The sequence below is a fragment of the Pleionea sediminis genome, from assembly GCF_007570825.1.
GTDB classification, from domain to species: domain Bacteria; phylum Pseudomonadota; class Gammaproteobacteria; order Enterobacterales; family Kangiellaceae; genus Pleionea; species Pleionea sediminis.
The window spans coordinates 1-115,343 of the sequence record NZ_SUNB01000004.1; the positions used below are offsets into that span (position 1 = coordinate 1).

The following is a 115,343-nucleotide window of genomic DNA, read 5'->3' on the forward strand; positions in this document are numbered from 1 at the left end:
GATACCATCACTTTAAAAAGTTACTTTATCAACAGCAGTTATCGGCCGAAAGAAGTTCAGTTTGCCGATGGCACGGTGTGGACGACGGAACAATTTGAAGCGGGCTTTAACAAGATTGGTTCCGACACCGGCGATACCATTATGGGCTTGTTTCAAGACGATACCATTTTAGGCAACGGCGGCAGTGATTCGATTGAAGGCTGGCACGGCAACGACACCATCGAGGGTGGTGCCGGCAACGATAGTTTAAGTGGTGGTTACGGTCAGGACACATTAATTGGTGGAGACGGCAACGATACGATTTTGGGTGGTCATGATGACGATGCCATCACCGGTGGTCGTGGTGACGATACGCTTGATGGAAACGCAGGTGCCGACACTTATTACTTTGGTGATAATTTTGGTCGCGATTGGGTTAAAGCAAGTAATGCGGATACGATTGTATTTGAAGACCCTTACTACACGTTAGATAATATTCAATTGTCGAAGAGCTCTACCTACAACCTGGTGATTAATTTCGAAGGTCGATCGGACTCGTTAACGATTGCCAGTTACTTTCAACGCAACACCAATCAACCCAAAGAATTTAAGTTTGCTGACGGCACTGTGATCAGTGGTGCCGAGCTTCAAAACATTGAGTGGCGTTCTCGAATTGGAGATGACATTCGTGGTGATGATACGAGTAATGTTCTTTCTGGTACTGACCTGGACGAGAAGATCTTCGGTGAAAACGGGGATGACATTTTAGTCGGTGGTGCCGGTGATGATGAACTAACCGGTGGACTTGGTAATGATGTCTATCGATATAGTGCTGGTTTTGGACGAGACGTTATCAGTAATCTCAATTTAGATAATAGTAATGACACAATTGTTTTTGATGCTAGCATTCTATCGTCTGATATTAGTCTTGAACGCACAAACAACAACGAGCTAATTATCCGTCATGAACCCTCCGGTGATACGATTCTCGTAAAACTGCACTTTAACCCAGTGACCGTCAACAATGATTATGCCATTCGTCGTGTTGTTTTCGAAGGTGAGGGTATTGAATGGGATCGTGCTGCTATCGAGTCTAAAGTTTTATCAACCTCGAATGATGACGATACCATTAAAGGTTTTGCAGATCAGGAACTCATCGTTGATGGTGGTAAAGGAAATGACGTATTAACGGGCCAAAACTTGGCAGACACACTGATTGGTGGCCAAGGGAATGACACTTTACAAGGTAATTCAGGCGACGATGTTCTTGAAGGTGGTCAAGGTAATGATACCTTGCGAGGAGATTACGGTAATGATGTTTATCGTTTCAGTGCGGGTTTTGGTCGTGACACCATCAACAATTACGATCGCGATAGCAGTATCGACACCATTGTTTTTGATAACACAATAAATTCGACCGACATTAAATTAGAAATCAACGACGGTTACGATTTAGTGATTCGTCATAATTCTACGGGCGACACCATTGTTGTTACCGATCACTTCAACGCGGGCTCGGCTTATAATAATGATCGTGCCATTAATAGTATCCTTTTTGAAGCCGAAGGTGTTGAATGGGATCGCGATACGATTGCTTCCATCATTTTAACACCAACCAATGATGACGATTCCATTAAAGGTTTTTCTGGCCAAGAGCATCATCTCGATGGTGGTGCCGGTAACGATAAACTCGAAGGGCATAATCTAACCGACACACTGATTGGCGGTGAGGGTAATGATACTTTGCGTGGTCACTCTGGAAACGATACCTTAATCGGTGGCCAAGGCAACGATACCTTGCAAGGTGATTACGGTGATGATACCTATCGCTTCAGTGCTGGCTTCGGTCGTGACACGATCAACAATTACGATCGCGATAACAGTGTCGATAAGATTGTTTTTGATAGCACAATTAATTCGAGTGATATTAAATTAGAAATCAACGACGGTTACGACTTGGTGATTCGACATGGTTCAACGGGCGACACTATTGTTGTTACCGATCACTTCAATGCGGGCTCGGCTTATAATAATGATCGTGCTATTAATAGTATTCTTTTTGAAGCCGAAGGTGTTGAATGGGATCGCGATACGATTGCTTCCATCATTTTAACACCAACCAATGACATTGATTCCATTAAAGGATTTTCTGGCCAAGAGCATCATCTCGATGGTGGTGCCGGTAACGATAAACTGGAAGGGCATAATCTAACCGATACGCTGATTGGCGGTGAGGGTAATGATACTCTTCGTGGTCATTCTGGAAACGATACCTTAATCGGTGGCCAAGGCAACGATACCTTGCAAGGTGACTACGGTGATGATACCTATCGCTTCAGCGTGGGTTTTGGTCGTGACACGATAAACAATTACGATCGCGACAACAGTGTCGATACTATCGTATTCGACTCAACCATTAATTCCAGTGATATAACACTAGAAATCAATTCCGGCTACGACTTGGTGATTCGACATGGTTCAACAGGTGACACCATTGTTGTTACCGATCACTTCAATGCGGGCTCGGCTTATAGTAATGATCGTGCTATTAATAGCATTCTTTTTGAAGGCGAAGGTATTGAATGGGATCGCGACACCATCGCGTCGATGATTTTAGCGGGAACTAATGACGACGATTCTATCAAAGGATTTTCTGGTCAGGAGCACAACCTCGATGGCGGTTCCGGTAACGATAAGCTTGAAGGGCATAATCTCACCGACACGCTGATTGGTGGTGAGGGTAATGATACTCTTCGTGGTCATTCTGGAAATGATACTTTAATCGGTGGTCAAGGTAACGATACCTTGCAAGGTGATTACGGCGACGACACTTATCGCTACAGCATTGGATTTGGTAACGACAAAATCGTTAACTACGATCGTGACAACAGTGTCGATAAAATTGTTTTTGATTCGACCATTAGTTTAGCTGACATCGAGTTTAAGCGCTCCAGTTATAATTTGCATATCAATCATCGCACGACAGGCGACTCGATCGTCGTTGATAAATTCTTTACTTACAGTGGAACGCTCGATACTTACCGATTTGTTAACGAAGTCCACTTCGAACAAAGTGGCACCGTACTCACTGCCGAGCAAATTGTTGAGCTCATCAATAATCCAGAACCAATTACCATTGAATCGAAACAATTAACTTGGCAGGTGAGTCAGCAATCGATAGCTAATGCGAATAAGTCGACTGATGGTTTATACGCCATGGTATCGATTAATGGTGAAGCGCCTTTTGCCTATCAAGCGACCAATAATCAGTTTGCGATTAACCTGGCGTCGATGACCAATGGCTTACACGAATTTACCGTTGAGTATCGCAATGCGAACGATGAAGTCATCAGCACAGAAAACGGCAAACTTTTTGTTAACGACGATGTTATTAAAGTATTGGGTCAATCAGAAGATCGCATTTCTCGAAACTTCTACGATAATGACGGTCAGCTCATTGCCACGTTAGATGCCGAAGGATTACTGTCGGAAAATATTTACAACGCAGCGGGTCAACTCGTTGAAACGGTTGCGCACAATATTCGAGTGCCCGAATCGGTAGCTAACAACGAATCACTTCGCGCTGAAGGTTCATTAGCAGAAATTAAAGAAGAACTCGAGTCGCTTAAAACACTTATAAAGCAAGCTCCTCAAGGGCATGTAGTGCAAGAAGCTCGTAGCCATCAAATTTACAATGGTAAAGGAGAAGTTGTTGCGACGATTAATGCCGAAGGTTATTTAACCGAGCATCAATATAACGAGCACGGACAAAAAACGGCGACGATTCAATACGCAACGCCAATAAATTATCAAGAGGGACAAACTCTCGATGATATTCGACCAGCCTATTCAGACAACGACCATCAATTCAGTTACGAATACGATCAGCTCGGCCGCTTAATTGGTGAAACCGATTGGCGTCAGGGTAAAACTGAATACGTTTACAATAAGATGGGGCAACGGATTGAGACTACGCATAAAGATATGACGGGGGTGGTTTCAGATCGAACCACACAAAATCGTTACAATGAAAAAGGTCAGTTAATTGCGACCTTCGATGCTGAATCCGTTAAAGCAATTGAGGCTTTTAAAGCCAACAATCCAGGCTACACTCAAGCAGAATTAAAAGCGTTCGAACACGCCCGTGCAACTCGTTTTGAATACGATAGTAATGGACGTCGCACAGCGACCATTGATTCCCATGGCAATCGCACCCAATTTGTTTATAACGAAGCAGGGTACAAAACGCACACCATCAATGCACTCGGTGAAGTCACGCAAAATCATTACACCACCTTCGGACAAATCGAATGGACACGAGTTTACTCGGAGAAGATGGATGCCGAAACACTTGCGCAGTTGCAGCAAGGGCAACTCAGCTTTGAGGCGCTTAATGAGCATTTAAAAACTAAAGAGTCGGCGAGCGATTCTGTGGTGAGTTTTAACTACGATCGCCGTGGATTGGTTAAAGAATTGATTGATGCTGAAGGTTTCAAAACCACATCGGTTTACAATGCCTTTGGCGAAGCCATTATGACGACGCAACAGGTTTCGGCTACTCAAAGTTATACCAATCTGTCGGTTGTTGACAATCGTGGTGCGACAACAGAAAGTTGGCGTCTCACAGACGACAAAGCGATTTTCTCAACGGTTGAATACGATGCCTTTGGTCGAGTGAAAAAGAGTACCGATGCACTGGGCAATTCAACCGAATACGAATACGACAAGTTGGGTCAACAAATTGCTGTCAAGGATGCATTGGGCGATAAAACTGAAGCCACTTACGACGCCTTTGGTCGTGTATTGACATCCATAGATGCACTCGATAATCAAGTTACTTACCATTACGTTGATAACGAAAACAAGCGCGAAGTTAGTTATCCCGGCAATATTAAAACGACAACCGAATTTAATGCGTTTGGGGAAATTCAAGTCACCATTGACGGTGAAGGTAACTCAACAACGTTTGCTTACGACAATAATGGTCAAGTCATAAAGGTGACTGATGCATTAAGCAACGAGTCTTTAACTGAGTACGACAAAGCTGGACGAACGCAATTTGAAATTGATGCCGAAGGACGACGTGTCCAATATCAATACGACGCATTAAACCGCGTTCAATTTGAAATTCTCGATCCCAGTTATACGGATAGCGAAGGTAATGCCTATGTCGGTGAAAATATTACGACTGAATATCGCTACAATGCGAAAGGAGAAGTTGAGTTTGTTATTGCGCCGAATGGAACAGTGACACGCAACGAATACGACAACAGTGGACAGTTAATCGCAACGACTCGTGATTACACCGAAAACGCAGTCGATGGTTTGAACATTCGCACCGAATACGTTTACGATGGCGCCGGTAATCAAATAACGGTTATCGAAGCCGCGGGAACAGAAGAGGCTAAAACAATCCGTTTTAATTACGATGACTTTGGCCGTCTTGAGTCAAAGGTCGTCGATCCAACCGGCTTAGCGATTACGACACAGTTTGTGTATAACGATAACGGTCAAGTGGTTGAAACTATTAATGCTAATGGCGACTCTTCGTACTCAGTTTACGATGCCGCAGGACAGATCCGTTTTAGTATTGATGAAGAAGGTTACGTACGTGAAAATCTTTACGATGCTAACGGCCAAGTGATTTCGTTAAATGTTTATCAAGATTCAATTTACACACAAGATAAAACGACGTTAAACAAAGCACCGTCGTTAAACGAAATGCTATCTAACGAAACCGAGAGTCTTCTTTCGGGTAATAGTGTATTGGCCACCACGCAAACGGTTTATAACGATAAAGGGCAAGTGGATTACGTTGTTAATGCCGAAGGTTATGTCACGCATTATGAGTACGATAATAATGGCAATGTCACAACCGCGTATCGCTACGATGGCAAAGTAGATGTATCTAAAGTTCACGGCGACGAGTTTGCAACAACGGAAATTGCGAAATTAACGAATCCACAAACCACCCGTTATGTGTACGACCAACTGGGCCGTCAATCGTTTGTTGTTGACGCGGGTAATTTTGTGACCGAAACACGTTACGATGCAACGGGCAACGTGGTTGAAACGATTCGTTATCCTTACGCAATTGATGTTGCTCAACTCAATGAGAAAACCGTTGAAGCGTTAATTGTTGAGGCGTATGAGAATAACAAGTCGGATGAATCTGGCAACACCGATTCTGATGTTGGTACCGGTGAATTGGACGATATTATTCCTGGCGATTCAGATAGTGACGTTATTCCAAGTGAAGATAAAGTTTACAGTGAAAACTTTGACGGTAAAGTAATTAGTGATTTCGCTACTTACCAGAATAACAACAATAATCTCTACATCGAGAACGATGTATTGATGGTACAAAGTGGTAATAATAATCTTAACAACTCTCCTCGAGTGGAAATTTTTGAACCTGTTGATATGAGTCATGGCTTTTCAGCATTGGTCGATTTGACTCAACTACCAGACTCTGTAACGGGGTACAACAATGGTTATCTAGAAGTTGGATTTGATAATGGTCTTACCGGCGATGACCATCGCAGTGTCCGTTTTGTTATTCAAGATACCGGATGGCAGTACGAAGCTTACTATGAAATTACCCAAGGTAATGAGGTCACAAAGCTAAGCGCAAACGGATGGCAGTTCGTTGAGAATCTTCCCGAGAGTCATCAACTACGATTTGAGATCGACGGTCTTGAAATGAGGTTAGCAGGATATTCAAATTCTCCTGTTGCTATGGATTCAAACTGGAATGATATGCAATTTTATGTTGCTACCAAAAATCAACCAGAGATAAGACCTGTTGATGAAAATGGAATATTTGCTTTTGGTGTTGATAATATTCAAATTGATGCGCCGGCTATAACAACGATTTATTCAAAAGACTTGTCAACATTATTTGATACCAATACTCCTACCAAATGGAGTGAAAGCTTCACTTCCGATGACTTAAGTAATTATGACTTAAGCAACTATGAGTTGTTAACCGGCGATAGCACGACTGTGTCCGTTGAAAATGGCCAGTTGGTTGTCGACTCAAAAGCGGGAAGCTTAATCAGTGAGTATGGGGTTAAAGGTTTAGAGTCCTTTACACTTGAACAAGGTACTGAGTTTGGATTTTTAGTAACATTACCCGACAACCATGGTTCCGTTCAATTTGGTGATCGTATTCAAAACGAGCCAATAGATATAGGAATGGGCATTGAGTCCACGAATCCAGAATCGACACTATTTAACTCAGCGAAGCTGGTTGTTAACAATGGTACGGTATATTTAAAACATCAGTACGACTCGGCAGAAAATCCGGCCAGCAATACCAGAAAATTATTACCCATGTTTGAATTAGTAGATGGCGTAAATGTGTTTGATGCTAAATTTGTTGTCGATGAAGGGCACTTAGTAGCGAAAGTTTCTTACAATGGTCAAGACTTCTATTCAGAACCCGTCGATCTAAAAGGTGAGGTTCTAGACGCGCGAGTTACGCTTAGCATACTCGAAGAAGAAGAGTTCACCTTCGTTGATGGTTCCTTTGGGTTTACCACTCATACCGCTAATGATGTCCGCATAGGATTCGATAATCTCTACATTAAATCAATTGACGATGCGTCAACGGACTCGACGACTGAAGATGATTCTACTATTGGTAATGATACAAATACAGAAACGTCTTCAAGTGTTCTAAATGAGCAGCGCACGCAATACGTTTACGATAGTCTGGGTAGAGTTAAGTATTCGGTTAATGCAGCAGGTTATGTTTCAGAGAATACCTACGATATTAATGGCAATGTCATTAAAACAACGCAGTATGGCAACAATGTACAAATAGCCGAAGATGTTAATACGACTGCTGATGTTGAGGCTTACTTACAAAGCTTAACGGCAGAAGGTATTAATGATGAACCACGCGTTAATCGTAATGTATACGATGCGCTCAACCGTTCTATTTACTCCATCGATGGAAAAGGGTATGTAACACATACTGAATACGACTCATTGGGTCGAGTTACCGATGTGATTGGTTATTCAACGGCGTATACCGATGCGGGCGCTGCAGTTTCAGAATCAGTGTTCACCGAAAGTGAACTTGATGGTTTCTTTGCAATCAATGCTAACGCAGAGAAAGATCGAGTTAATCATACGGATTACTTTACCAATGGTTGGGTTAAAAGCGTCACCGATGCATACGGATACAGCGAGTCTTACACTTATGATGCTATGGGTAACACAAAAACCTTTACCAATAAAAATGGAGATGTTTGGACGTACGAGTACGATAAACTCAATCAGTTAGCCAAAGAAACTTCACCAGAAGTACTCATCAATCACAAAAGTGGGTACTCAAATTTCGATGTCAAAACAGCATTAGTTAAAGAGTATAAGTACGATGCTTTCGGTAACCTAATAGAACAGTTAGAGACAACCGAGAAGAAGTCTCATTCTTCATCGCCTGGTGGCATCGGTACTGGCGGAAAAGAAACGTCGATCAACGTTAATAAAGTCACCTCGTTTGAATACGATGCACTCGGCAATCAAACTAAAATTATTCACCCAGAAGTGAATGGTGTGCGTTACGAATCCGAAACGGTGTTCGATGCCTTTGGTAATGCCGTTGCTAACCGAGATGTTCGTGGCAATATCAGTTATAAAGTCTACAATGACAGAAATCAATTACACTTTGAAATTGATCAAGAAGGCTTCGTTACTGAATATCAATACGATGCGTTTGGTAATGAAGAAAACATGGTTCGTTATCAACACCGAATCGATGCTGTTAACTTAAATGAGCTTACCGCGCTTAATGAGTCGGCAATTGAAAGTGCACTGATGGTTCAAAAAGAAGCGAACGCATTAAGAAGTATTTCTAAAGTTTATAACTCGCTCAACCAAGTGGTTGAGTTAAAACAACCGGTTATTGAAACTTACGATGTTGCGACCAACTCCGCCAATACAACAGCGCCGACAACACGCTTTGAATACAATGCGTTTGGTGAAGTTATCAAAACATCCACACTAAGCCGAGCGGTTGCTGCCGACAATAACAATGGCCAGGCAATCGAAGAATGGGCAGATACCTACAGTTACTTTAATCAATTAGGACAGAAAGTCGCTGAAGTGAATGCCGAAAACTATCTCGATAAGTGGACCTATACAGCATTTGGCGAAGTAGAAACTCACGCTGAATATGCCGTGCCGGTTTCTTCTGTTTCTACCAACAACATTCCTGAGCCAGTACTGAGTCGAAATGCTGCAAATGAGTCCTTGGGTGACGATCGTATCAAAGAGTTTGAATACGACGCACTCGGTCAGATTAAGCGAGAAATTCAGAAAGATGTGACACGTTTAGTCGTAAGAACCGATGCGACCATCACATCACCAGCTGCGTTAGTGGCTAACGATGGGACTGAATTCGATTTAATCACTAAAGATATCTTATTAAGTGAGTACAAATACGACGCGACGGGTAATCGCACTTTCGAATCTATCAGTGGTGTGGACACGCATCGAATCTACGATTCACTCGGACGATTGCGAGGTATTCTAGAGGAATCGCGTCAAGTTAATGGCAATACGGTTTTTGTGAGTCAAGATGATAATGGAGAGTATCAATACACTGGTGTTATAAATAACGATGAACGTTTATCAAATGGCGACAGTCGTACACCATTCAGCCGTATTGTTTACAATGCATTTGGTGAAAAAGTTCGTACGGAATCCTTCGTTGAAGGTATTGCTGATGATCGTGCTCAAGCAATTATCGACGATAACGATGCAGACTTATTAGTTACCAGCGCCAACAGAATCGTTAATTTTATGTCGTACAATAATTTGGGGCATAAAATAGAGCAAACCGATGGCGAAGGAAATGTTAAGCGATTCGAATATGACGAAGCCGGTAACTTAACGCACGTTAAAGTGGCTTACCAAAATGCACAAGGCAATCAATCGTTCGAAGCACACAACGAGTATCGTTACGATAAAGTGGGACAACAAATTGGTTCGATCACCTATCTTGGTGAAGCCAATCAGTTAGCCCATGCGGCGGTAGCCGATCAAGTTCAGGCAATGGCTTTCAATGGTTACGGTGAAGTTATCGCTCGTGGTTCTCGATTGCAAAATGCCGATGAGTCCTTTACTGATTATGTCGCATCGCTTGAAGAATATTTTGAATACAACAATGCTGGGCAAATGATCCGCACCAACGAATCAGATGGCGCAACTAAAATTTATCGTTACGACTTAATGGGTAACAATGTTTTTGAGTACACTCAAGCGAATGGCATTACCCGACACGAGTACAATAAGTTGGGGCAGAAAGTCACAACACTAATGCCTAAGTACGATTTGTCGATGTTAGGTGGTGCTGCGCCAACGGCGGAACAAATGGCTCAATTTGAATTGCTCGAGAGTGGTAGCCCAGTCGTTACAACCGAGAACGATCGTTGGGGTAATACCATTGCGCTTGTTGATATGGCGGGTGCAGAAAAGTCGTTTAGCTACGATGCGTTAAATCGTCTGACACAAGAAACACAACACAATGTTGAGGTGATTGACCCAACAACCGATACTATTAACCTGAAAGACGTTGAGCAACATTACGTTTACGACATCAATGGTAACGTCACACATCATGTCGATCAGCGTGGTAATGTGAGTGAAAAAGTCTATAACTCAGTGAATCAAAAAATAGCGGAAATTGATGCCTCTGGTGCGGAAACAAAATTTGTTTACGACGCTTTGGGGCGCGAAGTCGCACAGCAAAATGCCTTAGGTTACATCACAACTACCGATTACGATAAGAATAATAACGTGGCGGCAGTCGGTGACATTCGCGCAGACGAAGAGGGCATGTTGACCAAGCGGTTGTTGCAACGCTTTGGTTACAACGCGTTAGGTTTCCAAGTGGTTTCCGAGTTTGCACACGGTCGTGTGTTTAATGGTTCCGGTTATTATACCGACTGGTCAACGTCCTATACCGATTACGATGTGCGTGGCAATGTCATTCGTACCGAATCGGCCATGGGAACACTGAATCACAAAATATATAACTCATTAGGTCAACTCGCGAGAGAAGAAACAGGGTTATACGATCCTGACGCGAATCATGACTCGACCTTTATTTTTGTCGATGGAGAGTTCCAGGTATTCACAGACTCTGGTAATCATCATGTTAACTCTTGGACTTACGATTACTTTGGGAAAGTTCAAACGTATAACGATTTAAGCGGAAGAGAATTTACCTACCAATACAACGAAGCTGGTCAATTAACTCGTAAAGTATTGACGTCCAGCAAAGATATGAAAGCCATTGCAACGCTCGGTACTGATTATGCTTATGGCAAAGAATATCATTATTATTCTAATGGATCGCTAAAGGCGATTTACGATAAATCAGCGCATCAATATACCGAGTATGGTTTTGATAGTGCTGGTCGGCGTGTCTATGAAAGCACACGAGGTGCTGATGGGCGTAAAAAGCAGTTCCATTATGAAACCACCAACCAATACGATGCCCAAGGTCGTTTGACTCGTGTTGTCAGCCGAGATGTTCAACACAATCTAACGACGATGACATCCGAGTATGCGTATGACGAAGCGGGCAATCGAATTAAAAACACCATCATAACGCAAGCCGATACCAGTCTTGAAGACTCCGACCGTTTGGATGTTGAAGCAAATGCGCAATACTCAGATGCCAATAAGTCTATTGAAGAGGGTGGATCAGCGACGTTTGATTTAGGCAACGATTTATTTAACTCGACAAGTGATACCTTATCTTACACGTTTGAAGTTGAGCGTGGATATTGGGACTGGCGATACGTTCCACCGGAACAACCGTCGCCGGTTATTCTGCCAGAAGATTATCAATGGGTTTATGTAAGTGAAGGATACGTTCCTGCACCCGATTGGATGACGTTATCTCTTGAGGGCGATCGTTTGGTGTTAACAGTAAATGAGCCACCTGCAGGATCGGCTAACTGGAATAACACCACAACACCAACCGTTGTCGAGTCTGAGCAAGACGATGGCACCATTATTTTACAATGGCCAGAAGGGGAAGACGGTGTCCAAGGCGTTGAACTGGGCGAAGTGGAAGATCCCGATTTTAATCCCGATAATATTGGTAAGTTTAATATTCGAATTTCGGCGTTAGATGAGTATGGCGATACAGCTCACCAAAATGTGACGTTACAAGTAAATGAAAATCCTGATGCGACAACGGCATCTGGCACAATGGGAGACACTTCTGTTACGAATGCACAGAATGTTGCTTTAGATAATTCCAATATTCGATTTAACGATCTCGATCTCACACAAAGCTGGTTAACTCAAAAATACGCATCCAATAATATTAAAGACTCATTTAATGCATTAACCAATGTGTTGGATGAACAAAGTTTAACTTCACAAGACGCTCTTCTTAAGTCAGCTAGTGACGACGACGAAGAGTTCATGCACGAAAAAGAATATTGGTTCGCCTACGATGCAATGAATCGAGTGACATTGGCTGAAGGTGTTCGAGAGGTTAATGAGCAAGGCGAGTTTATTCAATTAAACGTCGAAAACGACCACGGAACAATTATTTATTACGATGAAATCGGAAATCAGATTGCTAAAGCTTATGAGCAAGAAGATGGTCATGGCGATACAAAAAACGTTAAAAAGTTCGAGTTCTACCAATATAACCAAAAAGGCTTAATGATTGAGTCAAGTTTGGTAGAAAAAGTCGGTGACATATCCGCTGAAGATTTAGCAAAAGTACAAATTGGCGGTGAGGAATTTGGAGCAGGAAATATCGTAATTTCTAGGAATGTTTACGATATTGCAGACCGCGTGGTAGAGCAAAAAGGTTATATTTTCGAAAAGGCGGTGCTCGTCGGTGGTGGAAGCAACCCTGATCCTGTCATTCTAAATGGAGGGATCGATAGTCACCAGAAAAAATATTACGACAAAGACAATCGAGATTTAAAAATTGAAAGTTACAGAACAAATTATAGTAATGTAGTAACTCACGGCGATACGGTAACCGAGGATGACTTATTTCTATTTGCTGTTACAACTTTTGATGATTTGGACTCAACGAATTATAAAGAAGCCTATGATGCAGCAGGCAATTTGCGTCACTATCAATACCAAGAGTTTAGCTCGCAAGGCGAATCGAAATTTGTTGATACTTACGAGTATAATTATATTGGTTACGAATCGTATAAGTCGATAAAGACAGTTGGTACCAGTACCAAAGAGGAGCGTCGAACTGCAACGACAGAGGTTGCTTATGATATTAACGGAAATATCTTGTCAGCCCGCGAGCGTTACAAATTCCCTGATCCTTTGAACGAGCTGCACCGCTTTTATCGCAATAGCGCCGATGGAATGGTTCTGAACAAATGGTCGGCGACTTACTCTCGCGAAGACAGCAAGTACCTCGATAATAATACCAATAAAATATATCAGAACAATTATTTTTATTCGAACGGTAATGTAATTTTAACGACCGACCAAGAGGGCGAGTTTAAGGCAAAAGACACATCGGCTTATCAAATTACCGATAACCGGAATAATACTTCAAGGTCGCACACGTATTCGGTGTTTGAAGGTGACACGCTAGAGTCTATCTCACAAAAGTTTTATGGGACTACCAAGTTGTGGTATCGCATCGCCGATGCGAACGGACTTCATTCGCAAGAAGAACCGCTCATCTCGGGACAACAATTACAAATCCCCTCAGCAAGCAGTGTTTACAATTCAGCGGATGATTTTAAGCCATACAATCCAAATGATGCGATCGGTACTCTAACGCCAGTTATTCCTGATATACCTTCTCCGTTTCAATCTGAATGCGGCGCGTTAACTACACTGATAACGGCTGTAGTTTATGCGGTTGTTATGTTTTATACCGGTGGAAATCACGCAGGAGCTACAGCTGCAAGTCAGATTGCTAATCAAATATTTGGTACAGCAGTTGGCACCTATGAATCTCCCAGTTTTGAACAAGTCGCTATTGCAACTACCGCCGCCTACGTGGGTGGAGAAGTGGGTGGCAGTATGTCTGTCGGACCAGCTGCTCAAGCGGCAGTCACCGCTGCTACTTCATATGCTGTCACTTATCAATTAAGTGATTGGGCTGGTTATGATGTTAAGTTAAGTGCAGGTGAAATGTTTGCCAGTGCAGCGACGGCTGCAGTGGGTTCAGGAATGAACAATGTTACTGCGGGTGCGTTAGTTGATTCAGCTGCTAAATTTAACTGGTCGAACATATCGTTAGATTATTTAAAAATGGTGACTATAAATGTTGCGCAAAGTGGTGTTGGGTATGCCATGCAAAAAGCGTTTGGAAACGACGATATATCTTGGGATACCTCGTCAGTTCTCATCAACTCCTTTGTAAATGCTGGATACACTACTTGGAATAGAGCAAACAAGCAAAAGAGCGATCTATTATCCGCTCAGGCTTTAGAGAACAATTCGTTTAATAATTTATCATCAATGTTGGCTAGAAGCCAAAGTGATAGTAAAGCAACATCAGACAATGTAAAACAGAAAAGAATACCTAACTCAAAATCAGCAGAAACTTATACAGCTCAAAAGCAATCTGTCGGTAATGTTCAAACGGAGCTTTATCACGATCAAGCAAAGGGTGAAGGACACATAACGGTTACTTTATCTCGAGGTGAGCACGAAAACTGGGACGGCATGTCACGCTGGTCTTTCCAGGCAACTCAAGACATGATGCGGAGTTCTCGTTTTAACAGACAAGTTAATAAATGGGAACGAACTTACCAACAGGCTCATGCTTATCGGCAGGACATTATTGATCGTCGAGATGAAATTATTTACGACGGAATGATTCGCGGAATGACTCAAGTTAAAGAAGAGCTTGCCGCATTGAAAGCTCAGAATGCCTATGACTCAGAAAATTGGACTGCAGAAGATTGGATGAATATGCACATGGGCTGGAAGCCAAAGGAAATTCGTGTTGACGGTCAAAGAGCATTTATTGGTGATGTGTTGAACGCTGGAATGAGCTTTACGACGGCGATTGCGGGTGCTATGACCTTTGGGCTAGCTTCATTTGCAATGGGCTATGCTACTGGCGCAGGGCTTGATGTTGGAATTCAAATGGCTGGAGAAAATAAATCTTGGGCCGATGTTGATCTAATGCGTTCTCATTATTCAGGTTTGTTCGGTGGAGCAACTGCTGGAGTTGGCGGAGCCGTTTTAGGTGCATCGAATGCTGCTATTCGATATAGCGGTTGGGCTGCGGCTGGTGTCGGTAGTGTATATGGAATGTACGAAGGAGCGTCCTATATTAAACAAGGTATGCTAAAGAGAGAATGGGGAGATGTTGCTCTTGGTTTAGTAATGGCCGTTCCGTCCTATTATGGTTTGAAATCGTCGATAAATCATTTATCGAGTGTTAGCCCTCGATTTATAGGTGCTCTGAATACTAAGTTTGAATTTTATTCAGTTAAGCCTAGTATGAAAATGTCGGGATCGGTTAGGCTTAGGATGGTTCCAAACTCAACTGAAGCTACAAAAGCTGCGATTCGTGCGCGCCTAGACTCTGGTGTTAATCGAAGCGGTAACTTTAAGCATCATGCAGAAATAGATCGGTTAATTCAACAAGGACACGCAGTTCAGCGACATGGAGGTGGAGTAACTGATGCTCAGTTGATTTATCGAGCGAGAACTGGAATTGCTCCAGATGACTCTGTGTCCAGACGAGATGGAGCAGTTATAACACCTAATGCAACTGCTTTTAACAGTGATCGTTTACTGGTAGAGTCTGACCAGTTTTTACGTGCGAATCATCTAGAAAGAGCTATTGCGTTAGCTACCAACCAAAGAACAGGACGGGTACCACGTTCTATAACTTTGCAAGGAGTTGAGGTGGGCTCTCCTGTCGGTAGAGGATATGAAGCGATTGGGTTGACTCCAGAGCTTGCAGGCCCGCTAAATTATCATTCTTCACTTTCGAAAGTAAATGCGGTTTATAAGTTTGATCCTCAATTAAATGTTTGGAAAACAGTAACGATTTATCCGGTGAAATAACATTATGAATATATATGAATCTATTGATTACATTTTTGCCAACTATTTAGATGTAAATGTTGGATACAGTGAAGAAGAAATTGAACATGAAATTCATGAGGAGCTGAAGGATGAAGACTTCAAAAATCAGTTGTATGATGAAATTGCTAAAACAAAGTCTGATACAAAGTTTTCTTGGCGGTTAAAATTTCAAGAGTTTAATGTTCGATATTTCGAGACTGAAGAAGAAGCTAATAATTACGCTCGGCGAATATTCGGTTTTTAATCAATTTTTAAATTTAAACGGACACCCCGTTTAGGGGAAATCTCTTACAAATTTAAATTTAAACGGACACCCCGTTTAGGGGAAATCTCTTACAAAAGACTGGCTGATTATCTCAAATATCAGTCAGTTTTAGCTGCTCGAATTAAAGAGTCATTAAGGTAAACTCATCGCCGAAGTTAAATAAGGAAGTAAAAAATGACCATACCAAGGAAGGCGCTGGTCGACTCTCAGTCACCTGGATTTTATCATTGTACTAATCGCTGTGTTCGCAGAGCATTTTTGTGCGGATTTGATAAAGAGACTGGGCACGATTACAGTCACCGAAAAAGTTGGATAGAAAAACGTATTATTGAATTAAGTAATCTCTTTGCTGCTGGCGTTAACCCCAATATACATTCATTGAATTTTCATAAATCTAATGCTACTCGTTTCAGTAACAATAGGGATATGTGGAATATAATGAATAGAGTAAACTTTAAACGGACACCCCGTTTAGGGGAAATCTCTCACAAGACGCTGGCTGAATATCTCAAATGTCAGTCAGTTTTAGCTACTCGAATTAAAGAGTCATTAAGGTAAACTCATCGCCGAAGTTAAATAAGGAAGTAAAAAATGACCATACCAAGGAAGGCGCTGGTCGACTCTCAGTCACCTGGATTTTATCATTGTACTAATCGCTGTGTTCGCAGAGCATTTTTGTGCGGATTCGATAAAGACACGGGGCACGATTACAGTCACCGAAAAAGTTGGATAGAAAAACGTATTATTGAATTAAGTAATCTCTTTGCCGTCGATGTTTACGCGTACGCTGTTATGAGTAATCATTATCACATAGTACTTTATATCGATCCGCAAGCTCCGCAAAAATGGAGTGATGAAGAAATCGCGGATCGTTGGCTTAAACTGTATCCCAGCAAAACAGAAGAAAGAGAGTTATTTCGCAAGCAAGCCATTCTTAACTCTCCAGAAACTTTAAACGGACACCCCGTTTAGGGGAAGTCTCTTACTGGGTGATGATATTGCAAGAAGACAAACTTTAAACGGACACCCCGTTTAGGGAAAATCTCTCACAAGACGCTGGCTGAATATCTCAAATATCAGTCAGTTTTAGCTACTCGAATTAAAGAGTCATTAAGGTAAACTCATCGCCGAAGTTAAATAAGGAAGTAAACAATGACCATACCAAGGAAGGCGCTGGTCGACTCTCAATCACCTGGATTTTATCATTGTACTAATCGCTGTGTTCGCAGAGCATTTTTGTGCGGATTCGATAAAGACACGGGGCACGATTACAGTCACCGAAAAAGTTGGATAGAAAAACGTATTATTGAATTAAGTAATCTCTTTGCCGTCGATGTTTACGCGTACGCTGTTATGAGTAATCATTATCACATAGTACTTTATATTGATCCTCAAGCTCCGCAAAAATGGAGTGATGAAGAAATCGCGGATCGTTGGCTTAAACTGTATCCCAGCAAAACAGAAGAAAGAGAATTATTTCGCAAGCAAGCCATTCTTAACTCTCCAGAAAAACTGGAAACGTATCGAGAACGATTAGGTAGCTTGTCCTGGTTTATGAGCCGCTTGAATGAACCATTGGCAAAGTTGTGTAATCAAGAGGACAATTGTACTGGAAAATTCTGGGAGAAGCGTTATAACTCACAAGCCTTATTGGATGAAGCCTCCGTTTTATCATGCATGGCTTATGTTGACTTAAATCCAGTCAGGGCTGCTATTACTCAAAAACTCGAAGAATCAGAACATACTTCTGTAAAAAAGAGAATTGAAGAAACGAAAAGAAGTTCGAAGATCGACTTAAATGAGATGGTCCAGGCTATTAATGGAAATCTTAATTCTCAATTAATAAATATAAAGCTGCATGAGTATTTGCAACTGGTAGAGTGGACAGGGCAAGCCATCGTTCATCCACACAAAGCATCCATTCCAAAGAATATTACTCCTATTTTAGTTCGCCTTAATTTACAACATCATCATTGGCTCAAGCATATCACAGAGTTTCATAATCATTATGTAACTGTCGTAGGACCAATCGAAATGATACGGAATAAAGCCAAAGATTTAAAACGTCGATGTTTGCATGGTATTGGTTCAGCTAAGTTGTTTTTTCAGAATTAAGAAATCGTTCGTTACATGTGTTGAAAGATTCATCATAACGACTGGATGTTTATCGGGCTTTTATAGGCTCTTGCCCTTAAAGCCGAGCCTGGATGCTTGATTTAGCGCCTATTTTGGTAAGTTTTTGCTGAAACTCTTCTGCATCCGTTTTACTTTTAAAGTCGAGGGCGAGTAAGGAGTTTCTTGTTTTGATAGAACCGACGATGTCGCGCATGCCCATGTCGGTTGCATCGCGAATAATACGAGCGAGCAATATTAACTGATCGCCAGGATCGTTAAGTATAATGTCAAAACTTTTTGCTTCTTCTGATTTATCTACGTTGATCGACTCATCTGAAGTTTCAATCGATACTGGTTCATCTTGTAGGGCGATTGTTTCTCGGTCGGAGTCAACCGTTTCTTGAACATCTGGAGTTGAACTTTCTGCGTCAGTATCTCTTTCAGTAGGCGCTTCTTCTGAATCGATATTTAGAGGCGAAATTTCAGGCGTTCTACTGCTAGCGACTAAAAAGTCATTCAGCAACTTGCCGCTGATTTTGCTTTGGCTTTCTAGATTTTCTTTTATGTTGTTGAGATGTACAGATACGTTTTCCAATTCTTGTTCTGAAAACTGTTGTTGTATCTGATCAATAATCTCTAAAGCATTGTTGAAGTCTAGTTGGTTACAAGCCTTACCAAGCATGTCTGAAAGATGAGCCAGTGATGCACTTCGTATGGCATTTTCGTGGTCACTGTTTCTTTCTTTTTCTTCTAAGGGATTTTTAGTAAACTCGACAGAGAGGTGCTTTTTCTCTAAAAACGGAGAGCCATCGTGGTAATGAAGGAGAGTCGATAGCAATTCAACATGGCCCTCGTCTTGGCTTCCAACTTCTAACTGGAGTAAAAATTCGTAACGCTTGTTGTCTTCGATATTACCAATGTAAATATCAAGTAGCCCGTCATTACTTTCATGACTGACATCATACACCGCTCGTTCAGGACTGGTTTTAATGAGCTGTTTGATGCGCACATTTGGGTTAACACCAAAGCTCAACTTTGCATCGGTAATAAAAATTCTATCAATCCGCTCGATAATATGTTGAAAAATATTACTGATTTTTCTTTCATCACTGTCACCGAACACGGCACCATTGGAAGGTGTTACTAAACGTAATAACTGCTCAGCTTGGAACATAGTGCCCATGCCTACTGCGTAAATTTGCACGCCTTGAGTACTCGCCTCAATTGCCGCATCTTGTGCCTCTTGAGCGCAGTTGGGTGTACCATCAGATAGAAGGATAATAACCTTTGCATCATTTGTGTTAGGCGCAAATATATCCATCGCACTCCTAATACCCGCTGCCATATTAGTGGTGCCGTTGAGGTACTTTCTTATATCCTCTATTTTGTTTTTTATTAAAGATTTTTGACTATCAATGGGGAATTCGTCTTGAAAAACGATGTGGCTCTTGGTGTTAAAGGCTACGAGAGATAATCTATGGCGATCATGCAGCGAGTCTACAATATTTTTCGCTGTTTGAATGGCAGACTCAAACATTTTTCCGGTCATTGATGTGCTGCAGTCAAAGACAAGGCAAATATTGATTCGTGCACTTTGAAACGCTTGGTCTTGTGACAGTTGAGTCGGAAGTATTTTAACGTGACAACTAATTTCAGCCTCATCTTTACCGGCTATTAGCTGTTGGCTATCTAATTCAGCGGAAAACCTGACGGCTTTATTGTGCTGCATTTGGTTTTCCACAGTAAATACCTCCTTGTACATACGTTTTGTTTTTAAAAGCTTGTCTATCGCTAAATAGTTGCTGGGTTATTAAACCAATGGTGGCATAAATTGCGGTTAGCGAATGATTCCTAAAAAAATTAGACGAACCTCTCATTTTTGCTCTGCCCATAAAAGACGCCATCTAAACCTTTCACAATCGTATTATCACCCAAGTATACGTCAATTGTATATGGACAAAGTGCTAAGTTGTGAAGGGCTTCAAATACTATTGCAAAAGAGTTTTTGGGGCGTGTAAGAAAGACGATAGACGCGAATGTATATTGTGAACCTGTACCTTTTATCGCTTAAAGGCAATAAAAAAGCAGCCTAGTATTTAGGTAACAATTAATAGGAGTGGCGTCATCTCAAATGAGTTTTGAATGGTGTACAAGTAATATAATTCAATCAAGTTTTATTTTGTAAAAGAGATAGAGTGACTAAAGACAGCAGATGAAACACTATGACACCTAAGCTCAGCTAAATCTTATTTTACATCGTTAGCTTAAGATGAAAATCATATACTTAATACCAAAAGAGTCGACTTATGAAAATCCTATGGTTCTCGACTAAGCTTAAACATTTAAAATGTATGTGATTTGTGGAGCTAATCTATGAGATTGCTTTCTATTTTATTGATTTATATCATGTTTACTCCTTTGTATGGAAAAGATGCGAATTCCATAGGTAATGAGATAAGAGAGCAATCAAAACAATTATTATTGAATAAGCAGTTCACTGCGCTTAACAAAATGAGCCACAGGTTTGTTGAGAAGCAAAGTAGGCTACCCGATGGTCGATGGAAAATTACTTTTATGTCATTTCTGGGCGATTTAGATAAAAATAATTCCAAAACCTCTTTTGAAAGGAATATGAGTTTGGTTAATGAGTGGATAAAAGAGACGCCCAACGCTCCTTTAGCTTATCTTACAAAAGCAAAATTATGGATTTCTTATGCATTTGTTGCGCGAGGTGAAAGATACGCTCATTCAGTTCCTAAAGATAAGTGGCCAATTTTTTACGAGCGAATACGTCGAGCAAGGGAAGTGTTAGAAACTAGTAAAGTGATAACTCAAGATCATCCTGTTTTTTACACGACAATGATAAGCATTGCTAAATTACAGGGCTGGCGGGAAGAGGAGCTTCGTACAATCTATGATAGAGGTACGAGTAAATTTCCTGGATATTATTTTATCTATTTTTATGTTGCCGATTACTATTTGCCGAGGTGGCAAGGAAGCAAGCAAAAATTAAGAGAGTTTGTTGAAGATGCTGTAGAGCGCTCTAAGAAGCAAGAGGGTATGACTCTTTATGCGCGAATTTATTGGTATTTAAAGTGGGCGTTATATGTAAGGACCTTTCAACCTGGCAATGCTGAGTGGCCTAAAATGAAACAAGGTTTTACTCGAATAATGAAAGATTATCCTAATTCAACTTGGAATTTAAATTCGTTTGCGTTTTACGCGTGTTTGGCTGAAGACTGGAAAAAAGGAAAAGAGTTATTGGCACGAATTAAGAAGCCAAATATGGCCATTTGGGGAGATAAGCATATGGTTGCATCGTGCATGGAAGAGAGAGGAGTTAAGATTGATTATTAACTTTTATGGTATTATAAGAATCTGTTACAGTCTCTAGAAGTGTGCATTTGCACTGATTATGAGTGTAAGCTGATAGAGCATCCTGCTTTTGTCGCAAGATGCTCACTGGAAATTATTTAAGTACTTTTATGTTGCAATCTTTAATATAAAATCTATAAGAGTCTGCTTGATTGCCCCAAGAGTGGACTAAATAATCATAGTTGCCTTTTATCGTATAGTTAGCGTTGGTTTTATAGCTGTTTGGGTTTTCAATGGCTTGCTTGTAAATATCATTGTTTCTGTCAATTTGGCATGTAATGTAGTAAGAGTTCACTTCTCCAAGTCTAATGGTTTCAGCCATTACTTTGCCTTCAAACAATAACTTTCCAGCTAGTGTATTAATTTGATACACATGAATATTAAATTCTTTTTGATTGATGAGCTTAGATAACTCTTTACTTACTAAAGGTTTGTTATCACGGTTTTCGCTGTAAATTTCTTGCGCTTGGTCGAATGTTTGGAAAGTGTCCTGTAGCTCAGGAGCATAAGATAATTTGTTTGCACATGAACTAACAATTAAAGTTAATCCAAAAGCGAGTAGAGCTTTAGCTAAGATTTGATTCATAAAAGGTGTTCCCCAAAGTCAAACTAGATGTACGATTCTTGATGCAGTCACTTCAAGATTTATTGGTCGCTATTTTAAACATTTGGATTGAATAAACTAGTCAATTATTAACAATTGGAAATTCAGCTTGTATTAAGCTTAAAGCAAAGGATCGTAAGGGAGCTTTTGTCTTTAAATACATGTTTTAACTGGATATTATCGTCAATGCTATCTTTAGCCTAACTAGCAAATGCTAGGAAGTTTGTCATAATCTTCGGATAGAGAGGAATTTTCTGTTAGTTCAACCGTTTTAACTTTAAGTTAAATTAGATGTGAGAATGATGATGAAGTCAAACATTCGGGGTATTTTGAGTTTTTTAAGTATTACCTTTGGTATTTCATGGATTGTTTGGGGTGGGCTATATTTCTTTGGGGTTCCTCTTGGAAGCCCGGTTCACAGTGCAGTAGGCATGATTGCTGTTTTTTCTCCGGCTATAGCGGCCTTAATTGTTCGTCATTAGATTACCAAAGAGGGGTTTGGTGATGTAGGTTGGTCCCTATCGTTTAAGGTTTTACCTTTGTTTGTTGTTGCATGGATCTTACCACTCCTTACCGTCGGAACTGTATTGTTGCTAACTAATATATTTCATATATCTCCAGTAAGTTTTTCATTATCACATATCATAGAATTGTTACCGAGCTCGGATGATGCACCTCCGATACCAGATATCGAACTTCTAGAGTTTGTTGTTCTTATTATGCTTGGTAGCATTCCTTCGACTTTTGTTTTATTTGGCGAAGAATTTGGTTGGCGAGGCTATCTACAAAAACGATTGTTTTCTGAGAGCCCATGGAAGTCAGCTATAGCAACGGGATTAATTTGGGGTATTTGGCACTTTCCAATCAACCTCCAAGGCTACAATTATCCTGAATATCGATTTTATGGATTACTTGTTTTTCCAGTTGCTTGTATTTTCTTGTCGTACATACTTGGTTGGTTTTACCGAAACACAAGTAGTATTTGGGCACCATGTTTTAGTCACGCTGCGTTTAATGGTATTGCGGCAAGTTTGATGGTAGCCACTATTATAAACAAAGAGACATACATAATAACCAGCGTTGTGGGCATTTTGGGTATTGTTGTACTTGCTTTGGTTAGCCTGTTGATGCATTTTTTTGACAGAAGAAATATTTAAAGATTGTAATCTCTTAATTCTAATAAGTTGCCTAGTCAGCGGGGTGTTCTTATCGAAGAGTCTGTTTAGGGAAGTTTTAATGGAAATTCAATCTTAAAGAAAAAGTGAAGGATTTGAACCATAATTATTATACCATTGATGTTTTGGATCTTTGCAGGATTCAGTAAGCCTTAGCTAGCGACTTCGGGAGGCTCGTAACATGATAAAAGCATTAGGTCTCATAATTTGCCTATCTTTCGCCTTCTTTTTTATCTACTTGGGAGTGGAAAGGGAACAGTATGATGCAGTTTGGCTGGGGGTAGGCATTTTAGTATTTACCGTCATTATCAGTATCTGCATAAAGCTTTTTCCTAAGCAGTTAGATAGTAAAGAAAGTGGGGAAGAGCTAAAAGAAGTACTAAAGCATACAGTAAAACAAGGCTTTAAAGATATTGAATAAATGCTTTGTTTTCTTTGCCAAGCGCTAAAATTGTTTAGCAAATGGTTTAACCATTTCAATATATTCATAATTTCTAACAGATTGATCATTTTAAATCACACTTTTAAACATTTATCGAGTTAATCTCTACTTTCGATTTTATGATTTTCAATATTGTTACTCAATGCTCTTCGAGCTAACTTATTGTTACTAAAGTGAGTTTTATGAGTCATTCGGTTGTCAGTTGGTTGTTGCTAATAATAAGTACGGTATATATGTGTGATACATCTGCGGATGAATCAGAAATTAATCAATTGAATGAACATTATCAATCGCTAAATAGCCTATCAATTCAGCTGAGCTTTAGAGATATGCTCAGCGATTGGAAAAATGTTGGCAATTTGAAGTCATTGGAAAAGCAGTGGCTGCATTTTGGAAGTCGGTTGGACGCTTTAGCCGAACGTGATTTATCGCTGTGCGAGAGCATTCTCACTCATGCGATGCAAACCACAAGTGATAGTCAACTTTTAGCTATCGAGCTGTTAGGCCAACCTGTAACTTATCGAGGTAATATCAGTGAGCTTCCTCGGGCGAAAGACTGGTATCGTTTATTGACTTTATTTTGGCTGGGAGAAGCTGTTTCGCCAGATGAGCTATTCGAAATCGGCGAAACTTCATTTAACAAAGCTATAGCCAGGCTTCGAACGATAAAACAGGATTCTAATGGAGCGAGTAACTCATCATTTTCCAATAAAGACACTGCCGCTATCCAAAAGGCTTATTTAGATCGACACCATCGTGTTATTCAGAATCTTAATAAATTGTTCATAGATTCCGAGAATATCCCTCCTTTAACCATTGCGCGATCACCTCTTGGTCCTGAGTTTCTGGCGCCTGGCTATTATAACCCAGATCAAAAACAATTTTATTTTCATGTTAGTAATGATGATTACATAAAAGCTCAAATGGATTTTCTTTATTTACATGAGGGATTGCCGGGGCACCATATGCAAAGCCATTGGCCAGATGAAAAATTGAAGTGCAACAGACTGAGTATGCCACCAAGCGCTATGGCTTTTGTTGAAGGGTGGGCTGCCTACATTGAACGATATGGACGTGATCTGGGATTGTACCAAGAGCCTGAAAGCGAGTATTACGCATATAAATGGCAGGCACTAAGAGCAATGCGTGTCATGGTTGATGTTGGTAAGCACGCCTATGGTTGGTCCGATAATAAGTTAAAACAACATTGGAAGCAGCTCTTTCCAGAAGGCATAGATATGCTTGAACGAGAGTTGGCTCGAATTAAGCGATGGCCAATGCAGGTTAATACTTACGTTTATGGGCGACATAAAATTGAAAGGTTACTTGCTGAGCAACAGCGTAAAGCAGACTTTAATCTTGTAGAGTTTCATCAGCAGTTATTATCGATGACACACTTACCACTTTCATCCATTGAACGCTATAACGACTTTAATAATATTAAATGACTTAAGATACGACAAAAACAGTGAGATTACATTTATGAATCGACGTAAGTTTTTCAATTATTTCTTATTCAATGCCTTAATTATGATAAGTAGCTTATCTAGTGCCAATGGGTTAAAGCCACGGGGTTTTTTAGGTATTGGTGGTCAGCCGGTGGACGGCTCCGATGGTATTGTTATTTCAAATATTGCGCCGAATTCGACGGCCACTCAACTTGGATTGCAACAAGGTGATCGAGTGACACTCATAAATGGGCAGACAATTCTGTCGTTCCAAGATGTCATATCTGTACTGGGAGACTTAAGAGAAGGAGATTCTATTACTGTAAAACTTACGCGAGATGGTCAAACTCTTAAATTTAGTGGAGCACTTTCTGCGCGTCAGCAGGAAGTAAGCGATGCCTTTAATGTGATTTCTGATTCAGTGACAGTCAATAACAATCGATTACGTAGTTATATTTACCAGCCGAAGGACATCGCAAAAAATGAAAAACGACCCGCATTATTTTATATTCAAGGTTATACCTGTGGCTCTGTCAATTGGGGGGCGTTACCTAATTTAACCATGCGTCAGCTGTTATCTGATATTGCCAAAGCTGGATTTGTTGTGTATCGCGTTGAAAAATTTGGAGTGGGAGACAGCGATGGTCATTTAAAGTGCTCTCAAATCGATTTTACAACCGAACTGTCAGGTTTCGATGCGGCAATCAAAGCATTAAAAGCACTGCCTTATGTTGACGAAAATAATATTCACCTATTTGGTCATTCGCTTGGCGGTTTATACGCACCTTTAATAGCAGAAAAAAATACCGTTAAAAGTGTTGCCGTTTATGGAACGGTTGTAAAACCTTGGTATGAATATTTACTCGACATTTATTCTAAGCAAGCGTTGCTTTATGGTACGGATAAGAAAACGGCACAAAAGAATCGCGATCGGGTTCAGCCGTTGTTAGACGCCTGGCTAAATTCAGATCGAAGTTTAGAAGCTATGCGACACGACGAGAAACTTAAAGATGCTTTTAATTCTAATCTTGTTCCTATCAATGGTGATCAAATATTTCATCGGCACTATACGTTTTTTAGAGACCAAAACCAGTATAATTTTGCGGCCAAATGGAAAGCGCTGAAAGTACCTACTTTAGCCATTCATGGTGAATACGACGTACAAGCGATTGATGATAGTTGGACACATGACGTGGTTAATGCTGTCAATAGTCACGGTCGCGACATTGCGAAACGAGTCATAATTCCAAAAACGGAGCACTCATTAATGACTTATAAATCCCGCGAAGCAACCATGTCAGCATTATCAAATGGACAGAACAACGTTGTTCAACCGGGTGAGCATTATAAAGATTTCACGTATCATGAACTTGTAAAGTGGTTGAAACAGCACAGTGGTTAATTCAAATTGACTTTGGAGACATTTGTTGTTTCATACCTATTTAAATTTGCCTGGTGTTGATTACCAGGCAGAAATATAAAGCGTATTGTACATATTCCTTCGGTTGCTGTTGGTATCCACTTCGCCAATGCAAGATGCTTTCGTATACTTTGATAAGAATAGAACGGCCACTGCACTAATGAGAACTCCAGTTCTTAAAATAACCTCTTAATGTTGGGGGGGAATTAGTTCATGCAAAATACTGTTCTAATACCCCCAATAATGTAAATCTACTCATCAGAGCTTCACAGAGTGTGTCGACTATTGTAATGACTATTGTGAAGTATTCTTCGCCATTATCTCTCAATTTATCGATAGAGTGTGTCAGCAATAATCGTATAAAAGTCTATACTTAGGACTGATTTCTTCGGTCAGTTATGTCCTCGTTGCGTGTTGGAAAAGTTTCAGTGAGGTAAAGTAATGAAAAGAAAAAGCAGTCCCGTTCTTATTGGTGTTTTTTTTATTCTAATTGGTGGGTCGTTTCTCTACTTATTGGCTCTTTCTAAAATGATTGAAGCCTATCAAATGCAATCGTGGCGTCCTGTGCCTGCGGATTTGATTAGTGCAGAACTCACCAGCTATCTTCATACCGATGAAGATGGGCACTCAACGACTATGTACAAAGTAAAAATGCGCTATCGATATGTGATTGATGGTAATCCGTATATAGGCAGCCGAGTTAATGTTGATAACTTCAGCTCAAGCGATCGAGATGAGCATGCAGATCGTCTATCGAACATTGAACGACTTGCTGCAAGAGAGAATTTGAGGGTTTGGGTTAACCCGGATGATCCAATTGAGTCAGTATTTGACCGAACGATTAGCTGGTCGAGAATAATCGCGATTTCGCTGTTTAGTTGTGTATTTATTTCTGTCGGCGTTTTTATTATTCGGTTCTCTAAAAAAGCTGAATCTGAGGAAGATGAAGAGGGCGCTCGATTGTTTTCGGAGATTGTAAGCTCAGCTTCTACTGAGAACAAGCTTGACTCAAAGGAGATATATTCAACCGCTAAAGGCAATATTCGGCTTTGGAAATACGCTTCGATAATTTCATTCTTCTTTTTTTTAACTTTTTCTGTTGGACTTATTGGAAGTAACTTAGTTGGTACTATTGTCGCGATACTATTCTTCATACCTCCTTTCATTATTTCTTATGTCTACTGGAAAAAGCGAGTGGAGTGGAATTACTTTAAGGATGTTCCATTGGTTCTCTCTCCTTATCCCGGTGTGATTGGGGGCGAAGTGAAAGGACATCTAATTATTCCCAAGGAATTTCATCCCTCGGATAAATATAATATTTCATTGAATTGTACTCAAACAGAGACACAAAAGAGTCATAACAAAACCAGTATTCGATCGCACCTTATTTACGAGAATAGTATTTCTCCGGTCGCAAAAGAACATGAGCAGGGCTCGTTTCTTGAATTTGAATTTTATGTACCTGCTGATAAACCATCCACAGCAAGAGGTGACAATGCAATTACCTGGAGTATCGAAGTTAAAAGTAAGCTAAAAACAATTAATTTAAAACGGAGTTATGATATTCCGGTATTTCGTACGGCGAAAAGTCAAAGCGTTAAAGACGAGTTAAAATCAAAACCCTTATCGAAAAGTGAAAAACGAAGAATTGAGCAAAAGGTAAGTTTTCAGCGTTCGTCGAATGATAATCAGATGTCGAAATCAGAAACTAAAAGCACAAATCGAAAAGCAGATATAAAAGATATTCCTGAAGAATTAACATTTCATACTCCGAAACTGGCAGCAGGTTTGCTTCTTACCTTAATGGGGCTAGCGTTCTTTTTAATCGGTGTGACTCTGTTTGCTGTAAAAGGTGAGATATTTGGTTTGTTTTTTGCGCTGGTTAGTAGTGTTTTCCTTGGCTTTGGTATCTACATTTGGGGTAAAAACTGTAAAGTAAAGGTGACTCCTAATTGTATTGAAGTTGATCAATATTTGTTTTCTAAATTAATAAAAAAACATCGTTATCGAGCGCAAGAAATAAGCTCTATTAAGCCCATAGTTATTCACTCAAGTAGTCAGGCTGGAAAGGCTGTACGAAATACATACGGCCTTTCTTTATACATCAGAAATGGGGAAAGCGTTGATTTGGGTGGAAACTTTAAATCTAAGAAAAACGCAATTTACATGATTGAGCAAATTGAACAGGTATTACATCGAGAGTGATTGATAAGGTAAGGATTAATCTCATTTATCGTAATAGCATCTCGATGTTGGTTAAGTTTTGATTAAGATTTATTTTGTAGAATGGCTTTTTTTATCAGGAGAGCTCACATGTACAGGTTTGTATTAATCGCATTTTTGTCAATATTTTTGACAGCATGTAGTCATCAGTCGGTTTCGATTCAGTTAGCAGAAGAGTTCGAGCAAGAAGCATCGATGTATCCAGTTGGCGGTCGGTACGGATTGCAGATTAATCAAAAGTTGCATCTAGGTCCATATCGAACGAGTGATTTATCGAGAAGTGGCGCTGGTACAACATTTTTAGGCTTTTTTACTCCCATTGACGAGCGTCATCAGACAACGTCGTTTAAGCTTAAAAAAGAGCAATCGACAGTTGCTTATGTGTCGTTGGCTACTAATGTAAAACGCCTGGATGCCTCGCAATCCTTTTCTTGGATACGTGACTTTTATTACAGTGATGATTTATACGCTGGAAAAATGAGCATTAATGCGACTGAATGGACATTCGTACTAGATAATCCACATCGTTTGGCACTAAAGCAATCGGGAGGCGTTATTTTTAGCGAAAGTGATAGAATAATAATTAGACAAGCTAAATTGGAGCGAGACATTCCTGAGTTTATCAAGCGAAATATTCCCCATAGTTCAGGATTTGAGTTTTTGTATAATGACCGGGTGATTGGTGCCGTCGATACTTCTTCTTCCGGTTTTGTATGGATTTTCAACGATTTGGACGAAAGTATGAAGCACGTTATCGCAGCTGCGTCTTTGGCGATTTTGGTGAGGCACGATATAACGGAATAAGGATTGTTAAAATAGCGTTGATCGGTAATTTTAATCAGCCGTTAAACAATCAGTAATTAGCGATCCCCCGAAAATGCCAATGATTTCTTATAGTACTCTTAGAAAAATTTAAACATATATTATATAAGAAGGAAAATATGAGTCAGATCATAAAAGCATCACTGCTGTCCTTAATAGCATCGGCATCGTTGTCAGTCTTTTCAGAAACGATAGAACTAGATTACGATGGAAATCGTAGTTTTGAAATGGTTTCGGGACAAGACTATGTGATTAGCATTGCGCTTGACAAACCCTACTCAAGCTTTTCGGAAATTTGTCTTGATCTTGGTATTGATAATGATCGATATGGGGTTTCGGATACGGCTTCTGTTATTAATATTCGATACGAAAGTGAGAGTAATCCTCTAATCTATCTCGATCTCATCAACGCTCAGTGGTCCTTTGAAAGTGGGGAGCCCGACGAAAATGGCAATCCTACCTGGTTGGCCTCTAAAGAGTTCCCAACGACACACTGTATTAATAGCCTAAGCGATAATTTAAAAGATGGTAGTGCAGAATTTACTTTTAATATTGATAGTGGACGTCTCTTCATCGAGGACTTAGCCATCAGAGTAGATGGTGTACCAGAGAGCGTACTTATTCAGTTGAAAAGAACATCTGAGATAATGTTTTATCCTGAGTCCGGTGGTACGCTTAACTATGAAGCTCGGTTAGGTAACTTTGCAGAGTCAATGGAGCGTAAGCGATTCAAGATGTGGGGCGTAATCATTATGCCAGATAATATTCCTTTTCCGGTCTTAGGTGAAAGAACTTTCGATGTTGATTATGGAGAAACAAAAGAGTTTTTAAATCGAGAATTAAACATTCCTTCGTGGTTTAAGCCTGGAATTCACACCATGAAGTGGTTTGTGACAGAACTTGGCTCTAACGAAATTTATTCTTCGGAATTGTCATTTGTGAAAGCGGAGTCTCAATCCAATTAGTTGTGTCCGTAAGTTTATGAGCTTAGTCCATTCTATTTTCTGTAGAATGGACTGATGATTGAGAGCTGTTTTCTGTTAATTGCTTTATTTGAATAGCCGTTAATAAATATTACACCTCTACAATTTGTCTCGTATTAAATCTATCCGTTCCCATAAAATCCACAGAGATTCGGTTTGACTATTTTTCTAATAGACTATTGGTGCTTAAACGAAATTAACCATTGATTTTCTCATTTGTTGTCGATTCTCAACATTCTTTGTTTAATTAATCAATGATTCCCAGCCCTAACATTTGCTTACCCAGTATTATTTTGCTAAAAACGGTTCTCATTATGCGAAGCGGTGATACAGAAAATTGAAATTGAGATATCAATGAAGCCTTTTCAACTCGATGATTGGTTAGTAGAGCCCGAAAAAAACTTGATTTCCTATGATGGCGATACGATTCATATTGAACCTCGAGTAATGGCGGTTTTAGTTTGTTTAGTAAATAACCTGGAGCAAACAGTTTCTCGAGAAAAACTTATCGAAGAGGCTTGGCCTGATCGTATTGTTGGCGATGGTTCATTAAATCGTTGCATTGCTATTTTAAGAAAAACCTTCGATAAATCGGGTACCAAGCAAAGCGTTATTAAAACTATTCCTAAGAAAGGCTATTTATTGAGTACGTCGGTAGATTTTGGTTTAAAGAAAACACTGCGGCATTCGAATAAATTGGGCAACGTCAGTCAAGAAAAAACATCTTCTCGATCGATTTCTAACATTTATTGGCTGATTCCTTTGGTAACAACGTTAAGTGTTAGTTTATTTTTTATTGAGATAAAGCCTGGCCAATCTAAATCAAAAGAACCAATTCAAAAGTCAAGCGAAAATGAGTATGTAAAAGTTTTTAAAGAAACGACGTTGGTTCCTGGAAGTCCTACTGGCGTATTTTGCTTTGATGGTGTCGATGATTTTGTTGAAGTGCCAAGTAATAGTGATATTGATGTTGGCGTTGGTGATTTTTCATTAAGTGTATGGGTTAAAACCCATTTCGATGGTATTGGTGTCATTCTGGATAAGCGTGTTGAAGATCGCTTAGGTAACGTTCTGGGGTATAACCTGCATTTACATAACGGTGAACCGGGAATGCAATTGGCTGATGGAGAAGGTGAGTGGTATTGTTCAAAAGATACACAAAAATCGTCTTGCACCAACTTTTCTTCTGGAAAAGCCATAAATGACGGATTGTGGCATCATGTCGTTGTTTCAGTGGACCGCGATCACGATAAAGGATTAAAGTTTTTCATCGATGGAAAATTAGTGTCGTCTACAAATGCATCCTATCGACAGCGCTCGTTAAGTAATCCAAGTGCTCTTCGGATCGGCAGTCGCTCATCTTCGATTACGGGATTATTTCCTGTAGAGATTCAAGGTGTACAAATATTTAATCGAGCATTGAATCATCAAGATATTGAAAAACTTATTAATGCCGTTAATCCAAATGATTGTAAGTCAAGTCTTATTGGGTATTAACGAACAGTGGCTAAACCACTGTTCGATTTTTAAAACTAGACATATTCACAACCGTAATAGTTACAGACATTAGCAATACAAGTGGCAATTTGAATGTCTGAACTATACGCTCTTTCACACGCATCGATAACATCTAACACTGGGTAAACTTTTGCTGAAGCAAAAGACGCTGCTGTTGCAAAGATACTCGAAATTACAATCGCTTTTAATTTTTTCATGATATTTCCTTTTTTGGTGAGTAGTAAAATTATCTTTGAGACTTCATATCGTTATAGTCAACTCGACTAGCTGAAGTCTATTAACAAAGTTATCTAAATCCTTGGGTAAAAACTGTATGATTAAGTGATAAAAATATGATGGAAGTGTTATGAAGCGATACTTGTTGCTCTTTTATAGCTAGTTTTAGTCTGAGCAGTAGCAGAAAAACAATGGCTATTTGTTAGTGGTAATTTTGGGGTTGATAGGATTATTGAGAGCGGATTTATAGGATGTTGTTGCGGATTACGAACTTATGAGCACAGTAATTCTGAAGCTAAAATTGATTTATATGACATTGTTCTAAGCTGACAGTATTAAACGAAAAGGGATGATTTGAATGGAGTTGGTTGTAAATTATACTGGTGAGTTGAAAGGGTGTTGTATTTTCTTCGAAAGTGTTTAGGGGTTGAATTCGTATTACTTCCGTTGATTGCGTTATCCGGTTAAAATATAGCATTCTTCAATACAAATGATTGTATGGACATTATTTCTCAGGATTAAGAAGAGTGCTATTGTGAACAAAATATATTCAATTTTTATATCGTTAGTGGTTGGACTATCAAGCCTGCCAGTATTTTCCAGTTCGAAAGATTTGCTTTCCGATTATTTTTCAGAGCCCAAGTACCACACCGTTAAATTATCGCCCGATGGTCAACATATTGGTCTGGTTCGACAAGGAGAAGAGCAAAAAGAACTCATTGTCGTTGACGCGAACACAATGAAAGCGGTTAATCAGATTTACTTTGAGTCTAATGATGAAGTTGCGAACTTTTATTGGGCCAATAATAGTCGTTTGTTAATTAAAATTGACTCGCCGTTGAAGCGCCGTCAGTACAAAGGATATTACGGTGAGCTGTACGCCATTGATCACGACAAGTCGGAAGGCCGATTTGTTTTTGGACTTCGTTCGGTCATTACGCGCCGTGGTATTAAGGGGATTGCAAACGAAAATACCCTTGATGAAAACTTGGCCCATGCTCGAATTTTAAGCCTGTTGCCCGATGATCCAAAACACATCCTCATTCGAACCGATAATTATTTTGAAGACGATACCTGGGTTAAAAAACTCAATGTTTATAACGGTAAGGTTGAAACCTTGGCACAGTTAGAAGGCGAAGTTGGGGAGATGGACTATGACCATTCAGACAATGAGTTGTGGCATAAACATTGGAGTTTTGACGATAAGCGTCTTATTTTTGAGCGTTTTGACTTTAAAGAGGAATCTTGGAAAACGTTTCAATTAGAAAACTTTGATCATGATGTCCGCTTAATTGGGTATTCAAGTAAAGCCGGTGGCCTGCTTATTCGCGGCTATTGTGGGGAGCCAACTCAAGGTATTTGTTTATTTAAGCCTGAAAAACGGTCAATCACATCTGTGTTCCATCATCCAGAGTTGGATATCGACTGGACTCGAATTGAGGGTGGAAAAGTGGTTGCCGCAAGATATCAGTCGGATTATCCAGAGTGGCAGTTTTTCGATAACGAAAGTGAATGGAATATTTTGGTGTCGCAGTTGCAACAGCAGTTTAAAAGTACTCGGATTGATCTTGCGGGATGGGAAAAAGATAGTCAGAGAAACTTGGTTATGGTTGAAGGTGATGTTTCGCCATTGACCTGGTACTTGTTTGATAGCAAGGCGAAAAAATTGCAATTTGTGGCAGCCAGTCGCGATGCAAAAGGGCTTCCTATGTATTCGTTCGACTTTAAAGCCGATGATGGCTTGCCAATTCAAGGTTACCTCACTTTGCCCAAGGTTGAAAAGGCACAACAATTGCCAGCAATTTTACTTGTTCATGGCGGGCCGATTGGTGTGAGAGACGAATGGGGCTTTAATCCCGAAGTTCAGTATTTGGCATCGCTCGGTTACGCTGTTGTTCAGATTAATTATCGAGGTTCAACTGGAAAAGGACGCCCATTTAAGGAAGCGGGTTACGGCGAGTGGGGGCGTAATATTCAAAGCGATATTCATTCTGGATTACAACATTTAGTGGAGCAAGCAATCATTGATCCTAAGCGAGTTTGTATTATGGGAGCGAGCTTTGGGGCATACAGTGCCATTGCGAATAGCTTATCTCACTCTGACAGTTATCAATGCAGTATTGCCTTCTCAGGTGTTTATGATTTGAATGAGCATTACGAGACTCGTGCACCTGTTGCGAAGCGCCAGTACGATTTAATTATGGGCAATAAAAAGACCCGCAAGCAGCATTCAATCAATAAGAGAGTGAAGCAATTGAAGGTTCCAGTATTGTTAGCGCATGGAACAAAAGATCGTATTACCGATATTGAACAACTTGAAATAATAGAAGATGAACTGAAAGACAGTGATGTTGAATTTGAAGTCTTTCAACTCGAGGGAGAAGGGCATTATTATTATAATCCTGAAAGTCGGATTAATTTTTATAAGCGTGTGACCAAGTTTTTAGAGAAACATAATCCGGTAAATCTTTAATTAAATATTGATTGTTAATTGTTGTTGAAAAAGGAGGCGTGAAGCCTCCTTTTTCTTATTCGTTGTCATGGAATATTTAAATAAAAAAGTAATCGTTTGAACATCCCTATTCACTGTTTTCTTTATCAAAGATTTGTGACACCATTTTTAAGATCCGATGATTCCGCCATTTTTTCGGGTAATGACCAGCGTACAGTCTCTCGGTATGGTTGAACCATCGTAGGGTGCCGGAAAATTAGTGTCTCTGGGTGAACCATTACCCGGATGTTGAATGTTTACGAATGCGGTGCGTTGATCGGGCGTGATGGTAAAACCGGTAATTTCATCACTGCTGACACCCACGAGCAATCGTTTAGGCTCGGGTACTTCTTTGGTGGTATCGAAAACAACTAACTGATCTTGTAAACCGTCGGGTTGGCCACCATCGGTGCCGATAAATAATCGGCCGTATGGATCCGCCCAGGCAGCATCCGGATCGGTAAATACATTTTCTGCTCCGCGAGTTGAAGATGCGAGTATATAAATGTCCCAAACAAAGGTTGTTCCTAAGTGATCATCGGCGTCTCTGGTCCGAATGATATGGCCATCGTTATTCGGCGCTTCGGGATTGGCGGCAGCGGATTCGGTGCGATTGGAGTTGTTGGTGCAGGTCCAAAAAACTTCACCGTCTTTACCAATGGTGGTCCACTCTGGTCGATCCATCGGTGTTGCACCGAGTAGGTCGGATGCGATTCGCGCGTATATTAATACTTCGGCTTGAGAATTGAATCGGGATGCCAACACTGGATTATCAATGGTTAATTCCAACCATTCGCCCGTGCCATCATCGTTAAATTTAGCAACGTACAAACTGCCGTTGTCGAGCGGGCTCTCACGGTCGCTGATAGCTTGACGCCAAGATTTGTTCGAGACGTATTTGTAGCAATAATCGAAACGTTGGTCATCGCCCATATAAGCCGCGATACGACCATTATGACTTTCGGCGATGGCAATTGCTTCATGTTTGAATCGGCCAAGAGCGGTACGTTTAACGGGCTTTTGCGTTCCGTCAAAAGGATCGATTTCGACAATCCATCCGAAACGATTTTGCTCGTTGACATAATCGGGATCACTTAAATCAAAGCGTTTATCGAAATGGTGCCAACCGTATCCAAATCCATTGTTTGAAAAGCCGTAACGTTCTTGTTCTGCTGTAGAAAAGAATTCGCCGGTTGCACCGAAATAACCATTAAAGTTTTCTTCACAGGTTAAGTAGGTTCCCCATGGAGTCGCGCCAGAGCCACAGTTGTTGACTGTTCCAAGCGGAATATTGCCATTAGGATTTTGCAGTAATTCAGAGTCGGCTGCAGGGCCCGAAAATGCGACCGGAGTATTCACTGTTATTCGACGAGAATGGTTGCTCGAAATCACTCGCCAGTCACCGCGCAATGAGCGCTTTATTTTAACGACAGAGACGCCGTGAATGTTTTGAGAAAGTCGTACGTCTTCGAGATTTTCTGGTGCGTCTTTACCCAGTGCATGGCTATTGTTCCCATACTCATGATTAACGCAAAGCATGCCTTCATTGTTACGGCGGTAGAATGCACTGTCGTGGTGACCAAATCGACTGCTGACTGGAAAAAACCACATGCCATCATGACCTAAACCCGTTTGTAGGGCTGCTTGTGCCGAAGTAGGACGTGTATCAGGATCGCCTGTGTATGCTTGCGTCGCACCTGGTTCAATAGGGGTTCCCCAGGGAATGAGAATTTGGTATTCGTAATCGTCTGATATTGTCGGCATGCTGGTATCAACAACATCGTCAATCGCGACGGGTCTAAAATCAACGAGTTCGCGTCGGCCCCATTCCCAGCCCCAACCGGCATGTGCTGCTGGGGCTAAAAACGAAGCGGCTGCAACACCTAAACTGCCTTTCATAATATTTCGGCGTGACATGTTTGTTTCTAGGACTGACGCAAAGGGCGTATTGCCTGAAGTGTTCGAAGGTATATCTTCTATTTCATCATGAAGCTGTGAATTATCTTTTATAGTTTCTTTCTTAGTAGACATAAACAATGCTCATCCAATGGTTTTGTGATTGCACCTAATTCGATACCGCTAAACTCGAACGAGAATATTAAAGAACATACGCAACGCTAAAGCAGCAGGGTGACAATAGATTGAAGGTTTTGTGACAGTTAAACGAAGAATCTTTGAAGGTCGATTTGATAAGCGCGCATTGTTTAGCCCAGCTGAATTTTAATAATTGATTCAATCAAACTGCAAAAGCCATATGTTGCGAACTCGACATTAATTATTAATGTGTTGCAGTACGGCTGATGAAAATAATTTTTGAACCTTAAAAAGCCGCACTTTCAATATTGTTCGAAAAGTTAGTATCACCAGAGCTAACTGATGTAGAGCATTATATAAAAAATAGGAATTGCTCTACGTACCTTCGGATTTCATGTGCATACAATTGGTTTTTTGACACGCTGCAATTGATTTTTCCTACTTTTGTAGGTTTTAGTCTACCAGTTTGTAGAGGAATATTTTTGAGTTAAGGGGCAACTCATCGGTTTACCATTAAACAATAATATCGCTGATCCACAGGCCAACTACCGAAAAGGTCCAATACCCCTATTTCCGTTGATAGTTTGAAACATTAACTTATCTGAACGGACGAAAATACGTGTGAATAGGGTTACTTTGCTATACTGAAAAAAGACGATAGTTTATTTACGAGAAATCTGCTCTAAGTTATTGAATTAAAACAGGCTTATTTTGGTCAATATACTAAAATTAATTACATTATTACTTATTAGCGGACTTGCTCTCTTTTCTTTTAACACGAGTGCTACCGAAAACTTCACATTGGAAGAGGTCGATAACGTAGAATCTCTTCCGGCAAGCTTTTTCGATTTAACCTCTGCTGAGAAAGTGGCTTGGTTAACTTCGCGCATTGAGTCTGAGAAGTCTCCGGCTCAGAAATACAGTTATCAACGAACGCTGGTGATTGAATTGTACGCGCAGAGTCGATACAAAGAGGCTGAAGCGCAATGTCGCGCTTTTAAACCTCTAAAAGCCGATCTGTTTCTAAGAAGTTATTGTATTGAAGCGACTTATCTTGATATTAATGATATTCGACAAAAGATGCTGGGGCTTATTGATGAGGCTCGGAAAGCCAATAAGAACGATATGGTTGCAGAGTTATTGAGTAAACTCGCGTGGCAGCAGTCTAAGAATGGCGAGGTCGTTGCTGCATTTACTCATTATTCCGAAGCTCTCGATATTGTTTCTCCAGATAACCTTGATTTAGTTAACAGCATTATGTTTGATACCGCATCGAGTTATATTGCTCATGGTAACGAACAGTATGTGGATAAAGGTATTGAACTGCTCGAGAAAATCAGTCTTTCTACCGAAAAGGAATTGTTAAAAGAGCAAGTGCCAGAACGAAAACACTTTCTTACCTGGTATGTTCAATTATCTCACTTTAATGCTGGCCTGGCCTATTTTTTACATAAACATGATTACGAAATGGCGCTGAGAGTATTCGACCGTGTTAACCACTTGGATAATTCCATAGGTTTTAACTCTTTAAGTTATTCAGCATATGCAGCTTCAATATTAGGCAAATTCAATCGTGCTAAAAAGTATTTGTCAGAAGTTAACGATCGTAAAGACGATAGTCCTATTGTTGAAACCTATTTGACGTGCTACAGAAAGTTAGCGGAGCAATTCTGGAATACAGAGGTCGACTTATCGGCTTGCTTAAATTTATCAGGTGACACGGCGTTGGAAGTAAAAGTGGATCTTTTTAAGCGCCTCTCGGACAACCCCAAGTCTGAAATTGCAACTTATGGATTAAGGAAATTGAAAGAGTTGTACGTCGAGGTTCTTGAGCCTCAGTTAAGAAGCCAATTAACTCATGCTGCATCAAATGCTGAAGTTACGCGACTGGAAAAAGAGTCTCTATTAACAAGCCGGCTTGTGAAACAGCAAATGGAACTTCAAAAGGAAACCAACGCTAAACATGCAACTCAAAGAAAATACTTTATTGCAGTTTTCTTTGTCTTAGTGTTTTTTATTTTGTTTGTTTTCTCGCAGTTACGGCAAAAAAGGAGGTTGGCACAGCAGTATGAGAAGTTGAGCTTGGTAGACTCTTTAACCAAATTAGGCAATCGTCGCTATCTCGAACAACACATTGAGCGAGAGTTTTTATTTGTTAAACGGGCCATTGAGTCAGGAAAAAATATTTCGTTAGGAATATTTTTGTTCGATATTGATCATTTTAAGAAAATCAATGATGACTATGGTCACCTGGTGGGAGATAAAATTTTACAAGAAATTAGTCAACGCATTGGTGAGATCACGAGAGGTACCGATATTCTTGCTCGTTGGGGAGGAGAAGAGTTTATCTATGTTGCTCGTCTCGAACAACCCGAACTAAAGTATGAGTTAGCAAATAGAATCCTTTTGGCCATTAATTCTAAACCATTTGATATTACTAATTCCGATCAACCATTAAATGTCACCTGTACGATCGGCATTGTAGAGTTTCCATTATTGAGTTGCGAAAAAGATATTGAATGGAATCGGTTAATCAGTCTAGCGGACGCTGCACTTTATCATGGTAAATCGATAGGGAGGAACTGTTGGGTTGCAACCAATAATTTCTATATTACCAATGAAGAACAGCTTAGCGAATTATTGAATACTCCCTTCGAAACCTTGATTCAACAAAATGCCTTACTGATTCGAACCTCGTTTGATCAGTCGTAAATTATATTAAGCTTATATAGACAACCTGATTCTCCAATGAACTTTCTAGAATTATGAAACATTAGGAAGATTAAAATTTAATCATAATTTGATCAATTTATTCATCTGATTAAAAATCTCAGTAAAACATATGGAATATTCACATATTTCCAATACTTTTTTTGTTGATTTTTCTTTTGCGATATTGGTAGCCTGAACTTCATTAGACAACTGTTATTCTTTGGAGGGGCGTCACTTATTACCTTAAGGCTGAAAAATGAACGGTAGGGGATTCATTTTTTAGCGAATTATTAAAATCATACGTCAAAGTTAGGTTTGACTGAATAATAAAACGACAAAAAAATCGACTAATAAAAAGTTTATCGAGAAATAATTCATAATATCGCTCAACAGAAGCGTGGCGCTCGGTAACAATAATAAAGAGATAAGAATAATGAAATTGAATACGTTGTTTGTTAGCACGGTAGTTGCCGGGGCTATCACGTCTGTCTGGGCAGGATCCAAGTTTGACCAACCTTTACTAACCGATTTCCAAGTAGATAAAAAGGCATCGATTGCTTCTGAGATCAATCAATCGGGATTTAATAAGTCGAAAGATATTACTCGCAATACCGTTAAATCGAGTTCCATAAACTCCGACCAACTCCAGCGAGACGATACCGTTTCTTTTTTTCAATCGACACCAAAACTTGAACAGCGCTATATTGTTAAATTCAAAAAGGGCTCATCAGCGACGTTTAAAAATGCTCAAGGTAACTATCGATTGAATTCGCATGAAGCGAGAAAAAGTATTTCTAAAATGGGTGGAGTTGTTCGAAGAGAATTACCTCTGTCAAACGCTGTGTCGGTTGTGTTGAATTCGAAAAGCCGTAAGCAACTAACAAAAAACTCGATGGTCGAGACAATTGAGGAAGATCATCCACGCCAGCTCTTCTCTCAAACAACGCCTTGGGGTATAACTGGGACACAATCGAACTTAATCAGTGACACTAGTGCATCGAATAGAGTCGTTTGCATCATTGATTCCGGTTACGATATTACCAGTCCAGATTTAGTCGGAAATAATCATTCGGGTTTCGATGATATAGGGACTGGGCATTGGTTTGAACCCAGTAATTCTCACGGTACGCATGTCGCCGGTATCATTGCTGCCGTAAATAATGACGAAGGTATTCAGGGCGTTTTGCCGAATCAGCAGGTATCTTTGCACGTCATAAAAGTATTTGGTGAAGACGGGTGGGGATATTCTTCAGACTTATCTGAGGCAGTAAGAACTTGTGTTGCCAATGGTGCTAATGTCATTAATATGAGTTTGGGCGGCTCATTATCAACTGAACTCGAAAATGAAGCTATGCAAGAGGCCTATAATAATGATGTTTTATTGGTTGCTGCAGCAGGCAATGCAGGAACAGAGCGACACGCCTATCCGGCATCTTATGACTCGGTAATTTCTGTTGGTGCAGTCGATGCGAATAAGCAGTGGGCTAACTTTTCTCAATATACCGACCAACTAGAATTAGCAGCACCAGGTGAAGCGGTACTATCGACGGTTTCAGTTGGTGATGGTGCGTTAGGGTTTATCAGTACGACAATGGCGGAATACGGAAATGATAATGTTGTTCCACTAATGCGCATTGTTAACATCAACGATCGAAATATTCTAAGTTATTACAGTGGTCGTGTGACAGGTGAAATTGCTGAATGTACTTCACTTAATAACGGGAATTATGATTGCGGCAATATGAATAATAAAATTTGTTTGGTTGAGCGTCGGCAGAATCAATGGGTTGGAAAGTATTATGAATCCGATCCCGTTGGAGCCTGTTTTGAAGCTGGTGCGAAAGGTGTGATTGTTTATTCGAATGCTGAAAAGCCGGCACTACAAAATCCATTTCTTATCGATGAAAACAGCCAGTTTGATTTTGTCGCTTTATCCGTCAGTCGCGAACTAGGGCTTGAGCTTGCTAATCAAGAAGGCAACGCGGTGACCATTCGGACTGAAACAGGAAAGGACTATTCTTATTACAATGGAACCTCTATGGCTTCTCCATACGTTGCCAGTATCGCTGCGCTAGTTTGGAGTCATCATCCTGATTGCACCAACGCTGAAATTAGAACCGCATTAATTGAGTCTGCATTGGATATTGATGCTGATGGTCGCGATGTTCGAACGGGATTTGGAATTGTTCAGGCGAAAGAAGCGATGGAGTTTTTAGCGTCGAATCAATGTGGTGAAATTAATGATGTTGATGAGTTCGTATTAATTAACAACGTTGAGAAAACCAATTTAGCGTTATCTCGCGGATACGATCAAGTATTTACCATGTACGTTCCAGAGGAAGCTGACAGTGTACGCTTTACAACCCGTGATGGAACGGGTGATGCCGATTTGTACGTCAGTTTTGAGTCTGTACCAACTGATGGCAGTTACGATTGTCGCAAAAATCGATCTGGAAACAACGCTTCCTGCACATTGTCAGAGAAAGGTGGTACCTATTATGTTCGGATTAAAGCCTACCGTGCTTTTGAAGGGCTAACGTTGGTCGGAAGTTATACCGAAGCTGTGGAAACGGTCGCGATCGATCTTGCCAATGATGCTCCGGTATCAAATCTCAATGCCTGGGAAAAAGAAGAATTGTTTTTTCGCTTGGCGGTACCCGTTGGCGCAACGAATATTCGATTCGAAACAAGTGGTGGAACCGGAGACGTCGATATGTATGTGAAATTCGACTCGCCCCCTACGAGTAGCTCTTTTGATTGTCGCTCGATGCGCGTTGGTAACAGTGAGTCCTGTTCCGAAAGCCAAGGTGGAGGGGTTTATTTTATTAAATTATTGGCATTCCGTGATTTTGAGGGCGTGACTTTAACCGCTCGTTATCATTGATAACAATAGCTTTAACTAAGATTCTCGATTCAATGGTTGACGATTGAATCGAGAATCGGAACTTATCGTCCAATAAATCCGTATCTTCTCTTATCTAGCGTAATATTTTACTGGTTTTTATGATTTAAAGATCGATACACCAGCGAAACATCTGATTTTTGACTGAATATCAATCATTAAAGTTGATTTCCTGTCTAGCTTGACTGAAAAGTATCAATAATTCTTATTTTTTTTATCCATATTGTAACTTGCGCATCACTAGAGACTCTTTGTATTGAATGATCAAGAAATGGATAATCAAAGATGCTAAAGCGAAGTATTCAATTAAAGGTTCTTTTAGGGTTCTTTTTTTTTATAACTATTATTCTTATTTTAATAATAAGTCTCTTGTCAGTGTCTAAGAAAAATGAGCAATTCATAAAAGAAAAAACGGTCATTCATTCGCTCAAGGAATCTGCAGATAAGCTTCAACGGAGTAGTGACCATTATTTAGCTTACGCTGCAAGAAATTATGAAAGTTATTATCGTGATATCGATGTCTATTATAAAGCACTGCAACAAGATTTATCGCTAATAAGTGATGATATTATTAAGTTGTCAACGCTCGATGAATTGTCGAATGAGCATGCGAGTCGTTTATTCAGTTTTATTAACACTCAAAAGTTTATTGAATTAGCCAGCAATATTGATTCTCTAAGAATATTTTGGATAGATTACACTAAAAAGCTGGATAATAAATTGGGCAGTAAAAGTGAGCCAAGGCTTGAGTGGGGAGCAACGTTTATCAGTGAAAATACACCGTTATTAATTCTGGAACTTGAATCTCTTATTAGCAGTTTTAATCAAATAACTCGACTGCAATCCAGTGTCGCTCATCTTGCAGGAAGATTAATCATTCTATCAACGATAATTTTTTCAGGAATTTTTGCCATTTGGTTCTATTTTCATATCGTTAAGCCAATTACTTCTACACAAAAAGCGTTTTATAAAGTAGCTAATGGTGATTTTGGCCATCAGATAAAGACTCAAAGGCTAGATGAGATAGGTCTGCTAACCCACTCATTTAATCAAATGACTTCACGCAGTGAATTGGTGTTATCCATTCTTAATAGTTTACAGAATATTGAATCCTCTGAGTCTTTGTTAGAAAAAATTTATGATAGTACTAAACACTCTATGAAAACTGACGTAATGATGTTTGTAGAACGAAATAAAAAGGCGACTTTATTGAATATGTCGCAGCTTTTTCCTAACGGCTCATTTAAAAGTCTAAACAAGCTCTCAGTAAAGACGGGTATCGGTAATCAAAGAGATCTGTTTTTAAATGATATTAATAATGGAAAGATTATTAATGTTGATAACGTCCCTGATTTTACTGATAAAAATATTGATGCTTTATTATTAAAGTCAGTTACAGAGCGATATCCTTTTCAATCAGCATTACTTGTTCCATTAAATGAAAGTAGCTATCAAGGAGTGCTTGTGTTTGCGAGTTTTTATCCAGCGAATTTTACTCATGCTCATGTTGAGCTATTCACACACTTAAAATCGCTGTTAAAAAAACGCATCCTAGAAGTCAAATCATTAACGTAGGGGATTAGCCCTGAAATTATTAATCAGGGCTCTATCGAAAACATTTATTAGTCTTCTTCTGACTCCACAAAATATAAAACTAAATTGTTTAAGAAAGCTAGTAAGTCGTGTCTCATTCGGTTTTCTAGCCGAAGAAAGGCTTGTTGGGAGCTTGTCGATTCTCCGCCGTGCTCAATAATAGCCTCCTCGATAGTCGTGGCGCGGCCGTCATGTAAGTAAGGTGCAGTATTTGCTAATCCCCAAAGTTCTTTGGTCATCCAAACCGATGAGCCGGCTCCTGTTTCATCAATTCCTTCCGCAAGTCTAGGTCCCATTTCATGTAATTTTAGATCACCATACATACGTACGATTGCACGTCCTTGAGGATCTTTTTCAAAGGCACCAAGGTGCTTAATTAACTGGTTGCCAAATTCAATCTTGTTATCGGGTTGATCGCGGGTAATGTCGAATGTTATCGCCTTATCTGGATCAATGCCTGGTTGTCCTGAAGGGAAAGTGTCGTCTCGAAAATCAGGGTGACGACTGGGTTCACTAAAGGTTAACTGTTTGATCATAATTTGAGAGCGATGACAATCGGCGCAACCGATATCATGAAAAATACGTTCACCGCGTCGAATTGAATCTCTTTGCCGGCGAGTTAATTGGGGTAATAACAGTTCATTAGCATGATTTACTCCCGCTTCACCAAATCGACGTGTTAATTCATGACGAATTTGGTCCAGTTCTAAAAGAGATGTTGGACGAGGCTGACCCGCTAAGTACAAGGTCATGGCCGTGTTATCAGCAATTGTTATTTCATTGATAACGCCATCAAAATCGCCATCAACGTCTTCACCCACCATTTCTACTGGACTCATCCCGAGTTCATTATGAAATGCACCGCGAGAGAATTGGCGCACACTAGCGACATTTCCCTTCCATTGGAAAGGGCGTATAACTAAATCATTTTTAACACCTTCTGCATTAATGGTTACTGTTGGCGAAAGGCAAGGAGGCTCGACAGTGATAAATCCAAATTCAATACCTTTGGTTCTTAATGGCCGTGAAATGGTTTGATTCAATCGACAGCTTTGTTGTTTGGTGAGTTCAACAATTTGTTTGAGTTCGGTTGTCATTTCTTCGGCTAATAACTGTGGACCGGCCATACCGAATAAATGAGGTGTATTTCTTTGTATAAATTGTGCAGTGATCCCCGCTCTTTTGGGATCGCGAATCACATTTAATCCAGCCGGTCCCGCACCATCTCCAGCTTGACCAATCGTTTCTGTCGTGTGACACACATTGCATGCTTCTGCGTTTGGTCCGGTGGAACGGTTAGGCGTGCTATTGAGCCAGTTGTTTAAATCAGCCCTGGGAACACGTGTAAATCGATTGCCATCACCAACATCCATTCCCACGCCATCAAGTGCGTTGAAACGTGTTTCAAATAATTCATCACCGCATTCAAAGACATCAATGAATGATTGGCTTGTCACTTGATTATCGCAGTGTTCAATGAGTGGCGTTGACGATTTGGCCAATTCAATTAGCTCAATATCATCCACAACGGCGGCCTGATTATGTTTGGCTGAAAGTAATGTAATTATCGCAAGTGCAACATAAGGCGCTTTGAATTTACGGTACATAAGTGGATCTCCATTGTTATTTCTATTGGACAGAGAGACTTCGTCGCTAAGTAATTAGACTGCCGATTGGAAGCGTGAAAATACTCTAAAATTGAATTGTGCAAGAAATATGAAAGCGCTAAAGTAAATTATTAATAGAGTGAGATTTCCTGTGAAGGAAGTTATGTTTCTAATGATTAACCAATTATGAGACTTTGGTATTTCCGGAGCTATAAATTAATTAGACTGAGCTTTTGTCCTAATGTGCAAAATGATTTGTCCTTGTTTGCAAATACTTTAATGATCGATTCCGCTTAATCTTAGCTTTCTCGGCTAAAGATTCATATCTAATAAGGAATCATTATGAAGATCTCATTCAAGTTTCTTTCAAGTCTACTTATTTTGGTTGTATTCAATAGTTTATTTCTAGTCTCTGATGCTAAAGCCGGACTTTGTACAGAGGCTGGCCCTGAAGTTGGTAACTGGGTGAATAACGATGCAAACACTCGAGGCGTGACTCGAGTTGAAATTACGTCGCGATGTGTCGATGATTCTATTCGTCAGTGCAATGGTGATATTTGTTCCGTTATTCACAATGTAAAACGAGTTTATGACGTTCGTGTTTGGGGAAGTTGTTCGCCAACGGATTGCTATTGGGGGAAAGTAGAAGGGTTAAAAACATCTGCTGACTGGTTACGATTTTTTTACAACCAAAGTCATGCCTATAAATGGGTTTGGGCGCAAATTTGGTCTGGATCGGATAATTGGCTTCGAGTGGTTGTAGAAAGAAAATACAAAGATGATCGTGAAGACAGTAATTCGTGGTATTGGTTCCGTCGTCAATAAAGCTTGATTGACAATCACTTTATTTCCACTGAGTATTGAAAGCTCAGTGGAAATTTGAGTCATTAAATTATGAAAGTTTTTCTAATAATCTCTTTATTGGCAAATGTTTTATTGGTTTTTTCTCTTTCTCAAAAAGACGATATCGAAGGGAGAAAAGCGCATCTTTCTGTATTAGGGCAACCCATTAAAGCTTCTCATACTGTGCCAGGATCTTCTATTAAACTAGAGTGGTACGCTCAAAAGCTAAGTGTAAAATCGACTAACACGAGTCGTCTTGCATTGCTTAATCATCTAGCTGATAGTCTTGATGCTTTGATTTTAATTAATAATACTGATACTGCTTTTTTAGATGAGACGATAAATATTGAATTCCGTCAATTGAGCCTTGAAAGTGGTTTGGAGTATATTGTTAATTCCCGAGACTTTACCGTGCACTATCAAAGCAGAATGGCTCAACGAGAAATTGACTTAATCGAAATAGGGCGTGCGAAAGTAGAAGACATCAAGTCGGAGCCAATCGCTTTGAACCATACGACTAAAAGAAGTCAGCAACCTGTCCCTCAAGACTCTGAAAATCCAATTGAGTACAGCGATCTCAAAAACGTCGAATCAAGTTATCTTCAATTGCAAGAACAAGACATTCACAATCGTGAATTTTTTGATTCTTATTCGGCCGAACGTCAACGAAAGATTTTATCATCGTTAAATCCGGTAGCACAGGATTTGGAATTATTAAGTGATACACTGCTTTACAGTCAAGATTCCACCTCGAGAATCATTGCTGCTAAACGCCTTGGTCTTGGTGAAAGTTACGCTGCTACCCATGCCTTATTTCAGGCATTAGAAGATCACAATAAAGAGGTTGTTGAGACTGCGGTTAACTCGCTGGCTGCGCTTGAGGATAGTAGTATTCGAGCCTTGTTGGAGAAAAAGCTTAAATCCGCTCAAAACCCGCTATTTAGAGAAGCTTACAATAATGCTTTTCAGAACTAAATGACAGCCAGTATTTGAGAACCATATAGGTTATTCTGGCAGTCTCCAAATAACGGACCCAAATTCATTCTATTTGGCATTACCGGACTTTCAATTTCGGAATACTCAGTCTCTGTCTATACTGGTATAAAATTGTCGTTTCAGCCTTGATTATGGATAGAGAGCCTCACGAGAAAACCGAAATATATGAAACTGAGTTGAAAACTCAGGATAAAAAACCATTTATTGTCATTATTCAGGGCAAAGAACTGGGAAAGGTTCATCCAATATCATGTCCATGTACTATCGGCCGTTCTAACGGCTGCGATATTCGATTAATGCATCCTAGTGTTTCTCGAGTACATGCGCGAATCACCTTCGATCACGGCTATTACATTGAGGATGATAACTCTACCAATGGTGTTTATATTGAAAACAAGAAAATTGACGGTCGAGAGGCTATTCAAAATGGAGATATTATCCGTATTGGCAGCCAGATTATTAAGTTTTCTTTAAATACCAGTTCCGAGCTGGTCTATCACGAAGAAATTTATGACATGGCGACGAAAGATCCTCTGACTCATTTGTACAATCGCCGTTATTTTATGGACACGGGAAGTAGCAATATTGAAAGAAGCTTTCGTAATAAGCAAAAGGTGTGTTTGGCGACGTTCGACATTGATTTTTTCAAGCGAGTGAATGACTCGTTTGGCCACGCCTTTGGTGATACGGTACTTAAGGATTTTGCCATGGCATTAGCTCGATTTACTCGAGAGACTGATCTAGCGGCTAGGATTGGTGGAGAGGAATTCGCGGTATTATTTTTTGGCGCCAGCCTGAAGCAAGTCATTGCAATTTGTAAGTCCATTCTTCAATATCAGAAGGAAAAAATCTATTCCGTTAAAGATGAGACCTTTCAAGTGACTGTCTCGGCAGGAGTTTGCGCACTCAATCAACGTTCTGACTCAGAGCTTTCTATCGATCGATTGATGGCCATTGCTGACGAAGCTTTGTATCAAGCAAAAACGCAAGGGCGTGATCAAGTCGTTGCTATATAGCATGCACTGTTCGTGAATAAGTTATTTTAGTTATCTGCAGTGATTGTCGGTATTATCATATTTATTATGTCTAACAATCCGTATCTAGAATGTTTGAATCACATCGTGTTGGAACAATAGCTTATTTATTACGAATTTGAATTGGAGCGTCTATTAAATATAAAAGAGTCTCGTAATTCAAGAAAGGAGGTTATGAATTACGAGACGTAAACTGTTTTAGACTTACAATATGAACTTATGATTCGTCAAAACCGCTCGCCAATTTATAAGCGGTACTGACACCTAAGATTAAAAAGATGGCAGAGATAAAATCGAACTCTTGCTTCATGAGCTCAAATGTTGGGACCAGTCCATATGAAAAATGGTCGTATACTAAATATTGTCCCCAGGTAATCGAAAGTAAAGCACAGATGCCAGAAAAAATTCCTGCTCCCGTTCCGTGAGAATCCGTTGTAATGACTGATAAGCCTATGGCACCACCAATAATCCAGGCAATCCAACCAATTTCTAATTCAAAAGCGATAGCGATTTGTAACCATAAAAACGAACCGATGCCAGCGACACCAAGTGCGGTAATGATCGAGATGAAATTTAAAGATTCGTAAGCCACAGTAGTCTCATCGTCGTGATAATTTGCATTTTCAACAACTTCATTATTTTCTATGACTTCGTTTTGATTCGATTTTGACTCAATGGGCTCCAGCGTTAATGAGTGTTTAACTGCATTGACAGATTCGATTTCTACAACAGCGCCCAGTTTTTCTAAAGCCGCTTTAAACTTATGCGCAGTTTTTTGGTCGGTGGACTTTTTGATTGTTTTTTTATTGCCTTGAAATAAAGCAGAGGCTTTTTCGAGAGATAGTTTGAAAGTTTTTGCGACGCCATTAATGACATTCTCAATATTATGACCATCAATAATTTGGCCTGTAATAACGACGTTATAAGTGTTTGACATTGCAACCTCTTGAAATTTTTATTGGCACTTTAAACCTGAGTGGAAACTTTATGGAGCTTATGATTTTTTGGAGCTAATATTTGTTAAAGTTTCGTTTTGGCTAAAAAGTGATCTATACAACTTGGGGCGCATTATAAGTAAATATCTCAATAGGTCAATAAATCGACGGGTATAAAAGGGCGGTAATTTTCACATCTATCATAACCTATTGATAAATATATGAAATGGTGTCTTTGTCGGTACACTTTCGACTGTAGGGTAACTACTTGAATGAGCAGTTGTTTGTTTGAGTAAAACAATGCTTAAAGCATCCATTATTTACTCATTGTTGAGGGTTTTTAGTTATTTCCTGATTGATAAAGTTGATATTTTTTAAAATATTGAGTCCAAGCTGCGTTGAATATTGTTCGTAGTCACCTGATAAGAGTTTTTGAGAAAAAGACTTTTTAACTACAAGTAATAAGAATCTTACAAACTCGATCATTTGTTCATTTGTTCATTTGTTCATTTGTTCATTTGTTCATTCGTCATTCGCTAATTCAGGCAGAGAGAGTCCATATTCTTAACAACGGCGTTTTCGAAATAAATAAAAGAACCAGCATCGTAGAAAAAATAAACAGGAAATGAACTGTGAAAATCTCAGTTCTTTATTTTTTGAAAAAGGAACTCTTTAATTTGAAGTTGAGTGTCAAGTTCACGTCGATTTATAAGATCAATTAATTTATTCTTTTGTGGAGGGTTTTGAATGCCTCGCGGTAGTCATGACTTTCAATATGATTCACCGTTGTGTAAAAACTTAATTCGTTACATGACATACATAATAAGATAACTATAAAAAGAGAAATAATAAAATGCTCATAAAACGTTTTTTAATTTTATTAATGATTATCAGTAGTCTTTCATCCAGAGCTGACTTATCAATTGCGGAAAAAGATTTGGCTTTGATATTTCCAATTGATCAGTCCAACTTAATTCTTACTACCGATTTTTCTCCATCAACGACTCCTTTTCCCCTGCAGTGGTATAATCAAGCGCAAGATGGATTTGCTAATACTTTGGTTGGTGATGCGTTATATTATGAAAATTATTTTTCGGACTGGGCCATCGTTTCGATTCGAATGGTCCCGTGCAGTACATTTCAAGTGCACGTTTCTGAAAGCAATGATACGTTTTGTTGGCCAGAGGTTCGTCTTGTATGGCAGCCCATACTCTACAATTTCGAATTAGCGGGTCGACGATTTGCACATTATGCAGACGATAGAGCATTCCATACGTTGTATCATATTCCAGCAGAAAGTTTTCTCTCTGAGGGTGATGCAGCGAATGCCAATGCATTACTTGAAAAGGCAAAAGCCAATAATTTGAATGCACAAGAACTTGAACAATATACGGCATATTCTCGACAGGTTTCTCGGGCCTTTTTGAATGAAGTGGTTGCTTTACGTGATCCAGCGTTAGATGAACAGCAATTTCAAGGTGTCAGTTTTCGTCCTGAAACACTCGATAGTGACGATGCTGAAATTTTTTACCAACGACTAAAACAATTTTTAGTTCAGTATGCAAAACCAGAAAATTTAAAAGCTTTAACTGCTTTTTCATTACCAGAAGGGCGCCAACCTGCTCTTATTGGCGAATGGGTATTTTTGTCATTTAAAGGTGAGAATGGTGATATTGAGCCCACTGATATTATTATTAACGATCATACTGATGGAGCTGTATTAGCAAACCTTGGTCCTAATCAAAGAGCATCGGCAAGAAGAGACGATGATAAATTATACGAAGAGCCCACATTCACTAATGTAATGGATACAGCGATTCTTTTCACAACCGATTTTGAGAGACTATCATCAACGATTGCTGACCGATCGCAGCGACTTGTTCCTAATACATCTTGTGCATCTTGTCATAAGCTTAATCAAAATCGCTTCGACTTTCATAACTTATCTTATTTGCAAGATCGAACGGAGATGACGATTTCTCCGAGAGTGATTCAAGATGTTGTATTAGACATGCAGTGGGTAGCTGAGTTTTTAAACTCTGATCAGCCTGAACTTCCTGATACCGATCTCCCTGACTCTGGTGATTCAGATAGTGATCAGCCAGACTCAGACTCTCCTGATAACGATACGCCAGACTCAGAAGAACCTCCTGCAACAAGTAAAACGTTTTTGAATGATACGGTAATTTCTATTCCTGATAATAATTCAAATGGCATTACGAGTGTTATTGAACCAAATGACATCGAGAGCTATTCACAAGCAACCATTAACTTATCTATTCAACATACCTATCGTGGTGATCTTAAGGTTCGATTGATCTCACCGTTAGGACGTGAAATCGTTTTGCATAATCGAACTGGTAAAAGTCAGGACGATCTCGATATCTCCCGTGTTGTAACTTTGAGTTCAAACGAAAAAATTGGCGCGTGGCAATTGTTGGTTAGCGATCATGTACCAAGAGATGTAGGTAGACTGATTCAATGGTCTTTGAAGTTTGAGTAGCTAACTCTTTGACTTGAGTTGTATTCAAAAAAAAGAAAAAGCGCTTATTGATAAGCGCTTTTTTGACTGCTATTAGAGTTTTATATCTGAAAGAGTCATTGGTTTCTATTAAATTCACTTGACGTTCACTGTAGCTTGAGTTTACTCAAAAGTAGTTTTCCGAAACACACGAGTCTATTTCGATCAGTCCAACTTGCATCTCGTCGATAAACTGATGTAACTTTTTCTGCAGCAACTTTGCAGGATTTGTTGTGAGTAATTTCTTTTTAACCTGCTGTACTTTGTCACTCGCTTTTTTACTGTTGGGTAACTCGACTAACGAACCTTCCAGTTGTTCAATCGTATGCAGTAGCGAGCGAGGAAATTTGGGCTCGAGCAAAAGAAAGTTTAAAACATCGTCTCTATTGATTCTGACTCGCACTTTTTGTCGATACATTTGATAAGCTGTCATAGATTTAAGAACACCCATCCACTGTATATTCTTAAAAGTTTTTAGTTCTTCTTCTACATCAGGTAGAAGAGAAGCAGAGCGCACGTCAATCAGCCGTGTCGACATATCAGCTCGCTCCAGATTTCTACCGAGTCTTATAAACGAATAGGCTTCATCGTGTGTCATGGTTCCGGCAAGGAGTCCGGTAATCGTCTGATGAGCCAGTATTATTTGGGATAAATAAGGGTATCGGGTGCTTCTGGTAAAAGCGTCAGATTTATGATCGACGACTTGAAGATATAAGTTGTTAATTTGTTCCCAAGCTTCACGAGGAATGATTTCTCGAACCGTTCGAGCATTTTCCCGTGCGTAATTTAGCGAGTTAATAATGGCTCCGGGATTTTTATTGTCCAGTACCATAAAATTAACCACACTTTTTTCGTCAGCTTCTTGGTAGTTTTCATAAAAGATGTCTCGAAACGACAGAATATCGACAATCGGTTCCCAACCCAATTTAATATTTTTAGGTAAGTCTAAAAGTAAGTGTGAATTAACGTTTATGAGTCTTGCTGTATTTTCTGCCCGCTCTAAATAGCGTGCGAGCCAATAAAGATTATTTGCAACTCTCGATAACATATTATGATTCCTCCATATCGACGATCCAGGTGTCCTTACTACCACCGCCTTGCGAGGAATTCACGACGGTTGATCCTTCTACTAATGCAACGCGTGTCAGACCACCGGCGGTTACGCTAATATCTTTACCGGATAAAATAAAGGGCCTGAGGTCCAAATGCCGAGGTTTAACTTTGTTTTCTACCATGGTTGGCGCAGTGGATAATATCAACATAGGTTGCGCAACATAATTACGAGGGTCATTTTTGATCAGTTTTCGAAATTTATTGTGTTCTTTTTTAGTTGCATGAGGTCCAATTAACATGCCATAACCACCGGATTCGTTGGCTGGTTTAACAACCATATCGGCTATATTCTCAAGAACGTACTCACGTTCTTTCTTATTATTGCATTTATAAGTGGGTACATTGGGTAGGATAGGCTCTTCGTCCAAATAATATTGAATAATTTTAGGCACGTAGGCATAAACGACTTTATCATCGGCAACACCAGAACCGGGAGCATTGGCTAAAGAAACATTGCCAGCTCGCCAAGCTCGGATAAGTCCAGGCACACCCAACATCGAATCTGGATTGAACACTTCCGGATCGATAAACCAATCATCGACACGACGATAAATGACGTCAACTCGCTCGAGACCACGGATTGTTCTCATATAAACGCAATCGTCTTTACCGACAACCAAGTCATCGCCTTGTACCAACTCGGCACCCATTTGCTGAGCTAAATAGGCATGTTCAAAATAAGCAGAATTGTAAATACCTGGCGTTAGTACAACAATTTCAGGTTCGTCAATTTTACGTGGCGACATTTCGGTTAACATGTCGTAAAGCTGAGAAGAATAATCATCCACCGGGAGGATATTGTATTTTTCAAACATTTCCGGGAGAACTCGTTTCATAACTTGTCGATTTTCAAGCATATAAGAGACACCAGAGGGTACACGCAGGTTATCTTCGAGCACGTAGATTTGGCCTTTATTGTCGCGTACCAGATCCGATCCGCAAATATGTGCCCATACGCCATGGGCTGGACGCACGCCACGACATTCCTCGAGAAAGTTTTTTGATTTTTTTAATAGGCTTGCTGGAAAAATACCGTCTTTAATGATGTTCTGATCATTGTAGATATCGTCGATAAATAAATTGAGGGCTTTGACTCTTTGCTTGAGTCCTTTCTCGACTACTTGCCATTCTTTTTTATCGATAAGTCTTGGAACCAGGTCGAATGGCCAGGCTCTATCGATTGAGCCTTCTTCTTGATGATACACTCGAAAAGTAATACCCATAACATGAATTGTACTTTCGGAAGCTGCTTTTAAACGATTAATTTCTTTATCGGTAAGTGACTTTAAGTGATTGCATAAGTCTAAAGAGTATTTACGAGGTTTTCCTGCTTTAACCATGAGTTCATCATACAACTGCCCAACTTTATAATTTCCCCACCGAATCGCCATACTTTATCCTATCGTTGATTTATTGATTGCTCCTATTCATTTCTTGCTGATCGTCAGCTTTTCAAATCATTATTAAACTTATTAATAATTTGATGCACAAACCTTAACTTATTTAGCGACGATATGGAAATGACAAACGGATACGCATCATCTAATCCCATGCTGCGATTCAATCCATTCAAGACGCGCGTCAAGCGACACCAATCATTGAATAATTGAGTAAAACTTTCTTCAATTTGATAATCGGTTTGGATCTCGTCGTGTACATAAGGGTTTGAAATTACCGTTTGAGAAATGCTAACGTCAAAATTATTCGCAGTTTCTAAGGTATCGACCATATGAAAATAATGAGCCCAAGTTTCGGCCCAGTCCTCCCACGGATGCATAGATGCGTAAGCACTTATCCAGGTATTTTGCCAATTTTCGATGGGGCCATTTTTGTAATACATGTCTAGCGCGACTTCGTAATTTAAACGTTCGTCGCCAAAAAGTTCTCTGAACTCATCAATTTTATCGGTTTCATTGATCAAACGATCCCAGTAATAATGTCCAGATTCATGTCGGAAATGTCCAACGAGTGTGCGGTAGCTTTCGTTCATTTTTTCGCGCATGTCGATGCGACGAGCATGGTCGGCTTCTTTAATGTTTATTGTGATAAGGCCGTTATTATGTCCGGTGACTACGTATTGCTTTACAGTGAGCTCGTTTCCATAATTATCTTCCTCAATATCTTCTAAAAAGGCAAAACCCAGACCGGCTTCAGGATTTTCTGTTTTACTATTAATAGGTAAGTTGAATTTTATTGTGGAATACAAAAGACGACGTTTCGCTTGTTCAAGCAAAAACCAGCGTCGTAAATTATCGCCTTTCTCTATATCTGGTCGTACTTCTGTGAGGCGGCACGACTTACAATATTCGTTAGTATCGTCGGATGCTATCATCCAATTACACACTTGGTGCTGTGTGTAATTCTTACAGGGGCGATAATGCTTGCCATTATACACGGAAAGCCATTCCCGTTGATGCGTCTCGGTAAAAGCACTGATACGCTGTTCATCGGGAATCAATCCCAATAAAAGTTCACACTGAACACATTGGGTATTACTAAAATGGAGCTCATTGCCACATTGACAGGCGAAGGTTAACAATCAGCAACTCCTTAAAACTGTTGTGTATAGCTAACTTAAATACATAATACTATTTTGTCCATAAAATTTCTCTGTTTGAGTTGCCGATGGCCAGTCATTTAGCCAATTAAGGTTATATTACGGACCGACTTAAAGCACGGTCCTTTAATCATAAATATAGCTTCCGATTCTCGTAGTTTATGGGGATATTTCAATTAATTAATTGAAGAACTATTTAATTACGCGCTGGACTTAAAGAGATGCTTTCTATCATCGGCTGGCAACGGCGAGATACTTTTATTTCAAACGAAGATCCGTGAAGCGAATACCCAATATTGTTGATTCAATATATTGTTTGACACTGCTGGGGCTTTATTAAACTGCAAATAATTAAATAGGATTAGTGTTAATATCCTTAAAATAGCTTTACTTTATGCGATATCATCATGGTTTTTATTATCTGAATGACTAAAGCAAAAATTAATAATAATGAGTTATCATATGGGCTTGAACTACTGGCAAGTTATGTTAATTTATTTAGACAAGATATAAACTTTATATCTTGTTAAACACATCAACTGCATACTCAGTTGAATTAGATCATCGAATGATGATCGAAAGGAAGCAAATGAGCAAAAAAAGCATTTGCTTTCGCAAAGTATTTAGATGGTAGAGTTTACTTTGTTGTTTTTTCTTTGAGTCAACGAACGAAAAGAGAAGGAGCAACATAATGAATATTTCCAATCAAGTATTTAAGCCTCGTCGAACCACACTTTCTTTGCTAGTTTCTACTGTTTTATGTCCACTGGCTCTCGCTGGTAATCCTGAGTTAAAGCCCGATGATGCTTACATAACGGTCGATGTTACCGTCAAGGCGACGGCAGTAAGTTCCTTTATTCTTGATTATGGCGAAGGCGAAATTCTTGTCGAGATGGACGATTGGGATAGGTACAAAGAAGGTGCCGGTATATTAAGAGGTGATAAAGTTACGGCAAGAGGATTTATCGACCACGACTTGTATGAAACAAAGAAAATAGAAGCCGGTAGTGTTTATGTAAAAGGTCTGAACACCTACTTTTATGCTAATCCGATGGATGAAGAGGACTTAAGTCTTACCATCATCGATCCGGTTGAGAATGGTTCGACGCTAGAGGTGAGTGGTAATGTGACCGATGTGAATGGACGTGAATTTACTCTCGATTTGGGAACGACGAATATTAAGGTTGACACTCGTGCGCTGGGTTATGATCCCTTAGATGATAAAGGACTTCAGCAATTGGATGAAGGAGATAGAGTTTGGGTTAAAGGCCGAATGGATTATGATTTCTTCGAAAAAGAGGAAATTGTAGCCGATATGGTTGTGAGCATTATTGAAGACGAAGGCAAGTCAAAATCGAAGAGATAAATATTTCTTTAAGCTAACGTAAAACTGGCGTCATCTTACGCCAGTTTTTTGTTCGTGTTAGCGTCATAGATAGAGTGTAACTCTGATATTAAATCCTTTCTCATCTGGGTAGGCTCCTGCTTTTCGAGTTTAAGAATCAACTCGACGATTTAGATTTTGTCACCGCAAGTATCAAAGGATTGTGATAACAGCTCAACCATGGTTTGGTGTGCGAGGCAGTCTAATTTAGTCTTTAAAGAGTCAATAGTTTTAGGTTTTCAGTACTTGTTCTAAGCTTCCCTCAATGATTATTACCAGGGATAGGTACATAAAATTATTCAAAATACCATTAGAAAGTCAATGGTTACTTTGTGTGATTATTGACCTCTTTTTGTCGGTGAACTTATTGAATTTTTTCATTAGTATCGGCGCCAATTATTAACCCCGAATTCACAAGGTCGCACGATTGAGGTTTGTCTAGATCGTATATTGTATAAACAGTCGGCGAAATATCTACCACATTAGGTTCAGTTTACCTTTTCGAATTTATAGATTTTAATATTCATTTTTTGGAGAAGCCATGCTTAAAACGGCTATGACACTAATATTGTCTGTTTTTGCTGTATTTATTCCACTTTCTAGTTCAATAGCTATCGAACAAGGTGTTACCACCGATGTTAGCTTCGAATTAAATGAAGTGCTCGAATATGACAGATTGATCGATAGTAAAGGATATTCTGCATGTGACCATTACTTCGGCTGGGCAGGATTACCGCCGGTTAAAACAGAAGAACAAAAGCTGCTCTGTGGCAAATATCAATTTTTGTACGAGCACTGGAGTACGGCCGGTATCCCCAAGTCAACTTTACAGTTTAATGAGAAATGGTACCCCAAGTTTTATGGAGATGAGCTGTCTCATTTTGGTTATTTTCCAGATGACAATCCTAAAAGAATCGTTAGTGATATTGTTCCGGTTCAAGCTGGACAGTGTGTGGAAACAGAAAAAGTATGTTCTGCGAAAATCTTTGGTCATTGTATTCGTTGGAAAGAACAATGTGTTAGAACCGCCCAGCAAAGCTCTTGGCAAGAAATATTTGAATTGGTAGAAGATGATCAATTACCGGTTGGTTTCCAGCTGGGACCGAAGAAGGGATTAGGCTTTGAGTCCGCGGCATTTGCTTGTGCAGGTTGCCATATGGGAACACTCGCTGATGGTCGATACGCTATCGGAATGGCGAATAAGAACTTGAACTATGGTCAAGTCTACGCTGGATTCAATACACCAATGCAAGCGACACTGATCGCTTTAACTGACTTATTAAACAACCCAATGATCGGTGGAATTATCTCTGGCTATCTTGAGGGAAACGACGAACTACCTGATGATTTTTTAAATGGGTTATTAATTCATCCTGGCGTCGCATTTAACAATCCAGGCACTGAAGTGGGCTTTAGTTATGACAAATACCCATCGATGATCAGTGATTTAAAAACAGGTACTTGCTATTTCAAAGACAACGGAGCATTGATTCGTTGTGATCATCGACATGAGGAAAAAGGACCACAACATTATCGAGCGCAAGCGAAGAAAATGTTTTCTGAACTTAAGAAAGAATACAGCGCTTACTCAGGTGTTGTGAAATCGGATTGGCCAATGGCAATGAAAGAATTATTCGGTGATGCTTACTGTATGCCAAAGCCGTTAAAGCCATCGGATTGGGGCGGCGACGATAGTCTGCCGTGGTCACAGTTCGAAGTTTCATTGAGTTTACAGCAAACCGCAAGAAATATGGCTGAGTCTTGCGACGGTCTACGTTGGAATGTTTATTATTGGGAAGAATTTGCTCAATATTTAGGTGCTATGTCAAGTGCCGACACAGGGGCCGTTGCTTTTCCCAGTTTTTCAGAACAAGAGACAATGATTAATGCGGGTTTTAATGTGTTAGATTTTTTAATTGCGCCAATGTCTGACGATCACGTTTGGACGATCAGTCGTATTCCGAATGTGGTAGGTATTCCTTCACATGACGAACTTTTGGCAGACTCAGAAATGCGCACGGAGTCAGGCGTTGTTTCACCTATGTTATCATTAGCCGGTAATGTAACGAGTTTAGAAACCTTCATTCGTAGTTTTGTTCTATTATCGGGTTCTGTTGATCCTCGATATGTTGAGTGTGGCAATCCGAACATTGTTGGCAACTGGGATGCAAGCCCTGATGATACCTGTGAATTAATACCAGGAACAATTGATCCATTGATTGCGTATATTTTAACACTGGAGCCGCCACAGCCAGTTCTGAATCAATCCAGTCCTTCCATTCGTGGCCGAGAATTATTTAATGATTCGTGTCAAGGTTGCCATAGCGGTCCAAAGGGAGAAAGTGCTGGTGTCTTTTTATTTTCTGAAATTGAAAAAGAGGGTTTAGCTTCCAATATTGAAACTTGTCCCGACAATACCTTAACGGTAGAGTGGACTGGCGAAAGCCTTCCCAAGGCGATCTTTAATCATTGTCGGCCAAGTTACGATACAACGCATTCAGTGAAGTATTTAGGTTTTATAGGTACCGATGCTAATTATTCCAGAATTGGAAATCCAGTTCCTAGTACGGGAAAGCCGGGAGAAACACCTGAATTGGAAACGGATACGGTGGCATCGCAAGGTGTTAAGGCTCAACGTTTAGTGGGCGTGAGGTATCGGTCAGAAATGTTTCATCATGGACAGTTGCGCACATTAGATGATGTTCTGTGCAAGCCAGACACTCCTAGAGCAACCAAAGAGTTAAGAACTGAACCATTTTGTTTAGTATACGACTTAGATTCTGAAGAAGGATTAAATGCTTACAAGAAAGGAGAGCCTATTTGTATTCAAGAGTGGTTCCCTTACCGCGGTCATGAGTTTGGCTGCGATTTGGAAAATGAGGATAAAGACGCACTGATCGAATATTTAAAGTCTTTATAGATTTTATATTTTTAAAAGCTAATAAAAAGCCGCTCATTGTCAACTTTCAATGAGCGGCTTTTTGGTAATTATTAAAACGTCATCGCAGCTGTCGTTGCTCTTTTTTTTAACTTATATGATTGCCAACTTGATTGTCGTTGATTTTTAATTCCCGACTACTATATCTGCCATTTTGATTCTTGAGATAACGAGATAACAGCGACTCGTGCTGGAATGATCAATTGTATTTAGCAAAGCTGAGATGTGAGGTAAGTCAAAAATTCGGGAAACTCAAAGTTTGATAGTTTATCGTATGGCTTATGCAGTTATGCAGTTATGCAGTTATGCAGTTATGCAGTTATATTTTTCTTTTGATTATTCAGATAAGTTAGCTTTGCTAGTGATTTTACATTATGTTATAAAACGTTATCGAAGACACTAATGAGAGCCGTGCTATGAACAAAGGCTGTTTAATGGCTATTATTATAGCTACGAGTTACCATTTTTCTGTCAGTGCTGGAACTTTAACCGGTACCATAGAGTTCGAAGAGAGCACGCCTAAGGCCGCAGTCGTTTACACTAAATCAAAAGATTTCAAAGTTCTTGATATTGAAATTGATCAAGAAAACGCTTTATTTAATGAATTTATTTACGTTGCACAACCTGGCTCAAAAGTTCATTTTAAAAATACAGATCGATTTCGACACAACATATTTCTCAGTAGTTTACCCATTGACTTGAAGTACAATGCGGGTATTTTAAAGCGCAATGATAAACGCTCTAAGACCATAGATTGGGCCGCTGACTCTTTTAGTAAAGTATCATGTTATTTACATACAACAATGGAATCTTATTTAGCCGTCATCGAGAGCAATAACTATGAACTCATCGACTTTAGAGCTGCGAATCCTTATCATAAGAAAAGTCGTGGATATCGGAGTCGTACTGCCCAACCCATTACTAATCTACAAGATCGTCAGGTGTTTACTCTGGGAAATATCAGTCCAGGTGAGAAGGTTTATGTGTTAATCCCTCATATGCCGCCATTGACAATCATTGCTCAAGAAAGCTCTGAGAAAACCATTCCTATTCGTAAACTCGAAACTAAAATCGGTACGTTAACTTACAGCTATAAAAATTAGGTTGGATCCTCAATGAAAAGCGCTTATTGGTTGATCGTCTTATTTTCATCTGGTGTCGCTCAGGCATACTCGAATATTGACTGGAATTTGAGCTTTGAGGGCGTCTATGATCAAGTTAATGATCTACCTAATGGAAATGAGCGACTTGAAGGCGGATCTCTCTACGCGACTTATGGCTTCGAATGGTTACCTGAAACTGAAACCTTTATGAATATTGGTGTTTCATTTAAGTCAGCGTATTCGAGTGATAATCGAGAAAATGAAGCCTGGTTTATTGAAAATGAGTATTCAACCGGCTCAAGAGCTTATGAATATTTCTGGGGAATTCAACTCAATCCACAACATACTTTGGAGATTGGTCGTAAACGTCTGTCTTTCTTTTTAAATCCTATGGTTTGGGATAGAGATCTCAGTCCAACTGGAATTACTTATCAATATCAGTCAGTCAACAATAATAAGAGACGTTTTCTCGCCGTTGGCGCTTATGGCTCGACGAATGACATCAATAATGTCGATTCTAAAATGTTTGTAGCGGACTACTTTGAAGAATTGAGTTTGAATGAAATGTTGTTCCGGTATGGTCTCAGTTTTATTAAACACTTTGATTTAGAATTGCAGGGTAATGCTCTGCGACAAAATTCATTAGATGTATTTACGGCGAGTGATTATCAGTTGGCAGGATTAAATTTAGGCGTTAGTCATTTATTTGATTCTGGTCAGCTCGATGCGAATATGACTGCGTATGTGAATACTGCGGTAGATGATGAGAACCGAGCTTCCAGAATTGATTTAGATTTTTTTCCTGTTGATACGAATCTTTCATTGTCTTACTCATACCAAAGTGTCGAGAAAGACTCCACGGTAGCCGCTTTTAATGATGATGACTGGTGGTTCGCAACGGCAATGAGTGGCAGTCGAGCGTCAATAGCTTACGCTTTTTCTGAAACAGTTGGATTACGAACTTCTTATTTTCTTGAAGAATTGGATAACTCCGACAAAGAAGAATTATCGCGTATTTTAGTTTCACTGACTGTTGATTTGTAAGGCTTAGATGAGTGGAGCATGAGTAGCTCGAGCGACTAACATTGCTTAAATAAAATTCACTATTGGGTAGTCGCAGTGTAATTGGTTAGTTGCGGTGTATTAATGATTTGTAGTGAAAGTCCATTCAATTAAGTAGTAAAAAAGTTCTGACACTATTTGCAACAGAAATTTCCGCTGTTAAAACGGTTAAATCTATCTTTTCCAGTTAATCCCCGATAAAATCGCATCTCAATTTCTATTCTATCCAACGGACTACAAATTGCGTCTCACTCGCCAAAGTTTACATAATCCAGCCGCGGTTATTGTTGTTACTGCCATTATTCTGCTACTGGGTGTGATTTCATTAGTTCGAATTCCTGCGCAATTGTTGCCCGATATTGAGAAGCCGATTATATCGGTTATCAACTCTTGGCCAGGAGCATCGCCTGCAGAAATGGAGTCTGAAGTTAGTGTTCCTGTTGAAGAAGTTTTGATGGGAACACCGGGGATGACGGATCTCGTATCTTGGAATATGGCTAACTTTGGTTTTATGCAGCTTGAATTTGATATTGAAACTGATATGACACGAGCGATGATTGAGGTAATCAGTCGATTGAATCGGTTACGTCCGTTACCAGCCAATGCAGAAAAGCCTCAAATATTAATGGGTGAATGGGGCGATGCAAATGACACATTGATTGAATATTTTATTCAGCAAAGCTCTGATAGCACGGCGGAGCAGAGGGCTGCTAACACTAAATATTTGCGTGATGATATCGTCCCGCGACTTCAAAGTTTGTATGGTGTTTCTAGAATTGAATTTGATGATGGAACTGGCGGTCTCGGCAATCAATTACAAATTATCTTTGATCCCTATCGAGCTGCAGAGTTAGGAATTGATATTGCTAAAGTAACCCGGCAAATTGGTCAGTCTGCGGATATTTCCAGTGGTTTTGTGGATGTCGGTCGACGACAATATATTATGCGCTACGAAGGACGTTACGATTATGAGCAATTATCACATTTAATTCTTGATTGGCGCGATGGTCAGCCAGTAAAACTGGGTGACTTGGCAGAGTTCAATATAGGACCCGGACGTGAAGATGGTTTTATTTACCAAAATGGAAATCGAAGTTTTCGTTTAGCGGTATTTAAAACCAATGACGCTAATGTGTTAGAAGCGCTAGAAATTGTAAAGTCTGAATTGGATCAGCTGAATGCGGGAGAGTTTAAACAGCGAGGATTAAAAGCGCAGTTTTCTTTTGACCCCAGTAAATACATTACTCGGGCGATGGGATTATTGGGCAGTAATCTGGTCATTGGTATGCTGTTAGCGATTGGCGTTTTATGGTTGTTTTTACGTCAATGGCGTGCAACGTTGTTAATCGCTTTGGCGATTCCTGTTTCATTGTTAGCGACTTTTGTTGTTCTAAACTTAGCAGGTCGATCACTGAATGTAATCTCATTGGCCGGCTTAGCGTTTGCAACGGGAATGGTCATGGATGCGGCCATTGTTGTCTTAGAAAATATTGTGCGCTTGCGTGAACGCGGTCAATCTCCAGAAGACGCAAGTGATGAAGGAGCAACTCAGGTTTGGGGTGCCTTATTAGCTTCCACCGCGACGACGGTTGCTATTTTCATTCCAATTATGTTCTTAGAAGATGCTGAAGGGCAAATGTTTGCAGATTTGGCTTTAACGATCGCAATCGGTGTTTCAATATCTTTGTTAGTGGCCGTTACTATTTTGCCTACCAGTGCCCGATATTGGATGAGAGCGCTTCCCCAACAGTCGAAGGATAAGTCAATTTGGGACAGCATGGCCAATCGATTAATGACCATAACTAACACTTCTTTAAAGCGTTGGGCTTGGGTGGGTGCGTTAATTTCAATTCCGATTGCTCTAACTTTATTGCTATGGCCAAGTAGTAATTATTTGCCGCCTGTAAAACGCGATACGATTGATAGTTTTTTATTCTTTCCTCCAGGAACCAATGTAAAAACCGCTGATAAAGAAATCGCGAAAGTGATTGATGCCCGTTTGCAGCCTTATTTAACTGGGCAGAAACAACCAGCGGTTAGTGATTATTTCTTCTGGACATTTCCGGGAGCATCTGGCGGATGGCTAGCCATTAATGGCGCTGAGGGCAGCAATTTAGAATTGCTGCAAAATGTCGTTCAAACCGAAATTATTTCAGGGATTCCCGATTTATTTGGTTTTTCTATGCGGCGTAGTTTATTCGGTGGTTTTAGTGATACCAATAGTGTTGAAATGGAAATTACATCAACCGATTTAATGGCAACTAAAAATGCAGCAATGCAAGGAATGGGAATGGTGATGTCGATGATTCCAGGCGCAACGGCCAATCCCGTACCCGATCCTTTTGCCGACACGACCGAATTACGATTTATTCCAAAAGATGTTCGACTGGCTGAAGTTGGTTGGACTCGTCAAGATCTCGCTGTCGTCGTTTTAGAGTTAGGCCAAGGCGCTTGGCTCGGGGAGTATTTTAACGGTGAAGAGCAATTGGATATTTATGTAAAATCCGTACCCTATGATACGCCAGAAGAAATGGCCGCGGTTCCAGTCATGACACCCAAAGGTGGAGTGGTGCCTTTGGGTGAATTGGTTGCGATTGAACAAAAGCCTTCGCCCAGTGCAATTGTGCGTTTTGAACGAAAACGTGGTTATAGTTTGGTTGTTAATCCAGCAGAAGGTATGTCACTGGAAGACTTAATTGGCGAACTTAAGTCGAAAGTCGAACCAGAGTTATTAAAAAGTTTACCTGAAGATGGTGACGTCAATTATGCAGGCAGTGCAGAGGACTTATCGCGTGCAATTGGAACATTAAGTTTAAATTTTGTAATGGCATTTATTTTATTATTATTGATCATGGCCGCATTATTTCGTTCGTTAAAGTCGGCATCATTGATTGTCATTTCAATTCCGTTGGCAGGTGTCGGTGGTGTATTAATGATTCAACTGATGAATTTGATAAAGTTTCAACCACTCGATCTTTTAGGCATGATTGGATTTATTATTCTATTAGGTTTGGTTGTTAATAATGCAATTTTACTGGTTGCGCAAACTCAAAAGGCCGAACAAAGAGGATTGTCTCGTGTCGATGCTGTTCGTGAAGCATTAAGGTTAAGATTGCGCCCTATTTTTATGAGTACTTTGACCAGTTTGTTTGGAATGCTGCCGCTATTATTGTTTCCTGGCGCTGGTAGTGAAATATACCGAGGCATGGCTGCTGCAATTGTTGGTGGAATGAGTATTTCTACTATATTTACTTTAGTATTATTACCAAGCTTGTTACAGCTAACCGGCGAAAAAAAGGTGTCAGATGAACTTTAAACAATTTGGAATAAACGGCTATTTTTGCATGTCGATTTGCTTAATAGTCACGTCTGTTGATAGTCAATCACAACAGCAAGAGATGCCGCCGGCGCAAGTTAAAATTGCTTTAGCTGAAGAGCGTAAGATTGCGCCAACAATGGACGTTTCTGGATCCGTTATTAGCATTCATGATGCTGAAATATCCACACAAGTTGACGGCGAGATTCAATGGATGGCGCGCGTAGGGGATAAGGTTAAGGCAGGGGATATCATCGCCAAAATTGATCCAGAAGTCTTTGATATAAATTTGCGACGTGCCAAAGCATTACTGGGCCGATTAAATTCTGATTTGAAATTTCGAGAGCAAGAAGTCAGTCGCTTTAATACACTAGCATTACGAGACAGCGCATCGAAAGCGCAGTTGCAACAAGAATTAGCACGCCGAGATATGTTATTGCACGATATTGAAGATGCAAAGGCACAAGTTGCGCTTGCTCAGAAAAACTTATCCAATACCAACATTAAAGCACCTTTCGATGGTCATTTAACAAAACGCATGGCGGATGTCGGTGAGTATTTATCGATGGGCGAAACGGTTTTCCAGTTGGTTGATACCCAAGCTTTGGAAGTGAGTTTATACGCTCCAATGTCGGTGGTTCGCTTTCTGTCGATCGATAGTGAGGTTTCCGTTGCTATGGCAGAACAATCTTACCGTTTACCCGTGAGAGCTTTAGTGCCTGTGGGCGATCCTGTGTCGCGTATGATTGAAGTTCGACTCACGGTTAATGAACAAGGTTGGATTACTGGCGCGCCCGTTACTGTTAGCCTGCCCAAAGAGAAGTCGGAAAACACCATCGCGATACCAAGAGATGCACTAATTGTAAAAGGAAGCAATGTATTTCTATATCGTGTGAATGATGAATTGAGAGCAGAACAGCTGACTGCAAAAGTTGATAAAATTGATGGTCAGTGGGTTTCTTTACATAACTCGATCAAACAAGGCGATAAAGTCATCGTTCGCGGGGCAGAACGAATTCAACCCGGGCAATCGGTTATTATATTGGACTAGTATTCGTCTATGAAAAATCGTCTTAATATTATTTGGCTTTGAAACTTTTACGATATATTTAATTTCCTGATAGTTTCTACTGTAGTTCCTTGGGCGAGGGAGTTAATTAAGCTATATTTTTACAATAGTAATTTTAGCTTACTTAAACATTTCAGGATGAAGATGATATGAACGTGCGTACAAGTATGCCTCGAACATTACCTCTATCTGTGAAGATTAAATTACTGTTTGGAGGTGGTCTGTCTCAAAGCGGTTGGTTTTTATTTGGCTTCGGAATGATCTTTTTCTGGGTATTTGGGGCAAATGCAGATTTTTCTGAGTTTAAGTTTAGCGGGCCTTTAACGAGAGTGTCGGGAACAGTTATTGAGAGTGTCGAGTTAAACTATGAGGTTAATGAACGATCGGTTTATCAAGTGTATTTTCGATTTATAACACCTGAAGGAGACGAGCTTGAGGATTTTTCGTTTTCAACTGGGAGATATTTTAAAGTAAATACCCCCGTTCGTGTTGAGTATCCTGAAGGTAATCCGAGATTATCGCGTATTGAGGGCTTACGTCGTAGCCCATTCAGTATTTGGTTATCATTAATCGGATTACTGCCATTAACAGGAGTTATTATGGTCATATTGGGTATTCGTAAAGGGATTAAAGCGAGTCACTTATTAGCTAACGGTATTTTAACAACCGGTAAGTTAACGTCTAAGGAACCGACCAATACAACGATCAATGATCAACGGGTTTATAAATTAACGTTTGTTTTTAAAGATCATAATTCACGAACACACACAGTAACTGAAAAAACTCATCAAACAAGACAATTAGAAGATGACGATGAAGAGCGGTTGGTTTATTTAAGAGATAATCCACAGAAAGCGATAATGTTTGATTCGTTACCTGGTTCATCAAAGTTTGATGGCGCAAATAATATTTTGCCAAACGGCTTTAGCAAAACATTAGGTAGTATCATTTTGCCAATTCTGGTGCTCGGTGGTAATTTTGCTTATTGGTATATGGCTTATTATTCGTCGTAGTTCGGTTAGATACTATTAGATCATCGATGATTATGGTTAAATCTTTAAAAGGCACAACCGAATGAGTCATGCCTTTTAAACAATCAAGTTAAAAATAGTTAAGCTAAAAAAGTACCCCTATTAATCGATCATTCAAATACTTGATTTGAATTTAGGGTTCCTGCAGATTGAGCTTGTGGCTCTTGCCACATAAAATCTGAATATTGCTTACCCCGCCCAGCCAATTGCAAAGAAAACCCAGTTGTTGTGTTGTTAGTTTCGTTAACGCCAATATCAATTGATTGCATACCTGACGCTGGGCCATCAGTAGCGGTGAATGTGCCTTCATAACTAAGCAGTTGAATAACGTTACCTAGAGCATCAACTAACGCAACCCCATCGGCATCGCCATTTTGCATGTTGTTTATAGAAATGGAGATAGCGCCAAAACCATTACTTTGATTTTCGATTCGTCCGCTAAGTTCAATCGTTTGATAAACCCGACCACCTTTTCCATTGTAGAGCACAATTGTCCAGCCATTGAGATCAATGTAGGCTGAACCTGCAATCTCAACCTGTTCTGCAATATCACTGCCCGAATTATCGTAGTGAATTTCGTTGATCCATACTTGAGTGTCGGTTGACTCGGTTGACTCGGTTGACTCGGTTGACTCGGTTGACTCGGTTGACTCGGTTGACTCGGTTGACTCGGTTGAATCGGTTGAATCGGTTGAATCGGTTGAATCGGTTGAATCGGTTGAATCGGTTGAATCGGTTGAATCGGTTGAATCGGTTGAATCGGTTGAATCGGTTGAATCGGTTGAATCGGTTGAATCGGTTGAATCGGTTGATTCGGTTGAATCGGTTGAATCGGTTGAATCGGTTGATTCGGTTGATTCGGTTGTCTCATTTGAATCGTTATTATCGATCGTGTCGAGTGTGATTAATTTGATAACGTTTGAAGGTAAAGACTCATTGCGAGACAGATCGATAGCGGTTACATAAAAAGAATAACTGGAATGTGCCATCAATTCATTGACCGTATAACTATTTGACCGAATGAGGTTCGTTTCGAGTAAATCAAAGTTGTTGTTATCGTTACTAATATAGATTCGGTAACCGGCTAAATCATTTTCATTGTTATTGGTCCAATCTAATAGAATGGCAGTCTCTGTTGCTAATCCAGTTAAATTGGCTGGGGGTACTGGTTTAGTCAAATCGGTACTTTCGCCGAAAGTCTGATTGGTATTGGCATTGCCTTTTGTTTGAGGAAGAGCGGTTTGCCAAACGAAATCGGAGTATTGAGTGCCCATTCCGCCGAGCTGTAATGTTTCGTATATCGGAGTCGTTGGGGTTAATGAAACATTAATGTTTTCGGATTTTAGATTAATCGCTGGACCTTCAAGTGCGGTAAAAGAACCGCCATAACTTACAAATTGAATGACTCGATTGTTGTTATCAACTAATGCAATGCCCAGAGGACTATTTTTCATACCGGAAAAATTTACCCACAAGGTCGTAAAACCATTGGGACTTTCAACTAAGGTTCGAGTCAGCGTTTGTGTTTTGTAAATTGAACCGTCTTCGCCTTTGTATAAGATGACACGCCAGTCGGTGAGGTCATAGCCATTGGTGCCCGCAATTTCAATACCGCCTCGAACACCTGTTTCGGTATTGTCATAAGCTATTTCATTAACCCATACTTGCAAGTCTTCTTCTGTATTTACTTCCGTCGTTATTGATATGGGCTGTGATTCGGCTGATGAGTTGCTGGATGTATCTACAGCAACTATTTTATAGGAGTAAGTTGTTGCGGCATTCAAGTGCTCATTTTTGAAAAAGGTGTCCGTAATTACGGAGTCGTTAACTCGATAATAATTATCTTCATTATTAATACTACGATAAACATGATATCCCGCAATATCGGATTCTTCATTTGCTGCCCAGCTTAATTGAGTGTATCGGTTATGAAGTGTGGCTTGAACGTTTTGAGGCGCTGCGGGCGCTTCTCGATCACCTAGAATGCCACCTAACTCTCGACAATCAAGATTGAATACGCAAGCAACGTAGTTCGGATGATCGATAAAAGGGTTGCGGTTATTTTGAACGTTGTAAATCGTATTGTTTCGTAAGCGTTCTTCCGCACTAACGGGATCTTGTTCGTGCCATTCTAAAAGAACAGACTTTAAGCCCATATAGCTTATGCCTTTGATGGGGTCTGTCTTCTGTAGCTTGGAGTTTGCAATCAGTTCTCTGTTGTCGGTTAATCGAAGATCAGGTTCATTGGTTCCGGTTAATGTGTGATAACCACCTTCATAACGCACAGCCATATACAGTAAGGCTCGAGCAATATCACCACGCCGGCCGTGCCATACTTCCCAATGACCTTCAATACCTGATCCTGTGGTCAGGTTCGAATATTCCAAGGTTCCGCCTTGCTGATTATTAAACTCGGTATACTTGGGCTCACAAAAATAATCGCAGTTAGCAAAAGGTTTATTACCTCTTTCAGAATTGTATTGACTGTCTGAAATGAATAAATGATGGGCATCTGAATAGGGGGCGTTATCGGGGCCATCAGTTCGGAAACCATAAGATTTTGGCCAAGAGTGTTCGCGATTATAAAAGTCGTTACTGCCGCCAGCTTTTAAGTAGGACGCATTTTTGTAAATGTCGAGAACATGATTAGGATTACTCGGGTCGGTATCGGCGGCTTCTAAAATATCCCAGCTGTCTTGAGTTTCATCCGACCAATAGGGAATCTTTGTGTGGTCATCAATAATATTGTGCAGACTCTGTCTTAAAGCTTGGGGAGAAGAGGTGTCTATATTTTTATAATACTCATCTGTGGTAGATAACGCTTGATTGGAATAGATAGTCGCAAAAACTGTCGCTAATAGCGAAAAACTCGATGTGACGCTTCGTTTCATGGTTCCCTCATTAAGACTGGATCGGACAAGATATTTGGCAGGCAAGAGAGCGAGAAATATCCATCGACTTCAAAGTGCGCGCACTATCGCAATATTTATCTGGATTCTCAATGTACTATTACCAATATGCGAATAAATTTAAGGTTAGACTAATGTCACTCTGTAATAACTCACAACGACTTATTCTGTTTCTAAAAATATTAGGCTCTGATCAGTGTTTTTTAGAGTATTGAGTAACACAAGGATAATTAAACTACGTTTTGGAAATCGTTGTTAAATCCGAATGGATGATTTATTTCCGCGAAGATATTATTTATACAAAATAATTTAGGCTATAGTTTTTTAACAAGGTCAACATTGAATTGGTCTATACCTGATAGCAACTTCTTTCTTATTCTTTAATGTACTCACGCATATTGTTAGTTACTCAACGTAATCATGATATTCAATTGGTTGGTAGACCTTCAGTTGATAGTAAGTTCCCGATAAGGAGGGTCTTAGAGTGAATGAAATTAAAATATCCAATCGTATTTTCATGATTATATTAATCTATCTTTTGTTAATAGCTTGTGAGTCTGATACAAAGAATCGTTTAGAATTACAAGGAAAAGGCCTGACTGTCGAGACGAATATCGCAAAAGATCTAAAGAATACTATTGAACTAACGGGAGTTAAGACAACTAAGCTCGATAAAAAACAATTCAACGTGATATACCATCTAAATAACCTATCAGGTGTTACGAAGAGTTTTGAGGTTAGTGGCATTTGGTTAGACAGTGCAGGTAGACAACTAGGAAGTTCAAAGCGCATTTATAATTTGCGATCTAACGAAAAACAAGAGATAAGCGACAGTACAAATTCACTTTCAGCATCGGTGTATCGGCTTAAGATTAATGAAAAGCCTAGTACAGAAAAAGATTCATTAATGGATACATTAACTCTTAATAATGTAGCCGAAGGGTATGGGATGACCTATTCAGAGACTGCATCAGATGAGAAAATACCATCAATCCCCCTTTTCGGTATGGCCAATGGAGAGGTCTTTAAACCGAAAACGGTCGTGTTTGCCATGAGGAATAAAGGAGAATGGTGGCTTGAGATTAGCGACGCAACATTTGATCCAAAGTCGAGTCCGGGAATCGAACGCTACCAAAATCCCAAAATTCAAAGTATCCATATCAAACTTCAGACTGAACCTTCCGAAAATAAGACATTAACCAAAAATATGTCTTATGGGGGAGGGTATTTTCAAATCAAGAAATCACCCAATGCCGATGAAACCATTACATGGAACACTTCTCTAGCTTATTTAATAGAGATTACCCAATGGCAGAAAAAGGAGATCATGGGTTTGACTTGTAGCGAACCTTCATTAGGTAGAGCTTCAGGTAAACTTTTTATTAGTTTTAAAGGCTCGTCAATAAAAAAGGGCATGAAAAATTCGTTCGTGTCAGGAATGTTTACTGAAGTACCTATTGTTTATTGTGGGAGTGATTGATAAATAACCAAAATTCTCTCTATTTTCAATAATTTAGCTCTAGTGTTTACTCTTATGCTGATTGAGTCACAGGTGTCTATGCGTCAATCAATTAAAATAGCGCTCATTAATTATCGTTCTAGGATAATTTAATACGAGATATATGGTCGGCTATAAGAAAATTTCAAGCGATTATTGGCCATTTATTAATCATTAAATCTCTTTCTTTTCAAGCAATTAGTTTGTTAAAACTGATATTACCGACTAGTATATTTTGAATAATATGACAAATGGGAGAACAAAAATGGTGAGAAAACCCTTCCTTTGGACAGCATCCATGTCCATCGGTTTAGCTGGTTGTATATTAGCTTCAAGTAATGCCTCAGCAGAAATCCGGTTTAACGGTTTTGCCAATGTTGTGGTGGGCTCGACGTTCGATGACGAAGAAAATACTTACAGCTATGACGATAAGTTAGATTTTGCTAACGAATCTTTGTTTGCTTTACAGGCAACGGGAGACATGTCCGATGGATTTTCGGCAACAGCACAAATTGTTGCACGTGGCGCAGATAGCTTTGATGCAGAATTTTCTTGGGCATACCTAAGTTATGACTTCTCCGATAACAGCAATATCAAGTTTGGTCGACTTCGAATTCCATTTTACAGCTACTCCGATTTTGTCGAAGTGGGTTATGCCTATCACTGGGTTAGAACACCACAAACTGTGTATAACGTCGGCTTCGATAATGTCGATGGTGTTAGTTATACCTATTCCGGTTACTTGGGCGACTTTGACAGCTCGGTCCAATTTTTGGTAGGCCGGTTTAAAGGAACAACCACGCCGGGTGGAATCGAGTCACAAACCGATCTCAAAGACGTGATGAGTGCTGTATGGAACTTAACCTATAACGAGTGGACGTTTCGTTTAGCTTATTCTCAATGTGGTGAATGTTTTGTTGATGTTCCATTTCAAGATTTATTAGGCGGGTTTGATTTGATTGGTTCGTTACAAGCTGCCGGTGAAAACGAAGCGGCTTCTAATTTATCAATTGATGGTGATTTGGGATTCTTTGCAGACTTCGGCACCAAATACGATGCAGGGGATTGGTTTGTTGAAGCGGAATACGCAATGTTAGAGATTGAAGATTCCTTTCAACCTGATTTAAACGTTTGGTATATTTCTGGTGGTTTTAGAACGGGAGAGTTTTTGTGGCACTACACTTACGAAGAAAATGAAGCGGATGAGAAGCCCGAGCTTTATGCCAATATTGCCGATCCAGCTTTACAAGCCGCAGCCGCTGGACTGGTTGATGCTCAACGGAATTATAACAGCCGGCACACTTTCGGCATGCGATACGATTTTCATCCGTCGGCTGCCTTTAAACTTGATTACCATATGATTGATGATGAGACCAACCCCGATAACGATCGAGGATTGATTTCAGCCGCTATCGTAACTGTATTTTAAGGGGAGGGATGACGAATGAAATTATTTATATCATTATTTATCGTTCTTCTTTCTTTGGGATTTTCAGTCAAGGCTAATGCTGATGTTGCTATCGTTGTGCATCCTTCCAATAACGCGAAACTTAGTGAGAAGGATATTGAGCGAATTTTTCTTGGAAAAATAAAAAGTTTTTCAAATGGAAAGTCCATCGTTGCTTTTAGTCAAAGCCCAGGAAGTAAAGTGTCGGATGAATTCAATGAAAAGGTTTTGGACAAAAGTGCCACGCAACTTAAAGCGTACTGGTCTAAACTAGTCTTTACGGGTAAAGGAACACCACCCGAAGAAGTTGAAAGTGACGCAGAAATATTAGCTCGAGTGGCTGAAGAGCCCAGCGGTATCGGCTATGTGGATGCCTCAAAAGTTGATAGTTCGGTAAAAGTTTTAGCCACTTTTTAACAGGTTAAGCGTGCCGATGATTAATCGGTACGCTCTTTTGAATTTCTATCCTCAACTGAGAGGTGACAGGAAGTTTTTATGCTTAGTCGGTTGTCGATTGGCCAAAAGATTTTAATGATACCCACTCTGGGAGCGATTAGCTTTTCTGTCTATATTATTCTTTCTACTTTTACTGCAATTGATAATCAAACCATTCTTGAAAAAACGCGCGATGTCCATTTTCCTGCTTTGCAATTAGCCGATCAGGGATTAGTGGGTATGGAGCGAGTTAAGGACACTTTAAGTAGCGCAGTGACGACTGGTGACGAGGAGTCACTCGATATAGCAAAAGACCTCTCCAAACAAGTGTTAACTCAATTGTCAGAAATAAACCAAGTATCTAATGATTTCTCATCGGTTATTGAGCCAGTCGAGTCGCAATTCAAAGATTATTTTGATGCCGCTTTTAAGTTATCAAAAGACATGATTAATGGTTCAGCTGATTTTCGCTCTTTAGGAGCCAGAGCTCAACAAATAAATACTGACTTTGATTCGGCTTATTTGGCTTTGGAAAAATTTCGCGATGAGCTAAATATCACCTTTAAATCATCCATCGAGAGTGCGAACAGTCAAGCGCAAACTATCGTTAATGTCGGTTACGTCATGGGGGCTGCTACGATAGTTATTTTGTTTGCGGTCGCTATTCCCGTAACCTTTGCCATTAAGTCTAATTTAGGTTCCGTGATCCGATCGCTAAAAAATATCGCTCAGGAAAATGGCGATCTTACGGTAAGAATTGAGAATACAAGTCAGAATGAAATAGGAGAATTGGTCCATTGGTTCAATAGTTTTATGGATAAGCTTCATTCTGTCATAAAGCAAGTTATTGAATCGGTAATGCCGTTGGCTAATTTAGTGCATGCGCTGAATGAGCTTGCTGAAGAATCACGAACTGATATTGCTGCACAGCGCCACGGTGCTGATGCGACGAAAGAGTCAGTAGACAATATGAGTCAACGGGTAAGAGCCGTTGCGACTAATGCTGCTGAAGCCGCGAATGCGGCTGAAAGATTAAATTCAGAAGCCGTGACAGGTAAACAAGTGGTTGATGAGACAGTAGCCTCGATTAATTTACTCGCAGAAAATGTACGCGAAACATCTAATGTGATTCACGAACTTGAAGCTGACAGTAATTCTGTCAGTATTGTTTTGGATGTAATCAAAGGTATTGCAGAGCAAACTAATTTACTGGCACTTAATGCAGCGATAGAAGCTGCTAGAGCAGGAGAGCAAGGACGAGGCTTTGCTGTTGTAGCCGATGAAGTTCGTTCACTCGCATCGCGAACTCAAGAATCTACCGAAGAAATTAATAAGATTATTGAAAAGTTACAAAACGCGGCACGTTCAGCTGTCGCGACCATGGAAAATAGCACGGATAGAGCGAGTACAAGTGTTGATAGCGCGAGTAAAGCAGGAAAAAGTCTGATAGCTATTACAGAAACTATTAACTCTATTAATTCAATGAATACGAAAATTGCTAATTCAACGGATGAACAACAATCTTTAGCGACCGGAATTGTTGAAAAAGTGTCTGATATCCATTTTAGAACGGAACAGGCCAGTCAGCATGCAGAGCGTTTAAATGATGCCAGTTATGAACTTTCAACAATGACTCAACAACTAAAATCAATTGCGAAGCAATTTAAAGTCTAAAAGAATCTCTTAAGAGTTTAAGACATCGTGTTATGAGCGATTTCTAAAAATTTATATCTCAAAAAACATCTTTGGGTTCGAAAAGTCCAATCACATCAAGTAATTCAAAAAAACCTCCTTCTAAACGCTTTTCCCTCATAAAAATGAATTAGCTCATGTATTTAATAAAGGCTTGTAAATGGATTATTAAGTTTTCATAACTACGAATTAGTCTGTGCTTATAGATTTAATATATATTTCAATATCGATTTTATATTTTGAAAACATGAATTAGAGCACTTTAGATAAGTGATTAACTTCAATCTTAGTCCTCTCAAAAAACTAAAGTTTATGCGTTACTAGAGATAATTAACTCAATTTAAAATGAATTGTCTAATACTTTTGGAGAACAATTCTTAGACAGATTAAAATGCCCGCGCTTCACCTACGGTTAATGAATTTTATGTGTCAATAAACGCTGTTTAAAAATTCAATAAATAATTAACGTTCTGGATGAAAGCGAGTGGTTTCCTTAATAAGTTAAATGTTTTTTACCAGAGCACTTTAATATGGAGATATAAATATGACAGTTTACGTCGAAAAGGTGGTTAAAAAGCTCTTTGTTTTTCAGATGATATGTCTTAATGTATTTTTAATTAATGCTCATGCTGATAACTCAGATCTCAATGTATGTGAAAGTTTCAAAAACAATGGTACGTATCAATGCTCTGTATTTACCGGTGATTTCTGGTCTCAAAATTCGGCACAGATTGCTTGTGAAGAAGGCGATGTTTCTAGAGGCAAGCCTGGAAATTATGAGCAGTTTCGTTGTGACCCAAAACCAGTAAAAGGTGTGTGTTTTTTTAATAAAGATAAAAATGATGAATACGCTCGTTGTGGTGTTGACGATTCTGTTTTGAGTTGTTGGTGGAATGGCGGGCAATGGAGCTCTAATAAAGAGTTGATTGAGAACACTTGTTTTCCTCCTGCGCCAAATGACAAAGAAATTGTTAATGTGTCCGATTCATTGGAAGAAATACTTGAATACGGTGAAATTTTCGGCGCTTGCGATAAGTACTTTGCGGATGTTGATAACGCGAGTCGTCGTCAAATGCTACTGTGTGGAAAATGGATGTATTTTTATGAACATTTCAATTTCTTTGGTGCGCCTACCCAGTTGTTCACCTTTATGCAAAAGGTTTTACCCAATACGGTAGGTAAAGGTTGGGAAAAAATGGGTATGTTCACCAATCCTTACGATGAACAAGAGTTACCGATTGGACTTGCTGATGCGCCTGATTTTCCAGGAAGTAAAATTCCTACTGTTAACTGGACTTGCGCAAGTTGCCATTTTGGTCAAACGCCGGATGGCCGTTTTGTCGTAGGGCAGAGTAATGTTAATTATGAGTACGGACTTCAATTGCTTTCCATAGGATTGTTTCCGCAAATGGCAGCAGGGCAAGTCAATGAAAACGAACATGCTCCAGAAGCAATTGCAGCAATTCAACCGATGCTGGACGAGTGGAATAGTAAACCGAATTACTGGGAATTAATTAAGACACTATTGCCGCTATTATCATTACCACAGCAAACGCCAATGGACATTGAACAAGAAAAAGCTTTTGCGAGTTGGAAGGCGGGCGTTCAGGATCCAGTTATGTTCCCGAATGAAACGAATGATGATGTTCACTCTCCACTAAAAATATTAAGCGCCTATGGGATTCCTACTCCTGCAGAGTTTGCTGATGCGGGCCATGACCCGATGTCGCATGTGCGCATCGGCTGGGCTGGTGGTATGCATGATTTGTATCGGTTTGGAAGAACATTTGTTGCTTTGGGTACCGATGATCCACAAGATTGGGGCGATGAAAAGTTAAAGCCTTTGGTTGAGTATATGTATTCATTGAAGCCGCCCAAAAACTCAGAATCTCTTTCACAGTCTCTCATTGATCAAGGCGAAGTATTATTTAAAAGCAAAGAATGTAGCAAGTGCCATAATGGACCTCGTTACATGAGTCTGGATGTCTTTGATTTTGATGAAATAGGCACTGATGAAGCACAAAAGTGGTATTTTGATGCGGAGAAAGACTTTGGTGAACCAGTCCCTAATATCTATCCTGAAGAACCTTTAATATTAACTCATTCGATTAAAGCACCAAGATTGTCGGGACTATGGACACAGGATAAGTTTCTTCATAATGGCTCTGTCGACTCACTCGAAGACTTATTCTGTATTGATCATCAAAGACCAACCATTATGGAAGAACCCTACAGTGATAGAGGACACATGTTTACTTGCGATAACCTGACACGTGATGAGAAATTAGCTTTGATAGAGTTTTTAAAATCGATTTAATTTAAGAAAAAAGTTAGTCTTTGTGCATTTTGCGAGTTTCAGACCAAAACTGGTTTTTGTTTTGGTCTGTTATTTTACGGAATTTATAAAGATGTGACTCAAACCATTATGAATTAGAGTCCATAAACAAATAAAGCAATTAACTTCTTACTTACCTAACTTTTTTGTACCTTAGACATCATTATTAAAACTGAGTATAAAAACTCGGTGCCGCTGTACTACATTGATCGGAACAGCTTGTAGGACGAGTTACTTTCGCCGGTCGAATCTCAATAGTCTATTCTTAAAGGTAACGATTTTTGAATGAAGTTGCGGGCGAGTTGACAAAAAGCGCGAAACTATTGGTCTATAGTGATTTATGCCACAGTGGTTAGTTTGGACAAAGGTATGAATAAGGGTGAAAGTGCAATACATAATTTAAATGAAAGGGAATTGTCTGAGTTTAATCGATACGTCCAGGAGCATGACCATCTTTTAAAGCAGTATTTTCAATACCTTGAGTCGGATGAGCCTGTCAGCAAAGATTTAATAGAAGCTTGTGTTACTCGAATTAACGAATTAGACAGACTTATCATTCAAATATTACGACTTAAATAAACTTATAATTAGGCTTCTTTTTAAGAGCTAAATTGAATGAATTTACACCTCAGTCTTCATTTTCTGTCGTAGTCCGCCAAAAATAGTAACGTTCGCTCTTTCTCGAGCCAGCTCGATCAGCCGCCAACAAAAATCGCTTGGATGATAAAAAAATTCTCGTCAAAATATAGGTTCCTGGATTATATTACCGCCTTTCAGCTCAGATGGACCTAAGAGCTTGTATTAATTGCTACTTCCTGATGTTCAGGTAATGATTTGAGGCTTCGGTAATGCTCATTAGTTTTGTTGCTTTGTATCTACTGTTTTCAATCGCTCTAGGTATATTTGCCGCGACAAAAGTGCATAATTCAAAAGACTATATTACTGCTGGGCGTCAGTTGCCCATTTATATGGTTATTGCCATGGTATTCGCGACCTGGTTTGGTGCCGAAACCGTCTTGGGTATTCCTGGGACTTTTGTTGATGAAAATCTGGGAGGATTGATATCGGATCCTTTTGGGGCATCTTTTTGTTTGATTTTCTTTGCACTCTTTTTTGCTAAAGCCCTGTATCGCAAAAACTTGTTAACGATAGGCGATTTTTATCGCGATAGATTCAGTCAAAAGGTGGAAGTGGCTGTTGGTATCGCAATCGCTATTTCCTATCTTGGGTGGGTTTCTGCGCAAGTGACCGCTTTAGGCCTGGTGATCCACGTGCTCACTCAAGAATTAGTTTCGATGAACGCTGGCATCGGAATTGGAGCTGCAATCGTCTTAATTTATACGCTATTTGGTGGCATGTGGTCAGTTGCTATAACCACCTTTGTTCAGATGTTGGTAATTGTCGTTGGTCTAGTCTGGATTGGTTTTTTAGTTTCGGATATGACACAAGGTGTTGCACCGGTTATTGAACATGCTGCTGCAGCTGGAAAGTTTGAGTTTTGGCCAGAACTCAGTTGGCCAGCCGTTATCACATTTATAGCTGGCTTTTTAACCATGGCCTTAGGATCGATTCCTCAACAGGATGTTTTTCAGCGGGCCAATGCTTCAAAAAATGAGTCAATAGCGGTTTGGGGAACGTTGCTCGGTGGAGTCGCCTATTTCTTCTTTGCTGCGGTACCTCTTTATCTGGCTTATTCTGCGTTTATTATTGCGCCAGACGTTAGTGCTCAACTTTCTGCTAAAGACCCTCAGCTGGTGTTACCAAGCATGATTTTAAATCACTTACCGGTGTACGCCCAAATTATATTTTTTGGAGCCCTACTGTCCGTAATTATGAGTACCGCGAGTGGGACGTTACTGGCGCCTGCCGTTACCTTATCTGAAAATGTGATTAAACCACTACTGCCTCAACGATTGAAAGATACTGAGTTCCTGTGGTTAACTCGTGGAACGGTTGCCTTGTTTGCAATCTTGGTTGCTGTGTATGCATTATGGTCTCAAACGCAAGCGACGTCGATTCACCATATGGTCGAGAACGCGTATAAAGTAACTCTTGTTATGGCGTTGGTTCCATTGGTGGCTGGTATTTATTGCTCTAAAGCCAATAATAATGGAGCCATAATGGCTATCGCACTTGGCGTAGTTGTGTGGATTCCGATGGAATTCATTGCTCCTGAGGGTCCTGTGCCACCGCATTTCTACGGGTTTATAGCGGCTATCGTTGGTATGGTTATTGGTAGTCTTTTTAAGCAAGAAAAATCAATCCTAATGGCAGACTAACAACGGATTGTCTGACTAGCTCAGCAGATTTCAATCTACAATATCACTCAAATATCTCTACTCTATATCAATAAACCGTTAGAATAACGGTTTATTGAAAGTTAAATTTACTCGATGAGCCAGGCCTGCATGTCATTCGAATCATTAAAACTAAAACCTGAACTAGTTTCTGCATTAACTGACTTGGGGTATAAACATCCAACGCCAATTCAAACTCAGGTCATTCCTGCGGTATTAAGTGGTAAGGATGTTATTGGTTTAGCACAAACAGGAACCGGTAAAACAGCTGCTTTTGTGTTGCCTATCGTGCAATCTTTAAGTCTGTTAAATCGCCCTTCAGCTAATTCGAGCTATTGTCTTATTTTGGTTCCTACGCGAGAACTGGCGATTCAGGTATGGGAAAATATTAAATCATACAGTGTTAATGTTAATTTAATCGCTGAGTGCGTCTATGGCGGTGTTAAAATTAATCCCCAAATGAAACGGTTACGCAGTGGATGTGATTTTATCGTTGCAACTCCCGGGCGTTTGTTAGATTTGTTGGATAGAAATGCCATTCGATTTGATGAACTCAAATATCTGGTTTTTGATGAAGCGGATCGAATGCTGGACTTAGGATTTTCGCAGGAAATCGACAATGTCTTGAAATGTGTACCAAGAAAGCGACAGACATTATTATTTTCTGCAACTTTTCCGAACTCCGTTAAAAAATTGTCTGAGCATTTAACTCAGAAGCCGTTGATAGTTCAAGTTAACCCAGAAAATAAAACCGCTCGAACGGTAAAGCAATGGATTCATCCCGTTGATAAAAAGCGGAAAACGGAATTATTACATTACTTAATTATCGAAAACAGATGGGATAAGACCTTAGTTTTTGTTAAAACAAAAAAGGGCGCCAATCAATTAGCGTATGATCTAAAAAAATCAGGAATCGCCAGTAATGCCATCCATGGCGATAAAAGTCAAAACGAACGTACTAAAGCTTTGGCTCAGTTTAAAAATAATGAATTGCAAGTATTGGTAGCAACTGACGTCGCTGCCCGCGGTTTAGATATCGAACAATTACCTCAAGTCGTCAACTACGACTTACCTAAGGTCGCCGAAGATTATGTTCATCGCATCGGTAGAACAGGTCGAGCTGGTCAAACAGGACAAGCCATTTCATTAGTGAGTGCGGATGAAGTCGAGCTGTTAGGAAAAATAGAAACTTTGACACAACAGTTATTAAAACGTTTTGAAATAGTGGGCTTTGAGCCGGCTCATAACCTTCCTAAGACCACGCTCAAGCCAATAAAAAAGAAAAAACCTCACAAAAAGAAGTTGGCTAAAGCTCAGGCAAAACAGAATGTATCGCAAAAACCTGTAGTCAGTAACACCGGTCGTTCCAAACCCAGATTATCGACGGATAAAAGAAAAAAGAAGTCAAAGCGATAAAGTTTTAAATGCTTCATGTAAATAAAAGCTTAATCCACCGTTGAGGTTTATATCGTTATTACTTAAACTGAAGTAATAAACCTAAAATAATACGATTTATAATGAAATTTAAAACTGGATTTTTGATTCTTTCTTTTGGAATTGGGCTTGGCATTCTTGTTGATCGCTGGATCGGGTTAGACACTGATGAAGCAATTACATCGACAGTCAAAGTTCAATCTGATTATCTGCCTCAGCAGAAACAAAAAAAACATGACAATTATGATAATGAAGCGTTAATACTTGAGAGTTATGAAACGCCAGAGGAATCCCAGTTAGTCGACACGGGTACTCGTTGTGTTAATGATAGTGAGCTCCCTTCAGTTATATCAAGGCTATTAAATATCCGCTCAATACTGCCCAAAGATTTAAGGGTTATGAAGCTTTGGTTAGATTTTGAAGAGTTTTCTTTATTTATTTCTAACTTAGAGCTTAGTGATTATCAACAACACGCATTATTGGCAAAAGCGAATAGTTATTATTTTGAAGATTTCGTATTAGCGTTAGAAGAGCTCTACATTGCAAAACGATACATTAACAACGAATCCGAAGGTAAAGTCGTCAATGGGCAAATTCAACAGCTTACGGATCACATTATCAATCGATATTTCAGTGAAGATTCACTGGTTGAGCAAAAAGAGTTTGTCGATGCGATGTATTTTTTACTTGAGAAAAATCCAGGAGACATTCATGTTAATGGTGCATTGATTCGTCATCACTTAATGATGAAAGATTTTGACATTGTTGAATCATTCATCGATACAATTCCTGAGAGTGAGAGCAATAGTACATTGATTGATAGTTACCGTGCTCGTTTGTCGAGTACCCGACTTGCTTCTTCGGGTGAAAAAGAAAAAGGTATACCTCTGATTAAGGTCGATAATAAATATGCCGTAAATGTTAATTTTAGTGATGATGCTGAATTTTTAATGATACTCGATAGGGAATCCTCAAATACCATTATACCTGGGCGTTTTCGATATTTTTTAAACAGAGCGTCTCCTGAATTTTATGATATGCGACTTTATGCAACTAGAGAAGTGGAAGAAGGACGCCTTCGATTTAATATTTATCGTACAGACTTCTTAAAGCTTGGGAAGTTTCTTTATAACAATCCCATTATATTGTCTGATGAGCATATGTTTAGAAGGCAAAAATACGGTGTTCTTGGTAAGGATGTATTATCGGCGTTTGACTATAAAATCGATACCAGCAAAGGGCGTTTGTATCTAAGCTATTGAATATAATAAATATTATCAGACCTGTCATTTAATCTTCATGCGCTTAGCCTATCTTTATAGGTAAATGGCCTGATTTAGTTAAAGTATTCATCCGAAATAAAGCAGGGTTAGTTATACAGCGACTTCATGAGTTATAAGAGCTTATCTACGGATTAATTCAGTTGAAAGATGAAGATCCTTAGAAAGTCCGAGATTATGGTCTTAATGGATAAATTGATGCTAAATCAGTGATTTGACACGATATTCTGGTTAAACTAATCTTTTATAACACGTGTCACTGATGATGATTCACATGAAATTAGAACCATTGTCATCAAGCAGCATACCTAAATTAAGCAATGGGATTGTTATTCAACCACATTCAAGTTTTCTTTTAACTAGTTGGTGCATCGTGCGTGAAATTGAAAATTAAAGCGATCAATAATGAATCCTGAGCTATCAAATAATTCTTCGCAATATTGGTTAACTGTGAGTCAGTTTTTATTACGTCATTTTGTTGGCGTTTTATTGTGTTGTGGTATGAACGGTACTTTTGCCATTGAAGAAGCGACTCTCTTTTTACAGCAGAGTAGTCATGAAGATATTAGCGCCGAAGAGCGTACATTATTACTGAATAAAGCCTACCAAGTTTCATTAAACAATGATGACTTTTCGTCCATGGGAAACGCTCTTTATGAATTGTGCTCTCATTACCTAGAGTTGGGTAATGAGAATAAATACAAAGAATATATCGACTTGTATCAAGAATACTTAACGCAACGCAATGATGAGGTCACGTCAACTTTCTTATCTTTATTGAAAATAGAAAAGTCAGTTCGTGAAGCTGATTTTAAAGAGGCTGTTCAGTTGGGTGAAGATATTATTGAGCAATTGAATCCGAATGGTTTATCGCGTAAGTCCCGATTGCTTGATGGTGTTTATTTAGTAACGCTTGAGGATCTCGCTGGCTTAAGCAATTATTTAGGGATTGCTCATTTTTCATTAGGAGATTATGAGAAGGCTCATAATTATTTCTCTAGTTCCTTAAAGTACAGTACAGAATTAAACGATAAAAACGAAGTCGCTTCTTTATTAGGAAATCTCTCTGCTGTTAGTTGGTCACAAAATGATTTTCAAAAAGCGCTTGAATATACTGAGAGTGCGATAGATATTCTGAAGGAATCTGGGAACGAGCAAACATTGTTTCGTAATATTCTAAATAAGGGCGTATACCTTGTTGAATTGAAAGAGTTTGAGCGCGCTAAAGTTATTTTAGAAGATTTGATTCAACTCCCAGAGGTGGATCAATATCTTGACCTAAAGGTTAGCGCCATTCTAACTTTGGTATCTTCTCTGGTTTCTGAAAATCAGTATGCTGAGGCGGAAAAGTATTTAGAAGAAGCGAAAGTAATTGCCGGAGATTTGCAAGACGAAGTGATGTTACACGACGTCAATCAGCAAATGGCAGAGTTGAATTTGGCGACGGGAAAGTATACTCGAGCTTTGATTTTACTGAAAGAAAACCTGAAGTATTTCGAGAGTAAAGGTTTAAAGCGTGATCTTGCAGAAACGTATCGGTTACTTAGTCTCGTTTACAAAGACATGGGCACCTATCAAGATGCTTTGGAAATGCTCGACTCCTACTATGGACTCATGTTGGAATTACAAAATGAATCACGCCAGAAGACCATTGCTGAATTTCAAGAGGCTTTCGAAGCTCGCCAGAGAGAGGCTGAAATAAGAGAACTAAAAAGTAAAAATGCACTCAACGAATTGAAAGTAAAAGCCAGGAATAATTTAGTTATAGCCGTGAGTGCTGTCGGTATATTGTTTTTTATCATGGTTTTTGGCCAGTTAAGAAACAAACAAAAATTGGCCGATCAATTTGAAACGATGAGTCTGACGGATCCATTGACGAAAATTGGTAACCGCCGTTATTTCAAAGGTAATATTGAACGAGAACTCGCTTACACACAGCGTCAGGTGGGTGGTGAAGGAGAAAATAGTATTGGAATTTATATTTTAGATATCGATCACTTTAAGGAGTTGAATGACAAATATGGTCATGATGTTGGTGACGCCGTTTTGGTTGATTTTGCGTCGCGACTTAAGTCAACTTTAAGAGAGTCAGACTTGCTGGCTCGCTGGGGCGGTGAGGAATTTGTGGTTGCTGCAAGAGTCAAATACCCAGACGATACTTGCACTGTGGCAAAGCGAATTCTCGAAGCTATCAATAGTAAACCATTTGATGCTCCAGGATGCGATGCATTAGAAATTACCTGTTCTATAGGAGGAACTGAATATCCTTTTCTTAGAGGGCCTGATATTGAGCCAGAGTGGGAAGTTTTAATCAAGTTGGCCGACCAAGCCTTGTATAACGCGAAAGAAAACGGTCGGAATCAGTGGAATATTATTCGAAATGCCGAGTTTGAAAATGTAGAAGATATAGAGAAAAACATCGATGATTTACTCACTTCCAAAAATACCAATACTAAAGTTCAATTGATTTCTTCGAATGATTAATCAGGCAGAGCTTTTTTCTTCTGTCTCATCGAGACATTTAAGGTAGTACATCAACTTTATTAGGCCAACGAATATTTCAATCTTTTGTTATAAATTTTACCGGTACAGTATCTGTTAACCAAACACCATTTTCTGAACAATAAAACTTAAACCCTTGGTTGTGCATCTCACGAGCTTTGATGGATAAAATCACAGGTTTACCATAGCGCTGACCTACTGAATTTGCGGTTTCTATGTCTGTTGATAGATGAACATGATGTCGACTTTTCGGTTTTAATCCTTCAATGAATATACTTTCCAGAAACCTGGAAGCGGTACCGTGATACAAAAGTTCTGGTGGAGTCTGCTCTGTCAATTCTAAATCGACTTTGATTGAGTGCCCTTGATTAGCACGAATGAGGAGACCATCGTCAGAAATAATAAATCTCTTTTTATCATTGGTTTTTACGATTTCCACAATGAGTTCATGAGTAATAGCAAGCGATTCATCCGACTGGTTGGCCAGTTTAATTAACTGCTCTATATTTGCCCAGCCATTGTTATCTAAAGCCAGGCCAATGGCGTCGGGTTTATGCCTTAACACAAAACTTAAAAACTTACTGATTGTTTTGAGTGGTTTAGCAGTGTTTAATTCAGTCATCGTCTTAATTGCATTTAATGGAAATCAAATTTTTTAATAAAGTTCTAATCGAAACGCTTTAATGTCGACTCGACTATCGGAACCGGAAAAATCCGATAATGCATCAGCAACATAACTAACATTTTGAACTTGGGTAAAAGTTCTTGAGTCTGGAATATAGTCAAAGCTATGTCGGTCAAACTCTAAATTGCTAATGGTATAGGTTACATTAATGGGTGTCATTGTGCCGATGCCATTGAGTTCTTCTGCATCAGTTTTGTTAACGATAAAGGTCAGATCATTGCCAATGATTTCGTACTCGATATTGGCTAGCCTAGCAACGCCAGAATAAGGATTATCGGTAAGTTCTTTGTAAAGACTGGCAGTGAGTGACTCTACTCGAGTTTCTGCGTCGACTGTAATACTTAGTGCCAAACTCAAGTCATCTTTTGAAATTACGCCATCTTCATTGATATCAAAGTAGACTCTTATGGAAGCACGCTCTTCTTCATTCGGTTCTCCGGTTGTGAACAGCTCTGGAAAACCATTGGTGGAAATGGTGGCTCTTAGTGATTCAAAGTCGCCGCGATTGACCACGGGATAAGCGTCTTCTTGAGTAGGTTCGTTATCATTACTTCCGCCACTGCAACTGGCTAAAAAAGTAAAACATGGTAATAACAAGCAGGATTTTAGTGCAAAGCTTTTAAGGTTCATTGAAATTCCATATCTCAAAAATAAAAAACCATTGGATTCTAGTGTATTTAGTTTTGTGGCTCAAGCCGTGTTTTGATGGTGTATATAATTAGTTGATATTGATAACGAAAGTAAGTCTTGCAAGCGTATAAGAGTCTTATAAAGATTTAATGCATAGAAAAAGGACATCATTTGATGTCCTTTTGATAGTTTCGATTTAAATGGAGTTATGATTTTCGCTTATGGGCGAGCACAGCTAGCAAAAAGAGTGTGAAAAATAACGTTCCACCGCTAGAATCATCGCCATCGCCATCGCCATCGCCATCGCCATCGCCATCGCCATCGCCATCGCCATCGCCATCGCCATCGCCATCGCCATCGCCATCATTTGCAATAACATTGACCGTACGATTAACCGGAGTTGCTTCATTTCCCGATGAATCAATCACCGTATAAGTAAGAATGTATTCGCCAACAACATTGGTATTAACGCTGCCTGAAACCTGAATGTTGTTAGTGATATCACCATCTTCGTTATCCTCAGCGGTAGCGCCAGGATCGGTAAAAGAGTCTCCTTGCGTAATAGTAATGTTCATCGCGCCATTGAGCGTGATAACGGGCGGAGTCGTGTCTACTTCTTCATCCCTTTCTTCAAATTCGATACGAAGTAGGGCAGCATTACCATTAGAGCCTTCAAAGGCTTCTGCCGTGCGTTTTCCTTCGCCTGTAATTATAAACGTTAAGTTATTTCCAGCTTGCCAACCAGACCGATTAACAATTTCTTGAACAACCGAGGTTAACGCTGGCGTGCGTTGACGACTTCCAGCTTCGCTTTCATTAGACCAAGAATCGGGCTGCCAGCTAACGTTAGCTGATGTGGTTGAACGGTTAGAAACATTTTGTGCGTTATCGCTAAACTCCGAAGACGAATCAACATTTTCGCCGCGAATAACCAACGATGCTGAATCAGTTGAAGTTTCATCCGTTGTAAACTGGATGTAGGCTGAGAGAATTTCTGCATTGTTTGGAATGTCGAGGTTGGTGAAACGTAATCCGACGGTTTGATTGCCATTATCATTAACGAGTTCGATATCGGAACTGTCAAGGTACATGGTTCCATCGGTTCGTTCTTCAACATCATCGAGACCATTTGCGATACGTTTGACAATGACTCCATCTTCTTGAGGTATGTCATTGTCATTTGCTGCGTTAACAATTAAAGAGATTAACGCATCTTTAGCATTCGGTCCGCCTGGACCACCGGTCGTTTTTGTTCCAGTAGCGCCACTTTCTGTTAGCACTTCGCCATAGACATATCCCGCTTCGTCTGATCCGGCAATCCATTGAAAGGTTTCCATTCCGTTGGGGGCTAGAAAATCGCTTTCATCAGTTGTGTCGTCGAATGCCATTGATAACAGTAACATGTCTCCTGACATACCGTTTACTGAAGGGAACTTGCTATCGGGAGAACCATCATTCGATTCAGTGGCAACATCACCAATAGGATCGTTGTTATCCGCGCCTCGTATGGCAGATAAGATCGCCCAGCTAGGTTTACTTCCTCTTAAATTGAAGTTGAAGCTTCCACCGTCATTCGCGTGAAGGGTTTTATAAAAAACAACGGTTGCAAGATCTCTTCCTCGACCACCTTCAAAACGTAAACAGTAATCGCCATCTTGCTCGATACAGTCTGGAATTTCATGACATTCTGATTGACCATTATCTGTTTTAAAGCACGAAGCGCCAGCGGTCCATCCATTAAGTTGTATGGGGAGTAAATCGTCCGTTCGGCTTAAAAATAGTAGGAGAAGATCATCGGCATTAGCATTTGCTGGCACATCAATTGAAATGTTATCCGCAGCATCATAATCGGAAGTTGAACCGATATGTTGAATGTTAGTTGCTGACGTATTGGCTTGTTTTAAGATAGTAAAGTCATCTCGAACTTGACCTTCATCATTGAGGTATTTCATGTCGAGTCGATTACCTTCAACATCTAATACAATCGAACCTAACTCGTTAAGGGCCATGTACATCGCTGGATGATTACCTACGCCAGAGCGTTTTCCAGAGGCGCCGGCAACACTATAAACCGTGCCGCTATTCGATGAGTTTAAAACTTTTTCATAGGCTCCATCACCGTTGATATTTCCACTGCCGCTATCGATCTGATGTTGAGAACCAAAGGTATTAGACACACCATAATGGCCATCAATGAGATAAGAGCGTTCATACGAATGACTGTGTCCCGAAAGCACGAGGTCGACTCCATACTGTTCGAGAATCGGGAGGATTTCTTCACGCATTTCGAATGAGCGGTACTCATCGGTATCATCGGTATCGTGAGAACCTTTTGAGTAAGGAGGATGATGGAAAAATACGATGATCCAGGGTTGGGTTGTTGTCGCTAAATCATTTCTTAGCCAGTTGGCCATTGTTCCATTACTTGAGCGATTGGTATCGTAAGAATCAAGACTTACAAAATGAATATTCGCGTAATCGAATGAGTAATAGGCTTCGGTACCGGAAGCGAGTCCACCGGCTTCACCATTTCGTGGAAAGCTAAAAATACTGTAGTAGGGACCGGATAAATTACCTGAATCAGCGGAATGTCCATCGTGATTACCTAACGTTGACCAGAGCGTGCTACGACGCAGCAGATCTGGATACATATCGAAAACAGCATCTTGATATTCTGCATCGGTACCATCGTTGTAGGCATTGTCACCTAACATCAACCAGAGGTCGGTATTTTCCTGCCCAGGGTAATCCAAATACGCATTGTATACCGCGCGTTGATTATCATTGGCAGTACCCGCATCACCAATGACCCAGATACGAGTCGATTTTTCAGTTCCTGGTTCTGGTGATGTTTGAAAGCGATATCCACTGTTACCACCGGCGATTGGGCCAGTAGTTTGTCCGACGGAATAGTAATAGGTCGTATTAGGCTCTAAGCCTTGAATTACGACTCGATGATTGCGAGTAGAGGTATCTACAGTCGCTAGCTGGTTTAAGTTGTCGGGCGATATACCGTAGCGAACGACAGAATCACTGGATTCATCGGTACGCCATTTAACGGTTATTTCACTGGTCGTTGCCCGTTGAAGATAGGGCCCTCGAGTGATATCGATGGCATACGATGTAACGGAGCATAAAATGCTTGCTGCTATACCAACGAATCCCATTATTTGTCGTTGAGGCCTTCTAATTCCTGCACTCGCCATAAGTTCCTCTCTATCAATATCCTGATTTTTAGTTATGTATGGCAGGATATCGATAAATGGAATGTCCATACTGCGACATAGGTTTTAAAATGGTTATCCTGATTAGGAAGATTAACTATTGAATTGCAAAACTTGTAGGTAGATCACATTTCCCTTTATCAAACAAATAAGAGACGGCGTTGCTAAATGCCAACGCTCGAGAAGAAACAATAGTCTTGTCAACTTTGTAAAGAGGCATTAGAAAATGCTTTAAAATATAATGCCTGTATCACACTAGCTGGCGATAAAATTATTGCTTATGCCCAGCAATAATATTTTTTCTTGTCGACATTATTATTCGAAGAAACAAAAATAAGATGTCTAATTTCCAATTGAATTAAACATCTCACTTAAAGAGTAAATCTCGATTTTGTTTTTAATTAATTTAAATGAACGATGGTGACTCAAAGAGTTAATATCGACTTGCTATCTTCTCCAATCGAAAATCTCTATTCATTATTAAGTAAAAAATATTCTATTTTAATATCCTAATTTGCTCGACAAGGTTCGGTTTGTTATCTATTCCATAATAAGTTCATTGATACGAAATGTTACTGCCATTTATTGGTAACAATTGCGTACTAATCTGTGTCGCTTCGACATCATAATGAAAGGTTCTATCTATGAATAAACTGATTTCATTTTTTATTTTAATTCTGTTCTTATTTTCAATAAGTAACCATTTGTTGGCAACTGATCAAGCTGCATCAGAAAAGGTTTCATTTAGTTCGTTACAAACACAAGTGTTAGAGCGGCGAATTTCAACGGGTGCCGATGATGTAGAAGAACGTTCGAATGGTTCCATATATATGGACAGTTCTGATATTGAATTAGTGAATGATGGAAACAACCAGACGATAGGACTTCGTTTTAGAAGTATTAGTATACCGAAAGGCGCAACAATAACTCGGGCGTATATTCAATTTACGACGGATGAGCAATCACTAGGGAGCACCTACTTAAACATATATGGAGAAAGAACGGGTAATGCCGATCCTTTTAGTTCTTCATGGCAAAATGTATCAAGCCGACCAAAGACGACTGCATTAGTGTCGTGGCAACCTGGAGCATGGAGAAATATCGGTGAATCAGGTAGTGCACAAAGAACGCCAGACTTGTCATCTATTATTCAAGAGATAATCAGTCGCAATAGTTGGCAGTCAGGAAATAACATTGTGATTATTGTTACGGGTAGTGGGCGGCGAACGGCAGAATCAAACAATGGTTCGAGTTCACGAGCTCCGTTACTACGTGTGGAATACAGCTTTAATGATGATGACGGTGACGATGGCGACGACGGAGGTGATGACGGTAATAATAATGCTACGCAAGTTGAACTTCGTCGTGTATCAAGTGGTAATGATGATGTAGAGGAACGTTCGGATGGTTCCATGTATATGGACAGTTCTGATTTAGAACTCGTTAATGATGGCAACGATCAAACCATTGGCCTTCGTTTTACTAATGTTAATGTTCCCAAGAATGCGACGGTAAAGCGTGCCTATCTTCAATTTACTGTCGACGAGCGTTCTTCAGGATATTCCAACCTCACTATTTATGGCGAACGAACCAGCAACGCAAGTTCATTTCAAACCAGTTGGCGAAATGTTTCAAGTAGGAACAGAACCAGCGCCTCTGTTCGGTGGCAACCCAGAGATTGGAATACGGTTGGTGAAGCAGGAAGCGACCAGCGAACGCCTGATCTTAAATCGATCGTTCAGGAAATTATAAACCGTGATGGTTGGCGTCAAGGAAATAATATGGTTTTGATGATTACTGGAAGCGGTCGACGTACTGCCGAATCCAATAACGGATCCAGTTCGCGGGCACCGTTATTGAGAATAGAGTATCAGGGTGGAGATGACGATGGCGACGACGGCGATGATGGTGATGACGGAAATAATGGAGACGGCGTTAAAATTGCGTTTATCGGTGATACTGGCACGGGGAGTAATTTCCAACAAGTATTGAATTTAATTAAACGAGAAGGAGCTGAGCTTACTGTTGTAGCCGGTGATACTTCTTACGATGATCGAAGAGACGATAACTGGGATTCTATGGTGAGAAGCACGTTAGGATCATCGGATCCTGCATTAATTGCCGCCGGTAATCACGATTACGACGACAGCAACTTTTGGAATGTGCGCTCATTTGGTCAATCAAGATTAAATCGAGCCAACCGAGTATCGTGTAGTGGATCTTATGCAGAACGGATGACGTGCCGAATTGGAAATGTTTATATCGTTTTATCTGCTATTGGTTCAAGTGGTAGTCGTTCCAGTCATGAGGATTATATTCGTAACAGTTTGCAAAATGCGCCGAATAATGCATGGAGAATTTGTGCTTGGCATAAAAATCAACGCGACATGCAAGTTGGCGGAAAAGGCAATGAGGTTGGCTGGACCGCTTATGAGACCTGTCGTCAAAACGGAGCCATTGTTGCCACTGGACACGAACACTCTTATTCTCGCACTCATTTGCTGAGCGACATGAGTTCGCAAAGTGTCGCTAGTCGTTCATCAACGATGACAATAACCGAAGGCCGAACAATTGCTTTTGTTTCAGGCTTGGGCGGAATTGGAATTCGCGATCAAGAGCGTGGCGGAAACTGGTGGGCGAGTATATATACTTCAACACAAGGTGCAAGATATGGCGCTCTTTTTGGCACTTTTTATAACGATAGGGCTGAGTTCTATTTTAAAAATATAAACGGGAATGTTATCGACCGTTTCACTTTGAGAAAGGGGTACTAATATGAAGCTCATTTCCATCATAAGTTTATTATTCGCGTTAGTTTATAGCGATGCATTTGCAAGTTGTGAAGCAACAATTATTGAAGGAAAGCACACTGCCTCATCAAAAGATGAAGCAGTTGCTGCAGCATGGGAAGACGCAAAAGAACTGTGTTATCCAGGTAAGGCGATAAAAGAGACTCTTGAGTGTAAAACCGTACCTAGCAAAAATGAAGAGTCTGAAAAGTTATTTCGTTGTTCCCAAAAAATCGTCTGTAATTTATGCGGTGAAGCGTTAATGAGAAAACTCGAAGCTCAAGAGGACTCTGATGAACCTGTAAATCATTAAGCTACCGTTAGGGGAAAAAATGACTATGAATAGAAATGCACAAAACTTTATGGTTATCTGTAGTTTTACTTTGGCACTCGTTGCATGCTCTTCGGTTAGTTATGATCAGCATGACACTCTAAAAGATGATCATTTGTCAACACATGAAGCGCATAAGAAAGAAGAGCATGAATTATTAGAACATCGGTTAGAATTAAGTGCCAGTGCAGAGATTTTTTCGTGCCATCTTGAGGAATCTCTGCAGCAATGTCGAGAGTATCCAATTCCAAAGGATGTTCAATTTAAAACAAAAGACCTTGCAAAAGGTTGCGAGTCGATGCCTAAAGGAAAATTTCAAAAAGGAGAGTGCCCAAAATTCGATGTGATTGCTAAGTGCGAAAGTATTATGAGAAATAATCATGATGCTCAGTCGTTAGTTTATAGGAACCTTTATTACAAATCTGAAAGCGGCATGTGGAATGAGAAAGAGGTTAGTCGGGTTTGCCAAGATCTTGAAGGGAAGCTCGTTTTGAAGTCAGATCCCAAATGATAATAAGACTGTCTGTTAATTTCGTACAAAGGCAATATCTATTGATGTCAGTCTATGCGAAGTTAACAGAACGGTCATATTAATCGATATTTAAGCTGTCAAGTTTTTCGATTAACCTTCGAAATGTCAGGTTGTTATCATTAATCATTTCATGAGGATAAGTGAATAGTGGATTAATTTGCGGGATCGCTCGCTTCAACTGAAAGTAATAGTCAACGACTGCCTGCCCTGAGTCAGGATCGATGCCAAAGGCCGATAAATCAATAATGCCAACTACTTCATTCGGTTTCCCTTGTGGGAAAACGATTAGATCGACTTGATATCGAGCATCACCGACAATGATATCTTTACGAAAATCGAGCTTTTGTTGAATTAAGTTTTGTTGTATTTGTGTTAATCCGCGTTGCTTCGAGTTATTCACCGAAAAAGTTAACAGTTGTTGATATAAAGATGCCGACTCATCAGAAGTAAGAGAGGTGTTTTTGCTCTGATTATTTTGACGAAGTAGTGTTCGCCATAGATAGCGCGTGATTTGAGTTCGACTATGATCAAGGCTTTCAAAACCATGATGTAAGTAGTGGAATGCCTTTTTTTTCGGTCGACTCATTAAAACATTTAGCTCTCCTTTACGTTTATCGGCATCATCTCCCTGTTTAAAAGCACCCATATTGTAACGAGTGACATCCCAAAGATAGAAGATATAGTCACGTTCTTTGCCCTGTAATGCAGCTCCGGCGCCATCGAGAACATCATCACCTTTTCTAATTTGGCTCAAAAATTTATCTTTCACCGATTTTACATATGGTTCGTTTTTCATTAAGAAGTAGCACAGTGCAACATCGGTTTCTACATTAATGGTTTTTCCCGTTTCCCGTTCCAGCTTTTTAACGGTCTTTGCTACATAATCCATAAACCGATCAATCATCGCTGTTTCGATGCCTTTAAACTTTCCACTACTGGGCTTTTTCTTTTGCTCCGCTTTCTTTTCATCATCGTTTATTATGACCGATGGTGGTGTTTCTGGCAGTCGCCACTGCATTATTTTTAATTCGTTTCCATAAACATTTTGATTAGAAAACTCAATAATATCAGCAGGGCAGCGATAGTGCTCATCTAACATGACAGAGCCTTGTTTTATTGATTTAACCAATCCAAAAATATGCGAACCGCCGCCCTTAAATCCTCTCGCCTGAGTAGAACGTAGGTGTTCTCCGAGCTCATGATCTTTGAACAGGTAATCATCAACTATCGAATCTTTTTGTAACACGGTCTGTTTATCATCGCCAACAACCAGCATCTTTTTTGCTCTAAACATCAATGAAAGGGCATCATCCACTCGGCATTGAGTGGCCTCATCAACGATCACCAGGTCAAAACTTTGTTCGATACACGGCAACAAAAAGGGAACGGCCTGTTTTCTGACTAACCAAACTGGGAAAGATTTAGAGAGTGTCTGTTTTAGTTCTTCGTGAACACTGCCACTTTCAGCAATAGAATTAAATTCTTTCAGATGATCGACCTGAGCCATAATGCTAGTGATGCTGTTCGTTCCAGAGGAACTTTTATTCTCTGTTGCAGCTCGAATAATGTCTCGTAGTTGGCATATGAAATTATCTTTAACAATGGTATCTTGTTGTCGATAAAGATCATCAATATCCTCTAACAAATTATGGATTGAAATTGACGCAGTCGTTTTCCGAGATTTTTTGGTCTTATTGTTGCCCCGGTTTTTTAGATAAAGACTTAACTCTAAAGTAGGAACGTCATTGATTCGAATAGACTCGTGAATATCTCTTAGTACTGACCATAAATCATCGGTCCACTCTTTACCTGTATCTAAAAGTTCGATTTGGCTTTTCACTGCTTGGTGTATGTGTTTTACTTCATTCGTAAATGGCGAGCGAAAGCGAGCTCGAATACTGTGAATAACTTTTTTAAAGCCATCTGTTGTCTCTACAGTAAATTGCTCTAATTGCGACTCGAGTCGACGAAAGAGCTCATTATGAGGGTGGTCTTTGGTAATTTCATTAAATGATTCTAGCGATTCGACTTTCGCTTCGATAATTTTCGAAAGTAGTCTTTCATCATCTTGTAACGCTTTAATATCAGATGCAAGGTTTTCAGAATTCACTTTGAAGTAAGAGTAACATTCGTCTAATCCCTGTTGTTTAAGTTTTAAGCGTTGATCAATAAAGCTCTCTAATGCTAAATGTTCTTTGGCACTCGTACTGAAAATTAGCTTCAAAAATTGTGTTAATCCGTTTTCATTGTACATTCTTTGACGTTTTTGCGGGAAACGTTCTGAAAATATTTTGTCGCTACCTAAATCATACTCAAGCTGATTTTGAATCTTTTGGGTTAAATGACTTATTTCATTTTGTATAACTTTAAGTTTTCTGGTTAGTGTTTTTGCATCAATTCCAGCTCCAATGCCTGGATCATTCACAGAAAAGTTTTCCGTTAACTGAGTAATAAGATCTGGTAAAGACTGTTCTCCTGTTTCTATTTGATCAACAACTTTTATAGCGCTAAATAATAAATCTTTCCATTGACGCTCAGCAGCGGTGTCTTTATCGTCACCAATTAGATATTCCAGTAACTTTTCGGTAAGCGCTTCTATGGCGGCTTGTTGATCGCTCACGATAAGAACTCTTTGTTTGCTAGAAATTGCATGAATGAGGAGATTCATTATCGTATGGGTTTTACCCGTACCTGGAGGGCCTTCCAGGAGTAGTAAGTTGTGTCGGTTGAGTTGATTAATCAAACTTCGCGTGCTTTTTGGGGGGCGGCCGGGAATCCAGGTAAGTTCTTTGGATGAATCATTATTAGTTTCATGGGAAGCCATTTCAGGCGTTAAAAACTGACCTAGCAAAGATTGATAGAATCGCCGACACGATTGATGAGCGATTGCTTGTATCTCTTCGAGATCTTTTTCAAGGGCCTGTTCCATTGGGTTAAGCTGCTTGGTGGCTCGGTAAAGATAAACCGTTTGTAAATCACACTCAATACCATTGACACTTAACTCATTTAGTATTCCTCCTTTTCCATTTTCGTCTTGGTAACCGAACAGTATTTCTCTGGAACGGTCGAATATCAGTTCTTTTACCGGTAGATAGCGACTTAAATGAATACGGTCATTTAGACGATCAATACTGATATCTTGAGCAAGCAGAGTATTAAAGAATTTATCAATTGGGTCTGTTCCAGCATTCGTTGGCGAGAACTTTTCTACTAGATGGGCCAGGGCTAAGTGATTTAAGAATATTTTACCGTCATTTTTTGCGGTCACGTGTATTTCTCGACCTGATTCGCGAATGGATACGGCCATATAGTAGAGAGGGAACCGAAAAGTTTTGACAGCTTTGTTGTATGTAAATAAAGCATCCACAATTTCAAACCCTAAGTAGAAATCACAGGATCGGTCACCAATAAACCGATCTCTAAATTCGGTTGACTCTGTAGAACTCAATTCAAATGAAAATTTTTGAACTTCGAAGGCTTTGATATTGGATGCTGACAATGGCGTTATAAACTGTGAAAGCGATGACTTTGATTTTCTACCACCCGAGTCATTATTATCTTCGCTTTCCTTTTTAGGTAGTAGTGAGATATTACTGTCGCCAAATATCTCATCGTAATCAACTTCAATGTTTTTCTCGTGAAAGCGTTCACCAAGTTTAGGTTGGTAGGTATTAGAATCCGTTTTCTTTTTCTTCTTACCAATGCCAGGCTGTATCTTCTTCTTTGAACTCCCTGACTCTAAAGCTTGATTGTTAGCTTGAACTCTCTCTGCAAGACGTGGTGAATATTTTTCAATACTTTGGAGTACATCTTTTCTTAACGTTAGGTCACTAGTAATACTTTTACTTCCTTTGACAAAACTAAACTGAAAAAGCTTATGATAAGAAATTATCTCATCTAATACATCATTGGGATGTTGTAATTTTTCGCTATATAGAAGCGCTTCAAGTGCTGGTAAGCTACGACGGCTGACAGTTAAATATCCGGATGAACCTTCGCGTTCTTCGATATCTTGAATTATCAAGTTCTCTATATCAACTTTAGTGGACTTAAAATAGAAGTAATCACGGTTTAAAAAGTTCGTTGCATATTCAAAAGGCTCAGATGTATTTGCATTGACTTCCGTATTAACAATATTTCTTATTTGCGCACGAAAGCGACCAAAAATAAAGCGAGGAATAAAAATTCTACGGCCTTCGGCTGTATTTTCTAGTTCGTAGACTTGAAATCCATGATCATTTTTAAAACGCCGAATGGAGAATTGATTTCGTCGATCACCTTTTTTTGTTAGTTTGATATCGGTTGTTTTTTTGTGTGTCATAAAAATGTATCGTTAATAATCAGCATTGTCGTTAGTCACCTATGATACTATCGTATTAACAGGGCAACCCTTCGGTTTCTTGCTCTGGCGTTTTCAAGTTCCTCTCCGCGTTTACCCTTGGTCGTAATAACCGGTTGCGTATGAGCATAACCGACAGCTCTCAAGCGATCTGCAGAAAAACCAAGGTTTCGCAAGTGAAGTATCATGCTACTTGCTCTTTTGCCACTTAAGCTCCAGTTAGTTACTGTTTCACCATCAATGATTCGGTAGTAGGGCACATCATCGGTATGACCTTCGACATCGATCATATACTCGGTGGTTAAGATTTTCTGAAGAATAGGTTCAATTTTCTCAATTGCATCTTCTCGAATATTGGATTTTCCTTGATCAAATAAAATACTTGTATCAAGATCGACACGCACGCCATCTTTATCTATTCGAACTGAAGTTCCCGGAACGCCGGGTGTTCCTTCTATGATTTCTTGTAAAGATTCACTCAATTCAACTAACGTGTTTTGTGAACTTCCTGTTAATACGCTTTTAATTTTTTCAAAGGATCCAACTTCGATTTTACTCATCGTCAACAGCATGACTAAGAATACACATAAGATAACCATTAGATCACCAAAGCTTATGTAAAAGGCATCTAGTCCTTCTTCATCATGCTCTTCTGTTAATTGATCTAAGTTCATTGCTAATTGCCGAGTTTATTATTGACGATAACTGTATTTAAACGACGATTCTCTCTCTGCATCAAAATATTAATTCGACTCATTAGGAGCTTATGAGTCTCTAAATATAACGTGTTATGATGTTCTAAACGGCCTGCTAACGGTGTAAATATTAGCGATCCTAAAATTGAACCAAAAGCAGTTGTCATTAAAGCGAGAGACATAGCCGGACCGATATTAGCTGGGTTTTCTAAAGTACGTAATACCTCAATTAAGCCGATGACGGTACCTAATAATCCTAAAGCGGGTGCCACTTTTGAGCCTTTATTAAGCAAGGAGACAGCAACCTTTCGTATTAAAAATAGCGAAGCAACCCGGTTGGATACAAAGTCTTCAATTTCTTCATAGAAAAGTTTTTCGTTTATCATATGGACAATATCATTCAGTAATTCGCCATTGACTTCATTTCCTTCCCGAAGGTTTAGTATGCTACCGCCTTTGATAATTGTTTCATCCAGTTCTTCTATCATTGGATTTAGATGTTTTGTGGGACTACTGAAAAATGACTTGAGTACCAAAACGGTCGTATTAAATAAAGTTTGTAAATCAAATTGGAATAACAGAACACCGAATGTGCCACCGACAACAAAAAAGAATGAGCGAAAGTCACTGAACATAAAGCTGTCACTTTCTCCGGTCATATTGTCATAACCTATGGCAGTGATAAGTGCCGCAGCCAGTAATATTAGGCTTAAAGTTGCTGTTATTGGATCAAATCGCTGTTTGGATAAGTACACATATTTATGTTCTTTCATACCTTTCATTCATCAGATTCCTGTGTCTCGTCGATATCGGGATTAACCAGTTGGTTTTTACCGATTTCATAAGCAATAAATTGTTCCTGGATTCTCGATTTAAATGCTTCGGGTCGTTTAGTGTTTAACACCGCAAAACGAACAACATAGTCGTCGGCGATTGATATTAACACTTGCATTCCTCTTTTAAGCGCTCGTATGGTTTCGACTTCGCTATTATTGAGTGCTTTAATCTGAAACTCATTTCTTAATGAATCTCTTGCTTTAAACATGTCTCCCTCGACATGCAATAATTCAGCCGTTCGTTTCTCCAGATCATTGATTTCTTTAGCGTCAAAAAAAAGAATACCCATTGGTGTTTCATGATCTTCGTCGAAGGTAATTAAACAACGCGATTGAAAATCGGGTACATGATCAAGCATGTGCGTTGGAATATCGATAACTTTTCGGAAAGATTTGACTTTGATTAACCGTCGCTTAAAGTCGACGTGCTCAACGCGACAAATTCGGGTGTTTTCGGGCAGTGCTTGTTGGGAGTCTAATGCTCGTGATGCTTGATTTAGAGACTTTTTTTCTTTTAGTAATTGTTGTGAAAGGTCATTGAGCTGTTGTTGGAGTTGTTCATTCTCCTCTTTTAGCTCCTTTAATTGAGTTTTTAGTTTTTTCTTTTGTTCAACTTGTGGTTCCGGCGTCCATCCGGATTGAGTGGTATCCGAATTTTTCGCTTCATATTTTGCAATTTCGTCGTAAAAACTTTGTAGCGTTGACCCAACTTTTCCCTTTTGTGGTAACTCAAACTTTATGCATGGAATGTACTGGTTTACTTTAATCGCTGAAGCATCTTCACTATTGGATTTTGAAGGAGCTTTGGCACGGATTGAGAAAACGAAACTATCAAGGCAATAGAGTATGTTTTCCAGGTTGGGCACAAAACCGTGTGCGTCGAGGACCGATTTAATCGTTTCTACAGGATTGGAAAACAAAATTCGATCAACTGTAATGTAGAAAAACTGACCGTCGTTATCATAGTCGACATGAGATAAATCTTTAGCAATGGATGCTTTGGATAAATCAGCATCGCCAGCTTCCGAAATAATAGTGAGTTTGTCTTTATCGAATATTGCCATACTATTTCACCTGGCAGTAACCCTAAATATTCAAGGAACGATAATTTATTATGAAAAACTTGAACCCTGGTTGCATAGTTTTCATAGAAAATCTTGATGCGCGGTTACCTTCAATTCGCGTTTTCACTGGGTTGAATAAATTAAAATTCTCCGTAACTGAATCCATTATGCGCAACCTAAACCTCTTTATCGTGATTTGACCCGTTTGGTTAGTGTGATTTGCCCACAGCAAGATAACATCATCTAAATTAGACAATCGACAGGTTTCCTGAGCAAGCCATTAAACTTGGGGGATAAGTCACAGTTCTGATTAAGAATAGTCGTAAATTCATAGGTTTGCGTACTGATAATTAATCGTAGGTCAGCGATAATGGTCTGATTTTGGTGCCGATTAAAGGTTAAATGGCATTCGCCAACCTTACAATAAGCCAAGACGATGAATTGGGTCGATGAGGTTTACGATTACTTAGAAACAATCAACTCGCTATCATATTGATTTATCGATAAAAATATGACTTTTCTTTCGCATATCGAGTTTTAGTTTCGTTTAATCTTAAGCATAAAATTAAACTATAATTATTATCTCAATTAATTTGAATCGAATTGAGTTGCTTGTACTAAATTATGAGGAAATATTAACTTCATAGGAAAACAATGTGGCTGGAACTCAGTATATTCTTCCGTGTCGAATCAGTGAAGAGAAACTCGTAGAAAAGTTACATAAACGTAAAATCAATGCCGTGATCGATCGAGGAGTCTGTCAGGTTATTTCTGGGGATCAGAAGTCAAAACTGAAGCTTACTTTTTATTATGATGATGATCTAGATAGTTACTATGGGTATTCGTCCGTAAAAAGTCATGAAGAACATCGAAAAAAGCTAGGTGATGACTGTAAAACTATTATTGAAGTGACTGTCGTTGAAGGGTTAAGTGCCTCATTACTTGCACAAGACCTTAACGATGCTCTGCAAAAGGAAATGCCAAATGTGGTGATTGAGGAAGCAGAAGATCCATTTGGGTAAGTCAAATAATGTCCTTTGGTTTAAACATGGCTTGTATACATCAACTATAGATAGCCATGTAATTTATTTGACCGAATGACTCCGAACTCTATTTTCTATTTTTCGATAAATCTGGCATGCAATTCTGATTGATAAGTAGTAAATAAAGAATGTGTGAAACAAGTCACACTTTGTTGCTTTGAAATTTTAGCAAGCTCTTTCTTTAACTCTAGATTTTACCTATATTATTTTGAGATCCGAGACTTATATCCAGAATGCCTTTCTAAATCTTATTAAACTATCACTAATTTTACTTAATGGATTGATCTAAATGGCGCAGATGTTCCCTGATGTTGAAACTACTCGAGTTATTTTTGCGAGCAGTGCAGAGGAAAAATTCTACAACGAATGTCGTAAACAATTGGATGATCAATGGGTTGTGTACAGCTCATGTACGTTGTCCATGATCGAGCAAGATCGCGGGATGAAGGACAACGAAATTGATTTCGCTCTTTATCATCCCAGTTATGGAATAATTGTAATAGAAGTGAAAGGAGGGCGCTTAAAGTATGATCCCGATAAAGGAAATTTTTATTCTATCAATCGATTCGATAAGTCCTTTAAGATTAAAGATCCTTTTAAACAAGTTTTGCTTTGGAAAAGCCGGTTTTTAAGATATCTACGTCAGCAAAATGTACGGGTACCAGTATGCCACTCTGTATGCTTCCCCAATGTATTGGAGTCAGAAATCCCTGAAAATGCGGCGATTGAACCCGAGTTGATTATTGGTATATCTAAAATGGATCGGCTCGAAGAAACGCTCTCATCGTTGGCTAAACGTTCTCATGAACAACGTTTTCTAAATTTTGTGGATGTTGGAGAGCGAGTTCATTCGATACTCAGAGGATCTCACTTTTCGACTCGGCTGCATATTCGCGATTATCTTGATAACCATGAACTTCGCCTGAAAGATATCGAATCGATTTCTGAAACTTTAATAACTCCTATCGCGAGTTCTCCACGTCTCGGAATTGAAGGTGAAGCTGGAACTGGAAAAACAATGCTCGCTATTATGTTAGCAAAGTACTTCAGAGGACTTGGTAAGCGTGTCTTAATGTTGTCGAGTAACCGATTAATGAATGATTTTCTGATCCAGGAAATTGGATCTGGTGTCGACGTTAAAACTTATAGCCAGATGGCAGGTAAATTTAATGTACGTTTACATAAAGCTCCCGATGATTTTAAAGGCGCTCATGAGGAATGGATACAGTTCGGAGTGCCAGAACGTTTGACCGAAGCAATTAGTCAGTCTCAAGTACGTTATGACGTTTTGTTATGTGATGAAGCACAAGATGTGCAACCTTTTTGGTGGGAGGCAATCGAAAAATTACTGGAGGAAAAAGAGAACGCAGAAGATCCGAGTCGATTTTACATCTTTTTTGATCGTAGCCAGGGAGTTTTTGGATCAGGAGGTCGAGAGACTCATTTCGTGCCTGAAAATGTGCTACCTATTGAGCCACCTTGGTTTCCGCTAGTCCATAATTATCGAACAACTCGAGAGATCAGTCGATTCTCCAGAAGTTTTCGAACTGGAAAACAAATTCTTCAAAGTCATAGTGGCCGTTTTGGTTACAAACCGGAAATTATTGAGTATGAAGATGATGCTGATTTTAATCGTCAAATGAAAATATTATGTCGCAAACTGTTCGAAGAGGAAGGAATTCGCACGCATGAAGTCACGATATTATCGGCTCGTGCTCCTTTTGCGACGGGATCAATCCTGCAAAATGTTCAAAAATTTGGAAACTACGGATTATTCGATCTTAATAAACCTCTGCGAAAAAATAGCCGCCAAAAAAAGCAATCTTTACCAAAAGGCAAAATTGCTGTTTCAACGATTGAAAGTTTTAAAGGGATGGAAACGCCAATAGCTGTGGTAACCAATATCAGTGAACATAAGATGCCTTTAAATAATCCAATTATGATGAGCTTGTTTTATGTTGCTTGTACCCGAGCAAAGCACATGCTGTATATTGCGGTTAAAAAGAATAGTATCAAGCAAAAGGAATTAAGTACTGCGCTTGAGAAAGTTAATGAGTCCGGGCCTTTAGTACTCGAGGGCTCGGCTGCCGACTATCAATTTACTGGCAGTGTGGTTCATTATAATCCTGAGCGAGTCGGTTGGTTAAAAGTGGATGACCCTGCATTTGAGAAGTCTGGAATTATGTTTTTTCCTGCTGATTGTAATGTTGCAAATATTGAAGTTAAAGTTGGAACGAAAATTCAATTTCGACCCGCAGTCGATGGTGCGATTACATATGCTTCTAATCTGCAAGTTGTTCGCTAAATGATGGTTGGATTCCTTAGTGGATCTTTCAGTCTGTTTTTAGGTGATTTACTAACAGAAGAGGGTTTGCTTTAATCTTGTATTGGCGCCTAGGGTAATTATTTGTATAATTTTAAAATTCTGTTCCAAAAACTATTTGCAAATTGATGACTGAGACGCTTGTTCGCAATAAACGATTAGGTATAACTAATTCTTCAGGCCGTCCAATAAATTTATTGATCTCTGGTTTTGGTCATCAGCAGCTCGTTCCGGTTGATGATGTTGTTGCTAAAGTAACTCAGTTACCCGTGAAGCATATCGAAAAAATACAAGTTATTAAGTACGATCCAAATAAAAACATCTCATTTCTTCTTCGACATCAACGAGTTGGTCCTCAGCTTGGAGAATATCTTCTAGGTTACAACAGCATTGTGATTTATCGGTTCACATCGCGATCGGAGTGTTTTCATGTTCTTTTTCATGAAATAGGACATCATGTTTATTTTAAATCAATATCCAGCTTTAAGAAGAAAGAATGGGTGACTCAAGTTTATCGAAGCGAAAACGGTGTTTCAGAACTGGGGCAACGTAACGCGTGTGAAGATTTTGCTGAGGCCTATGCTTTTTATTTGACAAACCCTGAGCATTTAAAATCATTTCCGAGAAAATACGCATTCATAAGGACACTATTTGACTGATATAGAGTTGATTCATGTTAATTTTCACTGGAATTAACGACAGTTTTCTTTAAAATTAGCGCCAAAATGCAGTAGAAAGGTTCAGGGAAGTACGAATGTCTTGGCTTAAATTTTTATTAGTAACGATATTTTTCTTGGGATTAGTCGGTTGTGGCTCAACTTTAAAAAAGGACCTTTCTGTTTTAAATTCGACCAAAGCTTGCTGCGATTCTTTATCTAAAATAACCTACCAACCTATTACGGATCAGAAACTAACCATTGAACTTGGAAAAGGTAAAAAAGTTCGATTATTCAATGATATAAAAAGTTATTTTGCCGCCCTTGAAATAGTTAATGAACCTACAAGTCTCGAAATACAGAGTTATATAACGGGAGGTTGGCTTCCTTCTGCACATATCGTTGTCCCTAAGTTAATTTTATTGGATGAAAAATATAAGATTGTTCGTGAATTAGATTGGACCTATACCTGGGGGAGTGATCCTTGGATTGGAAGTTACATGACCGCCCAGTTAACCTTAATGCCTGATGAGAAGTATTTGATTGTCTATGCTGAGAACAGTAAGCCAAATAAACGTATTGAATTTGTGAACTACAATTCCGGTTTATCACCTGTATATACTGGGTCTGGAACAATATACATTCCGACTTCAGATTCAAAAACTTTTCAGCTGCCACTAGGGCCTACAGGAAGAATCGACATATTGGTTAAGGATAATGAGGGGTAAATTCGTTACTATCGCAAATAAAGTAGTCGTTGCTGTTAGAATTGTATTTAATGTTAACTTTAATTTTCGTTTGTAAGTTGTTATAAATCATAAACTTTAATCTGCATAAAATCCTTCTTTGGTGGAATAATATACAAGATTCTATTTTAGAAAATAAATGTAAAGATTCTGAAAAATTAACCTAGGGACAAGGTAAATCAAGCTATATCAGTTTTAGTTATATAATGGATTCATATTAGTAGAAAATACAATAGATAAAATTCTTTAATATTTACAATTAATTAGAACTATTCATCCTAGTTTTTTAAATTAATATTTGTTAACTGTGTCAACTATCGTCTAATAATATCTCATTCCATCAATTTTGAAAAAAGTTTAGAGCGAATTATTAGATATGTGCAATATTACCGTTAAATACACCAAATACTCATAGAATGAGATTTAGCGTTTCTGTATTATACGCGCTCAATTTCACTGCAATTACGCTCTTGTATAACTCATAGTGAGCGTTAGAGGGGACCTCATAAAATGGAGCATCTTTCAACTGTCGAATTAGTGGCTTGCGGAAATAATGAGTTTAGAAATGAGCGTTACGCTCAAGCTCTAGTTTTCTACAAAGCAGCCAGTATGAAAAAGGATTTTGACACGGTCGATTTTGCTCACCTTGCGCGTACTTATGCCAAACTTGAATTATTTGATCAGGCCAAAGAGGCATTCGAGTTATTTTTGGCTAAATATCCTGATGCCTATATTGAGCGATTTCAATTAGGTCTGGTTCTTAGAGATTTAAATAATGCCGATAACGCAATAGAAATTTTCGATCAGGTTCTTGCTCAAGAGCCTACCTTTGCTCCAGCTTTGTATTATAAATCATTGGTTTGTATAGAAAAAGATGATTTAGAGTCGGCGAAATTCTTACTTTCTGAATTACTTCGTAATACCGAAGACGACAATTTATATGTCAAGCTTACTAATGAGTTGATTGAGTCATTAAATCTCGAAATTAATGTTGAAGCGTCTCCGTCTGAACAATAATAAGAGGAACAGGACATGAGTAGTGTGGAACAAGTAAATCGGCTCGAAAAATTTGCTCAATCAGATCCCGATAATATTTCGTTGGCAAACGATCTGTTAAACGCGTGTATTGCGGCGGGTGAACTTGATAAGGGAATTGAGTTAGCCAGCAATATGCCAACATCAGTTCGGCAAGATCCCAAAGTGGCTTTTGCAGTAGGCATGTTATCTATGGCGAAAGGAAATTATGAGCAAGCCGTTTCAAGTTTTCAAATAACCTACAATTCTCATCCTGAAAATGTCGCAGTGAGTTACAACTATGCTTACGCGTTGTTCGCTTCGCATGAATTTGAAAAAGCTTCAAAAACTTTACTTTTGGTTGAAAACCAATGGCGTGTATTACCAACTCTCAAATTACTTCTTGCTCGATGCTTACACTATTTAGGTGAATTGAAAACTGCTATTCAACATATAGAAGCTTTAGTTCAAGTAGAGCCTACCAATTGGGAAGCGAAAGGTTTATTAAGTTTATTATTATTGGATGATGGACAATATGAAGCAGCTGATCAGGTTGCAAACGAAGTGTTGGGGAATGACGACAAACAATTGGATGCAAGTATCGCACGAAGCTCAGCACTGATCAGTATGAAAGATATAGCTAGTGCAAATGATGCAGTTACCAAAGCATTAGAAGCCCATCCTACGGTAGGTCGACTTTGGAGCAGCAAAGGCCAACTTGATATGCTGTCGCTAGATTTCCAAAAAGCCATTTCATCACTTCATCAAGCAACTAAACACATGCCTGATCATATAGGTACATGGCATTTGCTCGGTTGGACTCAAATGATGACTGACGACCTAAAGAGTGCAAGGGGTAGTTTTGATAAAGCGCTCCAGTTAAATCGAAACTTTGGAGACACTCATGGTGGTTTAGCGGTACTTTCAGTTTTTGAAGGCAATTTAGACTCTGCCAAAGAATCGATGCGTCGTGCGCTTGGTTTAGATAGTGAGTCAATGGCTGGACTTTACGCGAAGGCATTGATTTTAGAAAAAGAAGGAAATGTTGAAGAAAGTAAAGTGATTATGGAAAAGATCATGCAGAGCGATACATCAAAAGGCGCAATGGCGTATTTACCGATGATGAAACAAATGAGAGAAATGGGTTAAATAAATGGAAGGTGATATCCCACTCTTATTGATGTCACAAATGCTAAAAGCGGCGGTTATGATTGCTGCTCCAATACTTGGAGCAAGCCTGGTGGTGGGTTTGATCGTTTCGGTATTTCAGGTTGTTACGCAAATTCAAGAAATGACATTGACTTTTGTACCAAAACTTATAGCGGCAGTCGCCGTTTTGATCATGTTAGGACATTGGATGTTGTCACAGTGGCGGGTCTTCGCTACTGAGTTAATAACTGCCGCAGGGCAGTTTTAAGTCATGTTACTCGAAACTTTATCAATTCGTGTACTTGATGGGCTATTAGTAATGATTCGATTTGCACCATTGTTCTTTAGTAGTTCAATGACGCCTATGGCAAGAATGCCACAGCTTGCAAAGGTTTCCATGATGGTAAGCTTTAGTATTCTTATTGTAACGATTCTACCGGCTGAGAATGATTGGTTTAATGTCTCATTACTAGAGTTTCTATTGGTTGCTGCAAACGAGTTATTTATTGGTGTGATGTTGCTTTTTGGTTTTATAGCCGCGCAGTCTGCCATTATGACGATGGGGCGAATGATAGAGATGCAAATTGGATTTGGTGCAGCGGGGATAATCAATCCATCAACCAGTCAATCCGAGTCTGTGATAGGAACATTATTGACCATGGTTTCGGTTTTCTTGATGTTTTTATTAATGGTTGACCATTCTCTAATAACAAGCTTGTTTACTTCTTTCATTGTAACACCCGTTGGTAATCTACTATACCCAGATGCACTTTCGGTGATGGTACCAAACTTGGCTGCCCAGTTTATACTTGCACTTCTACTTGTACTGCCTGTGTCTCTTGGTTTGTTATGTCTTGACCTTGTCATTGGGTACTTGGCAAAAACAATGCCTCAAATGAATATTTACTTTGTCAGTTTACCGTTAAAAATAGGCGTTGGTTTAGTGGTCTTTTCTCTGGTAGCACCGACAATGATCAACGTGTTTAAGCGTATTTTCGGCACTCTCAATGATTATTGGTTAAATTTTGTAGGTGTCTAATGGCTGAAGAATACGACAAAACTGAAGAAGCGACACCTTTTAAACTAAAGGAAGCTAGAAAAAAAGGGCAGGTAGCCAAATCTATCGAAATTAATGCGTGGGTTGTTTTAGTTAGTTTTACTCTAATTTTTGTGGCGTTTTGGGATCAGGTTTCTTCTGAATTTGCAGAGATGTTTGTTCGCATTTATCGAATAGCAGATCAAATCGTAATGAGCGATTCAACAGTATTTATGCTATTTAATGAGACCACGTCAGCATCATTTAAAATATTTGGTCCTATCATTTTATTGTTGGTTGTTTCAGCTGCTTTGGCAAACATCATTCAAACGAAACCGATTTTTTCTACCCACCCTATAAAACCAGATTTTAGTAAATTAAATCCAGCGAAAGGTTTTAAAAAGCTATTTGATAGAAAAGTTTTGTTCGAGTTGCTCAAGTCCGTTTTAAAGTTGGTAATTTTTGGTGTTGTTGTATACATGGGGATTACGGTATATTTGCCATCGCTTATCGAGATTGGGTATGTCGCTCAAGACTCCATTCATAAACATATAATTTCTACGATATTTGTAGGAATCGTATTCCTGCAAGCTATGATGCTAGTTATTATTTTTATTGACTGGATGTTCTCGAAGAAAAACTTTGCCCGTCAAATGCGAATGAGTAAGCGTGACGTAAAAGATGAACATAAACGTCACGAAGGACACCCAGAAGTTAAAAGTAAGCGGAAAGAAATTCAACGTGAATTATTAAAAAAGTCCACGTCTGTTGGAAAGGTAAAGGATTCAGATGTAATTGTTACTAATCCAACACATTATGCCATCGCTTTAAAGTACGATATGAAAACGATGAGTGCTCCTATCGTTTTGGCTAAAGGTAAAGGGCCTTTAGCTCAAAAAATAAAAGAACAGGGTAGACGTTACTCTAAACCTGTTTTACGTAAGCCGCCATTAGCTCGGCTTTTATATAAAAAAGCTAAGATTGAGGGATTTATTCCTGCTGAATCGTTCACTGAAGTTGCCGAAGTTTACCGTTGGTTGTATAAAATGAAGGACAAGAAGTTACCATGATCACTTTGCTCAATAATTTTAAAAGTGGAAAACATGACTTATTTCTTGTCTTGGGAATGATAGGAATATTGGTTGTATTATTTACGCCGATTCCATCTTACGTATTGGATTTTTTATTAATAACCAACTTCAGTTTCGCTTTGTTGATCTTGCTATTAACTTTTTATACTGAAAAGCCACTTAAGTTTTCAACCTTTCCCAGTCTTTTACTTATTGCGACGTTATTTCGATTATCGCTAAACATTGCAGCAACCCGACTCATTTTGAGTGACGCTGATGCGGGTGAAGTTATTGGTGCTGTCGGTGCTTACGTGGTTGGCGGCAATTATGTTATTGGACTCGTCGTTTTTCTTATATTAATTGTTGTCCAGTATGTTGTTGTAACAAACGGTGCGCAGCGAGTGGCTGAGGTAGCAGCCCGATTTACTTTGGACAGTATGCCCGGTAAACAAATGAGTATCGATGCTGATATGAATATGGGGCTGATTGATGAGATAGAAGCGAAAGAGCGTCGCGCAAATATAGAAAAAGAAGCCAACTTTTATGGTGCAATGGATGGTTCTACTAAATTTGTCAAAGGCGATGCGATAGCTGGAATTATTATCATTCTAATAGATATTATCGGCGGACTATCTATTGGTATCGTACAACATGGAATGTCTTGGGGTGAAGCGTTACACACATTTACTCTGCTAACTGTTGGTGATGGCATTGTTACCCAAATTCCTTCTTTGGTTATTGCAGTTGCGACCGGGATAATAATTACACGAGCGGCGACTGACTCGGAACTTGGAAGTGCTCTTATTCAACAAGTGGCCGCACATCCAAAAACATTAGCTGTTGTTGCAACGGCATTATTTTTAGGGATGTTTCTTCCTGGGCTTCCTGTTTTCCCGATGCTTATCTTATTCACAGTTTTTGCTGTTACGGCGTACTTTTCGTATAAGAAATTGAATCAAGCTGAAGATGAAACAGAATCTGATGACAGCGTCGTAAAAGATAACGAAGAGTCGAATGATATATACGACCTTTTAGAGTCTCATAGTTTGGAAATCAAAGCTGGTCATGATCTGGCAGCATATATTCAACAGGAAGGGGCTTATCTTTTAGAGCAAATAAAAGATGTGAGAAAAAACTTTGCACTTGATTTAGGCTTTGTTATTCCAGAAGTCAAGGTGACAGAGGATGTAAAGCTCAATAATGAAGAGTATAAAATTTGTATACACGATATTCCTGTTAGTAAAGGGCAGCTCTATATTGATAAAATCTTAGCGATAAATCCTGGTGCGGTAAAAGATAAAATTGATGGGATTGAAACAAAAGAACCAGCCTATGGCTTACCTGCCGTTTGGATTGATACAGAGAAACAAGACATAGCGCGTGGTAACGGCTATACCATTGTTGAGCCATCTACATTGTTAATTACACACTTTACTGAGACTCTCAAACGCGAGTCATACAAAATTTTAACGCGTGGAGAAGCGGAAAAATTAGTAGAACGTTTGAAACCTAAACATCAGGGGTTAATAGAAGAATTGATCCCCAATGTTTATACCTACAGTGATATCCAGGCTTTATTGCAAGAGCTTTTAAAGGAGCGCGTCTCGATACGACAAATGGAGCAGATCATGGATGTACTGGCTCAAATGTCTAAGCATAACAGTGGCACTGAAGAGCTAGTGGAAAAAGTCAGACAAAAGCTGGGTGCCTATATTATTGAGAACTTGAAAGACAAGGAAGATGTCCTGAATGTGTTGACATTAAATCCCGAGTTGGAAAGAACGTTAGTACAGCAAGTGAAACAAAATGAAGGACAACGACTTTTATTAGTCGAGCCTCGCATCATGGACTCATTAATGTCAAATGTTGCAAAAAGCTGCGAAAAAATGATGGCTGGGAATAAATTACCTGTAATTATTTGTACTAATCAGCTTAGAAAACCCTTAAAGAATTTTGTAGAGCGAGTGATGCCATCGGTAACCGTTCTAGGTTTGTCCGAAATACCTGAGACTGTACAGATTAAAACATTCGGAAATATCCAAATATAGGTAGCGAATTATGAGTGATGCAATTAAAGCAATTCTACATTCAATTCAAAGCGATATGAAACAAGTTGACGTCATATCGCAAAATGTAGCTAATGCTCAAACACCTGGTTTTCGTGCTGCTAAAACGACAGGCGTTTCCTTTGAACAAGCTCTAAACAGTGGTAGTGAAAAGTTAATTCAACAAACAATGAACCCAACGTCAGGAACTGTAAAAGTAACGGGTAATCCGTTGCATGCAACTGTGCAGGGAGAAGGGTTCTTTGTTGTCGCTCGCTCGCAAGCTAATCTAAAACTCAGTAAAAACCTCCAACTTTCCGTAAATTCCGATAATGAGTTACAAACCCAATCAGGAATTAATTTAGGTATTTATATCGATGGTGATTTGGGTGGTGCAATCGAAATTACCCAAGATGGCAAAGTTAAGCAAGGTAACCAAGAAATTGGAGAGGTAGAGGTTGTCAGCATCAAAGATTACTCAAAGGTTTTGAATGCTTCAGGCTCCATTTTCGAAATTAAAGAAGATTATGTTCAGGAAACAGACGTGAAAGTACTTCATGGCGCTCTAGAACTTTCAAACGTCGATTCGTCTCAAGAAATTATCAAGTTAATGATGCTTTCAAAGCATGTGGAAAGTAATCAGCGTTCACTATTAACGCTCGATCAAATGCTTGACTCCGGAATTAATGAAATAGGAAAACGCTAATGATTAACGCACTTTATATCGCAGAAACTGGCCTTAATGCTCAAAAGTCACTAGTTGATGTTATCTCGAACAATATCGCTAATGTAAACACATCTGGGTTTAAAAAATCAAAAATTGATTTTGTCGATCTAATGTATGGACCGGAAAAACTAGATACTAAAAAGAACACAACAGAATCAAATGATTTAAAAGGCGTTCATATTGCTTCTATTTCACAAGACATGACGGCAGGAAAATTAAAATACACCGAACATCCGTTTGATGTCGCTATACAAGGTGAGGGGATGATTGCAGTTGAGTATGCAGACGGTGAAATTGCATATACACGCATTGGACGATTGAGAGTTGATAATGAAGGCTATTTAAGTACAGCTCAAGGTCATCGGTTAGAAGCGAACATTGGTATTCCACCAGATCTCGATGGCGTTATATTTGCACCTGATGGAATGGTAAAAGGTGTTATTAATGGCGAGTCTGACCTAATTGATTTAGGCCAGATTGATTTGGTTCGATTCAACAACCAGCAGGGCCTAAATGCAGTCGGTGAAGGTCTATATGTCGAAACTGAAGAGTCAGGAACCAATTATGTTGGTCGGCCAGGAGACGAAGGTTTTGGCAAGATATTACAAGGCTACACTGAAGAAAGTAATGTCTCAATGGTTGAAGAAATGGTTAATCTTGTTATTGCTCAACGTGGTTACCAGTTAAATGCACGAGTTATCCAGGTTTCTGATCAATTACTCGAAACAGTAAATAACTTAAGACGGTAAATGACTGATGATTCGTATTTCGTCATTGTTGGTGAGTTTACTTTTAATTGCGCATGCAAATGTTTTGATTGCCAATGAAGTTTCTAGTACTCATAAAGAGTGCTCAGGAACGTTGATCTCTAGTAAACCCGCTTTAATAGAAGAACTTAAAACTTACATTGACGAAAAGTCTCCCAGTGAACTGAATGTTAAAAACATAGAGCTGGTAGGTAATCAAACATTGAGGACCTCGTTTCCAGTTTGCCTGCAAAGCATTTCTGGTTTAAAGCATCAAAAAGTAGGTGCGCGAACGCGTTTGAAAGCGAAATACAATGATTTATCAGGAAAATCTTTTCAAGATTCTTTATGGGTAATCGTCGAGGCGACAAAAAGTATATGGCGCGCAAAGGAAGATATTGAACAATATTCTAATGTGAGTAAAGACCAGTTCTATCGGGATACTGTTAGTTACTTTGAGCGAAGTTTGCAAGGAACTGTCGCAGGAGCGTTTAATGATTCTCGCTTACTGACACCTTTAACAAAGAATCAAGCACTATTTGACAGTCAAATAGTCAGTATAAAGGCTGTAACGACAGGTGACATCATAGATGTTCTACTTGATGGTGATTTTTATCAAATTCAGGCACGGGCCAAAGCATTGAGCTCGGGCAACCAGAATGAAAAAATTACGGCAAAACTTTTAACGTCAAATAAGGAAGTTAAGGTTGTCGTCAAAGATAAGGGGTTAGCTTTATATGATTAAGAATTTATTACTGGCTATGTCAATTATGTCAGTTATTAACGTTTGCAGTGAAGATTTATTCGATGCGAATAATTATAAGAGCTTAACTGAAGACAATAAGGCTTATCGTGTTGGTGATACGGTTACGGTGCTTATTTTTGAAAGAACAACTGCGGAGTCGAGTGCAAATACAGTCGCTGAGAGAGAGTTTAATCTCAAAGGTCAAGCATTCGATAATACCCGTGAAAATGATCTCGGTGTAGGTATCGGCAAAGGTACCGAAGGTGATGCCGTGACTCGAAGAAATGGATTTGTATCAGGAACGATTACTGCATTAGTGACAGAAAAGAGTGACGTTGGCCTACTAAAAATTGAAGGTGTTCAATCTATAGTTCTTAATGGAGAAAAGCAGTCCATTAATATCAAAGGTTATGTAAGGCGAGAAGATATAAACGCGAATAACACCGTTGTTTCTAATCGGCTTACGAATGCTGAAATTGAATTTATTGGGAAAGGTATCGTGTCAGATGCGCAAAAGCCTGGATGGATAGCCACCGTGTTTGAATGGTTAGGAATTATTTAAGATGAAATATTTCAATTTAAATAAGAGCATTTTAGTTTGCTTGATATTGGTTGTTACTACCGCTAACGGTGGTGTTCGACTTAAAGAGCTGGGGCGGTTCGATGGTATTCGAGATAATCAACTTGTTGGTTATGGGTTAGTCGTAGGGCTTGCAGGCACTGGTGATAGTTCGCGGAATAAAACGACCGTTCAATCAATTGCAAATACGGTTAAAAATTTTGGAATTACAATCGATTCTAAAGATGTTCGCTCACGAAATGTAGCAGCGGTTCTGGTTACTGGAACATTACCACCATTCTCTGAAAAAGGAGACACCATCGATATTAAAGTGTCTTCAATTGGAGATGCTCGAAGCTTAGCGGGTGGAACATTAATTATGACTCCTTTACGAGCTCCGAATAACGAAATCTATGCATTGGCACAAGGCCCTTTAAGTGTTGGTGGTTATGCATTCGATTCATTTGATTCTGTGGTTCAAAAAAATCATCCTACCGTTGGTATTGTAAACGATGGTGGGTTAATCGAACGTAGTACCAGAGATTCCTTTTTAAAACATAATCAAATGCAGTTCATTTTGAATGAGCCTGATTTCGAGACAGTATCAAAAATTTCAGAATCTATTAATGG

At 39.4% G+C, this 115,343-nt stretch carries 74 protein-coding genes (1 of these 74 running past the window's edge); 57 read left to right on the forward strand and 17 right to left on the reverse strand.

Annotation, left to right across the window (positions count from 1 at the left end; all coding sequences use genetic code 11):
* The first annotated feature begins 6 nt into the window (after window positions 1-6).
* The 4 genes from FAX86_RS15570 (at window position 7) to FAX86_RS15585 (ending at window position 18,433) form a co-directional block, all read left to right on the forward strand.
* Window positions 7-16,032: a calcium-binding protein gene (locus FAX86_RS15570; protein ID WP_281286431.1), complete on the forward strand. Its 16,026-nt coding sequence runs from the start codon at window positions 7-9 to the stop codon at window positions 16,030-16,032.
* 4 nt (window positions 16,033-16,036) lie between these two features.
* Window positions 16,037-16,297, forward strand: coding sequence for a hypothetical protein (locus tag FAX86_RS15575; protein ID WP_144394398.1), 261 nt, complete (start codon window positions 16,037-16,039; stop codon window positions 16,295-16,297).
* A 612-nt stretch (window positions 16,298-16,909) separates the two neighbouring features.
* On the forward strand, window positions 16,910-17,290 hold the full coding sequence (locus FAX86_RS15580) for a transposase (protein ID WP_144394399.1): 381 nt from the start codon (window positions 16,910-16,912) through the stop codon (window positions 17,288-17,290).
* Between the two features lie 180 nt (window positions 17,291-17,470).
* Entirely contained in the window at window positions 17,471-18,433 is a 963-nt protein-coding gene (locus tag FAX86_RS15585; RefSeq protein ID WP_144394400.1) for a transposase, read from the forward strand.
* Window positions 18,434-18,509: 76 nt separating this feature from the next.
* On the opposite strand, the gene FAX86_RS15590 is transcribed toward FAX86_RS15585, so the two are convergent.
* Entirely contained in the window at window positions 18,510-20,162 is a 1,653-nt protein-coding gene (locus FAX86_RS15590; RefSeq protein WP_164503615.1) for a VWA domain-containing protein, read from the reverse strand.
* Window positions 20,163-20,806: 644 nt separating this feature from the next.
* Between FAX86_RS15590 and FAX86_RS15595 the strand changes: the two genes are divergently transcribed.
* Window positions 20,807-21,790 carry a DUF4034 domain-containing protein gene (locus FAX86_RS15595; RefSeq protein WP_144394402.1) on the forward strand — a complete coding sequence of 328 codons (984 nt, stop codon included), beginning with the start codon at window positions 20,807-20,809 and terminating at the stop codon, window positions 21,788-21,790.
* Between the two features lie 112 nt (window positions 21,791-21,902).
* On the opposite strand, the gene FAX86_RS15600 is transcribed toward FAX86_RS15595, so the two are convergent.
* Complete coding sequence (locus tag FAX86_RS15600) at window positions 21,903-22,394, reverse strand: hypothetical protein (protein WP_144394403.1); 492 nt, start codon at window positions 22,392-22,394, stop codon at window positions 21,903-21,905.
* Window positions 22,395-22,711: 317 nt separating this feature from the next.
* Here FAX86_RS15600 and FAX86_RS15605 point away from each other — a divergent pair, with 317 nt between their 5' ends.
* The 9 genes from FAX86_RS15605 (at window position 22,712) to FAX86_RS15645 (ending at window position 32,422) form a co-directional block, all read left to right on the forward strand.
* A complete protein-coding gene (locus tag FAX86_RS15605) occupies window positions 22,712-22,894 on the forward strand; it encodes a hypothetical protein (RefSeq protein ID WP_144394404.1) in 183 nt (60 codons plus the stop codon).
* Between the two features lie 57 nt (window positions 22,895-22,951).
* Entirely contained in the window at window positions 22,952-23,569 is a 618-nt protein-coding gene (locus tag FAX86_RS15610; protein WP_144394405.1) for a CPBP family intramembrane glutamic endopeptidase, read from the forward strand.
* 199 nt (window positions 23,570-23,768) lie between these two features.
* A complete protein-coding gene (locus FAX86_RS15615) occupies window positions 23,769-24,008 on the forward strand; it encodes a hypothetical protein (protein WP_144394406.1) in 240 nt (79 codons plus the stop codon).
* Window positions 24,009-24,211: 203 nt separating this feature from the next.
* The gene (locus FAX86_RS15620) at window positions 24,212-25,477 is read left to right on the forward strand and encodes a DUF885 family protein (RefSeq protein ID WP_144394407.1); all 1,266 of its coding nucleotides are present in this window, start codon (window positions 24,212-24,214) and stop codon (window positions 25,475-25,477) included.
* A gap of 34 nt (window positions 25,478-25,511) precedes the next feature.
* A complete protein-coding gene (locus tag FAX86_RS15625; protein ID WP_144394408.1) occupies window positions 25,512-26,879 on the forward strand; it encodes an alpha/beta fold hydrolase in 1,368 nt (455 codons plus the stop codon).
* A gap of 459 nt (window positions 26,880-27,338) precedes the next feature.
* Entirely contained in the window at window positions 27,339-29,102 is a 1,764-nt protein-coding gene (locus FAX86_RS15630) for a DUF3592 domain-containing protein (RefSeq protein ID WP_144394409.1), read from the forward strand.
* Window positions 29,103-29,210: 108 nt separating this feature from the next.
* Entirely contained in the window at window positions 29,211-29,924 is a 714-nt protein-coding gene (locus tag FAX86_RS15635) for a hypothetical protein (RefSeq protein ID WP_144394410.1), read from the forward strand.
* A gap of 137 nt (window positions 29,925-30,061) precedes the next feature.
* Window positions 30,062-30,907, forward strand: a complete 846-nt coding sequence (locus FAX86_RS15640; protein WP_144394411.1) for a hypothetical protein — start codon at window positions 30,062-30,064, stop codon at window positions 30,905-30,907.
* A gap of 372 nt (window positions 30,908-31,279) precedes the next feature.
* A complete protein-coding gene (locus tag FAX86_RS15645) occupies window positions 31,280-32,422 on the forward strand; it encodes a LamG-like jellyroll fold domain-containing protein (RefSeq protein WP_144394412.1) in 1,143 nt (380 codons plus the stop codon).
* 35 nt (window positions 32,423-32,457) lie between these two features.
* Here FAX86_RS15645 and FAX86_RS15650 read toward each other — a convergent pair whose 3' ends face one another.
* Window positions 32,458-32,640, reverse strand: coding sequence for a hypothetical protein (locus tag FAX86_RS15650; RefSeq protein ID WP_144394413.1), 183 nt, complete (start codon window positions 32,638-32,640; stop codon window positions 32,458-32,460).
* Between the two features lie 554 nt (window positions 32,641-33,194).
* On the opposite strand from FAX86_RS15650, the gene FAX86_RS15655 reads away from it, so the two are divergent.
* Entirely contained in the window at window positions 33,195-35,132 is a 1,938-nt protein-coding gene (locus FAX86_RS15655; RefSeq protein WP_164503616.1) for an alpha/beta hydrolase family protein, read from the forward strand.
* Window positions 35,133-35,279: 147 nt separating this feature from the next.
* Here FAX86_RS15655 and FAX86_RS15660 read toward each other — a convergent pair whose 3' ends face one another.
* Window positions 35,280-37,181 (reverse strand): PhoX family protein, encoded by a 1,902-nt coding sequence (locus FAX86_RS15660; RefSeq protein WP_144394415.1) that lies wholly within the window; start codon window positions 37,179-37,181, stop codon window positions 35,280-35,282.
* Between the two features lie 714 nt (window positions 37,182-37,895).
* Between FAX86_RS15660 and FAX86_RS15665 the strand changes: the two genes are divergently transcribed.
* The 3 genes from FAX86_RS15665 (at window position 37,896) to FAX86_RS15675 (ending at window position 44,373) form a co-directional block, all read left to right on the forward strand.
* Entirely contained in the window at window positions 37,896-39,896 is a 2,001-nt protein-coding gene (locus tag FAX86_RS15665; RefSeq protein ID WP_144394416.1) for a GGDEF domain-containing protein, read from the forward strand.
* Window positions 39,897-40,329: 433 nt separating this feature from the next.
* The gene (locus FAX86_RS22790) at window positions 40,330-42,780 is read left to right on the forward strand and encodes a S8 family serine peptidase (protein ID WP_144394417.1); all 2,451 of its coding nucleotides are present in this window, start codon (window positions 40,330-40,332) and stop codon (window positions 42,778-42,780) included.
* A 393-nt stretch (window positions 42,781-43,173) separates the two neighbouring features.
* The gene (locus tag FAX86_RS15675) at window positions 43,174-44,373 is read left to right on the forward strand and encodes a methyl-accepting chemotaxis protein (RefSeq protein ID WP_164503617.1); all 1,200 of its coding nucleotides are present in this window, start codon (window positions 43,174-43,176) and stop codon (window positions 44,371-44,373) included.
* A 47-nt stretch (window positions 44,374-44,420) separates the two neighbouring features.
* On the opposite strand, the gene FAX86_RS15680 is transcribed toward FAX86_RS15675, so the two are convergent.
* Complete coding sequence (locus tag FAX86_RS15680; protein ID WP_144394419.1) at window positions 44,421-45,998, reverse strand: di-heme oxidoredictase family protein; 1,578 nt, start codon at window positions 45,996-45,998, stop codon at window positions 44,421-44,423.
* A gap of 342 nt (window positions 45,999-46,340) precedes the next feature.
* Here FAX86_RS15680 and FAX86_RS15685 point away from each other — a divergent pair, with 342 nt between their 5' ends.
* The 3 genes from FAX86_RS15685 to FAX86_RS15695 all read left to right on the forward strand — a co-directional run bounded on the left by FAX86_RS15685 (window position 46,341) and on the right by FAX86_RS15695 (window position 48,853).
* Window positions 46,341-46,823: a hypothetical protein gene (locus FAX86_RS15685; RefSeq protein ID WP_144394420.1), complete on the forward strand. Its 483-nt coding sequence runs from the start codon at window positions 46,341-46,343 to the stop codon at window positions 46,821-46,823.
* A 69-nt stretch (window positions 46,824-46,892) separates the two neighbouring features.
* Window positions 46,893-47,816, forward strand: coding sequence for a HEAT repeat domain-containing protein (locus FAX86_RS15690; protein WP_144394421.1), 924 nt, complete (start codon window positions 46,893-46,895; stop codon window positions 47,814-47,816).
* Between the two features lie 152 nt (window positions 47,817-47,968).
* A complete protein-coding gene (locus tag FAX86_RS15695; protein WP_144394422.1) occupies window positions 47,969-48,853 on the forward strand; it encodes a GGDEF domain-containing protein in 885 nt (294 codons plus the stop codon).
* Between the two features lie 235 nt (window positions 48,854-49,088).
* Here the strand turns inward: FAX86_RS15695 and FAX86_RS15700 are convergent, their stop codons facing one another.
* A complete protein-coding gene (locus FAX86_RS15700) occupies window positions 49,089-49,808 on the reverse strand; it encodes a ribosomal protein L7/L12 (RefSeq protein ID WP_144394423.1) in 720 nt (239 codons plus the stop codon).
* An 851-nt stretch (window positions 49,809-50,659) separates the two neighbouring features.
* Between FAX86_RS15700 and FAX86_RS15705 the strand changes: the two genes are divergently transcribed.
* Window positions 50,660-52,309 (forward strand): proprotein convertase P-domain-containing protein, encoded by a 1,650-nt coding sequence (locus FAX86_RS15705; protein ID WP_144394424.1) that lies wholly within the window; start codon window positions 50,660-50,662, stop codon window positions 52,307-52,309.
* 145 nt (window positions 52,310-52,454) lie between these two features.
* On the opposite strand, the gene FAX86_RS15710 is transcribed toward FAX86_RS15705, so the two are convergent.
* The 3 genes from FAX86_RS15710 to FAX86_RS15720 are packed head-to-tail and all read right to left on the reverse strand — an operon-like array spanning window position 52,455 to window position 55,979.
* A complete protein-coding gene (locus FAX86_RS15710) occupies window positions 52,455-53,375 on the reverse strand; it encodes an alpha-E domain-containing protein (RefSeq protein ID WP_144394425.1) in 921 nt (306 codons plus the stop codon).
* 1 nt (window position 53,376) lies between these two features.
* Window positions 53,377-54,831 carry a circularly permuted type 2 ATP-grasp protein gene (locus tag FAX86_RS15715; RefSeq protein WP_144394426.1) on the reverse strand — a complete coding sequence of 485 codons (1,455 nt, stop codon included), beginning with the start codon at window positions 54,829-54,831 and terminating at the stop codon, window positions 53,377-53,379.
* 53 nt (window positions 54,832-54,884) lie between these two features.
* The gene (locus tag FAX86_RS15720) at window positions 54,885-55,979 is read right to left on the reverse strand and encodes a zinc-binding metallopeptidase family protein (RefSeq protein WP_144394427.1); all 1,095 of its coding nucleotides are present in this window, start codon (window positions 55,977-55,979) and stop codon (window positions 54,885-54,887) included.
* A 709-nt stretch (window positions 55,980-56,688) separates the two neighbouring features.
* On the opposite strand from FAX86_RS15720, the gene FAX86_RS15725 reads away from it, so the two are divergent.
* From FAX86_RS15725 to FAX86_RS15755, 7 genes are all read left to right on the forward strand, one after another.
* Window positions 56,689-57,363: a hypothetical protein gene (locus FAX86_RS15725; protein WP_144394428.1), complete on the forward strand. Its 675-nt coding sequence runs from the start codon at window positions 56,689-56,691 to the stop codon at window positions 57,361-57,363.
* 559 nt (window positions 57,364-57,922) lie between these two features.
* On the forward strand, window positions 57,923-60,301 hold the full coding sequence (locus FAX86_RS15730) for a hypothetical protein (protein ID WP_144394429.1): 2,379 nt from the start codon (window positions 57,923-57,925) through the stop codon (window positions 60,299-60,301).
* 452 nt (window positions 60,302-60,753) lie between these two features.
* On the forward strand, window positions 60,754-61,422 hold the full coding sequence (locus FAX86_RS15735) for a cupredoxin domain-containing protein (RefSeq protein ID WP_144394430.1): 669 nt from the start codon (window positions 60,754-60,756) through the stop codon (window positions 61,420-61,422).
* A 12-nt stretch (window positions 61,423-61,434) separates the two neighbouring features.
* Window positions 61,435-62,466: a hypothetical protein gene (locus FAX86_RS15740; RefSeq protein ID WP_144394431.1), complete on the forward strand. Its 1,032-nt coding sequence runs from the start codon at window positions 61,435-61,437 to the stop codon at window positions 62,464-62,466.
* Window positions 62,467-62,725: 259 nt separating this feature from the next.
* Complete coding sequence (locus FAX86_RS15745; RefSeq protein WP_144394432.1) at window positions 62,726-65,800, forward strand: efflux RND transporter permease subunit; 3,075 nt, start codon at window positions 62,726-62,728, stop codon at window positions 65,798-65,800.
* Window positions 65,790-66,851, forward strand: coding sequence for an efflux RND transporter periplasmic adaptor subunit (locus FAX86_RS15750; RefSeq protein WP_144394433.1), 1,062 nt, complete (start codon window positions 65,790-65,792; stop codon window positions 66,849-66,851). The genes FAX86_RS15745 and FAX86_RS15750 overlap by 11 nt, the downstream gene beginning before the upstream one ends.
* A gap of 167 nt (window positions 66,852-67,018) precedes the next feature.
* Window positions 67,019-67,882: a DUF3592 domain-containing protein gene (locus tag FAX86_RS15755; RefSeq protein ID WP_144394434.1), complete on the forward strand. Its 864-nt coding sequence runs from the start codon at window positions 67,019-67,021 to the stop codon at window positions 67,880-67,882.
* A 128-nt stretch (window positions 67,883-68,010) separates the two neighbouring features.
* Here the strand turns inward: FAX86_RS15755 and FAX86_RS22245 are convergent, their stop codons facing one another.
* Window positions 68,011-70,791, reverse strand: coding sequence for an endonuclease (locus tag FAX86_RS22245; RefSeq protein ID WP_164503618.1), 2,781 nt, complete (start codon window positions 70,789-70,791; stop codon window positions 68,011-68,013).
* Between the two features lie 502 nt (window positions 70,792-71,293).
* Here FAX86_RS22245 and FAX86_RS15775 point away from each other — a divergent pair.
* The 10 genes from FAX86_RS15775 to FAX86_RS15820 all read left to right on the forward strand — a co-directional run bounded on the left by FAX86_RS15775 (window position 71,294) and on the right by FAX86_RS15820 (window position 85,711).
* Window positions 71,294-72,289, forward strand: coding sequence for a hypothetical protein (locus FAX86_RS15775; protein ID WP_144394435.1), 996 nt, complete (start codon window positions 71,294-71,296; stop codon window positions 72,287-72,289).
* A gap of 283 nt (window positions 72,290-72,572) precedes the next feature.
* Window positions 72,573-73,736: a porin gene (locus FAX86_RS15780; RefSeq protein ID WP_144394436.1), complete on the forward strand. Its 1,164-nt coding sequence runs from the start codon at window positions 72,573-72,575 to the stop codon at window positions 73,734-73,736.
* A gap of 15 nt (window positions 73,737-73,751) precedes the next feature.
* On the forward strand, window positions 73,752-74,171 hold the full coding sequence (locus FAX86_RS15785; protein WP_144394437.1) for a substrate-binding domain-containing protein: 420 nt from the start codon (window positions 73,752-73,754) through the stop codon (window positions 74,169-74,171).
* A gap of 78 nt (window positions 74,172-74,249) precedes the next feature.
* Window positions 74,250-75,863, forward strand: coding sequence for a methyl-accepting chemotaxis protein (locus FAX86_RS15790; protein WP_164503619.1), 1,614 nt, complete (start codon window positions 74,250-74,252; stop codon window positions 75,861-75,863).
* Between the two features lie 562 nt (window positions 75,864-76,425).
* Complete coding sequence (locus FAX86_RS15795) at window positions 76,426-78,198, forward strand: hypothetical protein (protein WP_144394438.1); 1,773 nt, start codon at window positions 76,426-76,428, stop codon at window positions 78,196-78,198.
* A 387-nt stretch (window positions 78,199-78,585) separates the two neighbouring features.
* On the forward strand, window positions 78,586-78,795 hold the full coding sequence (locus FAX86_RS15800) for a hypothetical protein (RefSeq protein WP_144394439.1): 210 nt from the start codon (window positions 78,586-78,588) through the stop codon (window positions 78,793-78,795).
* Window positions 78,796-79,064: 269 nt separating this feature from the next.
* Entirely contained in the window at window positions 79,065-80,495 is a 1,431-nt protein-coding gene (locus FAX86_RS15805) for a high affinity choline transporter 1 (protein ID WP_144394440.1), read from the forward strand.
* A gap of 129 nt (window positions 80,496-80,624) precedes the next feature.
* Window positions 80,625-81,929 (forward strand): DEAD/DEAH box helicase, encoded by a 1,305-nt coding sequence (locus FAX86_RS15810; RefSeq protein ID WP_144394441.1) that lies wholly within the window; start codon window positions 80,625-80,627, stop codon window positions 81,927-81,929.
* Between the two features lie 101 nt (window positions 81,930-82,030).
* Window positions 82,031-83,209 (forward strand): tetratricopeptide repeat protein, encoded by a 1,179-nt coding sequence (locus FAX86_RS15815; protein WP_144394442.1) that lies wholly within the window; start codon window positions 82,031-82,033, stop codon window positions 83,207-83,209.
* Between the two features lie 423 nt (window positions 83,210-83,632).
* Entirely contained in the window at window positions 83,633-85,711 is a 2,079-nt protein-coding gene (locus FAX86_RS15820) for a tetratricopeptide repeat-containing diguanylate cyclase (protein ID WP_144394443.1), read from the forward strand.
* 76 nt (window positions 85,712-85,787) lie between these two features.
* On the opposite strand, the gene FAX86_RS15825 is transcribed toward FAX86_RS15820, so the two are convergent.
* The 3 genes from FAX86_RS15825 to FAX86_RS22530 all read right to left on the reverse strand — a co-directional run bounded on the left by FAX86_RS15825 (window position 85,788) and on the right by FAX86_RS22530 (window position 90,319).
* Window positions 85,788-86,351, reverse strand: a complete 564-nt coding sequence (locus FAX86_RS15825; RefSeq protein ID WP_144394444.1) for an RNA 2'-phosphotransferase — start codon at window positions 86,349-86,351, stop codon at window positions 85,788-85,790.
* Between the two features lie 33 nt (window positions 86,352-86,384).
* Window positions 86,385-87,044 (reverse strand): hypothetical protein, encoded by a 660-nt coding sequence (locus FAX86_RS15830; RefSeq protein WP_144394445.1) that lies wholly within the window; start codon window positions 87,042-87,044, stop codon window positions 86,385-86,387.
* 206 nt (window positions 87,045-87,250) lie between these two features.
* Complete coding sequence (locus tag FAX86_RS22530; protein ID WP_144394446.1) at window positions 87,251-90,319, reverse strand: immunoglobulin-like domain-containing protein; 3,069 nt, start codon at window positions 90,317-90,319, stop codon at window positions 87,251-87,253.
* Window positions 90,320-90,912: 593 nt separating this feature from the next.
* On the opposite strand from FAX86_RS22530, the gene FAX86_RS15840 reads away from it, so the two are divergent.
* The 3 genes from FAX86_RS15840 to FAX86_RS15850 are packed head-to-tail and all read left to right on the forward strand — an operon-like array spanning window position 90,913 to window position 93,899.
* The gene (locus FAX86_RS15840; protein WP_144394447.1) at window positions 90,913-93,042 is read left to right on the forward strand and encodes a metallophosphoesterase; all 2,130 of its coding nucleotides are present in this window, start codon (window positions 90,913-90,915) and stop codon (window positions 93,040-93,042) included.
* 1 nt (window position 93,043) lies between these two features.
* Window positions 93,044-93,370: a hypothetical protein gene (locus FAX86_RS15845; protein ID WP_144394448.1), complete on the forward strand. Its 327-nt coding sequence runs from the start codon at window positions 93,044-93,046 to the stop codon at window positions 93,368-93,370.
* 25 nt (window positions 93,371-93,395) lie between these two features.
* The gene (locus FAX86_RS15850) at window positions 93,396-93,899 is read left to right on the forward strand and encodes a hypothetical protein (protein ID WP_144394449.1); all 504 of its coding nucleotides are present in this window, start codon (window positions 93,396-93,398) and stop codon (window positions 93,897-93,899) included.
* Between the two features lie 79 nt (window positions 93,900-93,978).
* Here the strand turns inward: FAX86_RS15850 and FAX86_RS15855 are convergent, their stop codons facing one another.
* Genes FAX86_RS15855 through FAX86_RS15870 form a run of 4 tightly spaced genes read right to left on the reverse strand, consistent with a single transcriptional unit; the run spans window position 93,979 to window position 100,854 of the window.
* Window positions 93,979-98,241 carry an AAA domain-containing protein gene (locus FAX86_RS15855; protein WP_144394450.1) on the reverse strand — a complete coding sequence of 1,421 codons (4,263 nt, stop codon included), beginning with the start codon at window positions 98,239-98,241 and terminating at the stop codon, window positions 93,979-93,981.
* A gap of 47 nt (window positions 98,242-98,288) precedes the next feature.
* Window positions 98,289-98,933 carry an OmpA/MotB family protein gene (locus FAX86_RS15860; protein WP_144394451.1) on the reverse strand — a complete coding sequence of 215 codons (645 nt, stop codon included), beginning with the start codon at window positions 98,931-98,933 and terminating at the stop codon, window positions 98,289-98,291.
* 2 nt (window positions 98,934-98,935) lie between these two features.
* The gene (locus FAX86_RS15865) at window positions 98,936-99,736 is read right to left on the reverse strand and encodes a MotA/TolQ/ExbB proton channel family protein (RefSeq protein WP_144394452.1); all 801 of its coding nucleotides are present in this window, start codon (window positions 99,734-99,736) and stop codon (window positions 98,936-98,938) included.
* Window positions 99,733-100,854: a hypothetical protein gene (locus tag FAX86_RS15870; RefSeq protein ID WP_144394453.1), complete on the reverse strand. Its 1,122-nt coding sequence runs from the start codon at window positions 100,852-100,854 to the stop codon at window positions 99,733-99,735. Before FAX86_RS15870 ends, FAX86_RS15865 begins: the two co-directional genes overlap by 4 nt.
* A gap of 656 nt (window positions 100,855-101,510) precedes the next feature.
* On the opposite strand from FAX86_RS15870, the gene FAX86_RS15875 reads away from it, so the two are divergent.
* The 15 genes from FAX86_RS15875 to FAX86_RS15945 form a co-directional block, all read left to right on the forward strand.
* Window positions 101,511-101,876 (forward strand): hypothetical protein, encoded by a 366-nt coding sequence (locus FAX86_RS15875; protein WP_144394454.1) that lies wholly within the window; start codon window positions 101,511-101,513, stop codon window positions 101,874-101,876.
* 310 nt (window positions 101,877-102,186) lie between these two features.
* Window positions 102,187-104,202 carry an NERD domain-containing protein gene (locus FAX86_RS15880; RefSeq protein ID WP_144394455.1) on the forward strand — a complete coding sequence of 672 codons (2,016 nt, stop codon included), beginning with the start codon at window positions 102,187-102,189 and terminating at the stop codon, window positions 104,200-104,202.
* A gap of 146 nt (window positions 104,203-104,348) precedes the next feature.
* Window positions 104,349-104,879 (forward strand): hypothetical protein, encoded by a 531-nt coding sequence (locus FAX86_RS15885; RefSeq protein WP_144394456.1) that lies wholly within the window; start codon window positions 104,349-104,351, stop codon window positions 104,877-104,879.
* Window positions 104,880-104,974: 95 nt separating this feature from the next.
* Window positions 104,975-105,604 (forward strand): MalM family protein, encoded by a 630-nt coding sequence (locus FAX86_RS15890; protein WP_144394457.1) that lies wholly within the window; start codon window positions 104,975-104,977, stop codon window positions 105,602-105,604.
* Window positions 105,605-106,132: 528 nt separating this feature from the next.
* A complete protein-coding gene (locus tag FAX86_RS15895) occupies window positions 106,133-106,639 on the forward strand; it encodes a tetratricopeptide repeat protein (protein ID WP_144394458.1) in 507 nt (168 codons plus the stop codon).
* A 15-nt stretch (window positions 106,640-106,654) separates the two neighbouring features.
* Window positions 106,655-107,785 (forward strand): tetratricopeptide repeat protein, encoded by a 1,131-nt coding sequence (locus FAX86_RS15900; RefSeq protein WP_144394459.1) that lies wholly within the window; start codon window positions 106,655-106,657, stop codon window positions 107,783-107,785.
* Between the two features lie 4 nt (window positions 107,786-107,789).
* Window positions 107,790-108,053: a flagellar biosynthetic protein FliQ gene (locus FAX86_RS15905; RefSeq protein WP_144394460.1), complete on the forward strand. Its 264-nt coding sequence runs from the start codon at window positions 107,790-107,792 to the stop codon at window positions 108,051-108,053.
* Between the two features lie 3 nt (window positions 108,054-108,056).
* A complete protein-coding gene (locus FAX86_RS15910) occupies window positions 108,057-108,824 on the forward strand; it encodes a flagellar biosynthetic protein FliR (protein ID WP_144394461.1) in 768 nt (255 codons plus the stop codon).
* Window positions 108,824-109,891, forward strand: coding sequence for an EscU/YscU/HrcU family type III secretion system export apparatus switch protein (locus tag FAX86_RS15915; protein ID WP_144394462.1), 1,068 nt, complete (start codon window positions 108,824-108,826; stop codon window positions 109,889-109,891). Before FAX86_RS15910 ends, FAX86_RS15915 begins: the two co-directional genes overlap by 1 nt.
* Complete coding sequence (gene flhA, locus FAX86_RS15920) at window positions 109,888-111,939, forward strand: flagellar biosynthesis protein FlhA (RefSeq protein ID WP_144394463.1); 2,052 nt, start codon at window positions 109,888-109,890, stop codon at window positions 111,937-111,939. Before FAX86_RS15915 ends, flhA begins: the two co-directional genes overlap by 4 nt.
* A 10-nt stretch (window positions 111,940-111,949) precedes the next feature.
* Window positions 111,950-112,642, forward strand: a complete 693-nt coding sequence (locus tag FAX86_RS15925) for a flagellar basal body rod C-terminal domain-containing protein (RefSeq protein WP_144394599.1) — start codon at window positions 111,950-111,952, stop codon at window positions 112,640-112,642.
* Window positions 112,642-113,412: a flagellar basal-body rod protein FlgG gene (gene flgG / locus FAX86_RS15930; RefSeq protein WP_144394464.1), complete on the forward strand. Its 771-nt coding sequence runs from the start codon at window positions 112,642-112,644 to the stop codon at window positions 113,410-113,412. Before FAX86_RS15925 ends, flgG begins: the two co-directional genes overlap by 1 nt.
* A gap of 7 nt (window positions 113,413-113,419) precedes the next feature.
* Window positions 113,420-114,154 (forward strand): flagella basal body P-ring formation protein FlgA, encoded by a 735-nt coding sequence (locus FAX86_RS15935; protein WP_144394465.1) that lies wholly within the window; start codon window positions 113,420-113,422, stop codon window positions 114,152-114,154.
* Window positions 114,147-114,716, forward strand: coding sequence for a flagellar basal body L-ring protein FlgH (locus FAX86_RS15940; protein WP_144394466.1), 570 nt, complete (start codon window positions 114,147-114,149; stop codon window positions 114,714-114,716). Before FAX86_RS15935 ends, FAX86_RS15940 begins: the two co-directional genes overlap by 8 nt.
* Before the next feature lies 1 nt (window position 114,717).
* Window positions 114,718-115,343, forward strand: the 5' portion of a protein-coding gene (locus tag FAX86_RS15945) for a flagellar basal body P-ring protein FlgI (protein ID WP_144394467.1). It continues 490 nt past the right edge of the window; the window shows 626 of its 1,116 coding nt (coding positions 1-626); it begins with the start codon at window positions 114,718-114,720; its stop codon lies beyond the right edge, outside the window.

Bases quoted from the DNA above. Each gene is read 5' to 3' on its own strand.
- FAX86_RS15575 (WP_144394398.1), top strand. From the start codon at position 16,037: ATGAATATATATGAATCTATTGATTACATTTTTGCCAACTATTTAGAT.
- FAX86_RS15580 (WP_144394399.1), top strand. From the start codon at position 16,910: ATGACCATACCAAGGAAGGCGCTGGTCGACTCTCAGTCACCTGGATTT.
- FAX86_RS15585 (WP_144394400.1), top strand. From the start codon at position 17,471: ATGACCATACCAAGGAAGGCGCTGGTCGACTCTCAATCACCTGGATTT.
- FAX86_RS15590 (WP_164503615.1), bottom strand. From the start codon at position 20,162: ATGCAGCACAATAAAGCCGTCAGGTTTTCCGCTGAATTAGATAGCCAA.
- FAX86_RS15595 (WP_144394402.1), top strand. From the start codon at position 20,807: ATGAGATTGCTTTCTATTTTATTGATTTATATCATGTTTACTCCTTTG.
- FAX86_RS15600 (WP_144394403.1), bottom strand. From the start codon at position 22,394: ATGAATCAAATCTTAGCTAAAGCTCTACTCGCTTTTGGATTAACTTTA.
- FAX86_RS15605 (WP_144394404.1), top strand. From the start codon at position 22,712: ATGATGATGAAGTCAAACATTCGGGGTATTTTGAGTTTTTTAAGTATT.
- FAX86_RS15615 (WP_144394406.1), top strand. From the start codon at position 23,769: ATGATAAAAGCATTAGGTCTCATAATTTGCCTATCTTTCGCCTTCTTT.
- FAX86_RS15620 (WP_144394407.1), top strand. From the start codon at position 24,212: ATGAGTCATTCGGTTGTCAGTTGGTTGTTGCTAATAATAAGTACGGTA.
- FAX86_RS15625 (WP_144394408.1), top strand. From the start codon at position 25,512: ATGAATCGACGTAAGTTTTTCAATTATTTCTTATTCAATGCCTTAATT.
- FAX86_RS15630 (WP_144394409.1), top strand. From the start codon at position 27,339: ATGAAAAGAAAAAGCAGTCCCGTTCTTATTGGTGTTTTTTTTATTCTA.
- FAX86_RS15635 (WP_144394410.1), top strand. From the start codon at position 29,211: ATGTACAGGTTTGTATTAATCGCATTTTTGTCAATATTTTTGACAGCA.
- FAX86_RS15640 (WP_144394411.1), top strand. From the start codon at position 30,062: ATGAGTCAGATCATAAAAGCATCACTGCTGTCCTTAATAGCATCGGCA.
- FAX86_RS15645 (WP_144394412.1), top strand. From the start codon at position 31,280: ATGAAGCCTTTTCAACTCGATGATTGGTTAGTAGAGCCCGAAAAAAAC.
- FAX86_RS15650 (WP_144394413.1), bottom strand. From the start codon at position 32,640: ATGAAAAAATTAAAAGCGATTGTAATTTCGAGTATCTTTGCAACAGCA.
- FAX86_RS15660 (WP_144394415.1), bottom strand. From the start codon at position 37,181: ATGTCTACTAAGAAAGAAACTATAAAAGATAATTCACAGCTTCATGAT.
- FAX86_RS22790 (WP_144394417.1), top strand. From the start codon at position 40,330: ATGAAATTGAATACGTTGTTTGTTAGCACGGTAGTTGCCGGGGCTATC.
- FAX86_RS15680 (WP_144394419.1), bottom strand. From the start codon at position 45,998: ATGTACCGTAAATTCAAAGCGCCTTATGTTGCACTTGCGATAATTACA.
- FAX86_RS15685 (WP_144394420.1), top strand. From the start codon at position 46,341: ATGAAGATCTCATTCAAGTTTCTTTCAAGTCTACTTATTTTGGTTGTA.
- FAX86_RS15690 (WP_144394421.1), top strand. From the start codon at position 46,893: ATGAAAGTTTTTCTAATAATCTCTTTATTGGCAAATGTTTTATTGGTT.
- FAX86_RS15695 (WP_144394422.1), top strand. From the start codon at position 47,969: ATGGATAGAGAGCCTCACGAGAAAACCGAAATATATGAAACTGAGTTG.
- FAX86_RS15700 (WP_144394423.1), bottom strand. From the start codon at position 49,808: ATGTCAAACACTTATAACGTCGTTATTACAGGCCAAATTATTGATGGT.
- FAX86_RS15705 (WP_144394424.1), top strand. From the start codon at position 50,660: ATGCTCATAAAACGTTTTTTAATTTTATTAATGATTATCAGTAGTCTT.
- FAX86_RS15710 (WP_144394425.1), bottom strand. From the start codon at position 53,375: ATGTTATCGAGAGTTGCAAATAATCTTTATTGGCTCGCACGCTATTTA.
- FAX86_RS15715 (WP_144394426.1), bottom strand. From the start codon at position 54,831: ATGGCGATTCGGTGGGGAAATTATAAAGTTGGGCAGTTGTATGATGAA.
- FAX86_RS15725 (WP_144394428.1), top strand. From the start codon at position 56,689: ATGAATATTTCCAATCAAGTATTTAAGCCTCGTCGAACCACACTTTCT.
- FAX86_RS15730 (WP_144394429.1), top strand. From the start codon at position 57,923: ATGCTTAAAACGGCTATGACACTAATATTGTCTGTTTTTGCTGTATTT.
- FAX86_RS15735 (WP_144394430.1), top strand. From the start codon at position 60,754: ATGGCTATTATTATAGCTACGAGTTACCATTTTTCTGTCAGTGCTGGA.
- FAX86_RS15740 (WP_144394431.1), top strand. From the start codon at position 61,435: ATGAAAAGCGCTTATTGGTTGATCGTCTTATTTTCATCTGGTGTCGCT.
- FAX86_RS15750 (WP_144394433.1), top strand. From the start codon at position 65,790: ATGAACTTTAAACAATTTGGAATAAACGGCTATTTTTGCATGTCGATT.
- FAX86_RS15755 (WP_144394434.1), top strand. From the start codon at position 67,019: ATGAACGTGCGTACAAGTATGCCTCGAACATTACCTCTATCTGTGAAG.
- FAX86_RS22245 (WP_164503618.1), bottom strand. From the start codon at position 70,791: ATGAAACGAAGCGTCACATCGAGTTTTTCGCTATTAGCGACAGTTTTT.
- FAX86_RS15780 (WP_144394436.1), top strand. From the start codon at position 72,573: ATGGTGAGAAAACCCTTCCTTTGGACAGCATCCATGTCCATCGGTTTA.
- FAX86_RS15785 (WP_144394437.1), top strand. From the start codon at position 73,752: ATGAAATTATTTATATCATTATTTATCGTTCTTCTTTCTTTGGGATTT.
- FAX86_RS15790 (WP_164503619.1), top strand. From the start codon at position 74,250: ATGCTTAGTCGGTTGTCGATTGGCCAAAAGATTTTAATGATACCCACT.
- FAX86_RS15795 (WP_144394438.1), top strand. From the start codon at position 76,426: ATGACAGTTTACGTCGAAAAGGTGGTTAAAAAGCTCTTTGTTTTTCAG.
- FAX86_RS15800 (WP_144394439.1), top strand. From the start codon at position 78,586: ATGAATAAGGGTGAAAGTGCAATACATAATTTAAATGAAAGGGAATTG.
- FAX86_RS15805 (WP_144394440.1), top strand. From the start codon at position 79,065: ATGCTCATTAGTTTTGTTGCTTTGTATCTACTGTTTTCAATCGCTCTA.
- FAX86_RS15810 (WP_144394441.1), top strand. From the start codon at position 80,625: ATGTCATTCGAATCATTAAAACTAAAACCTGAACTAGTTTCTGCATTA.
- FAX86_RS15815 (WP_144394442.1), top strand. From the start codon at position 82,031: ATGAAATTTAAAACTGGATTTTTGATTCTTTCTTTTGGAATTGGGCTT.
- FAX86_RS15820 (WP_144394443.1), top strand. From the start codon at position 83,633: ATGAATCCTGAGCTATCAAATAATTCTTCGCAATATTGGTTAACTGTG.
- FAX86_RS15825 (WP_144394444.1), bottom strand. From the start codon at position 86,351: ATGACTGAATTAAACACTGCTAAACCACTCAAAACAATCAGTAAGTTT.
- FAX86_RS15830 (WP_144394445.1), bottom strand. From the start codon at position 87,044: ATGAACCTTAAAAGCTTTGCACTAAAATCCTGCTTGTTATTACCATGT.
- FAX86_RS22530 (WP_144394446.1), bottom strand. From the start codon at position 90,319: ATGGACATTCCATTTATCGATATCCTGCCATACATAACTAAAAATCAG.
- FAX86_RS15840 (WP_144394447.1), top strand. From the start codon at position 90,913: ATGAATAAACTGATTTCATTTTTTATTTTAATTCTGTTCTTATTTTCA.
- FAX86_RS15845 (WP_144394448.1), top strand. From the start codon at position 93,044: ATGAAGCTCATTTCCATCATAAGTTTATTATTCGCGTTAGTTTATAGC.
- FAX86_RS15850 (WP_144394449.1), top strand. From the start codon at position 93,396: ATGAATAGAAATGCACAAAACTTTATGGTTATCTGTAGTTTTACTTTG.
- FAX86_RS15855 (WP_144394450.1), bottom strand. From the start codon at position 98,241: ATGACACACAAAAAAACAACCGATATCAAACTAACAAAAAAAGGTGAT.
- FAX86_RS15860 (WP_144394451.1), bottom strand. From the start codon at position 98,933: ATGAACTTAGATCAATTAACAGAAGAGCATGATGAAGAAGGACTAGAT.
- FAX86_RS15865 (WP_144394452.1), bottom strand. From the start codon at position 99,736: ATGAAAGGTATGAAAGAACATAAATATGTGTACTTATCCAAACAGCGA.
- FAX86_RS15870 (WP_144394453.1), bottom strand. From the start codon at position 100,854: ATGGCAATATTCGATAAAGACAAACTCACTATTATTTCGGAAGCTGGC.
- FAX86_RS15880 (WP_144394455.1), top strand. From the start codon at position 102,187: ATGGCGCAGATGTTCCCTGATGTTGAAACTACTCGAGTTATTTTTGCG.
- FAX86_RS15885 (WP_144394456.1), top strand. From the start codon at position 104,349: ATGACTGAGACGCTTGTTCGCAATAAACGATTAGGTATAACTAATTCT.
- FAX86_RS15890 (WP_144394457.1), top strand. From the start codon at position 104,975: ATGTCTTGGCTTAAATTTTTATTAGTAACGATATTTTTCTTGGGATTA.
- FAX86_RS15895 (WP_144394458.1), top strand. From the start codon at position 106,133: ATGGAGCATCTTTCAACTGTCGAATTAGTGGCTTGCGGAAATAATGAG.
- FAX86_RS15900 (WP_144394459.1), top strand. From the start codon at position 106,655: ATGAGTAGTGTGGAACAAGTAAATCGGCTCGAAAAATTTGCTCAATCA.
- FAX86_RS15905 (WP_144394460.1), top strand. From the start codon at position 107,790: ATGGAAGGTGATATCCCACTCTTATTGATGTCACAAATGCTAAAAGCG.
- FAX86_RS15910 (WP_144394461.1), top strand. From the start codon at position 108,057: ATGTTACTCGAAACTTTATCAATTCGTGTACTTGATGGGCTATTAGTA.
- FAX86_RS15915 (WP_144394462.1), top strand. From the start codon at position 108,824: ATGGCTGAAGAATACGACAAAACTGAAGAAGCGACACCTTTTAAACTA.
- flhA (WP_144394463.1), top strand. From the start codon at position 109,888: ATGATCACTTTGCTCAATAATTTTAAAAGTGGAAAACATGACTTATTT.
- FAX86_RS15925 (WP_144394599.1), top strand. From the start codon at position 111,950: ATGAGTGATGCAATTAAAGCAATTCTACATTCAATTCAAAGCGATATG.
- flgG (WP_144394464.1), top strand. From the start codon at position 112,642: ATGATTAACGCACTTTATATCGCAGAAACTGGCCTTAATGCTCAAAAG.
- FAX86_RS15935 (WP_144394465.1), top strand. From the start codon at position 113,420: ATGATTCGTATTTCGTCATTGTTGGTGAGTTTACTTTTAATTGCGCAT.
- FAX86_RS15940 (WP_144394466.1), top strand. From the start codon at position 114,147: ATGATTAAGAATTTATTACTGGCTATGTCAATTATGTCAGTTATTAAC.